Annotated in this window: 115 protein-coding genes, 1 rRNA gene, 2 pseudogenes and 2 riboswitches (1 of these 120 running past the window's edge); of the genes and pseudogenes, 49 read left to right on the top strand and 69 right to left on the bottom strand. The window is 35.8% G+C overall.

The annotated features are described in order from the left end of the window. Positions 1–291: the beginning of an MDR family MFS transporter gene (locus CS937_RS07850; protein ID WP_099157922.1), read on the bottom strand. The gene continues 1,197 nt to the left of window position 1, outside the view; the window shows 291 of its 1,488 coding nt (coding positions 1–291); it begins with the start codon at positions 289–291; its stop codon lies beyond the left edge, outside the window. Between the two features lie 76 nt (positions 292–367). After that, entirely contained in the window at positions 368–817 is a 450-nt protein-coding gene (gene cbpB, locus CS937_RS07845) for a cyclic-di-AMP-binding protein CbpB (RefSeq protein WP_099157921.1), read from the bottom strand. A gap of 208 nt (positions 818–1,025) precedes the next feature. Between cbpB and trhA the strand changes: the two genes are divergently transcribed. After that, positions 1,026–1,661, top strand: a complete 636-nt coding sequence (gene trhA, locus CS937_RS07840) for a PAQR family membrane homeostasis protein TrhA (protein ID WP_099157920.1) — start codon at positions 1,026–1,028, stop codon at positions 1,659–1,661. Positions 1,662–1,715: 54 nt separating this feature from the next. On the opposite strand, the gene fadH is transcribed toward trhA, so the two are convergent. After that, a complete protein-coding gene (gene fadH / locus CS937_RS07835) occupies positions 1,716–2,483 on the bottom strand; it encodes a 2,4-dienoyl-CoA reductase (protein WP_099157919.1) in 768 nt (255 codons plus the stop codon). Positions 2,484–2,675: 192 nt separating this feature from the next. Between fadH and CS937_RS07830 the strand changes: the two genes are divergently transcribed. From CS937_RS07830 to ric, 5 genes are all read left to right on the top strand, one after another. Beyond that, positions 2,676–3,530, top strand: a complete 855-nt coding sequence (locus tag CS937_RS07830) for a metallophosphoesterase (RefSeq protein WP_099157918.1) — start codon at positions 2,676–2,678, stop codon at positions 3,528–3,530. 482 nt (positions 3,531–4,012) lie between these two features. Next, positions 4,013–4,606, top strand: a complete 594-nt coding sequence (locus CS937_RS07820; protein WP_099157916.1) for an SCO family protein — start codon at positions 4,013–4,015, stop codon at positions 4,604–4,606. 95 nt (positions 4,607–4,701) lie between these two features. Further along, positions 4,702–5,181 (top strand): YkyB family protein, encoded by a 480-nt coding sequence (locus CS937_RS07815; RefSeq protein ID WP_099157915.1) that lies wholly within the window; start codon positions 4,702–4,704, stop codon positions 5,179–5,181. 610 nt (positions 5,182–5,791) lie between these two features. Then, a complete protein-coding gene (locus CS937_RS07805) occupies positions 5,792–6,700 on the top strand; it encodes a DMT family transporter (RefSeq protein ID WP_099157913.1) in 909 nt (302 codons plus the stop codon). A 70-nt stretch (positions 6,701–6,770) separates the two neighbouring features. Then, positions 6,771–7,466 (top strand): iron-sulfur cluster repair di-iron protein, encoded by a 696-nt coding sequence (ric, locus tag CS937_RS07800; protein WP_099157912.1) that lies wholly within the window; start codon positions 6,771–6,773, stop codon positions 7,464–7,466. 77 nt (positions 7,467–7,543) lie between these two features. Here ric and CS937_RS07795 read toward each other — a convergent pair whose 3' ends face one another. After that, complete coding sequence (locus CS937_RS07795; protein ID WP_099157911.1) at positions 7,544–7,699, bottom strand: FbpB family small basic protein; 156 nt, start codon at positions 7,697–7,699, stop codon at positions 7,544–7,546. A 128-nt stretch (positions 7,700–7,827) separates the two neighbouring features. Here CS937_RS07795 and CS937_RS07790 point away from each other — a divergent pair, with 128 nt between their 5' ends. Further along, positions 7,828–8,991 (top strand): aminotransferase A, encoded by a 1,164-nt coding sequence (locus tag CS937_RS07790; RefSeq protein ID WP_099157910.1) that lies wholly within the window; start codon positions 7,828–7,830, stop codon positions 8,989–8,991. A 62-nt stretch (positions 8,992–9,053) separates the two neighbouring features. Here the strand turns inward: CS937_RS07790 and CS937_RS07785 are convergent, their stop codons facing one another. After that, entirely contained in the window at positions 9,054–9,221 is a 168-nt protein-coding gene (locus CS937_RS07785) for a Spo0E family sporulation regulatory protein-aspartic acid phosphatase (RefSeq protein WP_099157909.1), read from the bottom strand. A gap of 182 nt (positions 9,222–9,403) precedes the next feature. Between CS937_RS07785 and CS937_RS07780 the strand changes: the two genes are divergently transcribed. The 4 genes from CS937_RS07780 to CS937_RS07765 all read left to right on the top strand — a co-directional run bounded on the left by CS937_RS07780 (position 9,404) and on the right by CS937_RS07765 (position 13,030). After that, complete coding sequence (locus CS937_RS07780) at positions 9,404–9,763, top strand: PilZ domain-containing protein (RefSeq protein WP_099157908.1); 360 nt, start codon at positions 9,404–9,406, stop codon at positions 9,761–9,763. Between the two features lie 84 nt (positions 9,764–9,847). Further along, entirely contained in the window at positions 9,848–10,372 is a 525-nt protein-coding gene (gene lepB, locus CS937_RS07775; RefSeq protein ID WP_099157907.1) for a signal peptidase I, read from the top strand. Positions 10,373–10,681: 309 nt separating this feature from the next. Continuing rightward, positions 10,682–11,842, top strand: coding sequence for a zinc-ribbon domain-containing protein (locus CS937_RS07770; RefSeq protein ID WP_099157906.1), 1,161 nt, complete (start codon positions 10,682–10,684; stop codon positions 11,840–11,842). Positions 11,843–11,881: 39 nt separating this feature from the next. Further along, entirely contained in the window at positions 11,882–13,030 is a 1,149-nt protein-coding gene (locus CS937_RS07765) for a S1C family serine protease (RefSeq protein WP_099157905.1), read from the top strand. Positions 13,031–13,050: 20 nt separating this feature from the next. Here CS937_RS07765 and CS937_RS07760 read toward each other — a convergent pair whose 3' ends face one another. Then, complete coding sequence (locus CS937_RS07760) at positions 13,051–14,733, bottom strand: sensor domain-containing protein (protein WP_099157904.1); 1,683 nt, start codon at positions 14,731–14,733, stop codon at positions 13,051–13,053. Between the two features lie 149 nt (positions 14,734–14,882). On the opposite strand from CS937_RS07760, the gene CS937_RS07755 reads away from it, so the two are divergent. Then, entirely contained in the window at positions 14,883–15,008 is a 126-nt protein-coding gene (locus CS937_RS07755) for a YjcZ family sporulation protein (protein ID WP_099157903.1), read from the top strand. A gap of 43 nt (positions 15,009–15,051) precedes the next feature. Here CS937_RS07755 and CS937_RS07750 read toward each other — a convergent pair whose 3' ends face one another. Continuing rightward, the gene (locus CS937_RS07750) at positions 15,052–16,239 is read right to left on the bottom strand and encodes a CdaR family transcriptional regulator (protein ID WP_099157902.1); all 1,188 of its coding nucleotides are present in this window, start codon (positions 16,237–16,239) and stop codon (positions 15,052–15,054) included. Between the two features lie 181 nt (positions 16,240–16,420). Here CS937_RS07750 and CS937_RS07745 point away from each other — a divergent pair, with 181 nt between their 5' ends. The 3 genes from CS937_RS07745 to CS937_RS07735 all read left to right on the top strand — a co-directional run bounded on the left by CS937_RS07745 (position 16,421) and on the right by CS937_RS07735 (position 20,245). Then, positions 16,421–17,590, top strand: a complete 1,170-nt coding sequence (locus CS937_RS07745) for an NAD(P)/FAD-dependent oxidoreductase (RefSeq protein ID WP_099157901.1) — start codon at positions 16,421–16,423, stop codon at positions 17,588–17,590. A gap of 357 nt (positions 17,591–17,947) precedes the next feature. Beyond that, positions 17,948–18,739: an ornithine cyclodeaminase family protein gene (locus CS937_RS07740; protein ID WP_176555790.1), complete on the top strand. Its 792-nt coding sequence runs from the start codon at positions 17,948–17,950 to the stop codon at positions 18,737–18,739. Between the two features lie 45 nt (positions 18,740–18,784). Then, entirely contained in the window at positions 18,785–20,245 is a 1,461-nt protein-coding gene (locus CS937_RS07735; protein ID WP_425445462.1) for a sodium/proline symporter, read from the top strand. Positions 20,246–20,294: 49 nt separating this feature from the next. Here CS937_RS07735 and CS937_RS07730 read toward each other — a convergent pair whose 3' ends face one another. The 5 genes from CS937_RS07730 to CS937_RS07710 all read right to left on the bottom strand — a co-directional run bounded on the left by CS937_RS07730 (position 20,295) and on the right by CS937_RS07710 (position 26,663). After that, positions 20,295–22,253, bottom strand: a complete 1,959-nt coding sequence (locus CS937_RS07730; RefSeq protein WP_099157898.1) for a sensor domain-containing protein — start codon at positions 22,251–22,253, stop codon at positions 20,295–20,297. Positions 22,254–22,283: 30 nt separating this feature from the next. After that, on the bottom strand, positions 22,284–23,648 hold the full coding sequence (locus tag CS937_RS07725; RefSeq protein ID WP_099157897.1) for a TrkH family potassium uptake protein: 1,365 nt from the start codon (positions 23,646–23,648) through the stop codon (positions 22,284–22,286). A gap of 202 nt (positions 23,649–23,850) precedes the next feature. Beyond that, the gene (locus CS937_RS07720) at positions 23,851–24,261 is read right to left on the bottom strand and encodes a YwpF family protein (RefSeq protein ID WP_099157896.1); all 411 of its coding nucleotides are present in this window, start codon (positions 24,259–24,261) and stop codon (positions 23,851–23,853) included. A gap of 34 nt (positions 24,262–24,295) precedes the next feature. After that, entirely contained in the window at positions 24,296–25,318 is a 1,023-nt protein-coding gene (gene moaA / locus CS937_RS07715; protein WP_099157895.1) for a GTP 3',8-cyclase MoaA, read from the bottom strand. 82 nt (positions 25,319–25,400) lie between these two features. Further along, a complete protein-coding gene (locus CS937_RS07710; protein ID WP_099157894.1) occupies positions 25,401–26,663 on the bottom strand; it encodes a molybdopterin molybdotransferase MoeA in 1,263 nt (420 codons plus the stop codon). A 336-nt stretch (positions 26,664–26,999) separates the two neighbouring features. On the opposite strand from CS937_RS07710, the gene CS937_RS07705 reads away from it, so the two are divergent. The 3 genes from CS937_RS07705 (at position 27,000) to nfsA (ending at position 28,777) form a co-directional block, all read left to right on the top strand. Then, positions 27,000–27,185 carry a hypothetical protein gene (locus CS937_RS07705; protein ID WP_099157893.1) on the top strand — a complete coding sequence of 62 codons (186 nt, stop codon included), beginning with the start codon at positions 27,000–27,002 and terminating at the stop codon, positions 27,183–27,185. 109 nt (positions 27,186–27,294) lie between these two features. Further along, the gene (locus tag CS937_RS07700) at positions 27,295–28,020 is read left to right on the top strand and encodes a hypothetical protein (protein WP_099157892.1); all 726 of its coding nucleotides are present in this window, start codon (positions 27,295–27,297) and stop codon (positions 28,018–28,020) included. 13 nt (positions 28,021–28,033) lie between these two features. Further along, the gene (nfsA, locus tag CS937_RS07695) at positions 28,034–28,777 is read left to right on the top strand and encodes an oxygen-insensitive NADPH nitroreductase (RefSeq protein ID WP_099157891.1); all 744 of its coding nucleotides are present in this window, start codon (positions 28,034–28,036) and stop codon (positions 28,775–28,777) included. A gap of 298 nt (positions 28,778–29,075) precedes the next feature. On the opposite strand, the gene CS937_RS07690 is transcribed toward nfsA, so the two are convergent. Then, positions 29,076–29,525 carry a hypothetical protein gene (locus tag CS937_RS07690; protein ID WP_099157890.1) on the bottom strand — a complete coding sequence of 150 codons (450 nt, stop codon included), beginning with the start codon at positions 29,523–29,525 and terminating at the stop codon, positions 29,076–29,078. Between the two features lie 511 nt (positions 29,526–30,036). On the opposite strand from CS937_RS07690, the gene CS937_RS07685 reads away from it, so the two are divergent. The 8 genes from CS937_RS07685 (at position 30,037) to CS937_RS07650 (ending at position 34,567) form a co-directional block, all read left to right on the top strand. Further along, on the top strand, positions 30,037–30,240 hold the full coding sequence (locus CS937_RS07685) for a DUF1657 domain-containing protein (RefSeq protein WP_099157889.1): 204 nt from the start codon (positions 30,037–30,039) through the stop codon (positions 30,238–30,240). A 60-nt stretch (positions 30,241–30,300) separates the two neighbouring features. Beyond that, on the top strand, positions 30,301–30,774 hold the full coding sequence (locus CS937_RS07680) for a hypothetical protein (protein WP_099157888.1): 474 nt from the start codon (positions 30,301–30,303) through the stop codon (positions 30,772–30,774). A 20-nt stretch (positions 30,775–30,794) separates the two neighbouring features. Further along, positions 30,795–31,274 carry a stage V sporulation protein AC gene (gene spoVAC, locus CS937_RS07675; protein ID WP_099157887.1) on the top strand — a complete coding sequence of 160 codons (480 nt, stop codon included), beginning with the start codon at positions 30,795–30,797 and terminating at the stop codon, positions 31,272–31,274. Next, positions 31,274–32,290, top strand: coding sequence for a stage V sporulation protein AD (gene spoVAD / locus CS937_RS07670; RefSeq protein WP_099157886.1), 1,017 nt, complete (start codon positions 31,274–31,276; stop codon positions 32,288–32,290). The genes spoVAC and spoVAD overlap by 1 nt, the downstream gene beginning before the upstream one ends. After that, a complete protein-coding gene (spoVAE, locus tag CS937_RS07665) occupies positions 32,287–32,637 on the top strand; it encodes a stage V sporulation protein AE (protein ID WP_099157885.1) in 351 nt (116 codons plus the stop codon). The genes spoVAD and spoVAE overlap by 4 nt, the downstream gene beginning before the upstream one ends. 32 nt (positions 32,638–32,669) lie before the next feature. Continuing rightward, complete coding sequence (locus CS937_RS07660; RefSeq protein ID WP_099157884.1) at positions 32,670–32,873, top strand: DUF1657 domain-containing protein; 204 nt, start codon at positions 32,670–32,672, stop codon at positions 32,871–32,873. A 35-nt stretch (positions 32,874–32,908) separates the two neighbouring features. Beyond that, positions 32,909–33,769, top strand: a complete 861-nt coding sequence (locus tag CS937_RS07655; protein ID WP_099158833.1) for a DUF421 domain-containing protein — start codon at positions 32,909–32,911, stop codon at positions 33,767–33,769. A gap of 93 nt (positions 33,770–33,862) precedes the next feature. Beyond that, positions 33,863–34,567 (top strand): thermonuclease family protein, encoded by a 705-nt coding sequence (locus CS937_RS07650; RefSeq protein ID WP_176555789.1) that lies wholly within the window; start codon positions 33,863–33,865, stop codon positions 34,565–34,567. Here the strand turns inward: CS937_RS07650 and CS937_RS07645 are convergent. The 17 genes from CS937_RS07645 to CS937_RS07565 all read right to left on the bottom strand — a co-directional run bounded on the left by CS937_RS07645 (position 34,564) and on the right by CS937_RS07565 (position 51,270). Further along, positions 34,564–34,749 (bottom strand): hypothetical protein, encoded by a 186-nt coding sequence (locus tag CS937_RS07645; protein ID WP_099157882.1) that lies wholly within the window; start codon positions 34,747–34,749, stop codon positions 34,564–34,566. The two genes, CS937_RS07650 and CS937_RS07645, sit on opposite strands and share 4 nt — an antisense overlap. 30 nt (positions 34,750–34,779) lie before the next feature. Then, positions 34,780–35,379: a Ger(x)C family spore germination C-terminal domain-containing protein gene (locus CS937_RS07640; RefSeq protein ID WP_141554340.1), complete on the bottom strand. Its 600-nt coding sequence runs from the start codon at positions 35,377–35,379 to the stop codon at positions 34,780–34,782. 43 nt (positions 35,380–35,422) lie between these two features. Beyond that, complete coding sequence (locus CS937_RS07635) at positions 35,423–36,019, bottom strand: spore germination protein (protein WP_281251897.1); 597 nt, start codon at positions 36,017–36,019, stop codon at positions 35,423–35,425. Positions 36,020–36,527: 508 nt separating this feature from the next. After that, positions 36,528–37,508 carry a zinc-binding dehydrogenase gene (locus tag CS937_RS07625; protein WP_099157878.1) on the bottom strand — a complete coding sequence of 327 codons (981 nt, stop codon included), beginning with the start codon at positions 37,506–37,508 and terminating at the stop codon, positions 36,528–36,530. Positions 37,509–37,515: 7 nt separating this feature from the next. After that, entirely contained in the window at positions 37,516–38,448 is a 933-nt protein-coding gene (locus CS937_RS07620) for an ArsA family ATPase (protein ID WP_099157877.1), read from the bottom strand. A gap of 22 nt (positions 38,449–38,470) precedes the next feature. After that, complete coding sequence (locus tag CS937_RS07615) at positions 38,471–38,728, bottom strand: cory-CC-star protein (RefSeq protein ID WP_099157876.1); 258 nt, start codon at positions 38,726–38,728, stop codon at positions 38,471–38,473. A gap of 82 nt (positions 38,729–38,810) precedes the next feature. Then, complete coding sequence (locus CS937_RS07610; protein ID WP_099157875.1) at positions 38,811–40,544, bottom strand: carbon starvation CstA family protein; 1,734 nt, start codon at positions 40,542–40,544, stop codon at positions 38,811–38,813. Positions 40,545–40,794: 250 nt separating this feature from the next. Beyond that, a complete protein-coding gene (locus tag CS937_RS07605) occupies positions 40,795–41,262 on the bottom strand; it encodes a helical membrane plugin domain-containing protein (RefSeq protein WP_099157874.1) in 468 nt (155 codons plus the stop codon). After that, positions 41,262–44,201 (bottom strand): formate dehydrogenase subunit alpha, encoded by a 2,940-nt coding sequence (gene fdhF, locus CS937_RS07600; RefSeq protein ID WP_099157873.1) that lies wholly within the window; start codon positions 44,199–44,201, stop codon positions 41,262–41,264. The genes CS937_RS07605 and fdhF overlap by 1 nt, the downstream gene beginning before the upstream one ends. Positions 44,202–44,405: 204 nt before the next feature. Next, complete coding sequence (locus tag CS937_RS07595) at positions 44,406–45,824, bottom strand: hypothetical protein (RefSeq protein ID WP_099157872.1); 1,419 nt, start codon at positions 45,822–45,824, stop codon at positions 44,406–44,408. 174 nt (positions 45,825–45,998) lie between these two features. Further along, the gene (locus CS937_RS19430; protein ID WP_176555788.1) at positions 45,999–46,139 is read right to left on the bottom strand and encodes a hypothetical protein; all 141 of its coding nucleotides are present in this window, start codon (positions 46,137–46,139) and stop codon (positions 45,999–46,001) included. Between the two features lie 99 nt (positions 46,140–46,238). After that, positions 46,239–46,814 carry an energy-coupled thiamine transporter ThiT gene (gene thiT / locus CS937_RS07590; protein WP_099157871.1) on the bottom strand — a complete coding sequence of 192 codons (576 nt, stop codon included), beginning with the start codon at positions 46,812–46,814 and terminating at the stop codon, positions 46,239–46,241. 120 nt (positions 46,815–46,934) lie between these two features. Continuing rightward, positions 46,935–47,036, bottom strand: a riboswitch (TPP riboswitch). Between the two features lie 74 nt (positions 47,037–47,110). Further along, positions 47,111–48,895: a M3 family oligoendopeptidase gene (locus CS937_RS07585; RefSeq protein WP_099157870.1), complete on the bottom strand. Its 1,785-nt coding sequence runs from the start codon at positions 48,893–48,895 to the stop codon at positions 47,111–47,113. 249 nt (positions 48,896–49,144) lie between these two features. Further along, positions 49,145–49,978 carry an N-acetylmuramoyl-L-alanine amidase family protein gene (locus CS937_RS19685; RefSeq protein ID WP_245835723.1) on the bottom strand — a complete coding sequence of 278 codons (834 nt, stop codon included), beginning with the start codon at positions 49,976–49,978 and terminating at the stop codon, positions 49,145–49,147. Further along, positions 49,975–50,238: a phage holin gene (locus tag CS937_RS07575; protein WP_099157869.1), complete on the bottom strand. Its 264-nt coding sequence runs from the start codon at positions 50,236–50,238 to the stop codon at positions 49,975–49,977. The genes CS937_RS19685 and CS937_RS07575 overlap by 4 nt, the downstream gene beginning before the upstream one ends. Positions 50,239–50,474: 236 nt before the next feature. After that, positions 50,475–50,801, bottom strand: coding sequence for a hypothetical protein (locus CS937_RS07570; RefSeq protein WP_099157868.1), 327 nt, complete (start codon positions 50,799–50,801; stop codon positions 50,475–50,477). A gap of 1 nt (position 50,802) precedes the next feature. Further along, complete coding sequence (locus CS937_RS07565) at positions 50,803–51,270, bottom strand: DUF6884 domain-containing protein (protein WP_099157867.1); 468 nt, start codon at positions 51,268–51,270, stop codon at positions 50,803–50,805. Positions 51,271–51,478: 208 nt separating this feature from the next. Here CS937_RS07565 and CS937_RS07560 point away from each other — a divergent pair, with 208 nt between their 5' ends. Continuing rightward, on the top strand, positions 51,479–52,015 hold the full coding sequence (locus tag CS937_RS07560; RefSeq protein WP_099157866.1) for a YceI family protein: 537 nt from the start codon (positions 51,479–51,481) through the stop codon (positions 52,013–52,015). 63 nt (positions 52,016–52,078) lie between these two features. On the opposite strand, the gene CS937_RS07555 is transcribed toward CS937_RS07560, so the two are convergent. The 3 genes from CS937_RS07555 to CS937_RS07545 all read right to left on the bottom strand — a co-directional run bounded on the left by CS937_RS07555 (position 52,079) and on the right by CS937_RS07545 (position 56,387). Then, positions 52,079–54,103 carry an iron ABC transporter permease gene (locus tag CS937_RS07555; protein ID WP_099157865.1) on the bottom strand — a complete coding sequence of 675 codons (2,025 nt, stop codon included), beginning with the start codon at positions 54,101–54,103 and terminating at the stop codon, positions 52,079–52,081. A 4-nt stretch (positions 54,104–54,107) separates the two neighbouring features. Beyond that, the gene (locus CS937_RS07550) at positions 54,108–55,106 is read right to left on the bottom strand and encodes an ABC transporter substrate-binding protein (protein WP_099157864.1); all 999 of its coding nucleotides are present in this window, start codon (positions 55,104–55,106) and stop codon (positions 54,108–54,110) included. 156 nt (positions 55,107–55,262) lie between these two features. Then, positions 55,263–56,387, bottom strand: a complete 1,125-nt coding sequence (locus CS937_RS07545; RefSeq protein WP_176555787.1) for a tetratricopeptide repeat protein — start codon at positions 56,385–56,387, stop codon at positions 55,263–55,265. A 397-nt stretch (positions 56,388–56,784) separates the two neighbouring features. On the opposite strand from CS937_RS07545, the gene CS937_RS07540 reads away from it, so the two are divergent. Beyond that, positions 56,785–57,147: a thiol-disulfide oxidoreductase DCC family protein gene (locus tag CS937_RS07540; RefSeq protein WP_099157862.1), complete on the top strand. Its 363-nt coding sequence runs from the start codon at positions 56,785–56,787 to the stop codon at positions 57,145–57,147. An 18-nt stretch (positions 57,148–57,165) separates the two neighbouring features. Here the strand turns inward: CS937_RS07540 and CS937_RS07535 are convergent, their stop codons facing one another. The 3 genes from CS937_RS07535 to CS937_RS07525 all read right to left on the bottom strand — a co-directional run bounded on the left by CS937_RS07535 (position 57,166) and on the right by CS937_RS07525 (position 59,982). Continuing rightward, positions 57,166–58,020 carry a VanW family protein gene (locus CS937_RS07535; protein WP_099157861.1) on the bottom strand — a complete coding sequence of 285 codons (855 nt, stop codon included), beginning with the start codon at positions 58,018–58,020 and terminating at the stop codon, positions 57,166–57,168. 101 nt (positions 58,021–58,121) lie between these two features. Then, the gene (locus tag CS937_RS07530) at positions 58,122–58,373 is read right to left on the bottom strand and encodes a hypothetical protein (RefSeq protein WP_099157860.1); all 252 of its coding nucleotides are present in this window, start codon (positions 58,371–58,373) and stop codon (positions 58,122–58,124) included. A gap of 403 nt (positions 58,374–58,776) precedes the next feature. Further along, complete coding sequence (locus CS937_RS07525) at positions 58,777–59,982, bottom strand: NAD(P)/FAD-dependent oxidoreductase (RefSeq protein WP_099157859.1); 1,206 nt, start codon at positions 59,980–59,982, stop codon at positions 58,777–58,779. Positions 59,983–60,205: 223 nt separating this feature from the next. On the opposite strand from CS937_RS07525, the gene CS937_RS07520 reads away from it, so the two are divergent. Then, entirely contained in the window at positions 60,206–60,859 is a 654-nt protein-coding gene (locus tag CS937_RS07520) for a DNA-3-methyladenine glycosylase family protein (protein WP_099157858.1), read from the top strand. 113 nt (positions 60,860–60,972) lie between these two features. Here CS937_RS07520 and CS937_RS07515 read toward each other — a convergent pair whose 3' ends face one another. Then, a complete protein-coding gene (locus CS937_RS07515) occupies positions 60,973–61,674 on the bottom strand; it encodes an SDR family oxidoreductase (protein ID WP_099157857.1) in 702 nt (233 codons plus the stop codon). A 117-nt stretch (positions 61,675–61,791) separates the two neighbouring features. Here CS937_RS07515 and CS937_RS07510 point away from each other — a divergent pair, with 117 nt between their 5' ends. Beyond that, complete coding sequence (locus tag CS937_RS07510) at positions 61,792–62,511, top strand: hypothetical protein (protein ID WP_099157856.1); 720 nt, start codon at positions 61,792–61,794, stop codon at positions 62,509–62,511. Between the two features lie 46 nt (positions 62,512–62,557). Here the strand turns inward: CS937_RS07510 and CS937_RS07505 are convergent, their stop codons facing one another. Then, positions 62,558–62,929, bottom strand: a complete 372-nt coding sequence (locus tag CS937_RS07505) for a VOC family protein (protein ID WP_099157855.1) — start codon at positions 62,927–62,929, stop codon at positions 62,558–62,560. Positions 62,930–62,957: 28 nt separating this feature from the next. Beyond that, entirely contained in the window at positions 62,958–63,332 is a 375-nt protein-coding gene (locus tag CS937_RS07500) for a MazG nucleotide pyrophosphohydrolase domain-containing protein (protein ID WP_099157854.1), read from the bottom strand. A 127-nt stretch (positions 63,333–63,459) separates the two neighbouring features. Here CS937_RS07500 and CS937_RS07495 point away from each other — a divergent pair, with 127 nt between their 5' ends. Then, positions 63,460–63,885 carry a DUF2663 family protein gene (locus CS937_RS07495; protein WP_099157853.1) on the top strand — a complete coding sequence of 142 codons (426 nt, stop codon included), beginning with the start codon at positions 63,460–63,462 and terminating at the stop codon, positions 63,883–63,885. A 28-nt stretch (positions 63,886–63,913) separates the two neighbouring features. Here the strand turns inward: CS937_RS07495 and CS937_RS07490 are convergent, their stop codons facing one another. From CS937_RS07490 to CS937_RS07480, 3 genes are all read right to left on the bottom strand, one after another. Continuing rightward, positions 63,914–65,317: a vWA domain-containing protein gene (locus tag CS937_RS07490; RefSeq protein ID WP_176555786.1), complete on the bottom strand. Its 1,404-nt coding sequence runs from the start codon at positions 65,315–65,317 to the stop codon at positions 63,914–63,916. A 251-nt stretch (positions 65,318–65,568) separates the two neighbouring features. Continuing rightward, positions 65,569–66,333 (bottom strand): FixH family protein, encoded by a 765-nt coding sequence (locus CS937_RS07485; RefSeq protein WP_099157851.1) that lies wholly within the window; start codon positions 66,331–66,333, stop codon positions 65,569–65,571. 27 nt (positions 66,334–66,360) lie between these two features. Continuing rightward, on the bottom strand, positions 66,361–66,948 hold the full coding sequence (locus CS937_RS07480) for a DeoR family transcriptional regulator (protein WP_099157850.1): 588 nt from the start codon (positions 66,946–66,948) through the stop codon (positions 66,361–66,363). Positions 66,949–67,114: 166 nt separating this feature from the next. Between CS937_RS07480 and CS937_RS19980 the strand changes: the two genes are divergently transcribed. Together CS937_RS19980 and CS937_RS07470 are read left to right on the top strand one after the other, a co-directional pair. Further along, positions 67,115–67,906 (top strand): cytochrome c oxidase assembly protein, encoded by a 792-nt coding sequence (locus CS937_RS19980; protein WP_099157849.1) that lies wholly within the window; start codon positions 67,115–67,117, stop codon positions 67,904–67,906. A 69-nt stretch (positions 67,907–67,975) separates the two neighbouring features. Beyond that, a complete protein-coding gene (locus CS937_RS07470; RefSeq protein WP_099157848.1) occupies positions 67,976–70,186 on the top strand; it encodes a heavy metal translocating P-type ATPase in 2,211 nt (736 codons plus the stop codon). A 49-nt stretch (positions 70,187–70,235) separates the two neighbouring features. Here CS937_RS07470 and CS937_RS07465 read toward each other — a convergent pair whose 3' ends face one another. After that, positions 70,236–72,299 carry a thioredoxin domain-containing protein gene (locus CS937_RS07465; protein WP_099157847.1) on the bottom strand — a complete coding sequence of 688 codons (2,064 nt, stop codon included), beginning with the start codon at positions 72,297–72,299 and terminating at the stop codon, positions 70,236–70,238. 257 nt (positions 72,300–72,556) lie between these two features. Here CS937_RS07465 and sda point away from each other — a divergent pair, with 257 nt between their 5' ends. Beyond that, positions 72,557–72,709, top strand: a complete 153-nt coding sequence (gene sda, locus CS937_RS07460) for a sporulation histidine kinase inhibitor Sda (RefSeq protein WP_099157846.1) — start codon at positions 72,557–72,559, stop codon at positions 72,707–72,709. A 317-nt stretch (positions 72,710–73,026) separates the two neighbouring features. Here sda and CS937_RS07455 read toward each other — a convergent pair whose 3' ends face one another. The 3 genes and pseudogenes from CS937_RS07455 to CS937_RS07445 all read right to left on the bottom strand — a co-directional run. Continuing rightward, a complete protein-coding gene (locus CS937_RS07455) occupies positions 73,027–74,568 on the bottom strand; it encodes a flotillin lipid rafts scaffold protein FloT (protein ID WP_099157845.1) in 1,542 nt (513 codons plus the stop codon). A 63-nt stretch (positions 74,569–74,631) separates the two neighbouring features. Further along, complete coding sequence (locus CS937_RS07450) at positions 74,632–75,174, bottom strand: NfeD family protein (RefSeq protein ID WP_099157844.1); 543 nt, start codon at positions 75,172–75,174, stop codon at positions 74,632–74,634. Between the two features lie 421 nt (positions 75,175–75,595). Then, positions 75,596–76,018 (bottom strand): annotated as a pseudogene (locus tag CS937_RS07445) (SgcJ/EcaC family oxidoreductase); the annotation flags it as partial. 896 nt (positions 76,019–76,914) lie between these two features. Between CS937_RS07445 and uraA the strand changes: the two are divergent. Then, entirely contained in the window at positions 76,915–78,195 is a 1,281-nt protein-coding gene (uraA, locus tag CS937_RS07435; RefSeq protein WP_099157842.1) for a uracil permease, read from the top strand. A gap of 47 nt (positions 78,196–78,242) precedes the next feature. On the opposite strand, the gene CS937_RS07430 is transcribed toward uraA, so the two are convergent. The 3 genes from CS937_RS07430 to CS937_RS07420 form a co-directional block, all read right to left on the bottom strand. Continuing rightward, positions 78,243–80,390 (bottom strand): type IA DNA topoisomerase, encoded by a 2,148-nt coding sequence (locus CS937_RS07430; protein WP_099157841.1) that lies wholly within the window; start codon positions 80,388–80,390, stop codon positions 78,243–78,245. 188 nt (positions 80,391–80,578) lie between these two features. Next, entirely contained in the window at positions 80,579–81,523 is a 945-nt protein-coding gene (locus CS937_RS07425) for an ATP-grasp domain-containing protein (RefSeq protein ID WP_099157840.1), read from the bottom strand. A 16-nt stretch (positions 81,524–81,539) separates the two neighbouring features. Continuing rightward, the gene (locus CS937_RS07420) at positions 81,540–82,592 is read right to left on the bottom strand and encodes an LLM class flavin-dependent oxidoreductase (protein ID WP_099157839.1); all 1,053 of its coding nucleotides are present in this window, start codon (positions 82,590–82,592) and stop codon (positions 81,540–81,542) included. Positions 82,593–82,686: 94 nt separating this feature from the next. Continuing rightward, positions 82,687–82,799, bottom strand: a riboswitch (SAM riboswitch). 183 nt (positions 82,800–82,982) lie between these two features. On the opposite strand from CS937_RS07420, the gene CS937_RS07415 reads away from it, so the two are divergent. The 6 genes and pseudogenes from CS937_RS07415 (at position 82,983) to CS937_RS19960 (ending at position 85,314) form a co-directional block, all read left to right on the top strand. After that, complete coding sequence (locus CS937_RS07415; protein WP_099157838.1) at positions 82,983–83,420, top strand: MarR family winged helix-turn-helix transcriptional regulator; 438 nt, start codon at positions 82,983–82,985, stop codon at positions 83,418–83,420. Then, entirely contained in the window at positions 83,413–84,636 is a 1,224-nt protein-coding gene (locus tag CS937_RS07410; protein WP_099157837.1) for an MFS transporter, read from the top strand. The genes CS937_RS07415 and CS937_RS07410 overlap by 8 nt, the downstream gene beginning before the upstream one ends. A 121-nt stretch (positions 84,637–84,757) precedes the next feature. Beyond that, positions 84,758–84,961: a hypothetical protein gene (locus CS937_RS19975; RefSeq protein ID WP_425445461.1), complete on the top strand. Its 204-nt coding sequence runs from the start codon at positions 84,758–84,760 to the stop codon at positions 84,959–84,961. Further along, positions 84,962–85,066: pseudogene (locus tag CS937_RS19970) on the top strand (transposase); the annotation flags it as partial. Positions 85,067–85,091: 25 nt separating this feature from the next. After that, positions 85,092–85,205, top strand: a complete 114-nt coding sequence (locus tag CS937_RS19965) for a hypothetical protein (protein ID WP_425445460.1) — start codon at positions 85,092–85,094, stop codon at positions 85,203–85,205. 19 nt (positions 85,206–85,224) lie between these two features. After that, positions 85,225–85,314: a hypothetical protein gene (locus CS937_RS19960; RefSeq protein WP_425445459.1), complete on the top strand. Its 90-nt coding sequence runs from the start codon at positions 85,225–85,227 to the stop codon at positions 85,312–85,314. 234 nt (positions 85,315–85,548) lie between these two features. Here the strand turns inward: CS937_RS19960 and CS937_RS07400 are convergent, their stop codons facing one another. The 10 genes from CS937_RS07400 to CS937_RS07355 form a co-directional block, all read right to left on the bottom strand. Then, the gene (locus CS937_RS07400) at positions 85,549–86,619 is read right to left on the bottom strand and encodes a Ger(x)C family spore germination protein (protein ID WP_099157836.1); all 1,071 of its coding nucleotides are present in this window, start codon (positions 86,617–86,619) and stop codon (positions 85,549–85,551) included. Continuing rightward, a complete protein-coding gene (locus CS937_RS07395) occupies positions 86,609–87,694 on the bottom strand; it encodes a GerAB/ArcD/ProY family transporter (protein ID WP_099157835.1) in 1,086 nt (361 codons plus the stop codon). Before CS937_RS07395 ends, CS937_RS07400 begins: the two co-directional genes overlap by 11 nt. Before the next feature lie 17 nt (positions 87,695–87,711). After that, positions 87,712–89,181, bottom strand: a complete 1,470-nt coding sequence (locus CS937_RS07390) for a spore germination protein (protein WP_099157834.1) — start codon at positions 89,179–89,181, stop codon at positions 87,712–87,714. Between the two features lie 331 nt (positions 89,182–89,512). Beyond that, positions 89,513–90,904, bottom strand: a complete 1,392-nt coding sequence (gene dacB / locus CS937_RS07385; protein WP_099157833.1) for a D-alanyl-D-alanine carboxypeptidase/D-alanyl-D-alanine endopeptidase — start codon at positions 90,902–90,904, stop codon at positions 89,513–89,515. A 69-nt stretch (positions 90,905–90,973) separates the two neighbouring features. Next, positions 90,974–92,572: a YndJ family protein gene (locus CS937_RS07380; protein ID WP_099157832.1), complete on the bottom strand. Its 1,599-nt coding sequence runs from the start codon at positions 92,570–92,572 to the stop codon at positions 90,974–90,976. After that, positions 92,569–93,174 carry a DUF4166 domain-containing protein gene (locus CS937_RS07375; RefSeq protein ID WP_245835722.1) on the bottom strand — a complete coding sequence of 202 codons (606 nt, stop codon included), beginning with the start codon at positions 93,172–93,174 and terminating at the stop codon, positions 92,569–92,571. The genes CS937_RS07380 and CS937_RS07375 overlap by 4 nt, the downstream gene beginning before the upstream one ends. Before the next feature lie 10 nt (positions 93,175–93,184). Continuing rightward, positions 93,185–94,087 carry a DoxX-like family protein gene (locus CS937_RS07370; protein ID WP_099157830.1) on the bottom strand — a complete coding sequence of 301 codons (903 nt, stop codon included), beginning with the start codon at positions 94,085–94,087 and terminating at the stop codon, positions 93,185–93,187. 196 nt (positions 94,088–94,283) lie between these two features. After that, a complete protein-coding gene (gene tatA / locus CS937_RS07365; RefSeq protein WP_099157829.1) occupies positions 94,284–94,469 on the bottom strand; it encodes a twin-arginine translocase TatA/TatE family subunit in 186 nt (61 codons plus the stop codon). 49 nt (positions 94,470–94,518) lie between these two features. Continuing rightward, the gene (locus CS937_RS07360; RefSeq protein WP_099157828.1) at positions 94,519–96,234 is read right to left on the bottom strand and encodes a GMC family oxidoreductase; all 1,716 of its coding nucleotides are present in this window, start codon (positions 96,232–96,234) and stop codon (positions 94,519–94,521) included. Between the two features lie 28 nt (positions 96,235–96,262). Beyond that, the gene (locus CS937_RS07355) at positions 96,263–97,012 is read right to left on the bottom strand and encodes a gluconate 2-dehydrogenase subunit 3 family protein (RefSeq protein WP_245835721.1); all 750 of its coding nucleotides are present in this window, start codon (positions 97,010–97,012) and stop codon (positions 96,263–96,265) included. A 378-nt stretch (positions 97,013–97,390) separates the two neighbouring features. Between CS937_RS07355 and CS937_RS07350 the strand changes: the two genes are divergently transcribed. Next, on the top strand, positions 97,391–98,080 hold the full coding sequence (locus tag CS937_RS07350; RefSeq protein WP_099157827.1) for a hypothetical protein: 690 nt from the start codon (positions 97,391–97,393) through the stop codon (positions 98,078–98,080). A gap of 96 nt (positions 98,081–98,176) precedes the next feature. Further along, on the top strand, positions 98,177–98,884 hold the full coding sequence (locus CS937_RS07345) for a DUF421 domain-containing protein (protein ID WP_099157826.1): 708 nt from the start codon (positions 98,177–98,179) through the stop codon (positions 98,882–98,884). A 45-nt stretch (positions 98,885–98,929) separates the two neighbouring features. Here CS937_RS07345 and CS937_RS07340 read toward each other — a convergent pair whose 3' ends face one another. Then, positions 98,930–100,045 carry an IscS subfamily cysteine desulfurase gene (locus tag CS937_RS07340; RefSeq protein WP_099157825.1) on the bottom strand — a complete coding sequence of 372 codons (1,116 nt, stop codon included), beginning with the start codon at positions 100,043–100,045 and terminating at the stop codon, positions 98,930–98,932. A gap of 151 nt (positions 100,046–100,196) precedes the next feature. On the opposite strand from CS937_RS07340, the gene nadB reads away from it, so the two are divergent. Genes nadB through nadA form a run of 3 tightly spaced genes read left to right on the top strand, consistent with a single transcriptional unit; the run spans position 100,197 to position 103,732 of the window. Beyond that, positions 100,197–101,756, top strand: coding sequence for an L-aspartate oxidase (gene nadB / locus CS937_RS07335; protein ID WP_099157824.1), 1,560 nt, complete (start codon positions 100,197–100,199; stop codon positions 101,754–101,756). A gap of 15 nt (positions 101,757–101,771) precedes the next feature. Beyond that, positions 101,772–102,599 (top strand): carboxylating nicotinate-nucleotide diphosphorylase, encoded by an 828-nt coding sequence (gene nadC, locus CS937_RS07330; RefSeq protein ID WP_099157823.1) that lies wholly within the window; start codon positions 101,772–101,774, stop codon positions 102,597–102,599. A gap of 20 nt (positions 102,600–102,619) precedes the next feature. Then, on the top strand, positions 102,620–103,732 hold the full coding sequence (nadA, locus tag CS937_RS07325) for a quinolinate synthase NadA (RefSeq protein WP_099157822.1): 1,113 nt from the start codon (positions 102,620–102,622) through the stop codon (positions 103,730–103,732). A 601-nt stretch (positions 103,733–104,333) separates the two neighbouring features. On the opposite strand, the gene CS937_RS07320 is transcribed toward nadA, so the two are convergent. The 6 genes from CS937_RS07320 to ilvD form a co-directional block, all read right to left on the bottom strand. Beyond that, positions 104,334–105,617 (bottom strand): GntP family permease, encoded by a 1,284-nt coding sequence (locus CS937_RS07320; RefSeq protein ID WP_099157821.1) that lies wholly within the window; start codon positions 105,615–105,617, stop codon positions 104,334–104,336. Positions 105,618–105,669: 52 nt separating this feature from the next. After that, positions 105,670–106,449 (bottom strand): 3-hydroxybutyrate dehydrogenase, encoded by a 780-nt coding sequence (locus CS937_RS07315; RefSeq protein ID WP_099157820.1) that lies wholly within the window; start codon positions 106,447–106,449, stop codon positions 105,670–105,672. 269 nt (positions 106,450–106,718) lie between these two features. Next, a complete protein-coding gene (locus tag CS937_RS07310; RefSeq protein ID WP_099157819.1) occupies positions 106,719–108,086 on the bottom strand; it encodes a sigma-54 interaction domain-containing protein in 1,368 nt (455 codons plus the stop codon). Between the two features lie 89 nt (positions 108,087–108,175). Next, the gene (locus CS937_RS07305; RefSeq protein ID WP_099157818.1) at positions 108,176–109,465 is read right to left on the bottom strand and encodes an MFS transporter; all 1,290 of its coding nucleotides are present in this window, start codon (positions 109,463–109,465) and stop codon (positions 108,176–108,178) included. A gap of 15 nt (positions 109,466–109,480) precedes the next feature. Further along, complete coding sequence (locus CS937_RS07300; RefSeq protein ID WP_176555785.1) at positions 109,481–110,071, bottom strand: TetR/AcrR family transcriptional regulator; 591 nt, start codon at positions 110,069–110,071, stop codon at positions 109,481–109,483. 168 nt (positions 110,072–110,239) lie between these two features. Beyond that, on the bottom strand, positions 110,240–111,949 hold the full coding sequence (ilvD, locus tag CS937_RS07295) for a dihydroxy-acid dehydratase (RefSeq protein ID WP_099157816.1): 1,710 nt from the start codon (positions 111,947–111,949) through the stop codon (positions 110,240–110,242). Between the two features lie 276 nt (positions 111,950–112,225). On the opposite strand from ilvD, the gene CS937_RS07290 reads away from it, so the two are divergent. Then, positions 112,226–113,236: a S8 family peptidase gene (locus CS937_RS07290; RefSeq protein ID WP_099157815.1), complete on the top strand. Its 1,011-nt coding sequence runs from the start codon at positions 112,226–112,228 to the stop codon at positions 113,234–113,236. Here the strand turns inward: CS937_RS07290 and CS937_RS07285 are convergent. Next, a complete protein-coding gene (locus CS937_RS07285; protein ID WP_141554337.1) occupies positions 113,155–113,616 on the bottom strand; it encodes a hypothetical protein in 462 nt (153 codons plus the stop codon). The two genes, CS937_RS07290 and CS937_RS07285, sit on opposite strands and share 82 nt — an antisense overlap. Before the next feature lie 76 nt (positions 113,617–113,692). Next, positions 113,693–113,851, bottom strand: coding sequence for a hypothetical protein (locus CS937_RS19425; RefSeq protein WP_176555784.1), 159 nt, complete (start codon positions 113,849–113,851; stop codon positions 113,693–113,695). A gap of 394 nt (positions 113,852–114,245) precedes the next feature. Between CS937_RS19425 and CS937_RS19890 the strand changes: the two genes are divergently transcribed. Beyond that, entirely contained in the window at positions 114,246–114,317 is a 72-nt protein-coding gene (locus CS937_RS19890) for a hypothetical protein (RefSeq protein WP_342748209.1), read from the top strand. After that, a complete protein-coding gene (locus CS937_RS19955) occupies positions 114,314–114,445 on the top strand; it encodes a transposase (protein WP_425445467.1) in 132 nt (43 codons plus the stop codon). The genes CS937_RS19890 and CS937_RS19955 overlap by 4 nt, the downstream gene beginning before the upstream one ends. 636 nt (positions 114,446–115,081) lie before the next feature. On the opposite strand, the gene rrf is transcribed toward CS937_RS19955, so the two are convergent. Then, positions 115,082–115,197 (bottom strand): 5S ribosomal RNA (gene rrf, locus CS937_RS07275). Between the last annotated feature and the right edge of the window lie 146 nt (positions 115,198–115,343).

The following is a 115,343-nucleotide window of genomic DNA, read 5'->3' as shown; positions in this document are numbered from 1 at the left end:
AAAACCTGAGAGTGTAGATCCTGTTAAGAAAATTAAAATGCCAATAACAAAAATAGGCTTTCTGCCAAAAATATCGGAAAGCTTTCCAAAAATGAGCACTGTCGCAGCATTTGTTAACAAATATGCTGAAAATACCCAGCTATATAAAGAAAATCCTCCAAGATCTGCTACAATACTTGGCATTGAAGTAGCTACAATAGTTGCCTCAATAGCAGCCAAGAACATGCCTAGCATGACTGAAGCTAGAATTAGAGGTCGTTTTAAATCTTTTCTTTTTTCGTTTGTTTCCATCTTTATCCCATCTTTTCCCCCAAAATAAAATACACCCCCGTCATACAAGTATGGCAAGGGTATATTCGGACACTATTTATTTATGATCGTTATTTGTATAATAGTCTCGTTTTATATGTTTCAAAATGGCACGTCTTGTTAATATTCCATCAAAGTATCCCTCTTCATCAGCAACACAAACAAAAGGGTGATCGATTACTGCCTTTAACCCATCCATAAATATATTGTCTCTTAATAAACAAGGGATATCAGTATTCATAACCTCTTGTACCTTCATATCTGCTAATTTTTCAACTTCAAACCGCTCTAGCCCTAAAATTTCATTTAATATTTTCGTTTTACCAATTGTACCAACCAGCTTATAGGATGCATCTAATACTGGGACTGATGAATAACCGGATTTCACTAATACTAATAAAGCATGTTCTAAAGGATTATTTACTTGTACATGTGCTACTTTTTCAGATGATATCATTAAATCTCCAATCACAATATCTGTTAATTGCTTATCTTGTAAAGTACTCATACAGAACGCTCCTTTTCCAATTCAATAAAATATGTGCCTTTAAAAGGAGTATACATTTTAATCCCACATACAAAGTTTACCATACATTAGCTTTTCGAATCTATTTATATACCACTATTTTGTGTATAAAACATGGAAATGCATTTTATAAAATGCATGAATCAATATATACTATTATTAACGTCGAAGATCAGAATGAGGATATTTTATGACTACCCACACCTATACAAAACAAGAGGAAATGGCACACGCTATAACACATGGAATTGGTGCCTTATTAAGTATAGTTGGATTAATAGTATTGATTGACTATGCAAATCTGAATGAGAATCCACAGAAATTTATTTCAGTCAGTATTTTTGGTTTTAGTATGCTAATCATGTATTTATCCTCGACAATTGTCCACAGCTTACCTGAAGGAAGATGGAAGGATATTTTTCAAATTTTTGACCATTCATCTATCTATTTATTCATCGCAGGTACGTACACCCCCATTTTACTTGTACATTTAAGAGGAGAAGCGGGCCTGCTACTATTCGGAGTTGTTTGGGGGATTGCCATAGCAGGAATTATTTTTAAGTTATACTTCGTCAAAAAATTTCTGTTTTTATCAACCGTGTTTTATATTTTAATGGGCTGGCTTATCATGTTCGTTTGGGAGCCTCTAACTGCCATTATGCATGAAAATGGTATTCAATTATTAATGATTGGTGGCTTATGCTACACTTTTGGGGCTGTCTTTTACGTGTGGAGAAGCTTCCCGTATCATCATGCAGTTTGGCATTTATTCGTTATCGCCGGATCTACCTTTCATTTCTTTACTATATTTTATTATGTTCTATAATTAATGAGCGTGTTATTAACCTAGATAACACGCTCTTTTTCGCCACATTTGAATTCAAAAAGGAAACTTATTTAACCATTGTCCCCCGTCCATTGTAACAACTTCACCATTAATATATGAAGCTTTCTCGGATAGTAAGAAATGGGCAAGTTCAGCAATTTCTTCAGGCTTTCCAAGTCGGCGTAATGGTACAGAATTAAGAGTACGTGCAGCCGTTTTCTCGGATTGAAATAGTTTATCTGCTCCCCCAGTACGCTCAATTGGTCCAGGTGCAATAGCATTTACCCGAATCCCATATTTAGTACCCCATTCAACTGCTAATGTACGTGTCATATTTAACACGCCTGCTTTTGCTGCTGAGGAATGAATGACACCAGCACCAGCATTCCAAGCATATGTAGCAACCATATTTAAAATGGATCCTTTTTTTCCATTATCAATCCAGTACCTTCCAACCTCACGACTGCAATAAAAAGTACCGTTTAATACAATATCAATAACTGAGTTCCATCCGTTTACAGAAAGGTCCTCCGCTGCACATATGAAATTTCCAGCAGCATTATTAATTAAATAATCAATTTCACCATACTTATCAACGGTTTTTTCAACCAACCGTTCTACATCTTCAGGCTTTCTAACATCCATTGGAACGATGAAAATGTCACCAGTTGCACCTTCATTTAATTCTTTTTTTGTATGAATTAATTTATCTTCGTGTCTACCCGTAATAACAACATTTGCACCTTCTAGAACAAATTTTTTAGCCATATACTTACCCATACCACTAGAACTACCTGTTACGATAATTGTTTTGTTTTTCATAGGTTCCCCCTGCAAATTTTATAATTTTATCTCATACTATTAATAGTATTGCTAACACTTCAAAAAGTCAAAGAATTGACTGATAATTATGATAAATTATGTAAACTTATAAAATTTACGGTATAAATTAAATCCTATTCCGTGCTATAATTTTATTATCTGATTTTGTCAGCATAGAAAGGTTTGACAAGTATGAATAGACGGTCATTTTTAAAGAAATTATTTGGTAGCACCCTAGCTGTTTTTGGGATAAGCGGGGGTACATATTACTATGCTCGTGACATAGAACCAAATATGCTTCATATAAATAAAGAAACCATTGGATCCACAAAAATTCCGAGTACATTTAACAACTTCAAAATAGTACAATTTTCTGATACACATATCGGATTTCATTATACACTTGAACAATTAAATAATTTGGTTACAAAAATCAACAGCCATAATCCAGATCTAATCGTTTTTACGGGGGATCTTGTTGATGAACCTAACACGTATCATTGGAACAATAATCTGATTAAGACATTACGCCAATTGAAGGCTGAATATGGTAAATATTGGATATATGGTAACCACGATCATGGAGGTTATGGAACAAATATTGTTCGTGACGTCATGAATCAGTCAGAGTTTAAACTCTTAAAAAATAGTAATACCGTAATATCAAAAGAAAATGAACATATCAATCTAGCAGGATTAGACGATGTTATGCTCGGAAATCCAAACCTTGAACGTACATTACAAGGAGTAAATACGAAACTGTTTACAATATTACTTGCTCATGAGCCCGATTTTGCTGATAGAGCTGTTAAGTTCCCTGTTGATGTACAACTGTCAGGTCACAGTCATGGAGGACAAGTCCGCTTTCCTTTCATCGGACATTTATATACACCGGCATATGCAGAGAAATATGTACAAGGAAAACATACATTTAACAATGGTAAATTAACCTTATATGTTAGCAGAGGCATTGGAACAACGCGTCTTCCCTATCGTTTTCTTTGTAAGCCAGAAATCCAAGTATTTACATTAAAAAATCCTAGTTAATTTTTCTGGATATCCAATCATACATGCTCCCTTTTTATTAATTTGCATAGGCTATTGTGTAAGCTTTTTTATGAAAGGGATGATTTAATCTGAACTATCCAGTAATGTATGTCGACGAACGGCAATACAGTGACTCCTCTTTCCCTGCCCAGAATGAACGTGTATTTCCAGTTGTACCTTTCCTAACCGGGCTTGCAGTTGCCCCTTTTTTATATGGAGCTCTATATCCCGGTTACGGTGGTTATTATCCATATCCACCTCGCCCTCCATATTATCCTTATGGGTATGGGTACGGTCAAGGTTATGGGTATAATCCACATTACAATAAAGGATATTATTAATGACAATGGTTTGATCCAAAGATAAATAGGATCAGACCATTTTTTTGATGCAACATACAGATGTAACAGTTTATTCATAGTTTTTAATGGTTAATCGTGCTACACTTGATACGATTTAAGTTCCATGGAGGATGTGTACATATGAAAATAGTTTTTAAATTAGCATTTACACTTATTGTAATTGCATTTGTGTTAAGTGCTTGTGGTGATAAATACGAAGGTGACCTCTCCTATGAAGTTAACGACTTTTCGTATACTAATCAAAATGGGGAATCAGTCAGCAAAAGTGAATTAGATGGAAAATTTTGGATTGCTGATTTCATCTATACAAGTTGTAAAACGGAATGTCCGCCAATGACATACAACATGCAAAAACTTCAGCAACAATTAAAGGAAGCTGATTTAGAAGATGTGCAATTGGTGTCATTCAGTGTTGATCCAGAAACTGATACGCCAGAAGTTTTAAAAGCATATGGTGAGTCTCGTGGAATAAATTTTGCTAATTGGAATTTTTTAACAGGGTATGATATAAAAACGATCAAAGAGTTCTCAATTAAATCGTTTAAAACCCCGCTTGAAAAAACGGATGAAGGAGATTTTATGCATGGTATAAATTTTTTCCTAGTTTCCCCTGAAGGTAATGCAATTGAACAATACAATGGAATGGAACGAGAAAATATGGAAAAAATTGTTGAGGATATTAAGAAATTAAAACAAGATGTAGAAGGAGCTTAACTTTAGATAGCTCCTTTTTCTTTCTCCAATTTCTTCTTGAAAGTAGACAAGCTTTGAGATACTATATAGACAGTTACCAGGAAGGAGGATACAGAATGAGTGAAAATAAAACGATTCCATTAAGTGAACTTGCACAAGCAATCTTCACAATTAATCGCCATGCTAAAACTGCACCAGAGCCGCAACATTTATACTATATAAAAAAAGAAACAATAAAACGACTCCTGCAAGAAAAACGTGCGAAAAAAGTTGGACTCCACTTTTCTAATCACCCGAAATTCAGCAATCAGCATTCCACACTTCTTGTAAAAGTGGACAATTATTATTTTCATATACCTCCTGCTAAAGAAGACTTCAAAAAGCTTGAGCATTTAGGTACACTCGATCAAGACTTTCGAAACCCTCAAACAAAAATGTCTTTATCACAAGCAAAAAAAGTTGTTTATCGATATATCAATTGGAAGCCTAAAAGTCAGCAGAAACCACAGAAAAAAAAATACACCTCTGCCTATTTTACCCCATCGTCTCTCGGAAAAATGGAATGGCCACCCAAAAAATCATATCGAAATTTCTAAAGGTGTTTTCCCGCTTTTATAATGAGAAAAGGCAGCAAAATGATGGAAATAATCGTTATGTCAAACAAGAATGATAGGTGCAGTGCATTGCAACATCAATTGAAATAACAATCTAATATTTTAAGCGTATCGATCAAACTGATCATACGCTTTTGTTTTTTCTATTAAAAATGACACGAAACCATTGAACAAGAAATAAAATAGCACCAAAAGCCGCAAGACCATGTAAGGATACTTTTATTAAGTTCGTAAACGCCTCCCGCTGGTATACACTTATAATCAATATACATATCAATACAAGTAAACTGCTAATGATGTAACTAAGAATTCTCGTAGATTTAACTGTTACAAACCAATGGATGATAGGCTGTAATACTAGATAAAATATCAGTATCCCAATAAAAATGAAGATAAAAAATAATTGCTCAGCATTTAGTCCCAACAAGAAAAGCTGTGATAAATGAATTAGATCGAAACCGGAAAAAAGCATACGAATCAACCACTTTCAGAATTTAATAATTTATTAGTAAGCATTGACTGTTATTTGTTACAATAAACCTATACTTATCTTAAAAACTGAATAGTAATACGTTCTAGGAGGAATGCAATTTTGAATAAAGCCTTTCTCTATATCATTTTAGGGGCTGCATTGTGGGGGACAATTGGCTGGTATGTGAAAAATTTATACACATTTGGTTTTACACCTATGGAGGTTGTGACGTTAAGAGCATGGACTACCGCTATCATTCTATTTTTATATATGCTAGTTCGTTCTCCTAAAAAACTAAAGCTACTGTCCGTCGGTGATATAAAATATTATATAGGAACAGGTATTTTCAGTATTATCTTTTTTAATTACTGCATGTTTACAGCTATTGACTTGTCTACCATACCTGTCGCAACAGCTTTATTATATACAGCACCAGCTTTTGTGACGATACTATCATTCTTTCTATTTAAAGAACCCTTAACAAAAATAAAGTTGATTGCTCTGTTTATTACCCTACTTGGAACCTGTTTTGTTGTAGGATTAATACCTTTAAATTTAGATGTATTACAAATGTCGAGTATCTTATTCGGGATTGGGTCTGGCATTGGATATGCTTTGTATAGTATTTTTAGTAAGCTTGCATTAAAAAAATATTCAAGTTTAAGTATTACAACCTATACGTTCGTTGTAGCAAGTGTCACATTATTGCCATTTTTTCCGTACCAAACGAAATTTCATTTGTTACTAGATCCTACTGTATTGCTATATGCATTTGGCCTTGGATTTCTACCAACGGCATTAGCCTATATCGTATATACATATGGATTGCAGCAAACTGAAGCATCAAAGGCATCTATTTTAACTACCATAGAGCCCGTTGTAGCAACACTTATTGGGATTTTTATATTCCATGAGGCATTTTCCTTTATCCAAATGATAGGAATGGGTTGTATTATAGGAGCTGTTATTCTGATTCAAGCATATTCCATTCAAACAAAAGAAAAACGGGAAAATAAAATTTTTACTTAACTGTGATTTCAATCACTACATCGTTCAGCGTAATCCATTATCATTTAACTAGATTAACGATTAGGAGGTAATGATAATGATATTTACTGCTGAACATACACCCGCTGAGGTTATAAAGGTTTTCCCAAAAGCGAGTGATTTATTTAAGAAACATCGAATTGATTTCTGTTGTGGAGGTGACAAACAACTAAGTGAAACTTTCTCAGAAGGTAAAATAGATGAGACAATTGTATTAACCGAATTAAATACAGCGTACGACAATTGGCAACAGGAAGATCATCATGTAACTAATTGGGATGCTTATAGCCCATCAGAATTAATTGATCATATTATCCACACTCATCATGCTTATCTTAATGAAGAATTACCTGCACTAGGACAATTTGTAACGAAAATATTTCGGGTTCATGGGACAAATCACCCTCATTTAAAAGAATTACACAAATTATATAATGATTTTAAAGTGGAAATGGAAGAACATATGATTAATGAAGAAGGCCAAGTATTTCCATTAATCAAGGAATATGAAAAAAATCCAAATAAAGATCTTCTGCAACATATCCATGTGGCAAATGGTGGCCTTGAAGATGAACATGAAACAGCTGGAAATGTCCTGAAGAGGATGCGTGAGATAACAAATGATTTCGAACCACCATTAGATGCATGCAACTCCTACCGGATTACGTATGCTCGGCTATCTGAAATGGAATCAGATACATTCCAGCACGTACATTTAGAAAATAATGTGTTGTTTAAAAATTTATAGACTGAACAAAGAATCAGGAATGGCAATAAACGCCACTCCTGATTCTTTTTACATAACCTTTAAATCATCCTATGTTATTATATATTTGAATAACGATTTTGTTTTTGAGCAACAAGTTTCGTTTGTTTCTTTTCCAAGCGAGTCTCTATTTGTGTTAATCTTTTCTCATCTTGCATTAATTCTTGTCTATTTTGATTAACAAGTTGTTCAAAACTTTGTGTTTTTGGTCTCATTTGAAACACTCCTTTATAGAGGTAATTAAGTATCCAATACTAGTATACCCTATTTCTTGATTTATAAATCAAAATTATTTGAACATTTTGTGAAGATTTTACAAAGTATTTTTTTGGAGGGTAATATTTTGCAGCAATCAATTAATAAAATGGTACAAAACATTGAAATATCTGGAATCCGGAAATTTTTTAATTTAGTAGCAGATGAAACAAATGTAGTTTCTTTAACGATAGGTCAACCTGATTTTCATACGCCACAGCATATTAAAAACGCAGCATTAAATGCATTGATGCAAAACAAAACAACCTACACACATAATGCCGGTATTATCGATTTACGAAAAGCTATATCGGTCTTTAATGAATCTCATTATTCAATTCGTTATAATCCTGAAAATGAGATAATTGTCACAACAGGAGCTTCACAGGCAATAGACATTTCCTTTCGTACGATATTAAATCCAAATGATGAAGTAATCCTTCCTGGACCAATCTATCCAGGTTATGAACCACTTATAACTATGGCTGGTGCCAAAGCAGTTCATGCTGATACAACTAAAGATAATTTTAAATTAACAAAAGAAAATTTAATACAGCATTTAACAGATAAAACAAAATGTGTTGTTCTCCCCTATCCATCAAACCCAACAGGGGCTTCATTTACAAAGGATGAATTGGTAGAACTTGTATCCGTGTTAAAAAATAGAGATATCTTTATTTTGGCAGATGAAATTTACAGTGAACTGGTTTATGACCATCCACATGTTTCGATTGCAAGTTTTCCGGAAATAAGGGATAAAACAATTGTCATCAATGGATTGTCAAAATCGCATGCAATGACAGGATTTCGTATTGGTTATGTGCTCGCACCTAAATGGCTTACAGCTCACATGTTAAAAGTACATCAATACAATGTATCCTGCGCTTCATCCGTAAGCCAATATGCCGCACTGGAAGCATTAACGAATGGTCAGACAGATTCAGCTGTCATGTGTGAGGAGTACAGGAAACGCCGGGATTACGTTTATGAGAGATTGATAAAAATGGGATTGAATGTAAATAAACCAGAAGGAGCTTTCTACTTTTTTCCTAAATTTCCAATTAAAAATATGACTTCATTTGAGTTAGGAATACAATTGGTTCGTAAAGGAAAAGTTGCATTAGTTCCAGGAGACTCGTTTTCTAAATTAGGTGAAGGCTATATGCGGCTGTCTTATGCGTACGATTTAAATACGCTGAAAAAGGGGTTAGATCATATAGAGGATTTTCTTCAATCCTATAACTTCATGTAACGAAAAATGTGTAGGGATGATGCACCTATTACAGAATTGCACTAGTGTGTATATCCCACCTTTTATTGTTTTTGGGATTGCTTAACATCGTTGTATAAATTTAAAAGTCTATCCAATTCCTGACTGATAGCAATTGATTCTACACTTGTAAAACCTTTATTCAAAGCTATCTCGGTCATTTTATTTCGTAAAAATTCAATTCGGTCTAAAAGCTTATCTGTAGCGCACATTACTATTTTTTTACAACCTCCTTTTCGTACTTGTGTTCGATATAGTTAACTTTAGCATAGTTAAATAAATAATGCCAAGCATTTCGTTCACTTTATTTTACATTATTTATACAGGCAAAAGACTATTATTATGTAACGATAAATGGTATTTTTTATATAGACTCTAACGAAGGAGAAAAGTGATGTATTTTAAACGAAATGAGCCTCTCCGCTATTCTTTTGATGAGCCTATAAATGGGGCTTTAACAAAGCTAAATGAACATGATACAGTTACCATCAGTGTTCTCCTTTTGGATGTAAGTAATCAAGGTGCTAAAATAAAATGCAAAAATAATATTGTATTATCAAAGGAAATGGAAGTTAAATTAGCATTCACATTAAATTCTGTTCCTTTTCATGCTTTAGGTAAGGTTAGCTGGACAAAATCTTATCGTAACCACCTTGAGATTGGCTTACAATTAGACACAAACCAATCCTATCAAAAAAATATGATAGCAACGCTGAAGGAATTAGCAAAAGCGAAACAAATGAATATTGAATAATGTCTAGAGGTATTCGACTATACCATGTCTCCTATACAGGATACTATAGTAAATGAATCGAACTTCAAAGAAAGGATGTCTTCTTTGGTTGAAACTAAAAAGAAAAACGAATGGTTAGAATGGGCAAAAGCTATATTTATTGCAATATTACTTGCTTTTTTCTTAAGAACATTTGTATTTGCAACTTCTATTGTTGAGGGTGACAGCATGTACCCTACACTTGAGGATGGAGAAAGAGTAATTTTCAATAAATTTGTTTATTTAATCGGTGAACCTGATCGTGGAGATATTATCATTATTCAGCGTCCTATTAAAAACTACGTGAAAAGAGTTATAGCATTACCTGGGGAAACTGTTGAAATGAGGAATCATCAATTATATATAAATGGTGAAAAATATACAGAAACATTTATTAGTGATGAGGCAATTAATAATACTGGCAATTTTGGTCCTATTACAGTGAAAAAGGATAAATATTTTGTGATGGGAGATAATCGTGCCATCAGTAGAGATAGCAGGAATGGTCTAGGTTTAATTAATGAAGAAGACATTATTGGCAGATCAGAATTTATTATTTATCCATTTGATGATTGGTCAATGACGAGATAAGTTTAAAAGGCCGGGCTACTATGTCCGGCCTTTTCTCTATTACGTTACTCATTATCAAAAACGCAGTAACCAATAAATAGTACTACGAGTCCTAGACAAATAATCCCAAAAGCAGTTTCCCACATAGTGTGACACCCCCTAAATATGTAGTAGCAAAACAACCCCTAAAGATTGTAATAAATATAGCATTATCTTCAACTATCATACCAATATTCTCGTGCTAAAGAAAGCAAAAATATGTTAAAATCAAGGTATTCGTACCATTAAAAATCTAAAAATTCTTATCCACATTTGAAAGTAGGTTTTAACATGCCTCATTGTCCTTATTGTGGCACAAAAATTAAAGAAGATGAGCTCTATTGTATAAATTGTGGTAATCAGTTGCCAAATGATATTTACGACCGTTTAGAAGTAAAAAAGCCATTCAATAAACTTTGGTATGTTCCTATAATTTTAACGATATTTCTCATATTTTCATCAGGTATTTATTATTTATTTCTACAAAACCAAACAGCTGAAGCAAAAGAACTTTATGAAAAAGGCGAAAAAAGTGCACTTAAAGGCGATTACAAGGAAGCAAAACAATTGTTTCAGGATGCGTTAGATCATAAGGAAAATTTATCTGAAGCTGCCGTTTCCAGTAATTTCATGGAAAGTGTTCTAAAACTTCAATCGAAATTAAAAGATGCTAATGATCAATTAGAAAATCAAGAATTTCAAAAAGCTTTAACACTTATTAATGAGTCTGAAAATCTGCTTAAAAATTTTAACGGAACTGTTGTAACAGAGCTAATTAATACGATTGTTACACAGCGGCAAGCAACTAAAATTGAACAGTTGAAGTATGAGTTGCAAAAAAAACCAAGTATTGATGATCTGAAAATATTGTTGTGGGAAGCAGACGCCATCAAAAATGATGAAGCAAAAGAAATAACAGCTTCTATTCGTAATCAAATAATTGACTACACGTTTTCAAAAGCAAGTGATTTGTTAAACAAAAAACAATTCTCGGACGCAAGTATTTTGGTTGAAGATGGATTAAAATATGCATCTGACTCTGATAAATTACAAAGCTTAAAGACAACAATTGATAAAGAAAAAATCGCTTTCGAAACAGCTCTAGAACAGCGTATTGAACAAGCTATAAATACTGCTGCTGAAGAACAGCAATTAAATGAAAATGATGCAATTGAGCTAGTTTCTGTAAAGGTCGAAAGTGACGAGCAAGGAAATTTAGTCGTTAAGGGACAAGTCAAAAGTGTAGCTACCATTCCCATTAATTCGATACTTATAGAATATTCACTTACAACAAAAGAAGGAAAAGAATTTCTATCAAATGAGGTGTATGTATATCCTGATACGCTGTATCCAGATGAAACGGGAAAATTTGAATTTACACATTTTGATATACATGAAAAAGAGAAAAATGTTGATATAAAGGTAAATAAGATTAAATGGTATACTGAATAAGAGACACTATTTAGCAAGCCAATATTGGGGTGAACTTCCATGAATAAAAGACATTACGGTCCAATCATTGTATCTATCATAATTGTAATCACTGGAGTAACAGGGATATTTCTTATACACCACCAATGGCAATCTGAGGAAACAGCCATAAACAATACGGGTATTAATAAAGTAAAAACAAATGAACAAGTTTTGGATTTAAAAACCATTATTCACAATGCTGAAAAAAACGTCTTGCAAATTGAAGCCCAAGATGAAAAAAGCACCTTAACAGGATCTGGATTTCTCTACAATGATAAGGGCGATATAATTACGAATGCTCATGTTGTTAAGGATGCTGATGCAATTTATGTTCGTACAGCAAATGCTAAAATCTATCCAGCTGCAATTGTTGGTATCGGTGAAGACACTGATATAGCGGTAATTCGAGTCCCCCAACTTGCAGGTCAAACTCCATTTTCACTTGCAACTGGGGATGATAAGACGGAATTAGGTGACGAAGTTATTGCTCTTGGTAGTCCACATGGATTTCAAAACACGGTTACACTGGGTATTATTTCTGGAACAGAACGAAATTTTTCACTGAATAATTTTGTTTATGAAGATATTTATCAAATTTCCGCCCAAATCACCCATGGGAATAGTGGTGGTCCATTAATAAAACGATCAACAGGAGAAGTTATTGGAATAAATTCTGTTGGTACTGAAGATGGAACGATTGGATTCAGCATACCTATAACCACCGTTCATTCACAAATTGAAGAATGGTCTACTTCAGCTAAAACGGATCAGTTAGATTATGCAAGTACATCTGATATTCTCAATAATTTTGATCCTGAGCAATTTAAACAGGATGCACAATATTTAATCGAATACTATTTTGATAGCATTCTAACGCGTGATTATGTCGGTGCGTACACACTACTTGGAAGTAATATGCAGGCAGAAACAACATATCCAGATTTCCGAGAAAAATATGTTCATATTATAAATTTAGTGTATGATGAGTTTTCTAGTAGTATTTCAGAAGATGGCAATACGAAAACATCGGTAAACGTAACTACAGAAACAAAATTACAAAATCAACAAGAAACTACAAAGAAAAAGTATAGCTATACATTCACCATAGGTTATGAAAATGATCAATTAAAAATATTGAATATAGATATCAAAGAAAGCAAAAAGTGAGATCATACACGTGTATGACCTCACTTTATTTCACCATAACAATAAAAAGTATTCTTTCCGTGTCTTTTTGCTTGATACAATGCTTTGTCAGCCTTTTGCATAATTCGATCTATATCATTATCATCATCAGGATATATACTAATCCCTATACTTACTGTGGTATTGAATACTACTGAATCAATTTGTATCGGTTCTTTCATAATTTGAATAATATTACCAGCCATATATTTCACTTGATCTACATTCTTTACATTCTTCATCAACAAAGAAAATTCATCGCCGCCAATTCTTGCTACAAAATCTTCTTTTCGCATGGCCCCTTTTAATCGTTCACCAATCTTAACTAAAAACTTATCCCCTACTTCATGCCCACAAGTATCATTAATTTCTTTAAATCCATCACCGTCAATATAAAAAACTGCCATTCGTTCTGCTTGCTTTTGATCAACTTGCTCCTTCTCGTTAACGATTACATCGATAAATTCGCGTCTGTTAGGAAGTCCTGTGAGATAATCGGTAAAAGCAAATTGCTTTAACTGATTTGAAGCTTCTATCCGTTTGGTAATATCTCTTGATGTTGTTACAATTCGAACTATCGAACTTTCTTCATTTCTAACTGGTTTAATATTTGTTTCTACCCAAAGATCTTCACCAGATTTTTTTCTTAATCGAAAAGATAGTTTTGTCGACTCGTCCATTTCCACAGCTTTATAAAGATCATCCATAAATAACTTTTTATCTTCCAAATGCATATAATCTATAACAACGTTCCCTACTAACTCTTCTGGACTATATTCTAGAATTGTTGTATGTGATGGTGAAGCATATTGAATGATACCATTTTTATCAATAATGCTTACCAAGTCTTGGGTATTTTCAGCAATGAGTCGATATCGATCTTTTGTGAATGTTAATTCTTGTTTTGTTTTAATCTCATCTGTAATATTATCAACTATAGCAGCAAAGGCGACAAACTCCCCTTTTTCATCCGGGATTGGGGTAAAACTAATGGTTGTATATAATGTTTGTTTGTCTTTGGTTAAGAGATCTAATTCAATGCCTAATATTCTTTCTCCTTGCTGTAATAGATTAAAATAAGTTAAAAATTTCTCTCTTATATGTGGCTGAAAATCCTTTAAGTTCATTTTCAGTAAATCGGCTTTTTGGTATCCAAACAACTTTAAAAAAGCTTCATTTATCATGATAAATTTACCGCTAAAATCAATTAGTGCAACACCATTATCAGTGGTATCCATGTATATAGAAAATAAGCGATTTAAATACTTTATATTATCCGACTTCTCCGACAACTGATTCACATTAACTGTCACACCTAAAACATAAGAAATCTTTTGATTATCATTATAAATAGGGATTAACTGTGTACGTGCTTCATAATGCCCGTTTGGTAATATAACATTATCTGTATAGGATACCTTCTGTTGGCTCGTTATTACTTTTAAATAACGTTCTTGAATATATTCGCCATTTCCTGAAAAGTTGCTTTCCAGAATACTTCTACCTATATCTCTTCTTGTAATTCTAGCTAACTCCATTGCAGGTTTATTTACGTATTCATATATAAATCGATAGGTTTGATCCTTTTCAACTCGCATAATAAATATACAGTCCGTTACAATGGAAGCAAATTCTCTAATCCAAGATATTTGCTCCTCCCTCAGCCAACTCTTCTCGTTTAACATACTAAATCCCCTATTCGATGCTATAAGTTTTGCACAGGTTCGTTTGTGTTACTTACAAAATATTTTAATATTTTCTAATGAAAACGTCCATTCCATTTTGTGTGTTTATACATATAGTATAACTGTAAACATTCAGGAGGTGAAATGGTATGCCATACGGTTATGGTGGATACGGTGGTTGTGGATATCAAGGATATGGTTATAACAATAATTTCGCGCTAATAGTGGTGCTTTTCATTCTTCTAATCATTGTAGGGACCGCATTTTATTGCTAATTCACTTTTTGCTTGTGCTAACTCCTTTAGCACAAGCATTTTTTTAAAGCTTACGATAATTTTTTAATACTAAATATAGCAATGTGCAATGTTCAAAACAGCCGGTATCCAGCATTGTAATTGTATTAATTTTTTTTAACCGATAAATCAGTGTATTACGATGAATATATAATTCTTTTGCCGTCTTACTTACATTCATATTGTTATCACAATACATTATAAAATTATACTTTAGCTCATCAAACCCATTATCTTTTATAAGTGGCATTAACCGCTGCAATAATTTTTCTTGCATGTTTGAATCAATTTGAAAGGGAAGCATTTCAAGCAGTATTTTCCAATTATAATAGGTATAAATAGCTGGTCGAATTGCTGCCTTTTGTCCAAAGTTTATTAGAGATTCCGCTTCATGGTAAGATTGATTTAAACGATCAATGGCCGAGTACATATTTCCCGCTGCTATAGTAACCTGATTAATATGATAAACTTCAAGCATTTGCATTAAATTCTTGCTTTTATTCGTAAACTCCTTCATTGTGATAAGATATTCTTCCTCATTTTGCACTGTTTTTAATAATACAATTTTTTCTGTGTTTAAAAATGCACATATATTAGCATGATCATCGCCATACGTTCTTGTTACACAGTCAAGCAACGTTTTCTTATAATTATCGAACGAAAATGCTTGTTGTTTATCCTGAACATTTTGTAATAATGAATCCCCTATATCAATTAATATGCAATATCTATAACAGGAAAAATCGATTTGAAGCATACGACAATATTGCTCAACCCGCTCCCTATTAACCGTTTCGTTTAATAAAATATATTGAACAAATGTTTCTACTGTTTTTACCTCTAAATCTTCTATATGCGTTCTTATTGTTTCATGCCACATCATCTCTACGTATTTTTTAATGAGGTCTGCGTAGGGATCAACTTCTTTCGGATCACCGATAATCCCCAACACCCCTACTGTATTATAATCCAATGTTAATGGTACTGCTATACCAGGCAAAACATTTTCCATTTTGGATATTTTTTCGTCATCATATAAAATAGCTCTATTTGATTTAATCACTTCTATTGAAGGTTTATGTAAACTCCCTATTCGGGAACTGTTTGTATCTCCAATAATATACCCTTTATCATCACTTAAACTTATCGGAAATGGCGAAATTTCTGAAACCGCTTTCACAACTCTTTGTGCAAATTGTACGAAGTTATCCATACTACGCCCCTCCCATCTTTTATATCCATATTTATTTTAACATAATTTAGATAATTTAAATAAGTATAAAATTAACCAATATTTTTGTTTAATTTGCACATAGATTTTTATCTCTCAAATAAGTTATAAATATATATAATCTTAGGAATTGTCTAATTATAACATATCTGAGGTGGTACGGTTGCAAAAAAAAACGGATATTATCATCATTGGCGGCGGTGTTATCGGTTCAAGCGTTGCCTTTAATCTATTGAACGATGGATATAACGGGGAAATTACCGTATTTGAAAAAGATACCATATACGAATTCTCCTCTACCCCAAGAAGTGCTGGTGGAATCAGACAATTATTTACGACTGCAATTAATATTCAAATCAGCCGTTACAGTCTTAAAAAATATAAATCTTTCCCTGAAGACATGGCGATTAATGGAGAGAGAACGGAAATTTATTTTAAACAACGGGGCTATCTGTTTTTGGCAAAGAATGAAACGATGAACCAGCTGAAAAAACAAATGGAATTACAACGGAAATATGGTGTACCTTCTGACTTATTAACGAAACAAGAACTACTCACCGTTATTCCCGAGTTAACGATTAATGATTTGGAAGGTGGACTTTATTGCAAGGAGGATGGGTATTTGGATCCTTATTCCGTCATGCAGGGTTATGCAAAAAAGGCAAAACAACTTGGGGCAACCTATATATATGAGGAAGTGGATACAATATTGCAAGACGACAAACAAGGACTAACCGGTGTTCGCTTGGCAAATGGGGATGTCTATCATGCACCAATCGTCATTAATAGTGCCGGTCCATGGGCTCCAGCATTAAGTGACAAAATCTATCTTCCATTACCCATCGTTCCATTAAAAAGACAAATCATTCAGTTTGATATTGCTGAACCGTTAACAAATGAGTTACCGCTAACTGTTGATCCGACAGGCGTTTACTTTCGTCATGAAGGAAAACAGCTACTTTCTGGTTTTTCTGAAAAGGTAAAACCGGGAATTGATTTTGCCTGGAAACGATCTTTCTTTATGGAACAACTGTGGCCCATATTAGCTCATCGTATCAACAACTTCGAACGAGCTAAGATAAACGGTGGTTGGGCAGGAATGTATAGCTATAATACAAAGGATCAAAATGCAATAATTGGTGAGCATCCTAAACTAAAAGGATACTATATTGCTTGTGGATTTAGCGGACATGGGATGCAACAAGCTCCAGCAGTAGGTAAAGGGTTGTCTGAACTGATTCGAACAGGACGCTATGAAACACTTGACTTATCTCCATTGTGCTTTGAACGTTTTTCGGAAAATCGATTACTTATTGAAGGAGCAATCGTTTAAACGACGAACTATAAAATAAGGCCATTTTCGAATTGTTGCTATTTATAGAAACTGCGACGCAGATTGAAATGACGGTTTGTCTGCCGTTCCGGAAATTCACTACGCTTTCCACGGGCTCGCGATGAGGCTCATCAGCCGCCTCCGTTAAGCGAAGTATATATGGACTGCGGGGGAAAAGAGTGTTATAGAATGCGAATTTTACAGAGCACTTTTTTCGCATTTTATGTCGACTTAGATAAAATTCACCATTTGAAAAAACAACAATCTAGAAACACCTTAAAAAAGAAAGGATGAAGCCAATGTTATTCTTAAGTGAATCTGATATAAAAAAGGCTGTATCAATGAAGGATGTTATCGATGCTATTGATGAAGCTTATCATGTATATGAATCTAACCAATTTCAAATGCCGACTCGCATGCAAGTTTGTCATCTTAAATGATCATGAAAATGGTGAAATGAAATCGTTGCTTGATGGATCCTTTTTAACAGGGTTCAGAACGGGAGCTATTGGTGGTTCAGCTGTACGCCATTTAGCAAAAACTGATGATACTAAACTTGCTATTATTGGAACCGGTGTACAAGGGTTATACCAAGCAATCGCAGCTTGCACAGAGCGCTCGATTACAGATATATACTTATATAATCGCTCGTTTAATAAACTGCCATCATTTATCGAATCACTTAAACCTTGGCTAACAAAAGATATCGATATTCATTCAATGAAATCAGTCGACAAGGCTATCGAACATGCAGATATTATCATAACTTCTACGACTTCCAAAGTACCTGTACTCCCCAACAATCCTAAACTGTTAAAAAATAAATTAATTATCGGTATTGGATCATTTCAACCTACGATGCGGGAATTCCCTAAAATCTTGTATCAATTAACCGATCACCTATTTATTGATACGCATGATGCAATAAAAGAATCAGGCGACATTACCACCCCATTAGAAAATAACTGGATAACAAAAGATTCCATTCAAGCAATGTCTACTTATATAACATCAAATACAAAGCTAACTTTACAACAAGACAAAACCATCATCTTCAAATCTACTGGAATGGCACTGTTTGATGTAGTAGTTTCAAACTTAATCTATCAACGTGCTTTAGAAAAAGGAGTTGGTACTCAGTTGAACTAAATTTCCAGTGTTAGAGAAGCAAAATAATTCTTAATGGAGGGTGTTATGACTATAATCATTGTTGAGTTTATCTTGTATTGTATTGTCATTTTAGGAATTGGGTATAATTTTTGTCGTCGTAGTAAGACGCAATCAGATTTTTTACTAGGAGGGAAAAAACTTCCTGGCTGGGCCCTTGCCTTTTCTGAACGTGCAACAGGAGAATCCGCATGGTTATTATTAGGTTATACAGGGTTCGTGTTTATGACGGGATTATCCGGTGTTTGGGTTGCTGTAGGAATAGCGATTGGTATAATTTTTTCATGGCTATTTTTAGCCAAAAAATTTATGAAAGAAACAGAGAAATATAATGTCCTAACATTGCCTGATTATTTAGCAGTACGATTTGGACAAAAAGCAAAGTTGATACGATGGTTAACAGGTGTACTAATTGCAGGATTCCTAATGTTTTATGTTGGGGCGCAAATGGCAGGTGCAGGAAAGATGCTATTCACAACATTTGGTCTCACTCCAGCTACTGGTGTTATATTAGCTACAATTGTAATTATCGTAATTGCAATCGGTGGTGGATTTATTTCTGTCGTTTGGACTGACATGCTTCAAAGTATCATGATGGTAATAACTTTAGTCGCATTACCAATAGCAGCACTAATTTATATCAACACAAACGATTTATCAATTAGCCAATCACTTGTTGAAGCTGGTAATTCCTACAATACCTGGTTTGGTGGATTAACCGGATTTGCCGTTGGGGTACTGTTCTTTAACAATTTCTCATGGTTTTTTGGATTTTTAGGTGGACAACCACAGCTAAGTGCTCGCTTTATGGCATTAAAGAATGAAAAAGAAGCAAATCAAGGCAGTACTGTTGCAATCATATGGACATTCTTAGCATACGGTGGCGCATTTATGATTGGACTAGCGGCAATTGCCATGTATGACCAAGGTTCATTTAATGATGTTGAGACTATTTTGCCCACTATGATTCTTGATCTCTTCCCTACCTGGTTTGCTGGCATTTTACTTGCAGGAGTACTTGCAGCAATTATAACAACTGCTGATTCCCAATTATTAGTTGTTACCAGTTCTGTCAGTGAAGACATCATTCACAAGGCACTAGGTATTGATTTAACTGAAAAACAATTAATATGGATATCCCGCTTATCCGTTGTTATATTTGGACTAATTGGCATGACAATCGCTCTTGTGTCAGAGTCACTCCTTTATCTTGTTGTCAGCTGGGCTTGGGCAGGTGTTGGATGTACCCTCTCCCCAGCAATATTGATGACATTTTTCTGGAAACGATATTCTAGTGCAGGAGTTATAGCAACGGTTAGCGCAGGAATAATCTCAACAATATTGTGGATCAGCACACCATTAGAAGGCATTATCACATCTAAATTCACAACATTCTTTATCGCATTACTATTTGGTATTGTCTTTAGTCTTGTAATGCCGGACAAAAAAGAACAAGTAAACACCTTTCCAACTGAAGAAGCATTATAAACCTATAAGAAACACCACCTACTTCCTATTTTAGCAGGTGGTGTTTCTATTATACCGGTCTGAGGAATCGTGTTAAATCTTTTGGTGGTAGTGGTTTGCTAAAATAAAACCCTTGCATTTCATCACATTTTTCTTTCTCCAGAAATGTAAGCTGTTCTATGGTTTCTACTCCCTCAGCAATTACTTTCATATTTAAGGAATGTGACATATGAATTATAGATTTAACGATTGCTTGGTTCTGCTTTTGATTGTCATCCATAAACATTTTATCAATTTTAAGTTTTGTTACTGGAAAAATACTTAAATACTTAAACGATGAGTACCCTGTACCAAAATCATCAATCGATACCAATACTCCTAGTTTTCTTAATCGTACCATTGTTTCAAGTATATATTCTTCATTCGACATAGCCATACTTTCGGTTATTTCTAATTCCAATAAAGAAGGATTTAATCCTGTTTTCTTTAAAATTTCTTCTACCTTCTCTACAAGCCCTTTTTGATGAAATTGTTTTGCAGACAAATTTACACTTACAATTACAGGCTGGTATCCTTTATCCTGCCAGGCTTTATTTTGCCGACACGCTTCTCTTAATACCCAATCCCCGATATCAATAATCAAGCCTGTCTTTTCAGCAAGCGGGATAAACTTATCTGGAGGAATATATCCCTTAACAGGATGATTCCATCGCAATAATGCTTCAAGACCTACAATTTTTCCTGATCCAAGATTTTTTTGTGGTTGATAATGAAGCTCGAACTGCCCTTCCTTTAATGCTTTTCGTAACTCTGTTTCCATCGTAAGCATCGATTTAAAATTCTCGGAAATAGAAGACTCGAAAAGCTTATAATTATTCCGGTGTCTTTCTTTTATTACATACATTGCAGAATCAGCGTGTTTGATTAAATCATTTGGAATTCTGCCATTCTCTGGAAAAATACTTATCCCAATACTTACGGATGTAAATATTTCATAGTCATCAATTTTTATCGGTTTTTCGAATTCAGCAATTATACTTTCCGCAAGCTTCACAGCAGCATCTTTATCCTTAGTATGTCGTTGCAAAATTAGAAATTCATCTCCACCCATTCTGGCAATGAATGTATCCGTTTCCAAGAACGCCTTTAAACGATCCCCACAAGCCTTTAATAGTTGGTCTCCAAACGCATATCCTAACGTATCGTTTATTTCTTTAAAGTAATCTAAGTCAATGAAATAAACAGCCAGAAGTTCATCTTGATTCTCAGCTTGTTCTATAGCTTCTTGCAATACTTTATTAAAGAAATTTCTATTAGGAAGATCGGTGAGCTCGTCATAATAAGCCATAAATTCTATTCGCTTTTCATTTTCGATTCGGTCAGAAATATCTTTTACGATGGCAACACGTATTATTTCACCTTGATTGTTATAAGGGTGCCCCAAGATTTCAATATAAAAATGTGTGCCATCTTTTTTTAAACCTGTTAACTCATAAGGTTTTTCAGGATTGTTATGGATTACTTGTTTTAACTTATACATGCTTTTTTCATCGATAAGCTTGGCAATTTGCATATTAATAATCTCTTCCCTGTCATAACCAAACATCTTGGCAAAGGTAGGATCACAATCAATAATCTTTTCATCATTGTACATTAGCATTCCTTCAGCACTTGCGTTTATTAGCTGGTTGATATATTTCTTGACTTCTTCTGTTTTGTCCTGTAAAGAAAGCTGACTCATAATTAAACAATAAACCGATTTACTTATCTTAATCGACTTGACTTCGATTAGTTTACCATCGTCATTTTTCTGTTCCATTAGCAGGTGGGACTCATTTTTTTCTTTTAATAATGCAAAATCTAAATAATCGAGAATAAAAGCCTTATCTTTATCCTCCATGTTTAACAACGTAAAAGCAGCATTATTTCCATTAAGTATTGCACCATTCTCGTGTACTAAAAGAACAGCTTCTTTCAAGTTAGCCAAAACCTGCTGATGGATAGGTATTTCCATTTTATAATTAGACATTGACTTCCTCCCCAAAACCTAAAAGCTCGATTATCCGATGATGATTCTTTCTTTTGGATAATGGTATTTCCCGCTCTTTTTATTATTTTTAAACATAAAGAGAAATGTGATGATCCCTACTCTACCTATGAACATTAATATCATAAGAAGGATTTTACTTAATGTTGTTAATTCACCTGTTATTCCAACTGACAAACCAACTGTTCCGAATGCTGAAGTAACTTCAAATAAAATTTGTGATAGTGAAAATGGTTCCATTATTGAAATAAGAAGAATGGAGAAAAACACAAAGATAAACGCCATTAATGTTACTGTAACAGCTTTCAACAAATCCTCATCATGTACTTCTCTTCTAAACAATCGAATGCTGTTTCCACCTCTGGCATATGTAATAATAAATATAACAACTAGTGCAAATGTTGTAGTACGGATGCCTCCCCCCGCACTACTTGGTGAGGCGCCAATAAACATTAGAAATGACATAAATAGATGATTCTGTTCTGTCAAGAGACTAACGTCCATCGTTGCTAAACCACCACTTCTAGTAGTTACGGATTGAAACAATGAATAGAACAATATCTCATGCCATGACTTATCACTAAAAAAGTTTCCAATATCAAACAAAGCGATAAAAATTGCTCCCACAAAAATCAAAGAGAAAAATGTAAAAGTTGTAACTTTTGTAAATAATGTAAAACGCATATTTTTTCGATTATCAGTCCTTGCAAACATGTATTCCTTTAGTTCCACAAGTACTGGATATCCTATTGCCCCAAAAATAATTAATAACATATTAATAAATTGAACAAAGTAATCGTCTTTAAAGGGTATTAACGATTGACCAGTAATATCAAATCCACCATTCGTTGTGGCACTGATTGTCCCAAAAAAACCGTGTAAATAGGCTTCAGAAGCTGTTGGGAAATATTGCAGAAAATATGTACCTAATACAATAAAGCCGATGAACTCTATTGTAAACAGTACGAACACTATTTGTTTAATTAAACGTACCATACCTTCGAAAGTTGTCTGGTTCTGGTCTGTCATAATCAACCGTCGTTCTTTTAGGCCAATCTTTTTACCAAGCAGTAGCCAAATAAACGTACCAATTGCCATTACGCCTATTGCACCTAATTGAAGGATTAAAGCAAGCAAAATAATGCCTATTGCATTAAAACTATCTACAATACTGATAGTACTTAAACCCGTTACACTCATAGCGCTAACCGCAGTGAATAAAACATCAATAATCGGAATGTTTACTCCATTCCGATGTCCTACTGGTAACGCCAGAATGATAGTCGAGACAATTACTGCAAGAAAATAAAAGACTAATATAAGCTGCACTGGTGACAGTTTATTTAACCAGCGAAACAATGGATGTTGAAAAAACATAATGCTACTCCTTACTATCTCAATTATTATTTCGGTTGTTATGATTAAAATGTTAACCTCATTATAGCAGGCAAAATAAAGAAATGCTTGGATTTTCGAGATTTTTATATTTTCACGATAATTTCATATAACTATTCAAAATTATTGGGTCTAATCTCGTATAAAATAAAAAAGGTTAGTAATGTTGACTACTAACCTTTTCTTATATTTCCTCTTTAAATTTTTTTATTAATGATTCTCCTTGATATCCCTCTTCAACTAACTTTTGAAGTGTTTCTTTGATAATCCCTTTTTGCCGATCAATTATTGTCCCCATAAATAAAACATTCATATGAGGGCCTATTTCGTTAACGGTGATAATTTGAGTGATAAATGTTGCCGGTGTATTACTTTCTTTCGTTATTTTGACCTGAATCATTACTTCATCTTTTCTCTCTTTTAGATCTTTAAAAAATGAAATCAAAGAATGATTTACATAAGCTTCAATAACCCAACGGTTCTGATCATCTTCTCTGTTGATAATTAGTCCATCTAATAACGGAATCTCGTGGTGTATGATATCTTCATCATTACTCTCAAGAATATCTAACGCCTTTAATTTAAACGTCTTCATCCACTCACCCCTCCGAGTTTATAATTGAATTTTGTTAACCACCAATATATGACATTTCAATTTTTTTCCTATTCTTACTTTTTCGTTCTGTTCGCTCGTCCGAATAACGATCCTTTCTACCATGCCATAATGATGCTAGGTTTTCTGTTAATTGCTCCTCTGTTAGACCTTCACGTAATTTTTCCCGTACATCGTATCCACTAGATGCAAATAAACATGTATATAATTTACCATCTGCTGATAGCCTGATCCTTGTACAAGTGCCGCAAAATGAATCGGTTACGGAAGAAATAACACCTATTTCACCTTCACCATCCTTGTAACGATATCTTGTGGCAACTTCACCATAATAATTCTCGTCAACAGGTTCAATTGGCATTTCTTCATTAATCATATCTATAATATGTTTCTTGGAAATAACATTTTTCATGTCCCAGCCATTATGATTTCCAACATCCATAAATTCAATATAACGTAAAATGATGTCTTTACCTTTAAAATACCTAGCCATTGGTAAAACTTGATTATCATTCATTCCTTTTTTTACAACCATGTTTATTTTCACTTTTAATCCGGCATTTTGTGCTGCTTCAATTCCTTTTAATACTGGAAGTACAACGACTCCTTTACCATTAATTTTCGTAAACACCTCATCTTCAATTGCATCTAAACTAATATTAACACGTTTCAGCCCAGCTGCTTTTAATTTAGCAGCCTTTCTTGGTAAAAATATTCCATTTGTTGTAAGTGCTATATCATTTATACCAGGAATTTGATTCAGTTCTGCAATGAGTTGATCGAGATTTTTACGTAATAATGGCTCACCACCAGTAATTCGAATTTTTTCGACCCCTAATTCAGCAAAACTATTGGCTAATCGGATAATTTCTTCAAAGCTTAATAGTTCACTTTCAGGAAGAAAAGCATAATCATCTCCAAAAATTTCTTTTGGCATACAATATGTGCACCTGAAATTGCATTTGTCGATAACAGAAATGCGCAAGTCCTTTAGTGTTCTACCAAAATGATCTGTAATAGGTGCTGCATTTTCCTGCATTAAATTCACTCCTAGTTAAGTATTAATCCGAAAAATGGTAACGCGTCTTTCAGAGAAATCGTGCAAACAAGCTAGTCTCTCATCAAAATTCCTGTTGGCCTTCATGCTCGTTAAGTAACAATACTTCAACATCTGCTCCAGATTTATATCCTCTCGTCCCTCCTGGCAAAACCATTAAACCATTGGTATGTGCCAATGAAGTAACAACATTTGATTTATCCATGCCTGCTAAACGAACACATACTTTTCCTCTTTCAAATTCAAGATAACTTCTAACAAATCTAGTAAATGGGTTTGGTTTTGGAAATTCTTCTAATAATGTTGCATCAATACATTTTAAAAACGGCTTCTCACTATACAACAATCGATGGATGATTGGACGAACAAACAATTCAAATCCAACGTAACATGCTGAAGGATTACCTGATAAACCAAATAAAAGCTGCTCTCCCCGTACGGCAACAGTTGTTACACTACCAGGGCGCATCGCCACTTTGTTAAAAAGTACATCAGCACCTAATTTTTCGTAGATAGCTGGCATTAAGTCAAAATCACCGACAGAAACGCCACCAGTTGTAATCAATATATCTACCTCATGAAGAGCTTTTTCAATCGTATCGTAACTTGAATCAAATTCGTCTGCCAACTTACCAAAATAAATTACTTTTCCACCAGCTCGTTTAATTTGCGAAGTAATCATATATGCATTAGAATTACGGATTTTTCCCGGTTGAAGTTCCTCATGAACATCTAACAGCTCCGTCCCGGTTGCTATAACACCGACAACAGGCTTTTTTGCAACAGGTACTTCACTATATCCAAAGGTCGCTAGTAAAGCTTTTACACCTGGGTTTATATATGTGCCCGCTTCAATAAGCGTTTCATCCAATGCTACTTCCGAACCTTTATCAATGATATTCTGTCCTTTTTTCATTGTTCGTTTTATTGTCATGTAATTCTTATTATCTCGTTCATATGTCTGACAAATCTCAAACATGGCAACACAATCAGCACCTTCAGGTATTTGCGCTCCTGTCATAATTCTTGTAGCTTGACCTTTTTGCAACTTTTTTGTCGGGACAAAACCTGCGCCTGTATGCTCAATTACTTCAAATTCAACAGGGTTATGAAGTGATGCCTGTTCAGTATCAACCGAGCGCAAAGCAAATCCATCGTATGGTGATTTATTAAATGGGGGAATTGGATGTTTTGCAATAATTGGCTCAGCTATTCGCCTACTATCACATTCGTTTATTGGCACATTCTCCACGCTTCCTAGCTTACTATAATTCATTACTTTTGATACCGCTTCATGAATGGGAATTGGCTTTCGCATCTCAACCATCCAAAACCACCCTTCCTTACAAGACTTTTATAATTAGTTTAACAAAGTAAACACGTAATTGATAATTATTCCTACTACCTCATTATAACTGCTTTTTCACATTTAGATATGATAAATGTCACACCTAAGGACCTCAATAGGTTTGGTGAAATTTATACGTGGGTATGTATCTACAAACATAAAAATGAGCTGTAGCGTTTACAAATGCCTGCGAAAGAGACATTAAATAAAAGCATAGAAAAAAGTCTGATTCAAGTAATATCGATGTAGTCATTTTATAAGTATTGTAAATTTGGAAACGCTAAAACTTAATTACAATTTAGGAGCGATTTGAATATGACGCTGTTTTATCTAGCTATAATCGTTATCGTAGTTATTGGTGTTTTCATAGCAGTTAAAAAGAAAGGTAAAAATCCAAACTTGGATGCTTCCCTGTCAACTAAAGAAAAAGAAGAATTAAATGAAGACTATTTATCACACGCGAGTAGTGATGATGAACATGAAGATCCTAAAAATATCTAATACGGAATTAAAGCATCGCTTTTAGGCGGTGTTTTTTTCTTCTGCATTAAAATTATTGTATAATTAAATATATTTGATAACTAATACTTTTACACGGGGAGCGTTCATTATGTTTAAACGGTTGACTTTATTATTTTTTATTTGTATATTACTCACTGCTTGCTCAAAGGATGAACCAGTCATTGTGAAAAAAGATGCTAAAGCGGCAGACCCAAATGAGGAACCTGAATTAGTTGAACAAAAAAGCAACGAAGAAACTGATGAATTTATAGAGTTCGCGCTTCCGGATGAAAAAATAATGATTAATCTGGAAATGGTCCCGATATTAAACGAGTATTTATATGCAACGAAAGATAGGAAAAAAGCAATTGAAAAAATGAAAATGCTTAGAATTGATGCAATTGAAAGAGACATTTATTTACTTGAGTTTTCTTGTAAGAATGGATTATGTTCCTATTTACTGCTTGATCAAAGTAAAGAGAACCAAGCTTTTCTTGTAGCAGATTTGGCTAAGTCAATCCAAACAAAGCTCTCCCCAGACCACTCAAAAATCTTGTTACAATTTAATAGGGAAACGGCATTGCCAATACCATTATCGAATTTAGTTGTAATTGACCTAAAAAATTGGGAGTTAGTATCGCTTACAAATGATACGAATGAAGCAAAACTATTGCATTATAGCTGGCCAATTGTTACAGCTGAATGGCTTGATAATCAAACAATAACCGCAATGATTCCCACTGTATCGGATCCGACAAATGATCTTTTATTACAATGGCAAGAAGCTGGAAGTAAAACGACTAGTATTCAATTTAGTATCCAATTAAATGAATAAAGGAGTAATTATCATGAATAACACAATTGAAACCATCCTCAATCATCGTTCAATTCGAAAATTTAAGAATGAGGCATTAACACCGGAACAAATAGAAATAATTGTTAGTGCTGCACAACATGCATCAACTTCAAGTTATGTTATGGCATACACAATCATCGGTATTACGGACGAAGTGATCAAAGAGAAATTAACATCTATTTCAGGACATGAACACGTAAGAAATAGTGGTCATTTGTTTGTATTCTGTGCCGATTTAAACCGTATCTATCAATTAGCTTCAGAGGAAGAACAAGAAAAAATGAAAGAAAGTATAGAAAGTACCGAACAATTCTTGGTCACGACCATAGACACTGCACTTGCCGCTCAAAATGCAGTAATTGCTGCTGAATCGATAGGTCTTGGCATTTGTTATATTGGTGGTATACGTAATAATGTCAAGAGCGTTAACGATTTACTCGAACTCCCTGATTATGTGATTCCCCTATTCGGTTTAGCTGTAGGATATCCTGATCATCGACCAGAACATAAACCACGATTACCTTTTGATGAAATTTATCATGAGAATAAATATGATATGAAAAAGCAAGCAAGCTTAATACAACAATTCGACCGGGAGCTTGAAAAATATTACTTAAGCCGGGGACAAAATACACGAAAAGACACATGGTCTGATCAAATGATACGAAAATACACTACCCCAATTCGAATGGATGTAACTAAATTCATTCAAGACAAAAAATTAAATAAGCGATAAAAGCACCCCTTAAGATTCCATTCAGTAATGTGTAGCATGGGCAGATAAAATGTTTAGGTATCCATAGCAGACAAGTTAGCATTCTAGACGAAAAGACAGCACTTTCCTTTGAGAGTGCTGTTTTTTATTCAAGGCTGTTATCTAGAAGATTGTTGTTTTTTAACATTAATCTTATGTCATAGTTGATATAAGATGCGACTAACTAAAAATTATGTCCAGTGCCCTTTCTACCACTGCGAAAATCACGTTGCTGTATGTCGCAGTTTCTTTAATAGCAACAAATTATGCGAAAAGAGCTTTATTCAAAAATAAGGTTTTCTACATGATCAATTACCATTTCTTCACCATCAACACTGAATCGTGCTTTGCAATATAATTTATATGTCCCTTTATCCGGAGAATTAATTACTATCGAACCATGGGGATGATAACTATTGCCTTTTTCCAATTTTTTCACTACTGGACTGCCAGTAAAATCATGATTTTTATTTTTTAAAGAAACAGATACTAAAGGTGTATAATGTGTAATTTCAATTGATTCATCCCCAACATATTGGATAGATCGATATACACGAATACCATTTTCTATTCTCTCTACTCTAATATGTAAGATAAAATCATCTACTTGTTTTGATCCAGTCTTATTCGCTGCCAATGTCGCATTTTCTACCTGGAACCCCCAGTAAAAGATACCACTTAGGCAAACACTAAAAATAAGGATAGCTGGAACTAACTTTATTTTTTTCATATGTAATTGCCTCCCCAAAATCCCCTTACTATATAAGACGAAACAAATCAGTCAAATGTTTCATTTTTTCAAATGTAAATCTTATTTTTTGGTTGACATAAAATGTGATGTGATTTTGTGCTTGGTCAACGTTCGGAGAAATTTACTTCGCTTTCCGTGGGTTCGCGATGAGCCTCTCGGAAAAAGACCATTTTCTGCGAGAACAGCACGTGTCCGAATCCCCCTAGAGTGGTTTTCTTAACAGGACTGAGGCAGTCCCCTAAGGTGCGCATCCACCCGTAGCGATCCCGGACCGAGGTCGAGAAATGGACGTAATTATATAAAGTATTCCATTGTTATGTCGCACTTTCTGTAAATAACAACAAACTGCGTGGAGCCTGTAAAAAACGGTCATAGGACTTTCTTATTATATACAATATTAACATATATAGGAAAAAAACAAAGGGTATATTAATGCGCAGAAAATACAATTATAACTAATGAAAGATAGGTTAAAAAAGGAGGAAAAATCATGACAGTGGCCTCACAGGTTAAACAAACTATTGCGGGCTTAAAAAGCGCTCAAGCAAGCTTCGAACAATTTGCCCTTCAAACACAAAATAAACAAGCAAAACAACTATACCAAGATGCCGCAACGCAAACACAAGCTATATTACAAAATGTAGAACCGAGAGTTACACAAATAGAACAAGAAGAACCACAATACAAACAATAAAGGGTTTTGCGAGGTTGCATGAGACAACAACCTCGCTCCTACATATCCATACAGAAATAGGTGATCAACATTTACGTTAAACGACTTATTATATATTTTGGACTAATGCTTTTTTTATTTAGTTGTAGTCCAGAAAGTGAATCTAACGGAGCCAAAAATGACGGTCAAGACGTTGAATACACCAAAATTGCCAATAATAAATTTGTCGACCAACAAAAGGCAAATAAGGCAAAAAAAATTCTTAGTAAACATGATGAAATCACGTCTATAAATGCAGTCAATTCGGATAAAAATTTAGTTGTAGCTATTGAAGTTCATCATAATAAACGATTTCAACTAACGGATATACGTAAAAGATATGCGAAAGAACTAAAGAAAAAGTTCCCAAACATAAAAACAGAACTTTCAACTGACAAAAAAATTATACTTGAACTTGAGTCTCTTGAAAAAGAAATTAAAGAAAAGGATATTTCAAACAAACAGATAAAAAAGAAATTGAAACACATTATTAATTTAATGAAGGAACAAACATAACGAAAAGAGTGGATTTGAAAATGGCAGATAAGAAAAAGAAGAATTTACCACCATCATCTCAAGAGTATCAAGCTTTCCAGCAACAAAGAGAAGTCAAACGGCCATTACTTAAAAATTGTATAAAAGCATTTCTTGTAGGTGGATTTATCTGTTTTATCGGCCAACTTATATCAACAGCTTACATTTATTTTTTTGATTTCACGGAACAAACTGCTGGAAATCCTACTACAGCTACACTTATTTTTATTACAATGCTTTTAACTGGATTTGGAATTTATGATCGAATTGGACAATTTGCTGGCGCTGGTTCCGCAGTACCAGTTACAGGATTTGGTAATGCTGTAATCTCCGCTGCGATAGAACATCGAACAGAAGGATTTGTCCTTGGCGTTGGAGGAAACATTTTCAAATTAGCTGGATCTGTAATCGTATTTGGCGTCTTTTCTGCATTTATCGTTGCCTTAATAAAAACCATTTTAATTCAATGGGGTGGATTGTAATGCTAACTGGACATCGAACCTGGATTTTTGAAAACAAACCAACTATCCTATCAACCGGTACAGTAGGTGGACCATTTGAGGCGAATGGGAATATTCCTAATGACTTTGATCTGCTTCATGATGATATTTGGTTACAACAAGCATCATTTGAAAAAGCACAACAAACAATGATGGAGGAAGCCTGCCAGTTCGCTGTTAAAAATAGTCCAATTGAAAAAGAGCAGGTTCAATTTTTTATTGGCGGTGATTTAATTAACCAAATTACCCCGACAAGCTTTACTGCCAAAACAATGGGGCTTCCCTACTTTGGACTTTTTAGCGCATGTGCAACATCGATGGAAAGTTTAGCATTGTCAGCATTTCTCATTAATGGCGAAGGTGCTAATTATATACTAAGTGGAAGTGCCAGCCATAATGCTGCAGTCGAAAAACAATTTCGTTACCCTACAGAATATGGTGGTCAAAAGCCTCCAACAGCTCAATGGACTGTAACTGGTGCTGGTGTAGCTTTAGTTGGAAAAGAAGGAAATGGTCCCAAAATAACATCAGCAACAATTGGCAAAGTTGTAGATATGGGGATGACAGACCCATTTAATATGGGCGGGGCAATGGCTCCAGCTGCTGCTGATACAATTGCGACCCACTTAAAAGAAAGAGACATTGATCCTTCTTATTATGATCTAATTATTACAGGTGATCTTGGACATATTGGAAGAGAAGTTTCATTAGACCTAATGAATAAAGAGGGTTTACAGATTTCTGAACAAATGTACGTAGACTGCGGACTTACAATTTATCGCGAAGGACAGCCTGTTCTTGCTGGTGCAAGTGGTTCAGCGTGCTCAGCCGTTGTCACCTATGGCCATTTTTTAAATTTAATGAAGCAAGGTGAAATTCACCGTATTCTTGTAGTAGCAACAGGTGCACTACATTCAACTTTAAGTGTTCAGCAAAAGGACCCCATACCATGTATTGCACATGCAGTTTCAATTGAATCAGGAAGTGATCTATTATGATATTTTTTTGGGCATTTGTTGTCGGGGGAATTATTTGTGTTATTGGGCAAATCATGTTTGATGTATTCAAACTGACTCCAGGTCATACGTTAAGTATCCTAGTTGTGGTTGGTGCTATATTGGACGGATTTGGGTTATATGAACCACTAATTGATTTTGCTGGTGCTGGTGCTACTGTACCAATAACCAGTTTTGGAAACTCCCTAGTTCATGGAGCAATGGCTGAAGCTGAAAAACATGGCCTTGTTGGTGTTATTACAGGAATGTTTGAGGTCACTAGCTCAGGTATTTCTGCAGCAATCATTTTCGGCATGATTGGTGCCCTTATTTTTAAACCAAAAGGATAGATAACCACTCCCATTGAAAGGAAGTGCTTGTAATGACCGTTGGATCGCAAGTAAAAAGTTGTTATTCTTCATTAAAAAGCGCTGATGCACAGTTAGGCATTTTAGCAAATAAAGCACAGGATCAGGAAACAAGACAAACGTATCAAGATGTACAGAATATCATTTCCGAAATAAAAGAAGATTTACAAAAGGAAGTAATTCGTATTGGACAGGAAGAACCACAGTATAAAAATTGAAATAGTTTCAGTATGTGAAAGGATTTGTGAATGTTATGCCAGAATGGATTAATATATTATTACGATCAACAGGCTCTCTAGTTATCCTATTTTTGTTTACAAAATGGCTAGGGAAAAAACAATTATCAGAAATGAATGTATTTGAATATATAACTGGAATTGTAATTGGTAGTATAGTCGCTTTTATTGCCGCTGATTTGGATGGAAATGTATTCCATGGTCTTTTAGCATTGTCTGTTTGGTTTATCATTCCTTTTGCTGCTGAATTTCTTTCTCAAAAGAGTAAAACCTTTAGAAATATTATCGAAGGAAAAGGGACTGTGTTTATTCAAGATGGAAAAATTATGGAAGATAATTTAAAAAAGGAACGGTACACAACAGATGATTTGCTCGAAAAATTACGTGATAAAAATATCTTTCGAGTAGCAGATGTTGAATTCGCCGTACTTGAATCATCTGGAGCTTTAAGTGTACTCCCTAAAAAAGAGAACCAACCATTAACAGCGAAAATAATTGGCATGACAGTTGCTCCAGAAAAAGAATCGCAAACTGTTATTATGGACGGAAAGGTTTTGATGGAGCCCTTGGCAAACTTATCCCTGAACACGAACTGGCTGGAAACAGAGCTAGACAAAATGAACATAAGTATCGAAAATGTCTTCCTTGGACAAGCTGACAGTGATGGTCAATTAACAGTCGACTTATACGATGATAAAATTTCGGTACCGGGTCCATCAGAAAAGCCACTCCTCTTCGCTACTTTGAAAAAATGCCAAGCTGATTTGGAATTGTTTGCATTAGCTACCGAGAACCAACAGGCAAAGCAAGTGTATCAAACCAATAGTAATAAACTTCAGCATGCGATTGATCTTATAGCTCCCTATTTAAAATCATAAAAATTAGCCCTTTTAGTTTAAATTGAAACTAAAGGGGCTAATTTTTGTTCTATAATGATATAATTGATTTTAACTGCAAAGGGGATGACTAGCATGTCTAAAAAGTTTATTTCAACAGTCAGTCTATTACTATTTATACTTTTATCTGCTTGCACAGACAACGCTGCTACTACCAAAGCAACTTTTGTACGTGCGGTCGATGGAGATACACTTATTGTAAACATTAATGGTGAAGAACAATACATACGGTTATTATTAGTCGATACTCCTGAAACAAAGCACCCTGATAAAGAAGTTCAAAAATACGGTCCTGAAGCAAGCGACTTTATGAAACAAACATTTTCAGCATCTGATTCGATAAAAATTGAATATGGAACGGAAAAACGAGACAAATACAACCGTTTACTTGCTTATGTCTATACAGAAGATAATAAAATGATAAACAAATTGCTATTGGAAAATGGATTAGCACGTGTTGCTTACGTGTACCCACCTAACGATAAATATGTTGATGAATTCCATGATATTGAACAGCAAGCAAAAGAGCAACATATCGGAATATGGAGCATCAACGGTTATGTTACAGAAAAAGGGTTTAATATGAGTGCTGTTAATTCCACAAAAACTGAAAAAGTTACGATAGACTTTCCTTTCGAACCAAATGGTAAGGATCGTGATTGCAGTGACTTTTCCTCACAGGATGAAGCCCAAGCTTTTTTTGAAGCTGCTGGAGGACCTGAAAAAGATCCCCATAGACTTGACGGTGAAGGTGACAATTTTGTCTGTGAAGGAATCTAAATTTGATCCGTTAATTGATTAGTTAAATCAATTATTTCATTAAAAACCGCCTCTCTAGTTTTTTTAGATAAATCTTGATTTTGAAATAGGGAGATCAGATCACGGATTTCCCTAATCAACATTTCATCAGATTCTTCTGGAAAATCATCTTTGTTCGGAAAATGAATTAAATTATTACACATCTGACAACCTCCAAGTTGAGAAAAATACTCCTAACCATGGGAGAACAGAAGAATTATACCAATTGCTTCAAGTTGTTTGTTTAGTTCTTCAATTTTCTTTGTGTCTACGTTCAAATTAGGGCACGTAATTTCACTAATATCAGCTTCCACTTGAATAGCAACCGACATTTCTACATTTTGATCAATACTATGTGGTAGCATTTTTGAATTCGTATCTTTTATATTCACGCCCACTGTTCCTTGGTCTTTTCCATTACAATCCAAAACAACAACCTCATTCTTAAGCTCTCCCTGGATGGCTAACAATCCAAGAGTTTCCTCTTCATCTAAAAAACCTTTTAAATTCCCATCCTTAAAGGAGGCCGTTCCCTGAAAGCTAAGAACGGTTGGAATTTGATTTTCTACCTTTTTTCCTATATTGCTCGACGTTCCCTCGTTTGTATCACTACCGTCTTGTTTTTGGACCTCCTGTTTAGTCTCCTTTTTCTCCCCTTCAGCTTGAACCCCCATTTTCTTTGCTGGTAGCACAACACCAGTATAAGGATCCATCGTATCACTTGAAAATGTTCTCATAAATTGACTGATATCTTTCACCATGTTCGTAGCAGAAAATTGGTCTTTTCTTATCATGTCTTGGATCGCTGACCGTATAGCTGTTGAAATCAATGAGCTATCATAGTAATTCCTCGCTTGAGTGTAGAAACTCAACAAATAATGCTGGGACGGTTAAAACGAAAGGAGTTCCGTCAATTAAAACAGCAACTTTTCCATCTAACAGTCCGCCACAAACACGGTCAGGACGTTCTGTACTAAACATAGTTGGGAAAGGTGATTTCGGAGAATCTTTTATCATCGATTCAATATATGGACTATCTAAAATACCATCAATGTCAATGCGAGATAATCGCTGTTGAACTTCACGAACTATATCTTCATCTGCAATTCGCTTAAGATAAACTATATTAATTTGCGTATTGGTTTGTCGCCCTAATACCATTTTCTCCACTTTTAAGGAAGGCAATTGTAATTTCCGACGGATTAACAACAAATTTAATTGAATGTCTTCAACAAACCCTTCTTTCGGTCCCCTTATCGAACGTTCTACAGCTAGTTCTGAAATATCCCTTCCTACCGACTTAGCCGAATGAAACTGAAAAGCATGGTCCATATCATCGATCAGAAGTATACTATTACCTGCCAGAATTTGTTTAATAACGATGTTCATATTTCTCAATTCATTTATATTTGAACAAGGCTTGTGTGGTTCAATAGAAGATTCGAAGGGAATTCAATCCGAATCTATCTCAATGTTTATCCGTAAACGAATTTCTATAAATAATGGGACTAGATTCTTATTAGATTAGATGCTTAATAAGAATTATTTTAGTCCAAAAGTTGAAACAGTTCTTAGAGAATAGAAAAGAGAACAAATTAGTTGAAAAAACACAAGAAGAATTTAAAGGTGAACCATTTGGCTGGTCATTATTCCGGAATTTGAGGCATTTGATTGGATGGTAACGTATCTAGATATGAAGGTTACTATTTCTATTAAAGTTATATTTACCGAGTTTACAGACAAGGTGAATTACCTAACCAAAGAGAATATGAGGGATTTGTTTAAATATAATTGTATGGATTCTTTTATCACAGTTATTTTGTTCTATTCAGTCGGGTTTTCATTCACGTTATGGAAGGAAGAAATAACTAGGGGCCCAAGTTGGCAAAAAGAAAATCAGTACAAAAATAGAGGCTCTCAATCATGAGAGCCTCATAATCTATTACCTAATTCTAATGGCCACTTTTCCAAATTGTTTCCCTTGTTCTAGATGATCCATCGCAGCTTTAGTCTGATCTAACGTAAACGTACTATCCACAACTGGATGAATGCTGTGCCTTTCAATAAAACTCAGCATTTCGCGAAGTTCTTCCCTTGACCCCATTGTGGTACCAACTAATTGATATTGTCCATAGAAGAATTCACGCAAGTTGAGATCAACAGTATCCTCTGTAGATGATCCAAACGTTACCATTCTGCCGCCTTTCTTTAAAACGCTTAGAGACCTATTAAATGTCGCACGACCGACACTTTCAATAACAAGATCAACAGTTTCATTTTTTAATTCTTCTGTCCAATCACTATTTGTATCAAGTGCGATATCTGCACCTAATTGTAGTGCTTGATTCCTTTTCTCCTGGCTTCTGGAGGTAACAATCACTCTAGCATCAGCATGTTTAGCAAATAAAATCAAATAAGTAGCAACACCGCTACCTGCACCAGGGATAAAAATCGTCTCCCCTTTCCGCAATTCGCCTTTTGTAAACATTGCACGATAGCCTGTTAATGCCGATAAAGCAAGAACTCCTGCTTCTTCCCAACTCAAATATACTGGCTTTTTCTCTACTTGCTCGGCGGAGAGTACAATTTTTTCGGCGAATGTTCCGTTATCTGGCATACCTAAAATATCGAATTCTTGTGGTGGAGCTACATTGTTTTCAAACCAGCGAAGACCAGGATTAATAACCACTTCATCACCGACACAAATTTGTTCAACCCCAGCCCCAACGCTTTCAATTATACCTGCACCGTCTGATCCAATAACAAGTGCAGACGCATCATTCCCCCTACGATTCGGGATAAATAGGTCACGATGATTAAGACCGGCAGTCTGTATGGCCACAACTACCTCACCATCCCCTGCCTTTGGATCGTCGATCGTCGTCATTTTTAAGTTTCCATGATCATGAACAAAAGCTTTCATACATGTGTCATCCTTCCTGAAAATAGATACTAAACTCTTCTAATTCCTGCTTACACGTAACATCATTTGCAAACAACGGAACGTAAATCAACTGCTGTCTTGTAAATGTTTTTTCTATCAAGTTGATGTATTGCTTCTCATGCTCTCTTCGTTTTATGATAAAATCACCTTCAGCATCGTCTGGCAATACTTTATTTACAATTAATGATTTCACATGCAAGTGATATTTATCAAGTAATTGAATCGCCTTATTTGTTTCTGAAATGGGAAGTCGTTCTGGGTTTAATACAAATACAAAGCTTGTCTTACTTGGATCTAATAAAATTTCCCTAGCTTTTGCAAACCGTTCCTGTCGTTCTTTTAAAACATCATAGATTGGATCCTCAATCGGCTCTCCATCATTTAAAAGCTGTGTATAATTTTCATTCGTTTTCTTACGCTTTTCCAATAATCCTTCAATCCAAACGCCCATTAATTCTGGCAATGATAACAACCGGATTGTATGACCCGTAGGAGCTGTATCAAAAATGATCGTATCAAAGTTTGACAGTTCTTCTAAAATAATCGAAATAAGTTTATCAAATAACGCCGCTTCATCAGCACCAGGTGACATTTTTGCTGTATCCAATTGCCGATGAACCTCACTGATCATGCCTGAATGTACAACACCTTTTATATTTTCCTTAATTCCTTTTATGTAGTTAGCTGTTTCAATTTCAGGATCTATCTCTAATGCTGAAAGGTTTCTTGATAAGTGAGTTATTTTCCCGCCAATTTTTTGATTAAAAATATCACCCAAATTGTGAGCTGGGTCTGTTGAGACAAGTAAAGTATTATGACCCATAAGTGCCGCTTCCCAAGCAATAGCTGCAGAAGTCGTTGATTTTCCCACTCCACCTTTTCCACCGACAAAAACTATTTTGTTTGTAAGCTCCCGCATCATTATTCCCCTTTTCACGAAATTAGCAGCATCTAATTCCTGCCATTGGTGATTTGTCCATACCCATGCGTAAGTGCCAGTCATGAAACTTTTCGATCATGTAAGGATACAACTCTAATGTATAATAATAAACAGGGTTAGGAATGCCAATCATTTCTGAGTAGAGTAACAATAAAAATAAATCGTCTTCATCCCTTAATTCTCGCGCAATTTCTTGACGATGTGGCATGTTTAATACTTCTTCGTAAAATTGTACAAATGTTTTCAATTTGTCTAGCATCAAATTACACCCCGCTTTATCAGAAATTATGTAGGAAAAGGGATCACTGTGAAATGATCCCTTTTCCATGTAAAAAACGTATTTATTTTACATCGATATTTTTATCCATCTTACTTGTCAATGCAGTGAAGGCAGTTAGAATTATCCAAATTGCAAAAACAAAGATAATCGCACCGAATACGAAAAGAAGTGTATTTGAATTTGACCCGAACCATGACCATTCAAATAGCACCTGCTGGAACATGGCATATAACGTCATAAACATTAAAAAAATCATTGGAATCAATACAACTGCATAATTCCTGCCTAGTCGTTTTAGCCAAATTGCAATCAAGAGTAAACTGATTCCTGCTAACAGTTGATTTGCTGTACCGAACAATGGCCATAGCAGATAACCACCTGATCCAAAACCTTTTGGTCCTTGTGGCAATAGCACTAGAGCTGCACTCGATACCACCGCAACTGTTGTAGCAACATGTGTTTTTGACAATACAGGCATTTTATACTCAACGCCTAGTTCAGCAATAATGTAGCGCATAAGTCGAACCGATGTATCCAATGTAGTTGCTGCAAAACTTACGATAATAACTGATACAATTGTAGCGGCAACATCAGGTGGAATCATTAAGCCCGTTGCTAGTTTACTCGCACCTTCCACAAATACATTCAATCCAGCACCACCAGCTGCAGCAAAACTACTGTAGGTTGCCAAAAATTCATCAGCACTTCCAAAAAACGTAACAGCTGCAATGATCGCTATTAATGCTAAAGCACCTTCACCAACTGCACCTAAATATCCAACAAAACGTGCATCCGTTTCTTTATTTAATTGTTTTGAGGATGTCCCTGATGATACAAGTCCGTGAAAGCCTGAGATTGCACCACAAGCAATCGTAATAAACAATAGCGGGAACCAAGATATATCTGAATCGACGTTAGTTACAGGAGCCGTTACTTCAGGATTTAAGAATAGTAATCCTAAATAAAGTATGCCCAGGCCAACAATAAGTTGATGCGAATTAATGAAATCCCGCGGCTGCAATAGCTTCCAAACTGGTAATGTAGAAGCGATATACACATATACCATTAAAATGATGATCCAAATGAAAAATGCCGTCGAAACTGCACCTAGACCGAATAATCCTGCACCATTTTCTCCACCCATGTACTGAACTAAATCAATTTGTAAGAAGTCCACTTTACTTGCTACAACCGCTGTTACGTACATAATAGCTAATGCAATTAATGATGGTACAAGCATTTTCTGCTTTCGCTTGTATACAGCTAAACCAATCCATATTGCCAAAGGGATTTGAATAAATACCGGTACAACACTAGCTGGGAACGAAATAAATAGATTTGCAATCACCCAAGCAAACACAGCATTTACCATTAAAACTAATATAAGAATAATGAATAAAAACAAAATCTTAGCACGTTGCCCGATTAACTTATTGGCAAGTGTTCCGATTGATTGTCCCTTGTTTCGTACTGACAGGACTAACGTACCAAAGTCATGAACACCCGCAGCAAAGACTGTTCCAAGAATCACCCATATAAAGGCAGGTAACCACCCCCAATAAACAGCTATCGCCGGTCCTACAATTGGTGCTGCACCTGCAACAGATGTAAAATGGTGCCCCCATAATACAAACCGATTCGTTGGAACAAAATCGACGCCGTCCTTGTAACGGTGTGCAGGCGTCACATAGTTAGGATCTAGTCGAAATATTTTTTCTGCAACAAATTTTGAATAATAACGGTAACCCAACGTAAAAACTAGCATTCCGATTATTGCAAGTAATATACCACTCATCACTCTACCTCCCCTAAATTTAGTTAAGGACTTACCCTATTAAAGGCTATGTGATGTAGTTTAGATTTAGTACAACTTATTTTGCTGCCTGAAGTGCTTGGGATATGGTTGATATATCTGCATAAGCGTGAATATTGTGGTATATCGGTCAATGAATGTGTAAAGCGGAGGATATAGTTATCTACTACCTTTGGTTTGAACAAACAAACCAAAAAAGGAGCTACACCCCAGTGCAGCTCTATCCAATCTATTAATCTCTTCCCATCCCACGCAAAAATTTGAGCAGCATGGTTATGCTTCGATTAATCTCCGGATCTTTTAATGATTTAATGAGATTCATATAAGAAGTTTTACTAGAACTATCAGCTTGCCTCGCTTCTTCCATACCCCGGTTTAATTTTTCAGTAAAATAATGAAGTTCATTCATTTCCAACTCGCCTAGATACAAAAATAATTTACTTAAATTCTCAAGGGTTGCAGAATATTGCGGTTTATTCAATTCCTGCATGATATTTTCCAGCGCATCTTCTTTGTGCTTTACGAATGCATTCATCATATCTAACGTACCATTTCTATTGACCGTTGCGAGTAGATCAATCCCTTTAAGAATGGCATCTTTATTTTCACTTAATGCTTCTGAAACTTCTCTAAGATTTCGTTCGTAAACAACCTCTTTCGGTAATTCCTTCCGTTTAATATTTGTAATTGGGTTAGCCATTACGATTTCACCTTTCTTCCTAGAAAAGTATAGTCATCTCGATCCCACTTCCGTTCTACATTTACACCAATTTGGGCCTGTGGATTTCCACGCCGATGGTTGTTAGTCGGCAGTGGACTTTTCCCCTTTTTCTTCAAAACTTCCATTTTAACAGCAATTTCTTTATATGCAGGCGTATTACTATCTTTATCGACACGATTGTCAGTCAAATAGTTTACGGCAGATTTACCATTATCATTAAGTGGCAAATACAATTCTTTACCACGTACACGATTCGTAATGTGAACAACCCCTTTTGCATGACCAGCATCTGAAGTCAATCGGACCTCTGCACCTTCCTGGATTCCTCGTTCTTTTGCTAGTTCCGGTGAAACTTCAATAAAAGCATTTGGTGTCTTCCTTGAGATACCAGCAGATTTGTATGTCATGTTCCCTTCATGAAAATGTTCTAGTAGCCTACCATTATTTACATGTAAATCATATTCTTCGCTCGTATCATATGGCAATTCAAAATCTAATGGATAAAGTTTGGCCTTGTTGTCGTCGAAAGGAAAACCATCGACGTATAACAATGGTGTATCTGTTCCATCAGCTGCTACAGGCCATTGCAAACTATTATAATTCATTAATAGATCATAGTTCACTCCAGCAAATAATGGTGCTAGACTAGCTGATTCCTCCATGATTTCGGAAGGATGTTGATAATTCCAGTCATACCCCATTTTGTTCGCAATTTCCATAATGATTTTCCAATCTGCCTTTGACTCTCCAACTGGATCCAGTGATTGATACAATCGCTGGATACGCCGTTCCGTATTCGTAAATGTCCCTTCTTTTTCCAAACTTGGAACAGCAGGTAAAATAACATCTGCATATTCTGCTGTTTTTGTTAAAAATAAATCCTGCACAACGAAAAAATCGAGTTTCCGAAACGCAGCAGTTACGTAATTAATATTGGAATCTACTACACCCGTATCTTCCCCCAGAACATACAATGAACGCAATTCACCATCATGAATTGCATGCATCATCTCATGGTTATCCTTTCCTGGCTCAGTAGGCAAGTCTGTATTCCACGCCTTCTCGTAGCGTTTCTGTGCTTCCTTATTAGAAACCTTTTCATATCCCGGGAAAAAGTTTGGCATACTCCCAAAATCACTGCAGCCTTGAACATTGTTATGGCCGCGCAATGGATATGCTCCTGTACCATTTCGCATGTAATTACCGGTTATAAGTAATAAATTTGAGATTGCTGTACTTGTGTCACTGCCTAATTGATGTTGCGTCACTCCCATTGCCCAACAGATTGCTAATTTGTCGACAGCAACTATCTCTTTAGCAATTTCTTTTAACGTTTCTTGTGGTATTCCTGTTACTTTTTCTGCATAATTCATTGTAAATTTAACCAAGCTTGCTTTATATGCATCATAATCGTTTACCCATTTATCAATAAATGCACGGTTTTCCCAACCTTGATCGATAATGTATCTAGAAATTGCCGAGAGCCAGACTAGATCCGTACCACTTTTCGGTTGTAAGAATCGATCTGCTCGCTTCGCCATTTCGTGTTTTCGTAAATCAAATACAAATAGCTTTTGACCAAACAATTTTTGTGACCGTTTAATTCGGGAAGCTAAAACTGGGTGTGATTCTGCTGTATTGGATCCAATCGTGATTACCATTTCCGCTTCACCAATGTCATCAATCGATCCTGAATCTCCTCCATGACCAACCGTACGGAACAGTCCTTTTGTTGCAGGGGCCTGACAATACCGTGAACAGTTATCAATATTGTTCGTGCCAATAACTTGCCGAGCAAGCTTTTGCATTAAATATGATTCTTCATTTGTTGCTTTTGACGAGGAAATAAAACCAAGAGCATTAGGACCATGCTCTTCTTTTATGTCATTAAAACGTTTCGCAACATAGGTTAGTGCTTCGTCCCACTCTACTTCTGCAAAATGATCACCTTTACGTATTAATGGTTTCGTTATGCGGTCTTCAGAGTTCACATAATCCCAACCGAATTTCCCCTTAATACAAGAAGAAATTCCATTTGCAGGCGAATCTTTCTGTGGTTCAACCTTTAAAATTTTGCGATCTTTAGTCCAAACGTCAAACGTACAACCAACACCACAGTACGTACATACCGTTTTCGTCTTATTAATTCTTTCCTCACGCATGGCTGCTTCTGTATCAGAGACAGCAAATAATGGACCATATCCTGGCTCAGCTTTTTTCGTTAAATCAATCATTGAACGTAATAACCCAGGCTTATGGTCAGTCATAAATCCAGCCTCACCTATCATAGAGGTCTCCATAATCGCATTACACGGGCAAACGGTAGCGCACTGACCACAGCTTACACAGGAAGATTGGTCAATTGGTACATCGTTATCCCAAACGACACGAGGCTGCTCCCGTTCCCAGTCAATCAACAGTGTTTCATTAACCTGAACATCCTGACATACTTCTACACATCGTCCACAGAGAATGCACTGATCTGGATCATAGCGGTAAAATGAGCCTGAATTATCTACTTCATACGGTTTAGGTTTGAATGGTTTTGACTGGTGCTCTAAACCAAATTCTGCTACAGTATTATGTATTTCACATGCTCCATTGTTATAGTCACAAACCGTACAATATAATTCATGTTTTTCTAAAATAGTACCAAGTGCTTCTTTTTGAGCAACATGGGTCGTCTCCATTTGCGTGTTAACTTCCATACTCTTATTGATTGTTGTACCACAGGCACGAACGATTTCGCCATTTACCTCAACCATACACGTATCACATGTCTGTACCGGTCCTAATGACTCGTTATAGCAAATTTGTGGTACAAACTCTTCTGTTGTATTAATTAAATCAAGCAAATTTTGTCCCGGTTCAGCTAAGAATTCTTCTCCATTAATTGTTACTATGATATGTTCTTGCACGTTCTTCTCCTCCCTGGTTAGAATTCAATTTAACAAAAGCACTTTCAAGGATGTATTAATAACCATTTCCCGAGCTACTACCACATAAAACCATGTATATTCACTACCTCCCATAAATATTTATATTTGTTCAAAGCAAAAAAAACATTCTCATGTTATGTTGAGAATGTCTTTTCTACACTTTCAGCAGGAATGCAATTTTGATTAAAAGATTAATATAGCCAGCACCGTTGATGTGATCAGACCAACAATTACTGGAATAAAGTTTTTACGGACCAAGTCCATGACAGATACCCCACAAAATCCAGCAATTGCAATTAAAGACGACCATGCAACAATGGTACCTCCACCAGTCCAGATCGCTCCCATTTGACCTATTGCTGCTAAGGTCCCCGAATCTACCCCAGCATTATCTAACGATGCTGCAAGCGCACCTGTAAGAGGTAGACCTGAAAAACCGGAGCCATCCAAACCAGTAATAATCCCAATGATCAGCACACTAAATGCTGCTAATAAGGCACTTTGTGGTAAAAACTCCTGCGTTGATTGAACAAGATCAAACAGTAATGCCGGTGGATCCTCGACACCTAAAATACTACCAGCAAAATCACCACTTCCCAGGAAGAAGAATCCCGCAATTGGAATTACCGGCCCCATCGCTTTAAATGCAAAAACGAATCCATCTGTAATGTGATTACTAATATAATCTAATGCATGATGTTTTCCAAAGGCTACGGTTGATAAAAGTAATAAGATTACAGCAACGCCACCAACAAATGCTGCACCATCGCCGCCCTCAAATCCACTCATCCTGCCCGATATTAATTTTGTATACATCATATAAACGACAACAGCTACTAGTGCTAGTGGTACCAGTATAGCAAAAAGTTTACTCCATCTTTTTAAATGAGTAGCATGTGGCTTGTTAGTAGATAGGGTTTCTGTCTGCAAAGCTTGTAAGTCTTTTTCAATTAAAGGACTATCTTTTGGACGTATTGTTTTACGATACAACAAATACGCAATAGCAATCGCAATACTACCAGCAATCAGTGATAATACTAACGCTTGATCGGCTACTATCCCAATATCAATACCAGCAGATTTTGCCGATAAGCTAGGTGCAACCTGCACAATATAGTCAGATGACAATGCCATACCTTGCCCAGCAAGTGCAATTGCAACCGCTGCCGTCATTGCAGGTAATCCAGCTCGAACCGCTGCAGGTACAAGTAATGCACAAATCAACGGTACTGCCGGTGTCGGCCAGAAAAATAATGAAATCACATACGTTATACCGATTAAAACAAAAAATGAAACATGGCCATTGACCATCATTTTCTGGATTGGCTGAATCATCCTTCGATCTGCTCCCAGGTCTCTTAAAGAATGGAGCAAAGCCATCATGAAGGTAATAATTAGGAAAATACTAAAAAGCTCTTTTGCGGCAACTAGGTTTGCGTTAAAAATTGCAGTAAATCCTTCGATGATGCTTCCGTTATACACCCAGGCAATAACAAACGTACCTAGTAAAGTAGGAAGCACAACACCTTTTCTGAAAATCATTGTTAAAATGATAATTAATGTAAATAACCCATATAACCAATGCGATATCGTAAGCTCCACTTTAACCTTCCTTTCTTTCCTACGTGTGCTATAGCCTATGCACATTGGTTAAAGTGGGTGAGAAAAAACAGGTATTTTTTACTATGTCCTAGGTATCTGAGAGATATTTTCACTCACGTGGCGATGTTTTTGCTCTCACGAAGCTTGTTGATCCATAAAAAAACAGACAAACACTCAATCATGTTTATCCGTTTCCTTTTTTTCCGCACATTCATTACAATGCAGCAGCCCTTCAGCCTGAACACCGTCAAAAAATCCATCTTCACAATACACATTTTTACCACATGACTGGCAATCTCCTATCAATTCACGCATGCAATTCACCTCTATAATTAGTATACAAAAACGAACAGAAAAAGGTAACTCCCCATCAATGAGAAAGTTACCTCTGAAATGTGAGCGGCACATTAAATGTCATGCTGCACTTAATAATGTTCTAGGTTGTTTATTGAACAAAAAACTTACAACTAAAGTACAAATAATAAATGATGGTACCATATATGAACAATTATATACTAATGAATATAACCAAACAGGTTGACCTTCAGGCGCGAACTCGGCAAAGAAAACTATACCGGCTGCAAAATGTGCGATAAATCGAAACGCTGAACCGATAAAAACTCCTAACATAATGTACAGAAAACTTGTTTTTGTTTTTCCATCTTTGATTGCCCGTTGGACTGGTTTTGCAAATATTCCAGCTAAACCTAATACTGTAAAAGCAAAACCGTATTCAATTACACCTTGCCAAAAATAGTAAATACTTGCTGGACCGATTGCTACCTGCAATACGCCCCATAATAACCCAGACAACAATCCACCCTTTAATCCCCAGCGAAACGCCACAATAAATATCGGAATCATCGCCAAAGAAACTGATCCGCCCTGTGCCCATATTTTAAACGATAAAAATGGAATAATATCTAATAGATAGGCTAATGCCGCAAAAATTGCAACCTCAATTAAAAACAATGTACGTTTTGAACGCATTTCTCTAACCTCCCCTAATAGCAGACTTGCAATCTACTACGCGAATAATTTGAACACAAAAAAAGCAATGTCAAAGGGGAAGCTTCCTGATGGGGAATCCGCTCACATTGCTTTTTATTCCATCAAAAAAGCCACCATCCCTACGCTAGTATTAACTAACAGGTTCAAAGGGTAAGAACAAAATTGTTCACTCTCAGCCAAATGGCTCCCCCTGTAGACTTTTATTTCTATGCTTTTTTCATTAACTGTATTATAACCTATCTACCATTCATTGACAACGCCTGAAATAAAGCCGGTTAGAGCGATAAAAACTCCTCAACATCATTTACACACAGTTGAATTGCATTTTCCCAAAAATCGGCTTTTGTTAGATCAACACCTAAATGTTTTTCAGCCAAATCTTCAACTGTCATGCGTCCAGTATCACGTAACAATGAAATATAATCTTCCTCGAAACTTCCACCCTTCTCAAGTGCATGTGCATAAATACCAAGACTAAATAAATAACCAAACGTGTAGGGAAAATTGTAGAAAGGAACACCGGTAATATGGAAATGAAGCTTCGATGCCCAGAAGTTTGGATCATAGTCATCAATTGCATCACAAAAAGCTTCTTTCTGCGCATCAACCATTAATTCATTCAATCTATCTACTGAAACCTGCCCTTGTTTACGCTCTTCATAAAACCGCAGTTCGAAAAGAAACCTCGCGTGAATGTTCATAAAAAATGCAACACTGCGCTGAATCTTATCTTCTAATACATTTTGTTTTTCTTCTTTCGTTTGCGCATTTTTAACCGTTGCATCAGCTATAATCATTTCCGCAAATGTTGATGCGGTTTCCGCTACGTTCATTGCATAGCCCTGATTCAACCCGTTTACATCGTTCATGACATGCTGATGATAAGCATGACCTAACTCATGGGCTAATGTGGCAATATTAGATGATGTTCCAGAATAAGTCATAAAAATCCGGGTTTGTTCACTATCCGGAAAACTTGTACAAAATCCGCCTGGTCTTTTTCCTGCCCTGTCTTCTGCCTCAATCCAGCGCTTATCAAACGCCATTTGGGCAAAGTCGGCCATTTTCGGACTAAACTTACGGAAATTGTCCACGATAAAATCAGCACCTTCTGTATAGCTGGATGTCTTCACAGACTGTGTCAAAGGTGCTCCAATATCATACATGCTCAGTTTTTCCTGTCCTAGTAATTCCGCTTTCTTATTTAGGAATGAAACAAAGGGTTGTTTATTTGAAGAAATAGCATTCCACATCGCATCCAATGTTTCTTTTTTCATACGATTTATTGCTAGCGGCTCATTTAAAACATGATCCCAGTTACGGTGTTTGTATTTTTGCAATCGGAATCCAGCCAAATGATTAAGTGTTTGGCCAAACATATTCGCATTTTGCGACCACGCTTTTCCTATTTGTTCAAAAACATGTTTACGAACCGAACGATCTGGATTGCTTAATTTGTTTGAGGCTTGACCCACTGAGTATGATTTAACATCTCCGTCTTCTTCAATTTCTACACTCATATTTCCTACAATCGTATCATACATTTGACTCCATGCATGATACCCATCAATAGCAAGATCATTGATTAATACTTCCTGTTCAGCTGATAATAGTTCCTTCGCCTTCTCTCTATTTTCATTTAGAACATAGGAAACATCTTGCAAATTTGGCCTTTTAAGTTGCTCTTCCCATGTTCGATCATCAATCGATATTAATTTTTGTTCCAAATTTGTTTTTACTGCGTCCATTTCAGCTTTTAATTCACTACGTTTTCCTACTAACAGACTCGCTTTTTCATCCTTCACATTTTGTGCATTTAGGCAACTGACAAACGCTGATACCTCACGCAATTTTTTCATTGTTCCCTCAAGTTGCTCCACAATATTTTCTAGTTTACTAGCATCTACTGCTCCATTTGTTGGTGTAAAGTTATCCACGCTTTCAGAAAGAATTTTCACCTCTTGTTTGACTGTTTCCATGTATGTATGAAAAGCTTCTGAATCACTACCTCCTGGGAAGATGACATCTATATCCCATGTTGGTTCGTACGTTTTTAACATCAAATCTCTCCCTTTAAAGATTTCCTGCTTATTCTATTATACCGATAAGTGTGAATATTTTCATTATAATTTATTAAAAAATATTTCCATTTTGTCAGTAAATGGCTTGAATCCATTGTTTTACGGATAAACCTGCATATCAACACAGGATTATTAATCAAAATTTTTTAAGCTAAGCTTGGCTTATGGTGTATACTCGCCATGGCAAAAAATCCCGCTTACCATATTTGGTAAGCGGGATTTTTTGATCTAACTAATTGTCGCACCTGTTTTAGGATGTCCATATAGTTGAACCTTACCAAAATCACGCGTTTGGATAATATAAACATATGTTTGAGGGCTCCCTAAGATTTCATATGTGAGACCATTAAATTTTGCTGGATTTAGAAATCCTTTTTCATTTCCAACTACAGGCGCAACATTAAGTGGATATACACGCCATGATGTGGCACTCTCTGGTAAATGCAATTTTTTAGTTTTTGAAATGTGTGGAATAACCGTATCCAGAACATCCTCACGACCGGAATGATTATACACATAGCCAATAAAATCACAAAATGCTTTTACAACAGCTTCAGCGTACTTTTTCCAACTTTCATTTAGTTGTCTTTCATCATCTTGCCGTGAATCCGCAAATCCATATTCAATGATATTTGTTGTAACACTACCAGTTTCCCGATTCATAAAATAGTAATCCTGCTTAACGTCATCTGGTAATACTTTCGTAAAAATCCGTCGTATGTTTTGACCTGCCAGTTCCAGTTCCGATGCAATTTCTTCAGCCATATCTTTGCCGCCATAAATCGAATGAATGACCTCTGCACCATCGCCTCCACCAGAATTAATATGGTTGGAATGACAATATCTTGCCCCGCTATTCCGAACTATTCTTGTTCTGTCATCGGTCGTAAGCGTTTTATCCGTATTCCTTGTCATAACCACTGGTACACCCAATTGCTTATATCGTTCATATTGATAGAGTGAGATTTTTAGATTCATATCTTTCTCGATCCAGTGACGATTTGAACCACCTCCCGGGTCCCTTCCACCATGCCCAGGATCAATAATTAATATTGGCTTCACTTAGATTTTCCTCCCTTAACTTTTGTAAGACCATTTTTCTGCAATAACTCTCGCTGCTTCTCCCCTGTTTTTGTCACATAATTATTTTTAAACCATGCGACAACAGCAGAGATGATTGTAAATAGTGAAGCCACAAACTGCTCAATTAATTCGCTATCAATCGGTAATGGCGATTTTCCATAAATTACTAGCATTTGGTTAACTAATGCTAAGAGAAGTGCAGCTGTCCGAACAATTGTACCTTTGTCCAATTCCTCCACCTCCTAAAACCTCGTATACCATATTATTTTCAGTTCTTGGCACTTTCGGAACGGCTTTATGACTTGATTGGAAACCTAAATTTCATTTGGAGGTCTGTTCTACATATACAATCGAAAAGTTAGATATAGAAAGTGGCATTAATAAAATAGCTCAAGGCTAGAAAATAAACAGCGGCTACCTAGCTTATTCCATAAAAAAACAACCCTGCCATGCATATGCTGACAGGGTTGTAGGATTAACGGCGTGGAGTCCGTTTGATGGGGAGGATTCCGTTAGTAATATTGGAAACAATATTATTGAAGATGACTACACCAAAAATGACAACAATAATTGCGGTGAAGAATTGAATGACAATACTTACAACCTCATTTGAAGTAAAGCCAATTAAAAAACGAACTCCATAATACAGAATTGTTCCCCCAATTCCCGTAACGAGTATAAATGTTAGTAGAACACCAAGTGTTTGCATAATCGTTAGTTTCTTCCAAACTTCTTTGTGTTTAAATGCTACATAAATAAGATAAGCAACTAAGATAATTCCTATTAATATTGCACGATTCATATTATAGATTCTCCTTAGGTAAAGGTTTTCTTTCTTCAACTGCTTTTTTCAGTAATTGCTGCATGTATCCAATTCCCTTACATTGTAAAAGCGGGAACGACCTTGGCATGGAACTATCAAAACTTTCATTAATAACTTTTTTATACTTTTTGCCAGTTAAAACGATCAATTCATCAAATTGGTCCAGTCCTTTTTCCCTTACTTGTTGACGTAATCGCTCATACGAGATAATTTCATCACTTTTTTGATTAAATGTGACATCATAATTACTGTCTACTATATCCTCGCTGAATAAAAAACCATGTTTGGCTGATAAGACAACCCACTGATCTGTAAAGGTTTCCGCATAATTTTGACATAGTTTATGAAACGTTCCTATGTATGCTTCGCCTGCTGGAACTGGTCCCAATTCAGGCTGTTTGTCCCATATTTTTTTAATACCACACGGAATAACACTTAGTTGTTTCACCTACAAAACCTCAACTTCCTATTTTCCTTCTATCATTATAGCATTTTCGTAATTCAGTTTGTAGCACAGTAGTTTAAGCGAACATTATCAAGGGAATGTGAGTACTAATAACAACGCATCAAAAATTACTTGACAATATAAATTTATTATTTTACACTTAGTTACATAAAGTAAGTTATAAACTATTATTTTGTGGAGGGATTTACGAATGGAAAAAACAAAATGGACTGTTGATGCAGCACATAGCTCGTTAGAATTTGTAGTAAAACATATGATGATGTCTAAGGCTAAAGGAGTATTTAACGATTTTGATGCAACAATTGAAGCTGATCCAGAAAACCTAGAAGGAGCAGAAGTAGAATTTACTATTAATGTAAACAGTATTGATACCCGTAACGAAGCGCGTGATAATCATTTACAATCTGCTGACTTTTTTGATGTAGAAAATCATCCTACTATAACATTCAAGGCAACAAATATCACAAAAAAGTCTGAAGGAAATTATGACGTGACTGGTGACTTTACCATTCGTGGTACAACAAAACCTGTTACATTTGATGTAACGTTAGAAGGGTTACACAAAGATCCGATGAGTGGTAATCAAGTTGCAGGTTTTAGCGGTAGCGGAAAAATCAGTCGTAAAGAATTTGGCCTAACCTGGAACGCTGCACTTGAAACTGGCGGCGTACTCGTTGGTGACGAAGTTAAAATCAACATTGAAATCGAAGCTCATAAACAAGCATAAATCTACTATATAACGAGCAGCACTTCTCACTTCTAGACAATGAGGAGTACTGCTCGTTTATTATCATGCTCTTTTTTTCATCAACCATAAAAAGTATGGAGCACCTATAATTGCTACTAATATCCCTGATGGAATTTCGTTTGGCGCAAGTAAGGTCCGGCTAAATAAATCAGCCACCACTAAAAGTGATCCACCGATTAAAATCGTAACAGGCAGTAATCGTTGGTTAGTTGATCCAACTAAGAGCCTTGCTAAATGCGGTGCTATTAATCCGACAAATCCGATTGCTCCTACTGCCGCTACACTAAATGCTGCAAGTAACGTTGCCAAAAATGCCAATTGAAATCTACTTGACATTACTTTTAGTCCCAGTCCTTTAGCCGTATCATCACCTAATGACAACGTATCCAGTACACGCACCCGTAAAAGCAAAAGCGGAAACAGAATCACAACTGGCCAAATTAAATAGTTTAGTAATTCAGACCAGCCTTTTGCATACGTAGTTCCGGATAACCAGGTCAACGCTGATGCTACGTTAAGATCTGCACGAACAACTAGTATCTGAATAATCGCTGATCCAAACGCTGATACACCAATACCTAACAATGCTAGAATAGTAGGCTGGAACTCTGCTCGGATCGCTAATACCATTACAAAAATAAAGAAAACCATTGAGCCAACCATCGCTCCAATAGGAACCCATAACGCTGATACCCCAAAAACAAACATCGTTAAAAGAGCGCCAACACCTGCACCAGAGGTTATACCAATTACCGAAGGATCTGCTAATGGATTCCTTAAAACCCCTTGAAAAATTAACCCACTAACTGCTAAAACCATCCCACTTAACAGTGCTACAAGTGCACGAGGTAACCGTAAATCGATAATCAAATTTTTCATAAATTCGTTTGAATCACTAAACAGCGCCTGGAGCATTACCATTGGTTCAAACCCATAATTTCCGGTAGCCAGACTTACAAACATTGTTATTAAAATCAATGCTATCAGAGCAGGGATGATTATCTTTAAGGAAATACCTATCGTTGTTTTTCCTGCCATAACAGACGTGTTTTCTTCCCCATACTTTGCTTTCTTCATTCGTAAAACTAACCAAATTAACCATGGTGCACCGATTAGAGCTGTGATTGCGCCTACGGGTAACTCAGAAAAAGATGGATCGATTATACGAGCCAATATATCTGCGAATAATAACACATTAGCTCCCCAAATAAACGAAGCAATAATGAGCGGTAAATGCTTCCGATAGCCTATCAACTTAATAATATGTGGTGCTACAAGGCCGACGAAACCGATTGGTCCTACAACACTTACAGTAACAGACGTTAGCATAACCGCTGCAATTATGGAGAGGAATTTTATCACATTTACATTTTGACCTAAGGCAATTGCTACATCATCACCCAATGTCAAGGTATCGAGTTTAAAGGACATCATCAACAGTATAACCAGACCAGCAACAATAAACGGCCAGGAAAAATGCACACCACTCCAATCATTTTGTACGAGTGTTCCCGCTCCCCATAAAAACAATCCAGCTGTTTCATTTTCATAAAAGATTTGCAAAACACTTGTTAATGATGAAAACAAAAAGGTAACGATCATACCTGCTAACACCATGCGAACCGGTGTAGCATTATTGCCACCAGATAATACAAAAACAATTAAAAATGTAAAAATACCACCAAGAAATGCAACCATAATACCGTTACCAAAAAGCGCAACTGGAAAGAAAACAGTACTGAATACAACAGCAAAATATGTACCTGAATGTATACCTAGTGTACTCGCGGAGGATAAAGGGTTCTTTGTAACAGTTTGCAGAACAACTCCAGCAACAGCTAATGCACCCCCGGCAAGAATCCCCATAACTGCCCTTGGCAACCGCAATACCCGTACAGTATGATGTGCTAACGTATCCTGTGGGGTAAAGATTGCTTCAATAGTAGTGGAGGTTGGAATCGAGACATTTCCTTGATTTATATGTATAAAAGTTAATATGCACAAAAGCGCGGCTCCACCACCAAAGGTCAGAACCGCAACTATTGATTTTTGTAAATTCCTACTCATACGATCACTCTTTTACCATAGCATCTGCAAATTGTTTTGCTAGTACTTTCGCTGATAACACGCCTCCAAATGTCCATGTATCCCCAGGAAGCTGATGCGTATTTCCAGCCTTTACAAAGCTTAAATTCTCCCAAACAGGGTTTCCTTTAAGTTCATTTGCAAATATATTATTATCCTTTTGAACAATATATAAAAACTGTAAATTCTCTTTTTGGAAGTTTTGCAACGCTTCTACCGTTACTTCGCTAAAACCATACTTGTCAAATTTATCAGGTTGATAAGCATTCTCAAATCCTAAGTTATTCATTACTTTTGAAACAATTGAATTATCGGTAAACAACCGTAAAATTGGCGTATTTTGTGCAGTATATGCTTGCGTTACGATGTATTTAGAACCTTCGAGTCCAGCATCAGCAACACGTTGTTTTTGTTTATTCATGTACTGTTCCAAGTCTGCCAATTCCTTTTCTGCTTCTGCTTCTTTATCAACTATTTTAGCTAGCTTTTTGAAATCAGTCACCATATTTTGGTAATGATCCTTTGAAGACGCTTCACTATATGGATCAAACATTACAGTTGGTGCAATATCTTTCAAGCTATCTAAAATTTGTTCATGGCTGTTTTTAAATGCAATAATTAAATCAGGATTAAGTCTTGAAATTGCTTCTAAGTTCGGCTCTTGACGAGTCCCAACATCTTTAACGCTTTCAGCAAATTTTTTATCAACATTAACCCATTTATTATAGCCATCTATATCTGCCACACCAGCTGGCTGAATTCCCAAAGCTAGTAAGTCCTCTGCATATGCCCATTCTAATACAACAATTTTTTTCGGTGTCCCTTTAATCGTTTGTTCGCCTATCGCATCCTCAATTGTAATCTCTCGTTTTTTATCTGATGCGTTTGAATCATTCTTACTACCTTTAGATTCGTCATCACTACTACCACAAGCAGCTAATAATGATAAACAAAATATAAGTACTAACATACCTACCTTTTTCATATGTACCTCTCCTCCGTTAGCTTTATTTAACCCATTCAATCTAATCATGTAATGGTGTTACGTTGAAAAACTCTAATTGAAAAGGATTCTCATTATCATTTAGAATTCTAACGGAATGCGGTTATCCTGTCAACAAATTTTTAAAATATTAGTGAATTAATTTGCAGTAGTCATTTTTACAAATTTATTTTCATAATGACGCTTCTTCTTGGCATTATTTGTTGCATCAAAAAAGGAAATAACATCTGCCAACGCATTCTCTAACAGTTCACGATCATTTGTTTTTTCAAGCAGTACGATAGCATTCTCGTAGTTTTTACTAGCACGTTGTTTGTCAGACTTCTCCTTGTGTTCTAGGCTATAAGCATATTGCATATAAATCATTCCAAGTTTACGGGCTGAAGTCTCTTTTAGTTGGTTATAAATGGTTATCGCTTTCGTATAATATGGGATGGCTTCATCTAATTTGGATTGGTCAAAATAGTAAAAAGCCATTTCCGTTAAGGTTTCAGCATGGATCAACGTCTTTGTTAACGTGGAAACTTCTAGCATGGCGAGTGCCTCTTTTAAATAAGGAAATGCTGTCTCATTGTCATCTTTGCTTCCGTAGATTTTTGCAAGACTAACGTAGCTGTTTATTTTCATTTCCGGATTTTCATCAGCAAGTTCAATTGTTTTTTCCAAATAATCAATTGCTTGCGTCTGATCATTTTTGGTTGAATATAACATACCAATTTTAAAATGCAGATAGAGAATCATATATTTATCCCGCTGATCATCTTCCTGAAAATACGTTAATCCCACTTTGTAATACTTGATGGCACGTACAAATTTTTCTAGTTTTTCTTCAATTTCACCTAAAACAAGATATCCACGAGCAAGCCTGATCCGATCAGACTCCTGTTCTTCTTCCATTTGTTTAACTGCATTTGACATGATTCTCCTAGCCAGCTTGTAGTCGCTCATAAATGCCAGCTCTCCAAGCATTACCAATTTACTACTTTCCTCCGTATTGGTTTCCGAATATAGTTTTTGAATAATTTCTGCTGCCGCTCTATATTCCCCAATTTCCGCATGACTGATCGCTTCAATAAGCAGTAATACTTGTATAAAATCTTTGCTATCATTATATTTCTCCCTAAACAAAGCTGATTTGGAAAGAACATTTGGATAATGGCCTCGCTTAAATTCTTCTAACAGCAATGTTACATCTTCTTTATTTGTATCATTTGAAACTTTTTCTAATTGCTCATTTAAGTTGAAAATATCCATGTTTGACATTACAACATCCCCTAATGTTTTTTTAGTGTAACAATAAATAAAAAAATGGCTCTTTTCGTACAGCCTGTCGTTATTTTCAGAAATTATGACGTAACACAAAATCATGTTTGATATGCTGCGACCGCTACTGGAAAATACTACGCTTTCCACTGGCGGCGGGGCAGAAAGAAACACAATACTTAATTCGCATTTTATATCAACTATTAGATAAGATTCAGCATATGAAAACCTTTTCGAATGCAGTCAAAAAAAATAAATCCTATCTATCCTCTATTTTAACTTAAATAGTAATAGATAAACTGCAACTTTCGCTAATGTTCATGAAATAATCATAATATCTTACTCCATTAGAAAAACCTCCTTATCCATGATACAATAAAGATAGTTGGAGGTGGTCATGTTGATCATTTATTACGATGGTTTTTGTAAAATGTGTTCAAGTACATCCGTTATTTGGAAAAAAATTGATTGGAGCAACCAATTAGCTTTTGAATCATTTCGTACCCTCAATGATTATCCAAAAGCAATGGAGGAAAGCCTTCATGTTAATAAAAATGGACATTGGTACACTGGGTACAATGCCATCATTCAAATTTCAAAGAAACTTCCATTAATGTGGGTTCTGCTCCCTTTCTTGTATCTGTTTAAATTGATTGGATTAGGTGACTTTGTTTACAATAAAGTCGCTAAAAACCGTAAGCTCGTACCAGTTAATCAGTGTGGGGAAGATGGTTGCATGTTGCCACCAAGTCAGGACTAATCATTGTTCCAAAATTTTCTAACCACCGCTTATATCCTCCGAAGAATAAATTTTAACATGCATTTTTCCATTGCTTGACTGCGCACGTATTAATACTGGTTGATTGTATTTATTTTTAAATGAAAAGTCTGGACCGTACCAACTTACCGTAGCATCACGACCCGGCGGAACATACGGCACACTACGACTGTGGGAATAACGCTCTACAACTTCCAAACCTGCTAAATCTACTGCATTATACAACGTAGAAGAAACCTGACATATTCCACCACCAATATCTTCTGCTAATTCACCTTTAACAATAACCGGTGCACGTTTGTAACCTTTTTCTTTTGTACGTTTTCCAACAATTTTGTTGAACGAAAATATTTCTCCTGGAAAAACAACATAATTATTAATGGCTTCAGCAGCTAAGTCAATATTATGTGAACGCTCCTTATTGCTTTGTTTAAAATACGTAACATAATTCCCGATTTCATTAACATGGATACTAGCCAAAAGCTCACTATCAACTCGAGGATAAATTGTTCTCGTTGGTACTTTTACCTTTTGGGGTTGTCCATAATAAAAATAATTGCGAAATTGTAAGTTTAATTTATCCCGATCAAGTGTCATTCCAGGTTTTTCAGAGACTATCTCACCCATATCATCTAATTTAGCATCGATAGGCTTTCGATAAATTTTTTGTTCTAATTTATCGAGTAAAAATTCAACCTTATCTTCATCGATAAAAGGATCGTTTAATAATAGCAGTGTATAGTATTCGCGATTAACAGTTATCATTGGTTTATCTTCGTTCATAACAGTAAAATCACTTGGAACCGTGTTCGGTGGTAGTATAGTAAACAATAATGTAAAAATAAGTGATGTCATAGCGTAACCTCCTGTTTATAGTATGAAACAAAGAGGTAAAATCATGTGCTTTACAAACGTAAAATGACAAAATTAAAACTGGGTTTCCCCAGTTTCAGGTATTATAGTATATAAACTGTGAATACGATAAGTGATACAATAATCGTTACAGCATAAATAATTAGTAATGATGGAACATTTGATTTTAATGAACTTGTTTCATATTCATGAGATCGTCGTAATTGTTCCTCTATACTGTCTCCCTCTTCTTCATATTGCTTTATTTTTCTTTCTTCTTGCTTGAATGCAACTATTGTCCCTACTAGAGCAACGATAAATATAATAACTAATAAACTAAGCAAACCAGGACTCATGATCACCCCTCCGTTTTATCAAACCCAAACTACCACTATTATCATACGAAGTGATTGAAAATGCCACCTGAGAAAACATCTATTTTCAACAATTTTGTGAAAAAAATAAAATAAACCACCTTTCGCAACTAATTGCAAAAAGTGGTTTATATATTTTATATATTTATCGGAAATCTCTTGTATTTTCCATGCTACGAGTTGCTACCGCATATCCTACAAGGGATGCCAACAAAGCCATGAAAAAATATAATGTACCTTTCATTCAATATCCCTCCTCTGTTCACCTTACTTCGGTCTATTTTAAAAAGATAAGAAGTCTATAAATGTAAGCTTTATGTTTTAATCAGATAAGCGCGAAAGATTGACTTCCTTCGCATAAAGAAAAGTCAACATCGGTAAGCTTTTAAAATGGAAGCTTTCCTTTTTTCAAGATCAATTTCGGTCCACCAAGCAAGAATAAATAGCGGTTATCAATGACATTTTTCATTGCAGAAGCTGGTGTTCCATAAAGTTTTTTATCCGAAAATACAGTACCCATTGCATCCTTTTTACCTAATGAAGCTACTGTACCTTTGTTATCAAATACAAAGTTTTGCATTGGTTCATTGTATAGAAGAGCTTTAATGTTCGCAGCACATATATCCGCTTCTTGAATTGCTAATTGTGCTGTTGGTGGATATGGACGACCTGCTTCTTCATCCATTACCCATGAGCAATCCCCAAGAACGAAAATATTTTCTTCATCAGGTGCTCGTAAATCTGCATTAACAGAAACTTTACCTTTTGTTAATTCGAAGCCTGATTTTCCAAGTATTGAATTACCAGTGACACCACCAGTCCAAACAATTGTTCCAGCTTTAATTTCTTCGCCTTCTCCAATTACAAAGCTATCTTCTTTACATTCAGAGATTTTCGCATTTTCTCTGAATTCAACACCACGGTCTTCAAGTGATTTTTTCGCATAAGCAACAAGTTCATCATTGAATCCAGGCATAATTCTTGGTGCTGCCTCTACATCAATTATACGCGCTTTGCTACGGTCTATATCATATTCTTTACATAATTTTGGAACCTGTTCCGCAAGTTCTCCTACAAACTCAATGCCAGTGAATCCGCCACCTCCAACTAGTATTGTAAGGCTTTCATCACTTGTATTTTCTTGATTGTATTTAGCAAATTGGTATTCAATATGATCATGAATAAGACGACATGAATCAATATCTTGGATTGAAAAAGCATTCTCTTCCATACCCTTGATTCCAAACGTATTTGATTCGAAACCAAGTGAAATAACAAGATAGTCGTATGTAACTTCACCATTTTCTAACACAACAAGATTTTCATCCTTCTTAATCTCAACAACAGAATCATAAATTAAACGAACCCGTCGTGGATTAATGACATCGCTAATCATCATTCTAGCTTCATTTGGTTTTTTAGAGCCCGCAGCTACTTCATGAAGCCATGTTGTTTGATAATGGTAATTGTGTTTGTTGATGAGAACAAGTTCCGCTTCGTCAACACCTAGCTTTTGGGTTAATCTTTTTGTCGTCATCATTCCTGCATAACCTGCACCAAGAATGACAATTCTGGGTTTGTTCGTATTCACGTTACATCCACCTTCCTCTTTTTCAAATTTCTAAAAGCGTTTTCAAATCGTCTAATAAAATTACTAACGCTTTTACAATTGCTTTGGTAAACTTATATTAATGTCATATACAATAATATCAAAGTTTCTATTAATAGGCTAACATTCAGGAGTTTGACACATAATCACATTGTATTTTATCCAATATTCACTGTTAAATACTTGTCATGAAAAGAGGTATCCTATGGAAAAACTGATCATAAAGAAAAATGACAACACAGTAAAAGAATTATGTAAATCAGATCCCGCTATGAAAAAATTAATTTCCATTGTAGGTGATATGGAGGTTATATTAAGACCAAACTATTTTGTCTCATTAGTAAGATCTATAATAGGTCAACTCATTTCTGTTCAGGCAGCAGATGCTATTTATAGTCGGCTAGAGACACTTCTACATCATGATGTTTCACCCAAATCAATTGAAATAGTTACCGATGATCAGTTACGCTCAATCGGTTTGTCACGAAGAAAAGTTTCTTATTTACGTGATTTTAGCCAAAAAATTTTACGTTCAGAAATTAATTTACAAAACCTTAATGAATTAGACAACAAACAAATTATAAAACAGTTAACAAGCATTAAAGGAATTGGGAAATGGACGGTAGAAATGTTTTTAATTTTTTCATTAGGTAGGCTGAATGTTTTAGCATTGGACGATATAGGAATTCAACGTGGCGCAAAATGGCTCTATCAAGTAGATAAAACAGATCGCCGTAAAGTGTTAGAAGAAAAAGCAAAATTATGGGATCCACATTTTACTATCGCATCGTTTTATTTATGGGAAGCAGTCCACCTCAATTTTGTTTCATTGTATGAATCAATTGAGGAGATAAAGTAAAGCTCATTCAGTGGGGGTTTTACTGGCCGTTAATGTTAGGTAATAATAGACCCGAAAACTGGGTACTAGCAGCATTCGGGTCTATTATATAGGGGCTATAGCCTACGTTTTTCTTATACTGGTCGTACCGTCACTTCATTAACGTTAACATATTCTGGTTGTGTTAATGTGTAGACAACTGCACGCGCTATATCATCTGGTTCGAGCGGTTTTCGATCACCAGCCCTGTTTGAAAAGATTTCGGTATTCACTTGTCCAGGCGAAATATTTGTCACGCGCACTCCAGTACGTGCGAGCTCTTTCTCTAATCCCATCGACAATGCACGTACCGCAAATTTCGTCGCACTGTAAACTCCGCTAGTTTTTGAAACTTCATGACCCGATACGGAGGCGATATTGACGATATGCCCTGTTGAACGTTCTACCATGCTTGATAAAACGGAATTAATTCCGTAAAGTACACCTTTTATGTTAACATCTATCATTCGTTCCCATTCATCAACCTTACCGTCTTGCAGTTTGCCGGATAAAACTGCACCTGCATTATTTATATAGATATCAACGTCACCAAAAGCCTGAACTGCCTTTTCAGCAAGTACATCAACAGCAGAACGGTCTGACATATTTGTCTCAACAGCGATTGCCTTCCCCTGTCCCTTTTTATTAATTGAATGCACAATTTCATCAAGCTTACCTTTTCTGCGTGCTGCTAATACAACATTAGCACCTTCAGTCGCAAGGTGTTTTGCAATAGCTGCACCTATGCCGCTACTCGCACCTGTTATAATTGCATGTTTTCCTGTTAATTTTTCCATGGCTATTTCCTCCTTACTAGATTAAGTGTAACATTTATAAAAAAAGAAAAACTGATGTTGAAACTTTTCAACGACATTTTCGTAAAAATAAATAGACTAGATAGAAAGGAAGATTTTTTGGGTAGACTTTTAACATTATTTATAGCAGGAAGTATTGGTCTAGGACTCCGTTTTTGGTTTAAGGGAGAATTTGATCTAGATCAACTTTTACTTCTTTTATTTTTCCCAGCCGCATCTGTTGTTGTATTTTTTATTATGAAAAAGAAAATTAAAAATGATACTACATATAAACCAAGTACGAATGAAAAATATATGACTACACATATGGGTGACAGGGTTTCAAGTGGAGTTAAACAACTATATGATGGGAGAACATCAATTGGTACTTATCATCGCTTTTACAATAAACTATGGCATAGAATTTTAGCTGACATTATGGAGCATCCCGGGATATGGTATCTTAATCTATCATTCAACTTATCCAATAGTGACAGTGTTTTGTTCCTATTAAAAAATGAAAATAAAATGACAGGAAATAAAGAATGGGAAATTATTTGGAATCAAGTGCCAATAGGTAAAGTACATACAGACCTGTCTTTCAAAAATGCAACTAAGCTAAAGGAAAGTATTTTTCTTGAGTTTAACGATCAATCCTATCATTATAAGTCATTTGGGATCGGTTCTAAAACGGAAGTAACCAATAATAACTTAACAATTGCTACTGGCAATCGCGTAAAAGGGTCAGTCTATGATTTTCAGGTGAATGATTCACACAAAGAAGAAAAAGAGATTCTTTTTATGGTATTTATATTATTTAATTTTTATCATGAACAGTAAAAGAAAGCTTGTAAGCACCTGACTTACAAGCTTTTTGAGTTCATATTTACCCCGTACAAATCATAATGATGTTTTCATCCGGATCTTTAATGGTAAAAAATGAAAAGTCATCAAAATCCACAATTTCTGAATCTATCGTACAATCTAATTCTTTAACATACTGATAGGATTTATGAATATCATCCGTATGAAAATTAAACAAAGGATAGGCGGAAGGGTTTCTCCTCTTCATTATTTCTCGTACACCATCCAACGTTAATCCTGTGTGATGATTGATATGAATATTATATACAGGATCGTGTACCATATCTAAATTATATTCAACCCCTAGTAAGTTGGAATACCATTTTACTGCTTGTTTAAGATCACTTACATGAACAAAAATAGTATTAATTTGATTTTTAATCGGACTTATCATATCTTCTTCACTCCTCTACATGGAATATTCAACCAGCGTCCTTATTTCGACGCATTTTTACTTCATACATTTTGTTATAAAAGCTTTCATCAAGATCAATTTCCAAATAATTCGCGAATTTTATTATGTAAGCAATACAATCCGATAATTCTTTACCGATTTTTTCTTTGTTGATGTTCTTGGCAAGTTTAAATGCTTCTTCCTCGCTTATGTTATTGTCTTCTGCCAGTTTAGTTGTGTTATTGAAAATAGATCTAAATTCTTCTGCTACCTCCCCTACTTCAGTTGTTAAAAGCATATAGTTATTCAACATGGAGCTTCTTGATTCTTGATAATTGTTTCCCTTAATATCCCAATTCATTTCTTTTTGAAAGTTTTTTAGAAAGTCTTGTACGTCCTTCATATTGCACCTCTTTGGTATACATTTTTATTAGAAATATAAATTATTAACTAAATTTTTGCAACCTTTTTTAAACAAGCTAGTTTATTTTTTATCGTCACTGCATAAATATTGTTATGAGGTGATTGAAATGCCGTGGAGAGATATTGTTACCGATGATACAGGGACCATGCTAAAATCATTGATCGAAAAAAAAGAGAAAAAGGAAAAAATGAAGTGGAGGCATACTCTTTCTGTAATTCTCACCCTTATTTTATTAGGTTCTTTAATTGCTCGTATATTCATATACCAGCAGGAAATTTTGAAAGAAAATCCATTCGACATTCTATCAAAGAACTATTTATTATTAATGGCTGCAATCATTGCTTTTCTATTTCAGAATTATTACTATACAAAAAAGAAAAAAGCAAAAGATAAATTTGATCGTTTGCGAGATGAAGTTATTGATCATTTAAACTATACGTGGTACATAAACATGCAACCAAAAATAAAGGAACAAATTTCCTCTTATATGCAAGAGAATCACGATATTAATGTTGTTTATAAAAGTAAATAAGCTAGGGTACTAACCCTAGCTTTAAACGTTAAAACATATCTCCGCGTTCTTCTTTCCGCTGTCGCATTCTCTCTGTCCATTTTTCAACTCGCTTATGAATCTCTTCGGAACGTTTGTCGATTTCATCTATTTTGAAAGAACGAAATCTTCCCATCTCATCAATCATCTTACTGTACCGTTCTGATACTAATTCACGGAGTTCGTCATTTGCAGCTGATTCTATCATCTCTTCATCTCTTATAATGTTAACAGCTTGATCAAATCGTTCTTTTTCCTTTTTTATTATATCCTTGATTGCTTCAAGCTCTACATCAAATCTATCGTACTCGTCAAGTCGTTCCCACGCATCTGGTGCCTTTGTAAATGCCCAAGCCAAATCTATATACGACGGCAACCATTCTTTTTCAATTGTAGTCTTTAAATCATCTGCACTATTTGCAGCGAAATAGTCACCATTGCCCGCTTCTGACACTTTTTTCAATTGATTTTCAGCATCCTGATCTACATGAAATCCAATAATATTTACCGATCTTTCTTCGTTATCTTTAACAAAGCTTTTAGCCTCTTTTACCGGATCGCCATCACACGTTTCTACACCATCACTAACAATATATACGGTTATATTTTCATCATAATTTTTGCTCATTTCAGAAGCCTTCTTAATTGCACCAGCTAGAGGTGTCCAACCCTTACTTTTAAATGTTGTTAACGATTTCTCAAATGCCTCTTTCTTATACGATCCCATTGGATAAACTTCTTCGATTCCTGTACAGGATAACGCTTTATCAGCATCGGACTCAGACCCTTTGTGGCCATATACAACTAAAGAAACATCATTCTCTTGCCCAATTGCCTCACCAAAGCGTTTAACGGCTTTCTTAGCAATGTCCATTTTTAATTGATTATCTACTTTTAACAGCATACTCGAGCTTGCATCAAGTAGAATAATAGCTTTCCCCTTTTTCGGTTCGTTTTCTACTTCTTCTTTTGACTTTTCTGGATCAGGTAAAAATGGCTCCTCAAAATCAGGCTCAAAGTTTTCTGCTTTTTCAATGATTTCCTTATAATGATTACTTCCCAACAATTGTACCAACACTTTCTGAAGATCTTTCGGATTTTGTGTTTCCTCCGTAATCTTTTTCAACTCGGTTATCAATTTATCTTTCGTTGCTGGGTCTATTTCTGTTTCTTCGTCTGCCAAATCTTCTTCTAATGAAGTACCTGTAACTAAAGTACCACCTTGTTGTCCTTTAAGATCTCCTCTGGTTAAAGCTAGTGAAATACTAGTCAATTCTTCTGTAATCGTTTGTTCCTTTTTTACCGGTTGTTTCACATCTTTTTCATTTTTCGCTTCTGTCGTTTCATCATCACTACACGCAGTAATGAAAAGTAACAATACCATAAAGACACTAACAAACACCCTTCTAAACACTCATCTCATTCCCATCCATTTTTTGTATATATTTAGATTGAACATATTTACCCTATGAGTCAATGATTCAAAATAACTAAAGATTTTGTTTTTATAGGTACTTAATACTATTTTTATATCAAAAAAATCCGATCAACTGTTGAACGGATTTTATAATTTATACTTTTTTCGTGTAGATTGTTGCTATCATTAAACCAGATTCAGCGTTTGAAAAAGAAACAATCTTTTGGAAACAGCCTTAACCTATTAAATTAATTGACTTCCAACTGATGTTCTTCATGCTCATGCAAACCTTCCTCATTTTCAACATGAATGACTATCATGTATGAACCGGCTTCCTCAAACGTATGGGCAGCATTGTATTCACCAGGATTTGATTCTTTTGTTTCAATCCATTTGTGGTTATCTGGACTTTCCACATTCCAGACTTCATAACGTACATTTACTTTTTCAAGTGGAGTATCATCGATTTGTAAATGAACGGTCAAATCTGTTTCTTGATTAGCCTTTACATTTTCTGGCTTCATGAAATGCATTCCAAACCCTTCTGCATGGTGACCATGTTCATGACTGGTTGCTTCATCTTGCTGCTCTTCTCCACTCTTAACAGTAGTTCCATTACCAACAGTAATAGACTTTTTCGGCATAGTGTGTAGACCTTCTGCTGTCACATGTGCATACATTTCATATACCCCATCATGGTCAAATGCAACTTCCGCTGTATACGTTCCATCTTTATTATTTTTTGATTCAATTATCGTACTATCATCCTCATTACCTTTTTCCCAGAATTCAAATTCGACCTTTTCCGCATTTTTTACTTTTTCATCACCGTATGTAACAATTGCATTTAGCACCACAGTCTCGTCGACATCTGCTGTCTCAGGAACTTTAAATTCCACATTAAGTGTCTTTAATTCTTCATCAGTACTCTCTTCAGTATCCTTATTCGTTTCACCACATGCAGTCAGCAAAACTAAGGTCGTTATTAATAGTAATAAGACTATTTTTCTCATTTTCATTACCTCCATCTGTTGCAACTATTAATGATGTTTACTGCATCCATGATCATGACCATTCATCTTTTGAAAAATCTTTTCGATTGCTTCACTAAAGCTATATACGTTTCCATTAAAACCTTTCACGAAGTTGTCGGCATGCTCTTTCCACTCAAATGTTAATACTTGTGGATGACAACAACCTATATGTAAAGAAGTATCCATCACGTACCAAGCAAGTTTAGCACTTATCGTTGTCTGCTTAAAAAAGTCAGGGCATATTGCCTGAATCACATCATCACCTAGTTGACGATGTCGAAGAAGCCCACAGTGTGCACAGCACGCCATTTCAATTTTATTATTTTGTAATATCAAACGATAAGCCATTCTTTCATTTATCTTACGGCTGCAAAAAACACATTCCTCGGAATTAGAAACTTTGTTTGAACGTTCTTGAACAAGGGAAATACCGCCAAATGTCTTAACAATAATCCCATCATCAATTAACGGTTTTAAATCCCGGTGTACCGTCATTTCCGAAACATCAAGTTCCTTGCTTAGTTCAGCTATTTTCATATTTTCTTTTTCTTGGATCATTTCTTTAATTCGGTTTTGCCGTTCACGTGGTAGCATATATGTTTTACCCTCCTCATCTAATCCATCAATATTATTAACAAATTCAAACAAACTATAACACTAATGTACCAATTGATTATTACTTTATCAATGAACGTTGTGTGAAAGATCTGTGAATGTTTTAAGAAAATATAACATATGTTGATTTTAAAGGGGGAATTGTATGTCATATGAATTGTTATTAGCTGGACAATTGGAGTGGAAAATCCCATTCTTGACACTCCTGTTAATAATTGCTCTTTTGTATTTATACCTTATAAAACGTTTCACAAAAATAACCTTCAACCATAAACAAGTTCTATTCTTTTTATCTGGCCTAAGCCTACTATCCTTGACAATCGGAAGTCCAATTTCAGCAATCAGTCATCTCACCTCCAGTTTCCACATGATTCAAATGAGCATTCATTATTTTATCGTTCCACCACTATTATTGTTTGGACTTCCCGTACAGTTATATCAACAAATTTGGAAGGTTCCCTTGATAAAAAAACTTAACAAAACCCTTTTGCCACCAAAGCTTGCTCTAGTTATCTTCTCCCTATTGTTCTTCCTTTACCATCTACCGTTAGCTACAAACTTCTTATCTACAAGTTCTTTTTACCATAACAGTTATCTATTTTTGTTATTCATAATCTCGTTTTGGATGTGGTGGCCGTTTGTAAATCCTAAATTGTGTAAAGCACACAAAAAACAGTATGCCTATCTAAGTGGACTACTAATTATGCCTGCTTGTCTGCTATTTATATTCAGTGCTCTGATGAACGGAATGGACAATCCATTTCTTACTCAACTGACCTCCCATCTTTGCACACCCTCTCCATCTAGTCCCTCAAGTTTGTTACCCTTCCCCTTCAATACCAGACTTGATCAAGTAATAGCAGGGAGTCTAATGATGGGAATACATAAATTAAGTATTATGTCTGCATTACAGTTCAGGCCAAACCTGAAAGACTAAGCGTATCGTTCTAAACATGCTTGATTTCTAATAAAATATAGTATAAATATTGAAAGTGGTGAGGAAATTATGCAAGAAACCAGCTACTTAAATGTAAAAGGAATGTATTGCGCTGCATGTGCTTCCAGAATTGAAAAGGTAGTTTCCAGAATAGATGGTGTACATGAAATAAATGTAAATTTAACTACTGAAAAAGGCCGTGTATCATTTAATAAAAATCGGACAAGCATTTCTGACATCATCAACAAAATTAATAAAATTGGATATGAGGCAAAAATAATCATCCAAGATAACACACAATCGGAGCTTGATAAACATAAAGCAATTCGAATTCTCCATTGGAAATTCATTCTTTCTGCACTGTTTACCTTCCCCTTAGCATGGGCGATGTTTGCTCATTTTAAGTGGGCATCATTTATAAAGGTTCCTGAATTATTTACTCACCCTTTGTTTCAGCTCGCACTGACAATTCCTATTCAGTTCATAATTGGATTCCAATTTTACGAGAGGGCTTGGAAAGCATTAAAAAGCGGAAGTGCTAATATGGACGTTCTAGTGGTACTAAGTACATCGGCCGCTTTTTTCTACAGTCATTATCTGACGTTCACTTCGATGCAAACAATAAATCATCCACAATCAATCGTATTGTACTATGAAACTAGCGCGTTTATTATTACATTCATTTTGCTAGGAAAACTACTAGAAGCAAAAACGAAAATGAGAACAACAGAAGCCATCAAAAAACTTTATCAATTACAAACCAAAACAGCGACATTATTTGCGGAAGGAAAAGAAATAAAAGCATCAGTTGATCGACTTTTACCTGGGGATACCATTATTCTTAAACCCGGTGAAAAAATACCAATTGATGGGCAAGTTATCCAAGGAAATTCAATGATTGATGAGTCTTTGTTAACTGGAGAAAGTACACCAGTTGAAAAATTCCCTGGAAAAAACGTATATGCAGGGACCTTTAATCAGAATGGATTATTAAAAATTAATGTAACCAAAAGAGATTCTGAAACGACATTGTCACAAATTATACGTATTGTTGAAGAAGCCCAAAGCTCTAAGGCACCAATTCAACATATAGCCGATAAAATTACTAGTGTATTCGTCCCTATTGTTATCGTAATCGCACTAATAACATTTATGGCATGGTATACCATCTTTCTTCCAGGTAATTTTAATGAAGCATTGGAAAAAGTTATTGCTGTCTTAATTATTGCATGCCCCTGCGCCCTCGGCCTTGCAACACCAACCTCTGTCATGGTTGGAAGTGGCCGAGCTGCACAACTTGGAATTCTTTTTAAGGAAGGGAAATTCCTTGAATTATTAGGAAGATGCGATACGGTAATCCTCGACAAAACAGGGACACTTACAAGAGGGATGCCCCAAGTAACTGACATCTATGTTGACCATCTTAGTGAAAATGCATTTTTGGAAATTATCGGTGCGGTTGAAACTGGTTCGGAACATCCTATTGCTAGAGCGATTGTAGATAAGACGAAGACGAAAGTCCGTTTACTTCCAGAGGCAATGCACGTTTCCGCATTACCTGGATATGGTGTCAAGGGAAATGTGAATGGAATGAATGTTGTTCTTGCTAATCAAAAATACTTTAAAAAAGAAAATGTTCCACTCCCCCTTAGAGTAGAAAATATAATAATGGAGCTTGAAAACAATGGAAAAACAGTAATGATTGCCTTTTTAGATTCACGTTTTGCCGGAATAGTAGCAGTAGCTGACGACGTAAAACCTTCCTCATCCATTGCAGTCTCTCGATTAAAACAAATAGGATTACATATCGTCATGCTAACCGGTGATAATAGAAATTCAGGAAAGACTGTTGCCAGAAAAGTCGGCATAGCTGAATTTCAAGCAGAGGTCACTCCACAGGATAAAGCTGCAATCATAACTAACTATCAGCAAAACGGTAATAGAGTTGTGATGGTAGGTGATGGGATTAATGATGCACCTGCATTAGCTATTTCCGATATCGGTGTTGCAATGGGAACTGGATCCGAAATTGCTATTGAATCAGGTGATGTAACGATTATCAAAGGTAATTTGAATCGCCTCGTTGATGCCATTACAATCAGTAAAAAAACAATGACGAATATTAAACAAAATTTTCTTTGGGCATTTTTATACAATTTCGTAATGATTCCATTTGCAATGCTCGGTTTTTTGGCGCCATGGTTAGCAGGTGCAGCGATGGCTTTTAGTTCTGTATCGGTAGTGTTGAATTCGCTTAGGTTGAAGCGAGCTAGAATCTAATATCCAAAAATAGAGCAGACCCTTCTCCTAGATACGTCTTTTCCCGTAATTAGTGTAAAATTGATTGAAATGCCTTCTCGATATCCGTTGTCGGCTGTTTACAAGTAAAATTTTCACAAACATAAACGGTTGTTTTATTCTCTAATTTTCGATATTCGCTTGTAAATGGGGCAACTTTCGCTAATGTTCCAGTGGATTCCCCTACTAACAAGGTCACATTTGGCAAAAAATACTTGTTAAATTCTGCTAGCAATTTTTGCGTTGGGTCATCGTTCCTATCACCAATTACAACTACTTCCTTAGTAGGGTTTCCAGTTAAAATTAAACTTTGCATGAAAAAAGTACTTGCGTTGGCATATGAATCTAAGTCATCTTTAAAAATTTGATACATTTCATCTACCTTATCGAGATACCTTGTATTCCCGACTAAATGTGCCAGACGAACGAGCATTACCGCTGCGACACTATTACCAGATGGAATGGCACCATCATAAACTACCTTTTCACGTGTAATTAATTCTTCACTATCACTTCCATAAAAGAAGAAACCACCATGATTATCGTCCCAAAACAATTCCACCATATCATTTGTTATCGCGTTCCCTTTTTCTAAGAAAGATAGGGATTGAGTTGAATCATACATTTCAATATATGCCCAGAGCAGAAAAGCGTAATCATCCATATATCCTTTATGCTTTACTTCTCCATCTCGATACCTGACCATTAAACGGTTATTAATAGTTAACGTTTCTTCGATAAATGATAGCGCATTTCTAGCTACATCCGTGTATTGCTTAACTCCAAATACTTTCCCTGCCTTGGCAAGTGCAGCAACCATCAATGCGTTCTGCGATGTTAGTATTTTGTCATCAACGTGTGGATATACTCTTTTTGACCTTACCTCTAATAGTTTTTCCCGTGCAATATCAAGTTTTGTTTTTAATGTCTCAACAGAAAGATTATGTTGTGAAGCAATCCATTCAATATCTGTGTGGATAATATTCGGAATGTTCGTCCCTTCAAAATTCCCAGTTGATGTAATGTCATATACTTCACAAAAAATCTTACCTAGATCATCACCAAGTATGGTTATAACTTCATTCTTGTCCCAAACATAATATTTCCCCTCTACACCCTCTGAATCCGCATCGATTGCCGAATAAAATGCTCCTTCTTTGCTCGTCATTTCCCGCATTACAAATGTTATGATCTGCTCTGCAATTTGTTTGAAGTATGGATTATTGGTAACTTGATAACACTCCGTATAAGTCATTACTAACAGTGCGTTATCATAAAGCATTTTCTCAAAATGTGGAACTAGCCACTCTTCATCGGTGGAATAACGAGCAAATCCAAATCCAATATGATCATATATCCCGCCTGAAGCCATCGACTTTAATGTTTTCTCTACCATATCTAAGGCAGTTTGCTTTCCAGTCGATTTATAGTACCGCAACAAAAACATTAGATTATGTGGCGCTGGAAACTTTGGCGCCCCACCAAAACCACCATATTTCATATCAAACAGTTGACCAAGCTGTTCAAACGCATTATCCGCTACGTCTACTGTCAACTTATTCTTACCTTTTTGCTGAGCCGTTTTTTGAAGTGCATTTGTAACACTATCCGTCACTTTCTTAATATGTTCTGGAGCTTCTTTAAACTTTTTATAAAGTTGTGTAATAACCTCGACAAATCCAGGCATTCCATATTTACTTTCTTTCGGAAAATATGTACCTGCATAAAACGGAATTTTATCAGGAGTTAAAAAAATACTTAACGGCCAGCCTCCTTGTCCGTTCATCATCTGACAGACTTTCATGTACACCGAGTCAATATCGGGACGCTCCTCCCGATCAACTTTTATTGAAACGAAACGATCATTGAGCAGTTTTGCAACCTCTTCGTCCTCAAAGGATTCATGAGCGAATACATGACACCAATGGCAGCTACTATAGCCGATTGAAAGAAAAATTGGTTTGTTTTCTCCCCTCGCCTTTTCAAACGCTTCCTCACCCCAAGGATACCAGTCTACTGGGTTGTAAGCATGTTGTAGCAAGTATGGGGACTTTTCTTCAATTAATCTGTTAGGTTCTTTATTATTTGGTTTCATCGAGTTCACCTTTCATGTTAATAGAAATTACCTTTACTATTATGTTATCCATTCTATAAATAAAAAGACAATCAAACGATTTATTTATTGGTCCCTAACCAATTAGATATAATTGTGCGTAAAATAGGAGTGTATTAGTATTAATTTGTGTCCATCTCCTAATTTTCTTTTTTTGGTTCTTTTATAGAGATGACTTACATTTATTTTCAGCAAACTTGCTCATCTATATTCTTGAAAGTTAGGAAGTGGAGATCAACTTGGAAAAATTATCTAACAAATTACTGATTGAGTCTTATATCAAGGCAAAAGAATTAAATTTAGATCAGGAATTTCGAGAAATAATTGAACAGGAAATCAATCGCCGCGGGTTATTGATTAAACAATCAACTAAACGAGAGAGTCATAAATAGTTTAGAAAAAGAGAGATTAGAAACGATTGGGGAAAACGCGGGAAAGAGAATATAAATTACTAATGTGAGTAATAATGCCGAAATCGATTAGGTTATTTTTTCTAAAAGTTTCCAAAGAAAGGAGATATGGAGTGGGCATGCAACAATTTCATAGCTGATAGATTTGTATTCTATAACACTAATAGAGCTATTTATGTTTAACTCTAAATATAAAAAAAGACTATCAATTCTGATGTGCACCCCCAAAAGTTAGACCAAAACTAACTTTTGGGGTTCAGCACATTCATTGTAATTTGATAGTCTTTTTAGTGATAATTTTACTCTTTTGTATCACTAGAAGTAGTTTCTAGTTGTCTTTCAGTTGACTGGTTTTGTGATGATTTTTCCAAGCTATCCTTTATATTTTCTTTACCAGAAAAGTTCTCAATTAACTCTTTAACGTCAATTCCTGATGATGCCTTCAACGATTCTTGAAGTGTGGACATCAAGTTGGTCGCATAACTTGTAACTTTATTTGCACCGCTATTTTCACCATTACCCCCAGTATCAACAACTGTGATTTTATCAATATTAGCCATCGGACTTGCAACTTGCTTCGCATAATCTGGAAGCATTTTAAGTATCATATCTAAAATAGCAGCATGACCATATTGTTCAAATGCCTCTGCAACTTTTTGCTTCGCTTCTGCTTCGGCAAGACCTTTTAGACGAATTACCTCAGCCTCTGATTCACCTTGAGCTTTTTCTGCTTCAGCTTTAGCAAGACCATCAATTCGTACTTTTTCTGCTTCTGCTTTTGCCATTGCTTCAACATGATATTTATGGGCATCTGCCTCAGCAAGCTGTTTTCTTTTTTCCGCTTCTGCCGCTTGTTCAACCGAGTAACGATCTGCGTCTGCTTTCTTCTTAACTTCAGAATCATATTGTTTTTCACGACGCGCAATTTCTTTTTCTTCAAGCTCAATTTGCTTCTGGCGCTCAATGATTTTGACCTGCATTTGTTGTTCCGTAACTTCCTGCTTCGAATGTGCCTCTTCAAGATGATAGGCTTGGTCCGCACGTGCCTTTGCCTTATCCTGTTCTCTGCGATATTCTGCAATTTTTAACTGGTTAGATTTTTCTGCTTCGGCAATTTCAGTTTCCCGCTCCAGTTCGGATTTTTTTGCATCTTTATTTGCTTCTGCACGTTTAATGCGTGTTTCTTTTTCTGCATCTGCTGTCGCAATGTCAGCATCACGCTTCACTTGCGCAATACGTGGCTTACCAAGTGATTCTAAGTATCCATTTTTGTCACGAACATCCTTAATCGTAAATGAAACGATGATAAGTCCCATTTTCGCTAAGTCTTGTGAAGCAACACGTTGTACTTCCTGTGAGAATTTCTCCCGATTTTTATAAATCTCCTCGACAGTCATCGATCCTAAAATCGATCGTAAATGACCCTCTAAAACTTCTCTTGCTTCATTTTCCCGATCTTCTTTGGATTTGCCTAAAAATTGTTCCGCAGCAGTTGCAATCTCATTAATAGAACCACCAATTTTAATAATTGCTGTTCCATCAGCCATTACCGGAACGCCCTGTTCGGTATACACTTCAGGTGTTTGTACATCAAGCTTACTTGAAAGTAAACTCAGTGGTTCCGCTTGTTGAAATATTGGAAGAATAAATGTACCGCCACCACGGACAATTTTTATTTTATTTCCAGATTCATCCACATTGACATTTTTTGATCCTAAATAACTCCCAGTTACAATCAATGCTTCGTCAGGACCCGCTGTTCGGTATTTCGAAACAAATACACCTATTAATACCAATAACAAAACAACTACAATACCAATAACAATAAATATCGGTGTCATCTTACATCCCCCTATTCTATTTTTTGTATAAAAACCTGCATTTGCAGCGTTTTTAACCGTAATCTATGCTTGAAAATTTATTTGATCATGAACAGATACGTACACCACACTATTCTTAATATCAATAACTAAAACCTCTGTTCCTTCAGGTATTGACTGACCGTCAAAGCTTTTAGCTGACTTTGCTATTGTGCCGCCTTTACCAGAAATAACCACCTCTCCATACCCATCATCTGGAATAGAAATAATTACTTTTCCAACTCTCCCCTTCAAATCATCTTCTGTATAAACAAGCGAAGACTCAGCTGAAGACAATGGAATAAGAATAAACAAATTTAACAACGTAACTAAAATTGCAGACAGAATTAGTGAAATGATAAAAATTAATAAGCTGTGAATAGATGTAGCAATTTCCAATATGTAACCAGCCGCACTTAAAATGGTAATAAATGATAATACAAGAGTTGGATTAAATATCCCTCCAGATAGAAATTCAAACATTCCCTCCAAAATATCCGACAATAAGATATAAATGAGTACTAAACTACCACCGACTATAAGACCAACTAGATAAATGGTTTCCAGTGGATATCCGAGAAATTCCATATAGACACCCCCTTTTACTTCGATATGTAGTACCTTTACACTAGTAATACGGAAATAACAACTAAAAGGTTTCAATTTTTAAAAAATTATTTCTAAATGGAGCACCACTAATTAGATATACGTCATTATCATGAAAACAGAACTTTTTTTACATGGTAAAAAGGATTATTGATTTCTCTACAGAATTATTATATAAATTCAGTTGATATAAAAAGCGACGTAACTATAAATTATGTTTGGTGCCCTGCTATCGCTACGGAAAAACACTACGCGCAGCGGAAATCACGTTGCCGTTATGCCGCAGTTTCTGTGAATAAAAACAAACTGCGGAAAGATTCAATTTTGAAACAACAATCTTTTATAAAACAGCCAAATTAAAAAAGGCGTTATCTTATTCATGGAAAGAAATAACGCCTTTTTATTACATTTGCTCTCTCAATTCTTCTGTCATTTCCTTGACTAATTCGGGTCTCCCATGAAATTGAGCAGGAGTATTTTGAAATAGCTCAGTCTGCCATTCATTTCCTCTTTTAACTGCTATAAGCGTTTGATGAGCGTTTAATTCAGGGTTTATCTCTGATTTCCCGATCGGTACCATGCCTACAATCGCACGTAAGATAGCAATATCAGTACTAAGAATTCGTATATCTTTGACTTTACTTACGAAAGGAGCTGTTGGATGTGATCTAAAAATCGGATTTAAATGTGCATAGATATCCACTTTCCCAGCGACCTGACTTCCATCAAAACCAATTAGCTCACCATTCTCGGTAAACTGATTACTCATATCACTAGCACTGCGATTGTTCCAAGCATCTATTATTTTTCGATAAAGTGCAAGTACTTAACTAGATTCATGTTCCATGTTTGTTCCCTCCCAACATTTTACTCTCCTGTTTTATTAATATGGCCCTTTTCATAAAGTTTATTGCTTTTAACCTCGTAGTTTCAGTAGAATACGACGTAAAAATAATAGGGAAATTAAGTCCCATCTCGATTGCCGTCCGGGATCGCTGCGGGCGGATGCTTTCCGCGGGCACGGCCTCAGCCTCCTCGAGAAACCCACTCTGCGGGGTCTTCGGACTCGTGCTGTTCTGAGCAGGAGTCACCACCCTCCGCTCACCCGGACTGGTGAAGTAGATAAATAGGGTTTTATATCGGTTCCTTCTCCAAATAATAATTATTGATCAACAAAACAATATAGGAAAAAGAAGGGCTTGTAAATAAGCATAAATTCACTTACTAGCGGCCCGTATACACGGAGACTCATGGGGGAGAAGAGGCATCGTTGAGACCCCGGAGTGCGTCAGCACGAGGAGGCTCATCAGCCGCCCCCGGAAAGCATAGTGTATACGGGCTGCGGGGCAAAGGAGCGTCATAAAATACGAAATTTACATTGCACTTACGTCGCATTTTATGTATTTTGTGTAAAAACAACTATCTTTTAGAAAACAACCTTAATAAGAACATTATCAAAATCAGGACTTAATTACAAAAAATCATTGACACATCTAGTATAAATTGTAATAATAACTAAGATAAGTTTATACGGTTACCTTTAATTCAGTCCTGTGAGGCTGGCAAGGTGGAACAGATGAGTTCTGTTTATAATAGCAAATCGCCTGGAATCTTCCATTATTGATTTTGTTTGTTCGCATACACCTTGCCATGATTAGGCAAGGTGTTTTTTTATATTTTACGGTAACCGGTAAACCCAAATTCCAAAAGGGAGAGAAAAAGATGGCACAAAGAGAAATTCAAGTTGATGAACGCTTACCTTTTTTACAAAGTTTACCACTAAGCATACAACACTTATTCGCAATGTTTGGTTCAACCGTGTTAGTACCTGTCTTGTTTCAGATAAACCCTGCAACAATACTATTAATGAATGGTATCGGAACACTACTATATATATTTATTACCAAAGGAAAAATCCCTGCTTACCTTGGTTCCAGCTTTGCCTTTATCTCACCGGTTTTTGTAGTATTGGGGCAATATTCTGGTGGAGCTGGTTATAGTTATGCACTTGGTGGATTCCTTGTAGTTGGGATTGTCTTACTTCTTGTTGGGTTACTCGTCAAAATAGCGGGAACTAGGTGGATTGATGTGATCTTTCCACCGGCAGCGATGGGCGCAATCGTGGCAGTAATTGGACTTGAACTTGTACCAACTGCTGCAGAAATGGCTGGATGGATTGCCCCAGCAGATGCTGACCCTACATGGGCTGTTGACCCCCAAGTTGCATTAGTATCCTTTTTAACACTTACAATTACAATTATTTGCTGGGTGACATTACGAGGTTTTTTAAAAATTATTCCTATACTGATCGGGATTGTTGCTGGATATTTTATCGCTTTTGCATTTGGTTTAGTCGATTTAACAAAGGTTCAGGAAGCAGCATGGATTTCTATGCCAGAGTTCTATCAAATGAAGATTGATTGGTCCGCAATCATCGTAATTCTTCCTGCTGCGCTTGTTATTATACCTGAACATATCGGACACTTATTTGTAACAGGTAATATCGTAAAAAAAGATTTGATTAAAGAACCTGGGCTAGATCGCTCACTGATGGGAAATGGGATATCAACGATTCTTTCCAGTTTTTTTGGGGCAACACCAAACACCACGTATGGTGAGAATATTGGTGTACTCGCCATTACAAGAGTATACTCCACATGGATTATTGGTATGGCAGCAGTAGTAGCTATTATTCTATCATTCTGTGGTAAGCTCGCAGCACTGATATCTTCCATACCAACAGCAGTGATGGGCGGAATTTCCATACTATTATTCGGTATTATCGCAGTAAGTGGGATTCGGATGTTAGTTGAATCTAAAATAGACTACAATCGCTCACAAAATTTAATTTTAACTTGTGTTGTTCTAGTTATCGGAATCAGCGGTGCATCCGTTCAATTAGGTGATGTTGAATTAAAAGGAATGGGATTAGCTACAATTGTTGCTATCATCCTTAGCATACTTCTGAAATTACTTGATAAGTTAAAACTATCAAACGAGTAATGAAAAACAAGTCGTATCACCAGGTTATGTGATACGGCTTGTCTATTCTATTTTTTAAAATCCATTTTCCAACTAAAATAATCATTATCAGGATTTTTCTCATATCGTAAATAGGCTCCAAACTTACTGCCTTTTTTACTTGTCAGCCCTTTAACATAGGCAACTTTATTTTTCAGAAGTTCCTTAACCATTGTCTTCGTAGCTCTTTTCTTCATGGAAGCTAAATACTTATCATTTTTCCAAATAACAAACTTGCAGCCACTTTTCCAATTGCTGCAGCCGAATCCTTTTGTTCCCTCCATTACTTTACTTCCACATTGCGGACATGCCCCAAGTATTTCTTTCGTTCTTTGCGTTGAAGTAATTTCATTGATGATGACATCTTGTCCATACTTAATAGTTGCAACTGAATCGTTTGTAAAGGAAAATACTAAGCTCAAAAACTCTCTTTTACTAACATTTCCTTTCTGAATATCTGACAAAGTCTTTTCGAGCCTTCCTGTAAACTCTAGATCAAACAAGTCTTTAACTGGGAATGTTTCCACAAGTCTTCTGCCTAAATCCGTACACAATAAGTTTTTACCTTGACCGCTTACGTATCCCACGTCTTTTAATTTTTTTATTGTTTCTGCTCGTGTTGCTGCCGTGCCAATGCTAAACCCAGTAAGAATACTTCCCATGACTTCATCACTATCATCTTCTTTATAGCTCTTCCCACATGTCTCCATTACACGCAATAACGTTTTCTCTGTATGATGTTTCGGTGGTTTTGTCACATGGGATGAAACCTCCGAATCTAGCAAACTTACACTATCGTTCACTTGTACGACAGGCAATATATTGTCCTTGGATTGGATGTTTTCTACTTTCTTCCACCCTTCAACAAGCTGAACCTTCCCTTTTGAACTGAAATAACCTTGTACATCATCAACTTTTGTTGTAAGTTTAGTTTCCTCGTATTCAGCTACAGGCATGAACTGCATAATAAAACGATTTTTAATTGCAGTATATACAATTTGTTCATCACTTGTTAGGCGCTTTGGTTTTACATACGTCGGAGCAATTGCACTATGGCTTTCCACCTTGGCATTGTTAAACACTCGTTTTGTTTTCATAAACTTAATCTCATCTTTGTATGGTAAGTCTTCCGCCAACGTTTTTAATACCTTGGCAGTTTTGCCAGCCAGACTTTCCTCCAATGCAATACTAGAGGTCCGAGGATATGTGATGAACTTTTTTTCATAAAGTGATTGTGCTACTTTTAAAACTTTGTCCGATGTCCAACCCTTGTATTTGTTCGTTATATACCCCTGCAGATTGGAAAGATTAAATAAAAATGGAGCGAATTCTTTCTTCTTCTCTACTTGTTTATCCGTAATAATAGCCGTTTTATTCTGGATTGCTACTAGAATATCCTCGAGAATATCCTTTTTCTTAAATTTCTCTTGATTCTTCTCTATATATGTACCTTGATATTCCTTTAGATCTTTTGTTTGAAACGTTGCTGTTAATTTAAAATAATCCTCTGGCACAAAATTTTCAATTTCTTTATCACGATCGTAAATTATTTTCAATGTTGGCAGTAACACCCTGCCAATATTTAGTGCTTTACCTTTTCCCTTCTGATATTTTAAAGTAGCAACGGATGTTAGATTAATGCCAATAACCCAATCCGCCCATTGTCTACTAACACCAGCATCCTGCAATGGTCTCAACGTTTCATTTGGTTTCATCTGTTCAATTCCATGTAGCACTTCATCTGGTGTCCATTCATTTAAAAGTAATCGATAAATCTGCTTCTTTGGCTTCGCGCGATAGATAATGCTATCACCAATAACCTGACCTTCCCGATCATAATCACAAGCAGAAATGATCATATCAACATCGTTTCGCTTCATTAAATAATGAATTATCTTCAACTGTTTCTCTGCACCACGATCAGAACGCTGTCTGTTCCGGGGATCGCTTTTTACTTTATATTTAAAATTGGTAGGAATAAATGGAAAATTGTCCATCTTCCAGCGTGCCATCTTACTGTCATAATCTTTTGCATCATACAACTGAACCAGATGGCCAAAAGCCCAGGTTATAATGTAGTTATTTCCTTCAAAATAACCATCTTTCTTATCTTTGATCTTCAACGCATCTGCGATATTTTTCGCTACAGATGGTTTTTCTGCAAGGATTAATCGCATTAGTTATCACCCGCTTTTAGTGTGTTATTTGTTATTAGAAGGTTTATAGGAGCAACTTATGTAGAAAGATCGTAGGTGAATCTAGTATACCTTAATTCTACCAAATAGTTTACGAAAAGTTATATTGTTTACGAAAAAAGAAAAACCACTTTCTAATTAACTTAGAAAATGGTTTTTCTATTCGACAATTAAACAAGAACTGATTTTTCAAGTTCATTACCTAAAAACTTAGCAACTTCCAGCATTCCAAACTTTCCACTCTTCTCTTCTGCATCACTATTATAATTGGTATTCGTGTTAATATCATACGTGAAGATTTCGCCATTTTTATCCTGAATAAACTCAATTCCAGCGATTTGAATATTGTTTGCTGCAAGAACCCGTTCATACTTTTTAAGAATTGGATGGTCAAATCCCTCTCTAATTTGGAATTTAGGCGAAGACGATGGTTCTTCACCAACAGGACAAAACAAATCATCAATTGTACAAGCATCTGCTGGACATAATTCAAATCCTTCCGACGTATCCACGCGAACAGCATAGACAAATTTTCCACTGACAAATTCACAACGTGTAATGAATGATTCAGGAGACTCAATATACTCTTGGATTAACGTGATACCATCAACTGGTTCTTCAAATGTTTCCCCTTCTACATAATTCTGTAATGCTTCAATTGATTGGAAAAGTTGAACGCCTAGTCCTTTACCTGCACGATTGTGCTTCGTGATAAATTTCTTTCCTTGAAATGTTTTTGCTGCCTCTACTAATTCCTCTTTTCCAACAGTAGCAATTGTTTTTGGAGTTTTAATACCAAACTTCTCAAGTTCTAAATACTGCAACACTTTGCTAACTTCTAACTGTAGTGCACGACTTCCATTGATTACTGTTCTACCATGGTGTTCCAACCATGAAAGTACCGCGCTTGTTAATTCTGGTGAGAAACGATGCCCACGTGTATGTGATGAAGCACTCATTCTGTTATAAAAAATGCCTTCTGGTGGTAAAGAAGTCAGATCAACCTTACCATTTTCCAATAGCCAATCCTCATATGGCAGTTCCAATTCCTTTAATCTATTAAATAAATGCTCCGTCCACTGATTATTTTCATGTATCACATATATTTTACTCAAAACTACCATCCCTTTCCTAGATGTTTGTTAATTCAGCCCGCAGTTCTTCAACCTTTGGCATAACTTGCTTTGAAAAACGTTCCAATTCCTCTAATTGTGGTGAACTCTGCAACAATAATAAATCAACACCTGCCATTTCATATTTTACAATCCTTTTTGCAATTTGTTCTGGTGTACCAACAAGATTAGGACGTAAACCCCGATTAGAAACCGAATAATCCTGTAATTGTACCTGTTGTTCAAGCTGGGACTTTGATGTAAAGTCCTTAAATCCAGCATACCCACTCGTATCCTTCACATCTGTAATTCGTTCTAATTCCTGAAGTGCTTCTTTCTCTGTGTCGCGACAAATTACATAAGCCGCCATTCCAAACGATTGTAATTCTTCTCCACCAGCCGCTTTTCGGCGCTTTTTCATATCAATAACCTTAGCTTCAATCTCTTCAACTGTCCCACCATGCATAACATATGCATCACAAAGCGATGTAATCACTTGTTTTCCTTTAGCGCTTTCTCCACCTGCATAAAGAATCGGATTTGGTCGTTGAACCGGTTTAGGGGAGAGTTTCGTGTTTTCAATTTGATAAAACTTACCATCATATGAAAATGTATCTTCTGTCCATAAGCCTTTTAGAATCTCCAAAAATTCAATTGTTCTATCATAACGTTCATCATGTTCTGTAAAATCCCCGCCGTATTGCTTGGCTTCACCAGCCCACCAGCCGGAAACGACATTTAATGTAAAACGTCCATTACTGATCCGGTCAATATTTGCGGCCATTTTTGCTGTTACTGCAGGATTATGAAACACAGGACGTACAGCTGTCATGATTTCAATTTTTTCTGTTACTGCAGCTAATGCGGCTGCAGTCGACCAGGCTTCTAGTGAATCGTGATCTGTTCCTTTTATATCGTTTAAATATAATTCCGCAATTAGCGTTGTATCATAACCCCACTTTTCTGCAGATTGTATTACTTGCTTAGCATAATCAAATGTCGGTGGCATCTGTTCATCTCCTACATTCCGTAGCCATCCACCAAAAATCGGTAACCAAAAACCATACTTCATCATCGCCACTCCTGTTCCAATCCTAATTGTTGTTATTCGAAAAAAACTCTTTTCTGGATAGAAAAGAGTTTGAGATCAAAAATGATTTCTTCTCTTCCTATCTTTCAAGCGACTCACGCTTGCTGGAATTGGCACAGTATTCCATATATACAGAACCTGTTGCCGAGGTTTCAATGGGCCGTATCCCTCCACCTCTCTAGATAAGAATTAAAATAGACTATTCTTAGTTGTTTAATATGATATTAAGTTAAAAAATTAGAACTGTCAATAAATTAATTCTTAGTGTTTATTTAGGATTACTTTTTTACAAAGAGGTTTACAATCCCAACAAAAATATGTATTATAGGTTAAGTGATTTTATTTACCTAGGTAAATAATGGAGGTGAAAGAATGGACAATATCAACAATCGGGACTTATTTCACTTACTTAATCAGCGGGTTCGGTATTTGAGCAAAGAAATAAACAATCGGCTTAATGACCATGGGTTGTATGCTTCTCAATGGTCTATTATTTTTTGTTTGGAACGGTTTGGACCAATGACACAGACTGCCATTTGGAAATATTTGAACGTGGAAGCCCCAACGATGACCCGAACACTTTCCCGTATGGAAAAAAATGGATGGATTGTACGAATGCAAGGGGATGACAAACGAGAAAGATTCATTGAATTGACGGAAGAAGCTAAACAAAAATTTACACAGGTTCAGCAATCAACAGATAAAATTGAACAAGAAATGGTAGCAAATCTCAGCCTTGAAGAAAAAAAGCAATTATATAAGCTACTTACTAAATTAGGAACAACAGGAGAGGAATCACATAATGAGTAATGCGAAACAACAACCTATTTGGACCAAAAGCTTTATAGGAATTTCCATGACACAGTTCATGGTTTTTATGATTTTTTATACATTATTAACCACACTCCCAATTTATGTGATTAACAGTTTGGGAAAATCTGAAGCGGATGGTGGATTAATTGTCACAGTTATGTTAGTCGCAGCCATCATTGTACGCCCATTTTCCGCCAATCTGTTAGATAAAACTGGAAAAAAACGGGGGCTTATTTTAAGTGTCGCAACATTCACAGTGACAACTTTTTTCTATATTTGGATTGATGAATTTATTCCTTTATTAATATTACGGTTCATTCATGGATTATCGTTTGGTGTGATTACTACAGCTACTGGTGCTATTGCAGCAGATGTCATCCCACATGATCGGCGCGGTGCAGGACTAGGATATTTTGCAATGGCAATGAATTTGGCTGTTGTAGTTGGACCTTTTATAGGTTTATCATTATTACAATTTGTATCGTTTAAAATGCTATTTGTTATCTTAAGTATATTAATGATTGCTGGGTTAATTTTTTCCATTATTGTACATGTGCCGCAGGAAAACGAGATCACTATAAAAGCAGGTAACCATAAATTTTCACCCAACGACTTAATTGAGCTTAAAGCAATACCCATCGCATTAATTAGCAGTTTCGTTTCGCTGGCATATGCCAGTATTTTATCATTTATCTCCGTTTACTCCGATTCACTTGGTCTGTCAGCGGCTGCAAGTTATTTCTTTTTAGTCTTTGCAATCGTTATGCTTATATCAAGACCTTACTTCGGAAGAACGTTCGATATTAAGGGACCAAATTATGTCATTTTACCATGTCTATTTATATTCGCTATCGGTCTTCTTACATTAAGTTTTACAGGATCTGCATGGATGCTACTGCTCTCGGCTGGTCTAATTGGATTAGGTTATGGTACATTATTACCGAGCTTCCAAACGATGGCCATTCAAACGGCAGATCATGCTAGAAGTGGTCATGCGACAGCAACATTTTTCATGTTATATGATACCGGAATCGCAGTAGGATCATTTGTATGGGGGCTAGTTGTCGCAGGGGTTGGTTTTCAAAAGTTATATATGATTAATGTAATTTTAGTTGTCGTTGTCATAGGACTGTTTTTGCTGTATCAATCAAGACAACAGAGACGAACACAAGCAGAAAATAAAGTTTATAATGAGGAACAACGTGTAAAATAAAAAAAAGATTTCTGGTGGGAGTGTAAACTAAACTGTGTAAGTGAGAGAGCGTACGGCTCTTACTTCGCAGTTCAGTTTTTTATTTAATAAAATCATATTATACGAATGGGAGGTTATTCTATTGGCTAAATCAAAGCGTGATACAAAGTCAGCTGAGTTAGCGAAACAAATACTAGAAAACTACCAACCAGAATCTGTAGAAAATATGCAGAATGCACTTAAAGACATATTTGGTCCTATGTTCGAAACAATGTTAAAAGGTGAAATGAATAACCATTTAGGTTATGAATCAAATGATAAAGATGAAAAAGAAACAGAAAACTGACGAAATGGTTATGGAAATAAAACCATAGAAACCAGTACGGGTAAAGTCGACATTAAAGTGCCACGTGATCGTGATGGTTCCTTCGATCCTCAACTCGTGCCGAAATGAAACGGAAAGTAAGCATAAATGGATGCAAATCTTTGATGGAATCAAAGCTAGAGGTGTAGAAGATATATTTTTTATTTCCATGGATGGTGTTAGTGGTTTAGAGGAAGGGGCACACGCTATCGGCTATCTTCCCTGATGTAATCGTACAACGGTGTATGGTATACTTAATTCGCAATTCTATCAAATATATACCAAGCAATGATTATAAGTCTTTTACTAAAGCAGTAAATGCTTTAGAAAAGTAACCAAAAAAAGAGCATTCCCCAACGTGAACGCTCTATTAAAAGTATTATTTTTACGTATAAAAGAGCGAAACAAAATGGGAAGGTGGCCATTTCCAAAACTGGGCGATGGTTATGAACCCAGCTTTTTGTTCATGATCACCTTAAAGATAGGGTTTTAAATTATCTTGAGTAATATTATTTACACACTTTATTTGACAAACCCTCTTGTGTAATTTGGCACCAGAAAATCTTTTTTTATCTTCTTGTACCTGATTCCATATTTGTATATGTTATATCGGTACTTATAGATATCGATGGGTATGTATCGTTTATTTGCTTAACGCTTAAATCCCTGACCTTACTTCTTATTATTTCTTTAATCCCTAGAGGATCTATGTTTTTTTCTTGAAAGTTTTTAATCATCTCTTTTGCTTTCTTATTAAGTTCTCTCTCCAAGTCCTTTTCGATTTTCTCCTTGTCATGCAGTACTCTTTTACCAGTATATTCCCTGATAACCCCTTTAACATCAATATTAACCTGCAAACTCATATTCTCATTATGCTGATTAACGATAATTTTTCGTTCCGAGTCTATATTCTGAATAGCAGCTTTATATCCTTTTTTTTCAAGGATAAAATCACCGTTATCCATATCCCCAAGCAATATGTTGAATACAAAGGCTTCGTCTATAGGTATTTTATCGAGGTATTTATCTTTTTTAAACAAAGCAATAGCATCTATTTTTGGTTTGCCATCCACGATTTTAAAATATGGTAAAAACGGATCACACGTTTCGCATTCTATGCTGTATGAGAATGTTTTTAAATTTGTTTCCGGGTGCTTCTGTCTTTGTATATTGTGTTCTATTAAGTCCGATAAGTATACCCCTGCACCCTTATGACTTTTGACAGAATTCAACAGTTCATTTGTAGAGCCTTCAGAAACAGCTAAGTAAAGACCTGATCCAATGCTCGGTTCTCTTAACAAAAAATCAATATAATTCTTTATCCCATGTTCCGCTAATTCTTTATTAAATACAACTACCTCTAATTTACCATTCTCTAGATTTTCAGACGCTACAGTATTTAATTTAGTTCCCAAGTCATAAACCATAGAAGCGTTTCCTGTATATACCAAATCCATAATCTGACCTTTTTGGAGAAAAGTCGGAGTAATAACAGTGCCATTTATTGTATTGTCATCTACATAATCATACCCAACTACGGTGACCATCTGAATTTTATCAATAACACGTTTGGGCATAGTAAAATTTACAGTAACACTTACAAAAATTAATATGAAAAAAATAATATACCTACGAGGCATTTCGTTTCACCTTTCTACTAATGAAATGCATGACAAACAAAACTGGAATATAAAATAATAATCCAAACCCTATTTTTGTAGAAAAATCACTGACTTGTAAAATTTTTTCTCTTCCCTCAACAAATATACAAATAAAATAAACAGCTGTTAATATAAAAATAGAAATCCATTTTTGCGGGATATGTAAAGCCCTGTTTAGAGTTCTACTGCTCCCCCAGATGTATAAAGCTAAATTGGGTAATATGACAAAAAATAAAGTTGATATCCCGATGTATTCAAAACGATCCAAAAAAGGTAACTCGACAATCTTCCATAGACCAAGTGTTGGCCAAATAACATCTTTTATTTCATGTTGGCTATAGTAAATGTACGAAACAAAACAGATAACAACATATAATATGGTTGTATATAAATTCCCATAATGAGCGTACTTTTGCGAATTTCTTGAATCCTTGATAAAAGGATAATAAATCATTAAAGCGCCAATCCCTAAAAAACTAAACATAGCTAGCACGGAAGATTGTACTATTTCCAGCAATGAATGATCAAAAATAGGCATTATATTGGTGATATTTGAAAATTTCAGAGGAAAGATTAAAGCAAATATTAAAACAAACGGGTATACAATACCAAGAAAACATACACCGACAACAATTCTGAATTTCCCTGAAATAATATAATAAATAAGTGGCATGATTAACAGTAAAAGTGCCCATATTTTCACTTCCGGAAACATCCACACTTGAATAATCTCCAAATAAGAACGTAACACCACAGCTGCCAACAATAATAAATAAACGGATAAAACAATTGATATAAACGCTCCGATCCATTTACCGTATATACTGCGATGTATAGAAGCAAAATCTTCCCCTTTGTAATCATTAAGTACTTTATACATAATCCAAATCAAAAGATGAATAAACATTCCTGCTGCAATAATAGACATCCATGCATCATGACCTGCATATTTATTTATGACACTTGTAAAACTAAGAACTCCTACTCCAATTTGAGCAGCAGAAATCAGAAAAAAAGCCATAAGAGGTGGTACTTGGTCTTTATCCTTAATCATTGCTACACCCCACTACTTTAAGATGAATCATGTTTATTTTTACTTGTTTCTCGTAATACTTTTTCAGATCTTACCATAAATGGGCGCTTATTTTGCATATCAAATGGTAGCCTGATAAAAGCATCTTTTAAATCCTTTAGCCTTAATGGAAACACTGGTTCAAAGAATGGCCGTCCTAACGATGTTAGCTTTAACAGGTGAACCATGATATATGCGATACAAATGCTTACCCCCAAAAGCCCATATACATGGGCGAATATCAGCAATGGAAAGCGAATCAGTCGGATTGTATTACCCATTTGGTAAACAGGTGTCGTAAAGGATCCAAGAGCACCTAATGCCACAAGAATTAACAGTACATTACTAGTCAGACCCGCTTCCACAGAAGCAGTTCCAATTACGATACCGCCAACGATACCGATTGTTTGACCAACCTTTGTCGGCAGTCTTGCTCCAGCTTCTCGCAATAACTCAATGGTTAATTCCAAAATAATTGCTTCTAATATTGGCGGAAAGGGAACCTGTGACCGTGAACTTACTAACGTACCAAGCAGTTCTTTCGGAATTAATTCAAAATGATGTGTGAGTACAGCAACATACAAAGGTGTAACTAAAATGGAAAAAAATACAGCAAATAAACGAATTAGACGAAATGCTGATGCAATCGTCCAATTAAGAAAATAATCCTCAAATGCAGAAAAAAACTCAACTAATGTAGTAGGACCAATTAATACATGAGGCGAGTTATCAACAAAAATAGCAACTTTACCCTCAGCCAATATAGCAGCAATTCGATCAGGCCGTTCCGTATCAAGTAATTGCGGAAATGGTGAATTGGTATTATCTGCAATCTTTTGCTGAATGAAAGAGCTATCAATGACTTGATCCATTTCCATATCTTGTATTCGCTGGATAACTGTCTCAACGTTATTGGTATCTGCAATTCCTTTTATTGAAACAACAGCTACTTTAGTCTTCGTGATAGTTCCAACTTTTAGTTTTTTTATCGTTAGTTCAGGAATATTTAATCTTTTTCGAACTAAATTCAAGTTCGTATCAATACTCTCAACAAACGCTTCTTTTGGTCCAACAACACTAAATTCTACCTCTGGACTGGTTATTTGCCGGGTTTTAAATAATGGTACCGGTATAAGTAAGTACTGCTGGTCAGACTCTCCCATATGAATAAAGAGAAAACCATCCAATAGTTTTCTTCTAATTTCATTTGAATCATTTGTCAAGTATGTATTGGTAATAGGAATGACGTTTTCAATTTCCTTCAAATCTGAATAATCAGATTGCTGTACATAAGGTAAAACGAATTTTTCTATTTTTTTATTATCAATAGCCGAATTAAAATAACCAATGCATAATGGTATAGAATCATGCTCAAGCTGATAATCAATAAAATCATCACTATTTTTAAGATCATTAAAAAGCTCTTCAAACTCTCTTTGTCTTTTCTTCTGTGTTAGTTTCTTTTTCATTGGCACATCCTTTAGTTAAATCAGGTCATATGTTTAGTATGAAAAGAAAATGTATATATTATTCATTACCGACAATGATGTGAATTTTGATGTGTTGGGTAATTTGGGGTAGTCTTCTTTTTAATAGGCTATTTTTATTTTTGGCTTTTAATGGGAGAAAAGCGGGCAGAATACACTTGGAACGTAAACTCTTGCGGTAACAGAGACGGGGTTAAGAACCAACCGAATTAGTATAGATTCTAACCGCTAACTAAAAAACACCTATCTATACTTACAGAAGACCATAATAAAAAAGCCCTATCACTATTAGTGACAAAGCTTTCATTAGTGATTAAACAGCAATTAAATTCACAATCTTATCTATAATCTCCGCTCCTACTTCTTCATCTAATAAATTATTAAGCATAATAGAGAAGATAAGATTTTCTCCTTGGCTGGTTTCAACATATCCAGATAATGTACTAACACCATAAATAGTTCCAGTTTTTGCTTTTACCTTCCCAGGAAGCTCTCTCATTCGCTCTCTTAGTGTACCGCCAATCATTCGATCATTATGTCCCGCTATAGGTAATGAATGTAGAAAAGCAGGAAACCATTCCTCCTCCTGTACGGTATAAAGTAGGTTTGAAACCTCATTGGCCGGAATTAAATTGATATGGGAAATTCCCGAACCATCTCTAAGCAATAGTGTTTCTGTATTCATTCCAAATTTAGCTAGTTCCATTTTAACAACTTCTAGTCCCTTTTCCCAGCTACCTTCCCCATGTACAATTTTCCCCATTTCCTTTACTAATGTTTCAGCATGTCCATTGTTACTCAATTTCATAAAAGGTACTAGCAATTCGGATAATGGCATTGATTGATGTGATACTAGAAGATCAGCTTTATTCGGGACCACTCCCTGTTTGACATTACCACTCCAGGATATTCCATTTTTCTTTAAGGATTGCTGAAACAAATCCAATGCATAACCAGTCGGTTCCCATACAGAAATCCATTCCTTGACGGCTGAAGATTGGGCGGGAATAGTTCCTTCAATTGTAATATGATTTGTTCCATGTATTCGGGTAATCGTTATATCTTCTTCTACATTGTTTGAAACAGTTTTAGCCTTATTCGAAATGTTTACGTATTTGGTATCAGGCGATAGCTTTATGATTGGCTCTTCTCCATTTGTATTTCCAGGGGTTACCTCTACAATTACAGAACCAGCATCGTAATCTGTGTTTGGTGAAGCCGTTAACGCTGAAACTTGCGCTCCATAATAAAAGTGCTCATCGCTCCAGTTTAAATCTGCTGACAGACGAACATTATCATACCAGGTATCATCTCCGATTATGTTACCTTCAATCATTGTCACTCCATTTTTCTGTACTTCTTCTGCAAGCGTATCAAAACCTGTTGGTAACAGGGTTGGGTCGCCTCTCCCCCGTAAATAAAGATTACCACGAAGCTTGTTTTCTTTTATAGCTCCGTCTGTTAGCAATTCTGTCCCAAACGTATAATCTTCTCCTAATATAGAAAGTGATGCTGCTGCCGTTAGTAGTTTCATATTGGAAGCTGGATGAAGTCGGATATTCCCAATATGATCATACAATTTTTCCCCAGTAGATGCAGAACGAATACTTATTCCAATTAACGCATCATCTAACAAAGATTCATTTTTTATGAAATCATCTAGTTGTTGAGTTAATGTATTTGCCACTTCACTTTGCTGATTCAACTGATCTCCTCCTCGGAATTAGCTTTTACAAGAAATTGTGTTCCGCCAAGCACTAATAAATCATCTCCCCTATTTATCCCTCTTACAAATTTGGTAATCAATCGTCAAAAATGGCACTGAAAAAATCCACATCTTATGTTTCGCTTTCAAAATACCTACTTCCACTTCTTCTACATCAAATTGTTCCTCAATCGGTAATTTTAATAAGTATTTTTTAAAGGCCAAATATATTCCTGAATCGGATTCGCGGGAACGTTTTTTACTAGTTAATTGTAATGTTCTACCATCTTGATTCAGCTCTAATATCCCTATCATGGAAGACCACGGTAAAGGTAACGCAATGTTCATATATGTTCGACCTTGATTATGGTGTGAAGAATAAAGAGCTACAAAAACAGTTTCCTCATTTACTTTTCGTACCCATGCACGTACATTACTCCTACCATCATTTTCATCTTTTATCGAATAAATATCACCAGTCATTTCTACCCTCTTACTGGAAAATGGTAAATTTATCTGTTTTACTATTTGACTAGTCAAACGGTAAATTCCCGCAAATGGCTTAAACCAAGGGCGCCATCTTACTGTAGCAAAAAGTCGATAATTATTGGTATTTTCATAGAAATCCTTTACAGTTAGGGACAAAGTTTTCTTAATATCCGCTTCATATATTGCCATATTATCTACTAACCCATTGAAATGTTGGTTATCTGTCTTTCCGATTAGGAACTTTTCACCAATCACTCCTTTCCCCCTAATCTGACTAATTGGAAATCGTAATTTGTGGTAATTCGTACTGGGAACTCGAATCGACCAGCCCATCACCCCCAATATTGCAAATAAAATAGAATTTGTAATCCCGTGGAAATGCAGCATAAAATCAATACTAATGTGAAATCGTCCTGTTAAATTCCCCAAAGCATATAATAATGAAAAAAGAATTGATACACCTAAAGCAGAGTATGATAACCGAATGAAGCCTTTTTGGAAATGCTGATCGAATGGTGTTTTAAATGATAGAAATATAAGACCATAGATACCAATAATATATATAATCACAGATAACAATTCCACTATCGTTGAAAAGGTGATTCCAATTGCTACAATAATTGGTGATAGTAACACAATAATACTTATCCACTTATAAAATACAGGTTTATACAATCTCCCTAGAAACCCAGCAAATATAGGTAACAAAAACGCCGAGTAATGAAAATGAATACCAGTAAGCCATGTCAAAATTGGTGAAAAGCCTGTATCAATATTCGCTTCATACGCTAGAAACCATGCACCACCTATTGCCAAATAGATCATACCCATATCAATCATGAACTCTTCTAAATGGATAAAACCTCTGTTTAAAAAATCGGTGAATCCAGACCATGCAACCATTAATGTAAATACAAAATAAATCAATGCGAAAAATAGATCCCATGGTGTTTCATTCGTCATTTGCAACATTAAAACTGCTAGGGATGCCAAACAAGACAAATAGGGTAAATGCCCGTACAACTTTTCACTATTATCTTTAAAGGTCAGCTGCAACATCAATGGTACAAAAATAATCTGTGCTGCAGTTAACATTAAAAAATACCAAGGATAAGAACCAAAAATAGCTATCATAATCAATATAAAGATGTTGGACAAACCTATTTTACGAAACGTCATTTTGAATCAAACTCTCCTTCATATGAAAAAACAGTTCCAATTAACGGATTCCTAACTACAACACGAATCACGTAAACTTCCCTCTCATCTGAATATTTTTCAGTTACCGTAGCCAAACCTTGAAAAACCTTTGGTAATGGTATTTCTAACCGGCCAATAACCAGTCGCTGCCGCTTCGATTCAATTTTTAAATCTCCATTTCGTGTGGCTGAAAGTTTTAAATCTGAATAAAATAAGGGTGGCTCTCCTAGATAATCTTTAATTATATTTCGTTTCGAATCCAAACTCATAAGAGCATTAAAGTATCTTTTGTTATGTTCAAAGTAAAATACCCTTTCCCAATGAATTTGTTCCTCCCCATTTATTCCAGTTCGGGGACTATTAACAATTTTAAAGCGAACATCCTTACCGTGTTCAGGAAAAAGCAGTTTCCATCTTACACCTAATCGAAAAAAAGGATATAACCACTTTGGTCCCCCATTAATACTTTTCATCTTTCCAGTTCCTATAAAGGTAAATTTATCCAAAAACTCATATCGTTTTTGCAGCATCGGATGAAGCTGTCGGAATTCTTCCCCCATTACACGTTTGAAAATTGACATCTGAATCTCCCTATCTTTTTCTCTTACAACTTTTCGCAGTTGGAATATCTTTGCTAATCATAAATCCCGCTATAGATAGAACAAATAATGCTAGATTGAAAGTTAAAGGATTAAACGGGCGAATTAAATAGCTCGGTTGAGCAATAATTGCTCCGAGCATTAATATTGGAAAAAGAACAATCTGTATTCCGTAGAGTCGTCGTTTGTTTGAATATAGTAACCAAACCAATCCAAAAAGCCCTTCAACTATTCCCATTATCATTACCAACCAATATGCTTGGATGGAGGTAATTGAAAAGACATCTAGCATTGCAATCTCTTCTGGATGCATGTTTATTATTTTAGGTACAAGGCCATGATACGTCCAAATGAAAAAGAAAAAGAACGTAATTAGCCAATTGCTAAAGAACCGTATGTATTGGGATGATGGTGTTTCTCCTTTTTCTAACCACCTTTTCAAAACATCAAAACTAAGTGCCGTTCCCCAGCCAATGAGTGGACGAAATAGAATTTGATCAAACCACTTCCCTACTCGACCGAAACTTGTTTTATAGTCATATTGAGTCAAAAATTTTATAGAAGAATCGCCATTTGAAATATACTTCCAATAACCCCTGCCCTCACGGATGATCGAAATAGCTTGGTCGGTCCCAAAATGTAAGGAAGATGTTTTAGAACCATCTTCTGCATGATGACTGCCGACACTTCTTCCCCAACCTTCAATTGCAATTCCGAATCCAACTTTCGTTTTATATGTAAATTCTTGAGGTTTGTTTTCCTCTTTGGGTAAATACGTAATGGATGAAAAACGAAGATCCCACTGCTCATGTTGGTCAGGTTGTTGGGTAGCGTTCCACAACTTTTCCATCTCAGCATTTATTGGTATTTCTACGTAAATTGGTTTGCTTTTCATTGTGCTCACCTCTTTTAGGGTGCAAATAATTTGTTGGTTCCAGTTTAACATACTCCATCTGAAACTCGGACAATAATTAAACAATATCTTCTCGTCGCTCAAAGTGAAACTTCATTCAGTGGGGGTTTTGCTTCCCGTTAATGCGAGATAAATAATTAAGGCTATCTCTTGAACGAGATAGCCACTTACACTTTAGTTATTGCGTTTTCTTAGGATCAGTCGATTCATCCTCATCACTCATAATATCATTCGTTGTCCGTTTGAATTCAGATAATGTTTTACCAAATGCTGATCCAATTTCAGGTAGTTTTTTTGGGCCGAAAATAATTAATGTGATCACTAAAATAATAATCAACCCTGGTATACCAATGTTTGAAAGCATTTTCTAACACCTTCTTTCCATATCCAACCTATAACAGGATGTTGTTCATTTACGCAAGCATGCCACCGTTTTTAGAATATTTAACAATCCCTTCGGCTGCCCGATATGCTAATGCACCCACCGTGTCAGTTGGATTATATCCACCATTATGAGGAAAAGCAGAGGCACCGACAACAAATAAGTTTTCCATATCCCACATTTGCAAATAATTGTTAACTGCAGATGTATCAGGATCTGCTCCCATAATTACTCCACCTGTATTATGAGTGGATTGATACGTTGTGATATTATAAGGTCCTAGTTCCTCCATGGAATCAATTTTGTCAGCCCCCATTTCCTGCAGAATTTCTTTTGATTTTTTAGCTGTAAACTTTGCAAGTTCACGGTCCTGATCTCTAAAATCGTATGTCATCCGAATTAACGGATCACCAAAGGTATCCTTATAAACAGGATCCAAATCCAAATAATGTTGTTTATATGGCATACTAGCTCCCATTGCCCCTATTGATAATGTCTGGTTTATATATTTAAGAGAGTTTTGCTTAAATTCTTTTCCCCACGTAGGAGAATCTGACGGAATTGGGTTGTTCGCTATTGGTCTTGCTCCCGTTTGGGTAAGAGCAAGATACCCACCATGGATGAAGTTTAAATTAGTATGGTCAAAATTATCACCATTAAAATCATCTATAACCATACCAAGTGCACCTGCCCCTGCAAAAGTATTAAACTTTTTATCATCGAAATAACCAGTTGCAGCACCTTTTACAACTTGATAAGCATAATTTTTCCCAATAACACCTGTTCCAGTGGATGAATCATAAGGGCGTCCAACTTTAGAGTTCAACAAAAGCTTTACATTATTAAAAACATAGCTTGTTAGAACTACCATATCTGCGGGCTGCTCAATTTCCTCTCCAGTTGTTACATCAGTATAAAGCACACCCGTTGCCCTTCCTCCCTTATGTAATACTCGCCTAACCCAGGAATGTGTTCTTAAATCAAATTTTCCAGTCTTTTTTGCAACTGGAATTACGGTAACAACAGGGTCTGCCTTTGCACCATACTCACAGCCAAAACGCTCACAAAACGCACAATACTGACAAGCCGCTCTAGCTATTCCATCGGGGTTAGTATAAGGCTCCGATAGATTTGCGGAAGGTATTGTATAAGGGTGGTACTTCAAGTTTTCAGTCGCCTTTTTAAACATTTTCATGGAAGGTGTGTGCTTCATTGGACCAGTTGGATACTTATCAGATCGTTTTCCACCAAGTGGATTTTCTTCACCAGAAATACCAGCCATTTTTTCAAATTTATCATAATAGGGCTCAATTTCGTCATACGTAATACCCCAATCCTGTATCGTCATATCAGTTGGTATTTTTCCTTTTCCATAGCGTTCAATCGTTTGGCTGCGAATATTAAAATCATATGGAAGAAAGCGAAATGTTTGTCCATTCCAGTGGACCCCAGCACCACCGAGACCATCCCCGAAAAGGAATGATCCATATTGCCTCATTGGAAGAGCACGCATTTTTTCATTGCCACGGAAGGTAATTGTATCTTTTGATAAATCCTGCATTAACTCATAACGAAGAGCATACCGTAACTCATCGTGCACCATGTAATAATCTTCCGTTTGCCGTTCCTGTCCTTTTTCTAGGCCAACAACATTCAGTCCTTGTTTTGTAAGCTCGGAAGCTATAATACCGCCGCCCCAACCTACACCGACTATGACTACATCAGTTTTTGGTAATTTTTTAACCATTCTGTTCCCTCACCTCGTTTATTATCATTTACATATGGTCACGAAGACTTCGTGGTTCAATCTCATGGAATTTGTCATCCTCAATAATATCCGTATAATTCATTTGATCACCAGGATAATTCCTCATCTTCCAACCTTCCATATCAATGTTTCCACCATATAGCGGATCACTGTAGACACCTTCTAAAGTAGTACTCCGAAGTAAATCAAAAAAACCGCTAGCCGAAATGGTTGTTACATTAACCTTATCTTCGGCAAAGTCACTTAGTACGTTATCCTGCTGCTCTTCTGATAACTCGGTGAAACCCTTTTTAAATTTTTGGTGACTATAATTTTGCATCTCCCGCAATCCAATTTTGAAAATTTCACGGCGCTTCAGCCTCCCTTGGTATCCCTGTTCCTTCTCACCATGGAAGAATGGTGGAACCATATAGTCTCGCGCATTAAATCCATAAGATCCTGCCATTTGATGATCAATATAAAACCCAACACCCAATTCTTTTGCACCAGGTCCATTCTCATCCTCTGGGAAGATTCGTTCTGCTGCAGCTTGAACTGTTTGAAATTCTGCCTGGCTAAAGAACATTAATGCATGATTATAATTTTTTATTTGTTTGCCAGCTTGTTGTTTTTGGTCATCATTTTCAGTTCCCCAAGGAATGACACTGCCAAGCACTCCACCTACCGCTAACCCTCCTACCGCATAACTAGAATTTCGTATAAATTTCCGTCTGGATAAATTTTCTGCTCCAGACTTCTCATTTTTATCTTCTGTCAAAAGATAACCTCCTTCACACAATAGATTTAACGTCATTTTATCCCGCTTTATCACGTAGTAAGACCCTTAACGAAAAGGTTTCAATGAGCTCATGAAAGATACATGAAGGATCAACTGCCCATGAAGGTCCAATTCGTGAAATACAGTAACCACTTACCGATGCAACAGTAGAGGTTAGTTGAAACCAACAGGGTTCATACTGTCGGTTTATCTAGGCAAAAGCAAAGATTTACCGAGTAGAACGGGCTTACATATTAGTTGAGAAGGAAAGCTCCCCCACTAAATGAAGTTCATTTTATTATGTCACCAAAATTAACCACTCATGCATGAAAAATTATTGGGCATGATATTCTTAAATCTACATTTGGAGGGTGGCTTATGAACAAGTTATGGAAAAGAACAATAATAATCTTTTTACTTGGGATTGCAACGACACTTTCAGCATGTGCTGAACAAGATGAAAGTGCTGTCGATGCAGATGAATCAAATGGTACAAATACGACAAATATATCCAATCATGCCAATGGAAACCATAAGGATTTAGATAATCCTGATATCATACCAAGTGAAACTAGTGAAAAAACGAGGACAACCAATGAAAATGGAACTACATATAGTGGAATGGGGCAAAATATTTACAGCTCAATTGGTAGTTCTGGTATACATGAAGGTGGAATTTCCTCTTATTTTGAATCAATCTTAGAAGGTGAAGGTATTACTGGTGTTAAAGTGTTTGTAGTTGATGATTCTGTTGTATTAGCGAGAAATCAGAAACAAACAACTAGCCATGAATACGAAGATATGCAGCGAAATCTTCTGAGCGGTACAGAAGGAATGTCTGGTAAAGGAGAACCACAAGGAGTAGATGACTCTAAAGGTGAGAGTCATGACAATTTAGACCAGGCAAAAGCAAAAATTAATGAGATGTTTAACGGAAATGTGAAAATTTTAACCGTTACTGATCCAAAAGCAGTAGAACTGATTGAAGGTATTAAGGAAAATATCATGGATTCCTCGTATGAAGAAGCATCAGAGGAATTGTTAATGCTCTTAAGATTGGCAAAATAATGATTGAGACTAAATTCCCCCTCCATACTAGGCGGGGGAATATTGTTGAGTTGAAATAACGAAGGCTAAAAGCATTTTAACAAAGGAAGTGAACTAATGGATTTTTTTAGCAGTCAGGAATCGCTCAACGCTTTACAGTGGGTTCTGAGAGCAATTGTAGGTTTTATTTTTTTAGCAATATTAGCCAAAGTAATGGGCCAGCGATCCATATCACAATTAAGATTTTTAGATTTTGTCATAGCACTATTAATTGGAAATATTATTGCCCATCCATTGTCAGATGAAGGATTAGGATTAAAAGGTTCAATGATAACAATGGGTGTATTAGTAACACTATATCTTACAGGGGTATTCCTAAGCTTAAAGTGGATAACTATTAGAAAAATCTTTAATCCTCCCCCAATACCCCTTGTAGAAAACGGTAAAATCATTTATAAAAATTTAGCTAAAGCAAGAATATCCGTAGATGAACTATTATCCGAGCTACGGAAGGAAAAAACGGAAGATATTCAAAAAGTCGCATGTGCATTATGGGAACCAGGTGGAACAATATCAACCTTTCTATATCCGGCACATCAGCCAATTACCAAGTCCAGTCAATTATCACCCATACAAACTTTTCAGATGCCTAAAACAATAATTAGAGAACGAAGGATAGATTACAAGGAATTGCAACGTATTGGTAAAGATGAACAATGGTTGTTAGATAAATTATCAACAGTACATAACAACGTTAAATTGAACGAAATATTACTTGCAACAATTGATGATAGCGAAAACCTTAAACTTTTTTTGTATACTTAGAAGATTACTATGAATGTTTTCATCTATTCCTATTATCTTTGTTCATCATAATTGTCTAAGAACTTCAACTACTTTATCTACATGTATTTCTTCTGTTTGGTTGCCGAAAGAAATTCTTATCAGTTGTTTAGCTTCATCAAAAGATTTTCCAATCGCTAACATGGTCTTGGACGGTTTTTCCTTCCCAACCTGGCAAGCACTACCAGTTGAGATTGCGATTCCATATCGATTACATTCTAACATGACATAATGGCCCTGTGTTCCAATAATAGACAAGCCAATAATATTTGATAGTTGATCTACTGGGTGACCTTCGATTATAATTTTGTGTTCCATACCAAGTAAACCTGACAACAATTTATTCCTTAAGGCGTCATATTTTTTTGTTTTTTCCTCTAATTGATTACAAATAGTTTGTGCAGCATTTGTAAAAGCTGCTATACCAGGAACATTTACAGTTCCAGGACGAAAGCCTTTTTCATGACTGGTTTCAGGTAGCTGCATTTTCCAAACGATTGCTGGATTTATGTAGCAAGCTCCAACACCTTTTGGTCCATAGATTTTATGACTAGAGACGGATACACTATCAATACTTGCTTTTTTAACATCGATTGGTATTTTTCCAAAGGCTTGGACGCAATCACTATGGAAAATCACATCATTTTCTCGGAGAATTTCCCCAATCTTCTCTATCGGTTGAATCGTACCAATTTCAGAATTCACATATTGAATAGAGGCGAATATTGTATTTTTTGTGATGGCATTTATTAATTCCTCAAGTCTAATCTGTCCATACTTATCAACCGAAAGATAGGTTACTGAAAATCCCTCTGTTTCTAATTGTTTAAACAAGTGATCAACAGATGAATGTTCGGTAACAGTTGTAATTAGATGTGTTCCCTTTTCTTTATTTGCTTCTATAATCGAGCGAATAGCTAAAATAGTTGACTCAGTACCTCCACTTGTAAAGTAAATTCCCTCTTTCTCACCATTGATCGTTACTGCTAATTCCTTACGACACATTTCCAGTAAATGTTTTGCTTCTGAACCACTATCGTGTAAACTATTTGGATTCCCGTAAAATTTTAATGAAACCTCACTAAATATGTTTAAAGCCTCTTCGCTTATTGGCGTTGTTGCGGCATAGTCTAAGTAAATCATACTTTTTAACTTCCCATCATCTTTTTACTTTATATAAAACTAGTTAACTTTTTAATTAATGACTTGTCAACAGTCTATATTTATGTAAATATATATGTCAAGACAGTATCAATAAAAATAATTTATTATGATACATTGGGAGGCTTTCATAATGCCTAAATATGATGTGGTCATTGTTGGGAGTGGCATTGCCGCTTTGACTGCAGCTTATAAACTAAGCTCGAAAAATAATGTGATTATATTCACAAAATCTATGCATACATCTAGTAATTCATTCTTAGCACAAGGTGGTATTGCTGCTTGTATAGGCCATCAAGATACCTGGCTGTCACATTTTACTGACACTATCACAGCTGGTTGCAATCATAATCATGAAGAAGCTGTAGAACAAATGGTCAAAAGTGGTCCTATCTATCTATCCAATTTAATTAAAGATGGCATGCAGTTTGATGTAGATAAGTCTAACAACCTTCTTTTAGGTAAAGAAGGTGCACATTCAACAAGAAGGATTTTGCATGCTGGGGGCGATTCAACTGGAAGAAAGCTTGTATTACATCTGCTTGATAAGGTAAAGCGTAATGTACAAATTATTGAAAATGAAATGGCGATTGACTTACTCATGTACAACAAACGCTGTATTGGTGTTGAGACAAAGAACAAGAACGGTACTGTTAAGCAATATCTAGGATCAGATATTATTCTTGCTACAGGTGGATGTGGCGGCCTATACTCCTTTACTTCTAATGATGACTCAATAACTGGTGACGGACTTGCAATGGCTTTCCGCGCTGGTGCTGAATTAACAGACTTAGAGTTTATTCAATTCCATCCAACTCTTTTAAACTGTAATGGAAAAGGATCTGGTCTCATCTCAGAAGCTGTACGGGGGGAAGGAGCAATTCTTGTTAATGAAAGTGGAAAACGAATTATGAAAAACGTTCATCCATTGGAAGATCTTGCACCAAGGGATGTTGTTGCAAGAGCACTATTTCATGAGATAGAAAATGGTAGGAATGTTTTCCTTGATATTTCAATGATAAAAAATTTCAAATCCCATTTCCCCACAATTACAGCAATTTGCCAGATAAACGGAATTGATATCGAAAAGGGTTTAATCCCTGTCATTCCCGGAGCTCATTTCCTGATGGGTGGAGTAAAAACAGATGGTAGAGGGCGTACTTCCCTTAACGGACTTTATGCTGTAGGCGAGGTTGCATGTACAGGTGTTCATGGAGCAAATCGATTAGCAAGTAATTCACTATTAGAAGGAATCGTTTATGGAAATTTGGTCGCTGATGATATTTTATCCAATAATTCTCCAAATGATTATATGAATGAGATTTCCTTTAAAACAAATAACCAAAAGAGCCAATTAATTGATCTACCAACAAAAAGGCAAATTCAGCAATTAATGATGGATCATGTCGGAATTGTACGCGATAAGAAAAGCCTTCGGTATGCGGTTGATTGGTTGGAAAGCTATAAGAAGAAATACGATGGATTTTCACTAACAACAACATTAACGATAGAACAGTTAATTATGGTGAATATGATTACGGTTGGATGGTTAATTACTACGTCAGCATTAATGAGAACAGAGAGCCGTGGAGGCCATTTTCGGGCGGATTTCCCCAATGATGATAATCTAAATTGGTATAAACGAGAAATAGTACGAACAAACCAAACGAATGATGTTTTAACTGGAATCTAATAAGGAGTGCATTATATGAATAACATTAAATTAACTCAACTTATCAAGCAGTTTTATATAGAGGACATTGGAGAGAGAGATGTAACGAGTGAAGCTATTTTCCCAGAAGACAAACATGGTAAAGCGCACTTCTATGTAAAGGAAGATGGGATTTTAGCGGGTATTGATATCATTCAGACAGCTTATTCTCTCCTTGATTCATCGATTGGAGTAACCCCCTTAAAAAAGGATGGAGAATTGATCAAAAAAGGAGACGTAATCGCAACAGTCGAAGGTCCAATGGCAAAGCTTTTAACAGGAGAAAGGTTAATTCTGAATTTGTTACAACGGATGAGCGGGATAGCCACGATTACAAGCAAGTCTGTATCAGCTCTTAATAGTGATCATACTCGGATCTGCGATACAAGGAAAACAACTCCAGGACTAAGAATGCTTGAGAAATATGCGGTAACATGCGGCGGTGGTTATAATCATCGGTTTGGGCTGTATGATGGGGTAATGATTAAGGATAATCATATTTCATTTTGTGGGTCTATTACAAAAGCAGTTACTACCGTTCGCGGACAATTAGGTCATATGGTCAAAATTGAAGTCGAAACAGAAACAAAGGAACAAGTAATTGAAGCTGTAAACGCAAACGTCGATATCATTATGTTTGATAACAGATCACCAATGGAGATTAAAGAATTTATTGAACTAGTTCCAAAACATATAGTTACAGAAGCATCAGGTGGAATTACGTTAGATGGATTACACCAATATGGAGATACAGGTGTTGATTATATTTCGTTAGGATTTTTAACACATTCAATTAAAGCATTAGATATTAGCTTAACCATTTAGTAATCGGGGGGATATTGACAGTGAATATTTTAGAGGAAATGAAGCAGCGAACAGATGTAGTTTCCATTCCAGAACATTATAAGCAGATGACGATGGAAGAAATGAAAAAGCGTGTCATAGAGATCAAAGCCAAACTTGGAAAACAGTTGTATTTGCCATGCCATCATTATCAAAAAGATGAGGTCGTACAATTCGCCGATGATATAGGTGATTCGTTAAAACTAGCACAATTATCAGCACAAAATAAAGAAGCAAAATTTATCGTATTTTGCGGAGTTCATTTTATGGCGGAGACGGCTGATATGTTAACAGAGGATAGGCAAGTTGTCCTTTTACCCGATATGCGAGCAGGCTGTTCAATGGCTGATATGGCTGATATGCATCAAACGGATAGATGTTGGTCAGTTCTCCAAAACACGTTCGGTGATACCATTCTGCCGTTGACGTATGTAAACTCAACTGCAGCAATAAAAGCATTTGTTGGTAGAAATGGTGGTGCAACAGTAACATCTTCCAATGCAAAACGGATGTTGGAATGGGCTTTTACTCAAAAAGAACGAGTCCTCTTTTTACCTGACCAACATTTAGGAAGGAATACTGCCTATAATCTTGATATTCCACTTGATAAAATGGCTGTTTGGGATCCTATTAATCATTGTTTTGAGTACGATGGTAATTTGGAAGAAGCAAAAATTATTTTATGGAAAGGTCATTGTTCCGTACACCAAAACTTTACCGCAGAAAACGTTGAAGAAATCCGTAAGACAAAACCAGACATGAATATTATCGTTCATCCAGAGTGTCCTTTTGAAACCGTTGAACTATCCGATTATGCGGGGGCAACGAGCTTTATTATAAATACAATCGAGAATGCTCCATCCGGAAGTAAATGGGCTATTGGAACGGAAATGAACTTAGTACAACGAATTATTGATCAGCACCCAGATAAAGAGATCTGTTCCCTTAATCCACATATGTGCCCATGCATGACCATGAACAGAATCGATCTACCACACTTACTTTGGTCATTAGAATCGATTGAAAGAGGTGAAACGGTTAATCAAGTAACCGTATCGAATGCTATTACAACAGATGCCGTTCTTGCACTAAATAGGATGCTAGAACGAGCATAAAATAAAAAAGATACCCCTTTCTCACAAAATAATTTTAAAAATTTATCTAATAAAGTATTGCCATTTTTAATTAAAGAAGATAAACTAAAAAACGTTGAAATTTTAACTATAAAAATTAATCAAGGGGGTATTTACAATGAAAGGAAAAGGTAGCGAAGTAAAAAGGAGTTTCACAGACTATTTGTGGTTTATACCCCTAATCGCCTTCATATGGGCTAGCATAGCTATGAACTTATAAAACTTTTCTTTTAACCTATTCTAATATAACGAATAAAACAAAAAGGATCAGCATCCACTAAGATGTTGACCCTTTTTGTTTAAGCGAAATCTATCACTCTAACAGGCTCTTTTTATAAACTTTGTAGCTTTTACTCTATAGTTTCAGTAAAATACAAAGTAAGTGCCGTGCTGATTTCACATTTTTTATAGCTTTCTACCCCGCAGCCCGTATACACTGCGCTTTCCGGGGGAGGCTGAAGCGTTGCCCGCGGAAAGCGCAGTGTATTTCCGGAACGGTAGCCCAAGGTAATAAATTTACATCGTATTTTATGTCTTTTGTATGAAAACAACAATTAGTTAGAAATAGCCTTTTAAAAACATATTAATAAATACCGATTGAAGCAAGTAGTATCCCGACAGCAACTGAAATGACCGGGATTACTACAGCAACAACAAATATATCTTTATAACTGTCCTTATGCGTCATACCCGTAATTGCAAATAGCGTCAATACTGCACCGTTATGTGGTAATGCATCTAGTCCTCCTGAGGAAAGGGAAGCAACTCGGTGGAATTGTTCTGGATCAATTCCGCTGTTTTGAGCAATTTCATAGTATTTTGAGCCGAGTGCTTCTAAGGCAATTCCCATTCCCCCGGAAGCAGAACCTGTTGCACCTGCTAATACGTTTACTGCGATTGCTTCGGAAATTAACGGGTTCCCCTTTACTCCCATTAACATTTCTGTCAATTTTTCAAATCCAGGAACAGCCTTTACAACTGTACCAAAGCCCACAGCTGCACTTGTGTTTATAATAGCTGTAACAGAACCTGCTGCGCCACTGTTGATCGCCTTGACAAACCCTTTAAATTTGTGCAGGCTTAGTAGCATGATTAAAGCAATTCCCGTAATTAGCGCTAACACAACATCCCATCCAAAAACATTCAACGTAACAAGTACGGCCAATAAAGGTAGTAAAGAAAATAAGAATGGAGGTGTATCTCCAGCTACATTTATTATTTTGTTGTCCTTAGGTTCTGTGAATATTTCTCCCTTTGCGGTCAACTTTTTCTCACGCCAGCGAAGATACAAATATCCTCCGACAGCCATAATTATTCCAGCAATGATCCCCATAACCGGTGCCGCCATAGGATCTGTGTGAAAATACTCCATTGGTATCAGATTTTGAATTTGCGGCGTCCCAGGTATTGCTGTCATGGTAAACGTGAAGGCACCTAGTGCAACTGTCGCCGGTATTAGTTTTCTACTGATATTTGCTTCACGAAACAATGTTAACGCAAGTGGATATACAGCAAATACAACAACGAATAAACTAACTCCACCATATGTTAATACCGCCGCAGAAACTAGTACTCCTAAAATTGCACGCTTGGTTCCTATAATTTTCGTGAGTGCTACAGCAACTGATTTAGCCATCCCCGTATCTTCCATTAGTTTTCCGAATACTGCCCCAAGCATAAAGACAGGAAACCAATCTTTTGCAAATGCTACGAATCCACCCATATATGTATCTTTGTAGGCGTCTAATATATCCAATCCCCCTGTAAGTGCAACTACTCCAGCCGCAATAGGTGCCACCCAAATAATGGACCAACCTAGATAAGCAAGGACCATTAGAACGATAAGACCAAATAATATACCTAACATGAAAACCCCTCCCTAAATTTAAAAATAATCTAGTACAAATTGACAAACTTTTCTATTGCGCAGTATAGCCCCCATCCAAAACAACTGCCTGCCCTGTAACACCTTTCGCTTTATCACTTGCTAAAAACATCGTGTAATCGGCAATTTCTTGAACGGATAACAGACGTTTTTGCGGAACTAGTGGATAAATAACATCCTCTACTACTTTTTCTAGTGAAACATTTCGGTTTTTAGCCAAATCCTCCATTTGGTTTCGTACAAGTGGTGTATCCACATAACCTGGACAAACCGCATTAACCGTAATTCCATGTTCAGCTCCTTCAAGTGCTGCGACTTTCGTTAATCCAATTACCCCATGTTTTGAGCTATTATAGGCCGCTTTTCCAGCAAACCCAATTAATCCATTTATCGATGCCATGTTAATAATACGACCATATCCTTGCTTTTTCATGACAGGAAAAACATGTTTCGTTGCCATAAATGGAGCGACAAGCATAACCTTTGTAATGAACTCAAACTTTTCAGTCGGAAAGTCTTCAATAGAAGCAACATGCTGTAATCCCGCATTGTTTATTAAAACATCAAGCCTTCCATACCGTTCAATTGTGTTGTCAATCGCCGTTTGAATTTCTTTCTCCTCTGTTACATCACACTTAATACCAATACATTCATGCCCTTCTTGCGATAATTTTTCAGTAACCTCCTTTACCTTTGCTTCATTAATGTCTGAAAAGGCTACTTTCGCCCCATTTCTAACAAATTCTTCTCCAATTTGATAGCCAATACCACTTGCTGCTCCAGTAATAAAAATGACTTTGTTGTCTACTAACATTTGAAATCCTCCTATTTTTAGTTCTTAAAATTGCTCACCATGATTGGTTTGAATTTATTTACAATTATACATACAAATCTTGTGCCAACTTTAGAGACCATATGCAATGCAATAACGGTAAGTATGGAGCAACAAACAAAAAACTCTACTTTTCCGATTTTACGGAAAGTAGAGTTGCACACTTATTTATTCACAATGTAAACCCTTACATCGTGAATACAAAAATAAAGTTTTCCATTTTTACGGAATGTGATTCCAAAATTTCAGAATCACAATAATCCATATTTCTTTATTTTTTCGTATAAGTTGGATTTACCTATTCCTAATAATCTTGTTGCCTTTAACTTGTCACCCTCCACCTTCCTTAAAACACTCTCGATTGTCTGTTTTTCAGTCTTTTTCAATATTTCTTTTAACGTTGCTTCTTGTTTTAGTGCGTAATTATTGGGTTGTATATGATCTGGTAAATCCTCTATCTTAATCATTTCTGTGCTTGTTAAGTGAACTGACGATTCAATAACATTTTCTAATTCTCTTATATTTCCTGGCCATTGATATTCTATGAAACGATCTATCACAGTCGCATCAAAATCTATAACTCTTTTACCTGTCCGTTTGGTCACTTTATCAAGGAGGTATTTAGATAAAACTCGTAAATCTTCTGCCCTTTCTCTTAGTGGAGGAATTTGTACTTGAACTACGTTTATTCGATAAAATAAATCTTTCCGAAATCGTTGTTCTTCAATAAGTTTTTCTAATGGCTGATTTGTCGCGGCTATAATCCTTACATCCACTTTTTCAGATTTAACCGCACCTACTGCTTCTACTTCCCCTTCCTGCAACACCCTAAGAATCTTTACTTGTGCACTTAATGGCATATCACCAATTTCATCCAAGAAAATCGTTCCACCATTGGCAAGTTGAAATTTACCTAATTTGCCACCCTTTTTTGCACCAGTAAAAGCACCCTCTTTATATCCGAATAGTTCTGACTCAAGTAAATATTCAGGAATTGCTGCACAATTAACTTTAACAAAAGGATTCATATTTCGTTCACTTAATTGATGAATGCTATGGGCAAACAACTCTTTTCCTGTTCCACTTTCGCCTCTCAATAAAATAGAAACGTCACCTGGAGAAACTTTTTTTATTTTATTTTTAATATCATTTAATTGTGGGGAACTTCCTACTATATCATGAAGCGAATATGTTGCTCCCTGCTTGTTTTTGATTTGGTTGCGATAATGTTCAAGCTCCAGTAATAAATCCTTAATATGACTATTCATTTTCTTCCACTCTTTTGTGTCCCGATAAAGTACTGTCCCAACCGCACCCACTACTTTTTCACCAGAACGAACGGGTATCCTATTGGCTACCATATGATTACCACGAATATATTGCAGATCAGCAATTTCTTCTACTCCAGTTTTAGCGACGATATGCATTCTAGTGTTTTCGATAACGTCAGTGACATGCATACCTAATACAACTGATTGCTCTACTTCAAGGAAATCACAATATGTATTATTCATATAAGTTATCGACCCTTTATCATCGACCACAACAAAGCAATGAAAGGCATTTTCAACCAGCGTTTCAAATATTTCATCTTTATAGATATTTTTTAAAGGTTCCACATAGTAACCTCCAATTTTTAAAAGATTTGACTTTATTATAACAAAAAGTATAGTACTACATGATTTTCCGAAATAATTGGCTTAAACTGCTAATCTATCGTTTGTGTATGTGATGTTCTGCTTTCTCCTGACAATTCATGCCTTTTGATCATTTTATCGAAACAAATCGCACCGGCAATCCCCATTAGTAAGATAACAAAAGCCATGAATAATGGTGTAAAGAGACTACCAATAATGATAAAGAATCCGGCAATAATCTCGGCAGAATAAACAGAAATTTGATTAACAGCCATATATGCACTGCGTGATTCATGAGGAGCTATATTCCCTAACACGGTTTGTTTTACTGGAGCATAAATCAACTCTCCAGTTGTAGCGAACACCATGGCGATTACTAGAACCAATGGATTTTCATGGAATGTTAAAACAAAAAAACCAAATGTAAAAATTAATACACCTGAAATCAATTTAATTCTTTCGCTTAACTGCTTTATCAACCTTGCTATAAAAAAAGTTCCTACAACAACAAATAGTGTATTTTCACTTTTCAATATACCAAGTAATTCTGCACCATCAATAGTAAAATCAAAATTACCTATGGATAATAATGAAACATTCGATATATCCTGCGCTAACCGGAGCCCAATATAATTCGTTAACTGCGTTTCAATGCCCAATACTAACAGAGTACCCACAATAAAATAAACAAATGTTTTGTCTTTGAATATAAAACTGTAACTTTGAACTCCCCGTATAACATTTTGAATAGGCTTATTTTTTTGCGATATCGTCTGATTGATTTGTTTAGGCTTATACTCATCTGTTAAAAGGAACGTCGATACAACAACTGAAAAAAACGAAACGAAAGTAACAATTAAAAATAATATAAAATGGTAATTAACAAATAAAAACCCGCCAATTAAGCTTCCAAGTGCTATTGCGAGGTTATTTATCCAATAGCTGAAGCGAAAAATTGTCTCCCGTGTTTCCGAAGTACTGCAATCCACGATTAAAGCCATTACAACAGGATGAAAACTACCACTTGCAAACATATTTATCACGAATAGGACGGCCGTGATATAGGGCAAATCAAGCCACGGGGAATTTAAAAAGGCAATGATTAGAAATGTAAAAGCTACCAAAATTTCTGATCCGATCATTACCTTTCTTCTGCCAATTTTATCGGAAAAAGATCCTCCTGCAAAACTCCCAATCACCGCCGATACTATAATAGCAATGTACAATATGCCAGTAATAGACGCTCCAATTTTACTTGAAAAATAAATAATCAGGTAAGGTGTTATCATCATATTTGCCATTGTGGTTATAAACCCCACAAATAGTCTCCATTTGATATTCGGATGAAAATGTACAGCCACTATCCACACATCCTTTTACAATCCAAGAATTTTTAATGCTATAGGTTTTAATTCCATCCAGATAGAGGATTCTTCAGAGTCCGTCATAAACATCCGCATTCCAATTAAAAAACTTATATATCCTGTTGCCACGGCTTCAGAACTTTCTAGGTCTAAAAGATTTTGTTTCTGACCAAGTTTAACTAATTCCCGAATTTCCTTTCGCATATACACAGCAATTTCGTTCAGCTTTTCTGACAAATCTGAGAATCGTTCAGGATTTCCAAGCACTTGCTGAATAAGCTGTAAATATAATCTGTTCTTTACAAAAAATATAATGTGCCTTTCAACAATACTCTCTATGTATTCCGCAGTGATAACGTTCCCCTTCGTTAAGCCTGAAAATTGTTCCTTTACATCAGGAAATGGTTGTGTTATCACTTTTTCAAACAACTCCTCTTTTGTTTCAAAATAAGTAAATACACTTCCAAAACTGATACTCGCAGCTTTAGCAATTTGTGAAATGGTTGTATCGTCATATCCCTTAAAGGAAAAAAGTTCAGTTGACTCTTGCAAGATTCTGTCCTTCTTCGCTTTTTGCTTTTCATTTAATTCTTTTTCAATCACGCAATTCACCTCCATATAATGATTGATTAATCAATCATTATTGTAATCGAAATTAAATTATTGTGCAACTACTCGAATAATTCAATCTAAAAAAACTTCTGACGTATCATCAGAAGTTTTTTTAGAATCCTATTTTACAAACAATAAATTTAACATGGACTATTTTTTCTAGTAAACAACTGTGTCTGTTTTACGTTTAATTTCAAAATTATCCGTGACTGCTCCTTTTGATGAACAGGAAACTAAGTGTGCATACTTTCCTAAAACACCTCTTGCTTCCATCGCTGGTGCCTCCCAATTATTAAGTCGTTGTTCAAGCTCTTCTTCTGAAACATCCATGAAAATTTCACGTTCATTGGAATCTATCGTAACCATGTCACCTTCTGCTAAAAGGGCAATTGGCCCACCTACTTGTGCTTCAGGTGCGATGTGACCGACTACCAAGCCATGTGTACCGCCTGAAAATCTACCATCTGTTAATAAGGCTACTTTTTCACCTAACCCTTTACCAACTAAAATTGCTGAAATTGACAGCATCTCAGGCATTCCTGGTCCGCCCTTTGGCCCTTCATATCGAATAACCAGTACGTCGCCTTCATTTATTTGGTTATTCATGACAGCTTTTGTAGCTTCTTCTTCCGTATTGAATACACGGGCAGGACCAGTATGCCTGGTTACTTTTAATCCAGATACCTTGGCAACAGCTCCATTTGGTGCAAGGTTCCCTTTCAAAATAACTAATGGTCCATCTTTACGGTACGGCTTATCAAACGGCAGTATAATTTTTTGATTCTCGGTTAACGATGGTGCTTCTTGAACATTTTCTGCAACGGTTTTTCCGGTTACCGTTAAACAGTCACCATGTAAATAACCTGCTTCATAAAGAAGTTTCATTACGGCTGGAATTCCACCAATTTTATGTAAATCTTCCATAACATATTTACCGCTTGGTTTTAAATCAGCTATATGTGGAACTTTTTTCTGAATCTTATTAAAATCATCAATCGATAAATCTACTCCAACAGAATGAGCAATTGCCAATAAGTGTAAAACCGCATTTGTCGAACCACCCAGGGCCATTACAACTGTTATGGCATTTTCAAAAGCTTTCTTTGTCATAATGTCTTTTGGATAGATATCCTTTTCTAAAAGGTTGAGAATTGCTTCACCTGCTGCAAAGCAGTCGTGTGATTTTGCGTCAGATTGTGCCGGATTGGATGAACTTCCTGGTAAACTCATACCCATTGCTTCAACGGCAGAGGCCATTGTATTTGCAGTATACATCCCTCCACATGATCCAGCTCCGGGACATGCAGCACACTCAATTTTGTTTAATTTATCATCATCGATATCACCATTACTATGTTTACCTACCCCTTCAAATACCGAGACAATATCTAATTTCTCCCCACCTAAATTTCCTGGAGCTATTGTTCCACCATATACAAAAATAGCAGGTACCTCAGACCTAGCAATAGCAATCATACAGCCAGGGATGTTTTTATCGCAACCACCAATTGCAACATACCCATCCAAATTCTCAGCACCGACTACCGTTTCAATAGAGTCTGCTATTACATCACGGCTGGGCAACGAGTACCGCATCCCTTGAGTTCCCATAGAAATTCCGTCAGAAACCGTAATAGCGTTAAAAATCATCGGGACTCCGCCTGCTTCTCGTGCACCTGATTTTGTATTTTCGGCTAAATCATGAAGATGAATATTACACGGCGTTACTTCACTCCATGTACTAGCAACACCTATCATCGGCTTTTTAAAATCCTCGTCCGTTATTCCGACTGCACGTAACATCGCTCGATTGGGTGCTCGCTTCGGATCTTCACTAAATACTTTGCTCTTAATTCGCAAATCTTTCATCCTATCATCCCCTCATATAAATTAATATATAATTATAATTGTTTAGTTTATATTTTTCAATCTATTTAATTAATTTTGTAATTTTAGTTTTTTGAAGGTAGAAGGATAATGAAAAAGAATTCTTATAGTACATGTGTATTATTTTTAATAAATAGGTCTATGTAATCGTTTATAGTAAACAGTTACGGGAATAGTCTATAAAATTCCAATAAAACATATTATCTACTATATGGCACACATACTATGGAATTTTTAAAATTTAAAGGAGGCTTAGGCATGAGTAAAATTCATTTAATACCTTATGAGGTCGAGGAAATTTACGAAGCATCTTCTGAAATTCCAGAAGGTGTGACAATGATCCAAGCACCAGAAGTTTGGGAAGAGGCAGAGAAAGGTAGTGGAAATGTCGTTGCAATTATCGATACAGGATGCCAAATCGATCATCCTGATTTAAAGCAGCGAATTATCGATGGTAAAAACTTCTCTTCAGATTATAATGGAGACCAAGACAACTATGAGGATAATAATGGACACGGCACTCACGTAGCAGGAACGATAGCGGCTTCATCTAAACAGGAAAATGGAATTTCTGGTGTAGCTCCGAATGCAAATCTACTAATTGTAAAGGTACTCAATGGCCAAGGAAGCGGTGACTATCAATGGATTATTGATGGAATAAATTATGCTATCGATTGGGAAGGACCAAACGGGGAAAAAGTAAGGACAATTTCCATGTCACTTGGCGGTCCAAACGATGTACCAGAGCTTTATAAAGCAGTTAAACGGGCTCTGGATGCTGGAATACCTGTCGTATGTGCTGCTGGAAATGAGGGCGATGCCCGATCAGATACAAATGAATTTGCATATCCCGGTGCCTATAATGAAGTAATTCAAGTAGGAGCGATTAATTTCGATAAAAATATTGCACCCTTTAGCAATACTAATGATGAAATTGATCTAGTTGCACCAGGAGTAGAAATATTATCAACTTACACTGGAAGCAAATATGCCAAATTATCCGGAACATCCATGGCCACACCTCATGTATCCGGTGCTCTTGCCTTAGTTATTAACATTGCAGAAAAGCAGTTTAATCGTCGTTTAACCGAAGCAGAACTCTACGCTCAACTAATAAGACGAACGGTACCTTTAGGCTATGCAAAATCAGCCGAAGGAAATGGACTTGTTGCACTCGATGTCCTTAGTCAGTTCGAAAAACTCTTCAAAACGTTCCATACACCTTTTAAGTCACGTTCGGTATATACATCATTCGTAACAGAAAAATAGTAAAGTATACTGAAGAGCTGGCGGATTTGTATATTAAATACGCCAGCTCTATTGAAAGAGCTTACTAATTTATAGTGGCTTAAGTAATTTCTTGATTGAATTCCACCTCTCAAACTGGCATTTTCTCCATCAAAGTATTTTTTCAACTGCTCATACTTCGTATAATCCATAATATCTAATTCCTTCTTTACAGCCAGTAAAATTTGCTCTCTGCATCGTTCCAGTCTATTTAACATAGGTATAATTTTTAGACTACTAAAATTGACATATTCTTCTAAATCATCTTGTGGAACTAGTAGCTTGTAACCTTTTTCACTACTAGCAATTAGTAAACCCTTATCTCTTAAAGGTGCAACAATATTGGATCTAAGATAATACATGTTTATCTTTTCCTTTTTAAATACTTGAAAGTTTTTTATAATTTCATTACTTGATACCCAGGTTAGCTTGTTTAAGTTAAAATTTAACAGAATTGACCTGATCTTTAACACTCGGTTCATCACTAGATTCATAGCTTGAAATGAATTGTGATGCAAGTTTTACTGACTGGTAAACCTCTTCACCTAAATCCCAGATTTTGATGGAGCATTTCTTATCTTGAATACACCTCAACATCTTGCAGTGTAACTCTCTGCAGGATTACTGTGCTAAACGAAGGGTAATTCACGAAGACAAGGTCTGATGTGTTCGTTTTGACAATTCAGGAACTTTTGTCTGAAGAGCCAACCACTTCTTTTCAGTAGTGGATTTTTGGAGTCTCCGAATAAAATAACGAGCCCAGATGTTATAGGAAGCTGACAAATCTGCATGGTAGACTATACCCGTCGAAAATGTGGCAAGTTCTCTTTTACCGGTGCGTTCTACTTTTCCAGAACCATCGAAAGCAAGATACTCGTTATCTATTACTTCCTGAATATAGAAAGAATCAGGTACCAGTGTATCAACAGAAATATCATGAATAGATTAAAAGAAGGATTTGTTTCATAAATGGAATTGCGATATTATCGAGATGAACTGTGAAGAAGATCATATTCATATCTTATTTGATACTTCTCCTGTTCACTTCCAGGTACATTCATAAAGCATTTCCAAGTCATTTACAACACTATTATTGGAAACCTTTTTTGGATCAGAAGCTATATGGTGCTAACAACAGGCGGGGCGACAATAGATATGATAAAAAGATATATTGAAGAACAAAGACAATGAAGAGACCTTAGCGACTGACCCCCACTAAATCAAATTTTGAAGGGGAATGCCGCTAATTTTTTTGTTCAAAATCAAAATCGTAATTTCCAGATTTAGCTATTAAAGTGTAATGTGCCTTCAATTTATACACCCCACTGTTTATAAGGTACATACTGCGGTTATTACTCTATTGGTCAATATACGACAACATAGGGACTATTCCCTTGTTTTACTAAGTTTTATAAGTTTTACTAGTAACAATCAAAATAGAACCTCTGAGAAGGGTCTATTTATCAAATATTCATTGTATACACTAGTCTTCCTTAAAGTTAATTCCCTTCTTTTAATTTTAAAATAAACAGAAAGTCATTGTTTAATCTAGTTCTACTGCTTTTTTATATGTTTCAATTAACATATATTCATTTAACAGCTCCATGGATTTTATCCTCTTATTACTATTTTTATAAGTATTTTCAAAACGAAACACAGAAAAACACCAATCCTTTTTATGGTTCAATGTACTTGTTTTTTAATTTCTCATCATTAACAAAATGTAAATCTGTCTCAATAATTTCACCCACTAGTAGTAAAGAAAAAAATATGTTTGGTCCAAAACAAAGACCAGGATATGAGATTTCCATATCCTGGTCTTATCTTGCCTGGCGGCGTCCTACTCTTGCAGGGGCAATGCCCCAACTACCATCGGCGCTGGAGAGCTTAACTGCTGTGTTCGGCATGGGAACAGGTGTGTCCTCTCCGCTATTGCTACCAGACATATTTAATTGTGAGTAAATTTATACCCTAAAAACTAAATAAGAGTTTAACCATCAACGAATCAAAAATATATAGTTAAGTCCTCGATCTATTAGTATCCGTCAGCTCCACGTGTCACCACGCTTCCACCTCGGACCTATCAACC

The sequence above is a fragment of the Virgibacillus ndiopensis genome, from assembly GCF_900187325.1.
GTDB lineage: Bacteria > Bacillota > Bacilli > Bacillales > Amphibacillaceae > Virgibacillus_E > Virgibacillus_E ndiopensis.
This window is presented reverse-complemented; position numbering and strand designations above follow the sequence as displayed.

Coding starts and splice junctions, on each gene's coding strand:
- cbpB (WP_099157921.1), bottom strand. CDS start 817: ATGAGTACTTTACAAGATAAGCAATTAACAGATATTGTGATTGGAGAT.
- trhA (WP_099157920.1), top strand. CDS start 1,026: ATGACTACCCACACCTATACAAAACAAGAGGAAATGGCACACGCTATA.
- fadH (WP_099157919.1), bottom strand. CDS start 2,483: ATGAAAAACAAAACAATTATCGTAACAGGTAGTTCTAGTGGTATGGGT.
- CS937_RS07830 (WP_099157918.1), top strand. CDS start 2,676: ATGAATAGACGGTCATTTTTAAAGAAATTATTTGGTAGCACCCTAGCT.
- CS937_RS07820 (WP_099157916.1), top strand. CDS start 4,013: ATGAAAATAGTTTTTAAATTAGCATTTACACTTATTGTAATTGCATTT.
- CS937_RS07815 (WP_099157915.1), top strand. CDS start 4,702: ATGAGTGAAAATAAAACGATTCCATTAAGTGAACTTGCACAAGCAATC.
- ric (WP_099157912.1), top strand. CDS start 6,771: ATGATAATGATATTTACTGCTGAACATACACCCGCTGAGGTTATAAAG.
- CS937_RS07795 (WP_099157911.1), bottom strand. CDS start 7,699: ATGAGACCAAAAACACAAAGTTTTGAACAACTTGTTAATCAAAATAGA.
- CS937_RS07785 (WP_099157909.1), bottom strand. CDS start 9,221: ATGTGCGCTACAGATAAGCTTTTAGACCGAATTGAATTTTTACGAAAT.
- CS937_RS07780 (WP_099157908.1), top strand. CDS start 9,404: ATGTATTTTAAACGAAATGAGCCTCTCCGCTATTCTTTTGATGAGCCT.
- CS937_RS07770 (WP_099157906.1), top strand. CDS start 10,682: ATGCCTCATTGTCCTTATTGTGGCACAAAAATTAAAGAAGATGAGCTC.
- CS937_RS07765 (WP_099157905.1), top strand. CDS start 11,882: ATGAATAAAAGACATTACGGTCCAATCATTGTATCTATCATAATTGTA.
- CS937_RS07760 (WP_099157904.1), bottom strand. CDS start 14,733: ATGTTAAACGAGAAGAGTTGGCTGAGGGAGGAGCAAATATCTTGGATT.
- CS937_RS07755 (WP_099157903.1), top strand. CDS start 14,883: ATGCCATACGGTTATGGTGGATACGGTGGTTGTGGATATCAAGGATAT.
- CS937_RS07750 (WP_099157902.1), bottom strand. CDS start 16,239: ATGGATAACTTCGTACAATTTGCACAAAGAGTTGTGAAAGCGGTTTCA.
- CS937_RS07740 (WP_176555790.1), top strand. CDS start 17,948: ATGCTATTGATGAAGCTTATCATGTATATGAATCTAACCAATTTCAAA.
- CS937_RS07735 (WP_425445462.1), top strand. CDS start 18,785: ATGACTATAATCATTGTTGAGTTTATCTTGTATTGTATTGTCATTTTA.
- CS937_RS07730 (WP_099157898.1), bottom strand. CDS start 22,253: ATGTCTAATTATAAAATGGAAATACCTATCCATCAGCAGGTTTTGGCT.
- CS937_RS07725 (WP_099157897.1), bottom strand. CDS start 23,648: ATGTTTTTTCAACATCCATTGTTTCGCTGGTTAAATAAACTGTCACCA.
- CS937_RS07720 (WP_099157896.1), bottom strand. CDS start 24,261: ATGAAGACGTTTAAATTAAAGGCGTTAGATATTCTTGAGAGTAATGAT.
- moaA (WP_099157895.1), bottom strand. CDS start 25,318: ATGCAGGAAAATGCAGCACCTATTACAGATCATTTTGGTAGAACACTA.
- CS937_RS07710 (WP_099157894.1), bottom strand. CDS start 26,663: ATGGTTGAGATGCGAAAGCCAATTCCCATTCATGAAGCGGTATCAAAA.
- CS937_RS07705 (WP_099157893.1), top strand. CDS start 27,000: ATGACGCTGTTTTATCTAGCTATAATCGTTATCGTAGTTATTGGTGTT.
- CS937_RS07700 (WP_099157892.1), top strand. CDS start 27,295: ATGTTTAAACGGTTGACTTTATTATTTTTTATTTGTATATTACTCACT.
- nfsA (WP_099157891.1), top strand. CDS start 28,034: ATGAATAACACAATTGAAACCATCCTCAATCATCGTTCAATTCGAAAA.
- CS937_RS07690 (WP_099157890.1), bottom strand. CDS start 29,525: ATGAAAAAAATAAAGTTAGTTCCAGCTATCCTTATTTTTAGTGTTTGC.
- CS937_RS07685 (WP_099157889.1), top strand. CDS start 30,037: ATGACAGTGGCCTCACAGGTTAAACAAACTATTGCGGGCTTAAAAAGC.
- spoVAC (WP_099157887.1), top strand. CDS start 30,795: ATGGCAGATAAGAAAAAGAAGAATTTACCACCATCATCTCAAGAGTAT.
- spoVAD (WP_099157886.1), top strand. CDS start 31,274: ATGCTAACTGGACATCGAACCTGGATTTTTGAAAACAAACCAACTATC.
- spoVAE (WP_099157885.1), top strand. CDS start 32,287: ATGATATTTTTTTGGGCATTTGTTGTCGGGGGAATTATTTGTGTTATT.
- CS937_RS07660 (WP_099157884.1), top strand. CDS start 32,670: ATGACCGTTGGATCGCAAGTAAAAAGTTGTTATTCTTCATTAAAAAGC.
- CS937_RS07655 (WP_099158833.1), top strand. CDS start 32,909: ATGCCAGAATGGATTAATATATTATTACGATCAACAGGCTCTCTAGTT.
- CS937_RS07650 (WP_176555789.1), top strand. CDS start 33,863: ATGTCTAAAAAGTTTATTTCAACAGTCAGTCTATTACTATTTATACTT.
- CS937_RS07645 (WP_099157882.1), bottom strand. CDS start 34,749: ATGTGTAATAATTTAATTCATTTTCCGAACAAAGATGATTTTCCAGAA.
- CS937_RS07640 (WP_141554340.1), bottom strand. CDS start 35,379: ATGATAAGAAAAGACCAATTTTCTGCTACGAACATGGTGAAAGATATC.
- CS937_RS07625 (WP_099157878.1), bottom strand. CDS start 37,508: ATGAAAGCTTTTGTTCATGATCATGGAAACTTAAAAATGACGACGATC.
- CS937_RS07620 (WP_099157877.1), bottom strand. CDS start 38,448: ATGCGGGAGCTTACAAACAAAATAGTTTTTGTCGGTGGAAAAGGTGGA.
- CS937_RS07615 (WP_099157876.1), bottom strand. CDS start 38,728: ATGCTAGACAAATTGAAAACATTTGTACAATTTTACGAAGAAGTATTA.
- CS937_RS07610 (WP_099157875.1), bottom strand. CDS start 40,544: ATGAGTGGTATATTACTTGCAATAATCGGAATGCTAGTTTTTACGTTG.
- CS937_RS07605 (WP_099157874.1), bottom strand. CDS start 41,262: ATGGCTAACCCAATTACAAATATTAAACGGAAGGAATTACCGAAAGAG.
- CS937_RS19430 (WP_176555788.1), bottom strand. CDS start 46,139: ATGCGTGAATTGATAGGAGATTGCCAGTCATGTGGTAAAAATGTGTAT.
- thiT (WP_099157871.1), bottom strand. CDS start 46,814: ATGCGTTCAAAACGTACATTGTTTTTAATTGAGGTTGCAATTTTTGCG.
- CS937_RS07585 (WP_099157870.1), bottom strand. CDS start 48,895: ATGTTAAAAACGTACGAACCAACATGGGATATAGATGTCATCTTCCCA.
- CS937_RS07570 (WP_099157868.1), bottom strand. CDS start 50,801: ATGAATCGTGCAATATTAATAGGAATTATCTTAGTTGCTTATCTTATT.
- CS937_RS07560 (WP_099157866.1), top strand. CDS start 51,479: ATGGAAAAAACAAAATGGACTGTTGATGCAGCACATAGCTCGTTAGAA.
- CS937_RS07555 (WP_099157865.1), bottom strand. CDS start 54,103: ATGAGTAGGAATTTACAAAAATCAATAGTTGCGGTTCTGACCTTTGGT.
- CS937_RS07550 (WP_099157864.1), bottom strand. CDS start 55,106: ATGAAAAAGGTAGGTATGTTAGTACTTATATTTTGTTTATCATTATTA.
- CS937_RS07545 (WP_176555787.1), bottom strand. CDS start 56,387: ATGTCAAACATGGATATTTTCAACTTAAATGAGCAATTAGAAAAAGTT.
- CS937_RS07540 (WP_099157862.1), top strand. CDS start 56,785: ATGTTGATCATTTATTACGATGGTTTTTGTAAAATGTGTTCAAGTACA.
- CS937_RS07535 (WP_099157861.1), bottom strand. CDS start 58,020: ATGACATCACTTATTTTTACATTATTGTTTACTATACTACCACCGAAC.
- CS937_RS07530 (WP_099157860.1), bottom strand. CDS start 58,373: ATGAGTCCTGGTTTGCTTAGTTTATTAGTTATTATATTTATCGTTGCT.
- CS937_RS07520 (WP_099157858.1), top strand. CDS start 60,206: ATGGAAAAACTGATCATAAAGAAAAATGACAACACAGTAAAAGAATTA.
- CS937_RS07515 (WP_099157857.1), bottom strand. CDS start 61,674: ATGGAAAAATTAACAGGAAAACATGCAATTATAACAGGTGCGAGTAGC.
- CS937_RS07505 (WP_099157855.1), bottom strand. CDS start 62,929: ATGATAAGTCCGATTAAAAATCAAATTAATACTATTTTTGTTCATGTA.
- CS937_RS07500 (WP_099157854.1), bottom strand. CDS start 63,332: ATGAAGGACGTACAAGACTTTCTAAAAAACTTTCAAAAAGAAATGAAT.
- CS937_RS07495 (WP_099157853.1), top strand. CDS start 63,460: ATGCCGTGGAGAGATATTGTTACCGATGATACAGGGACCATGCTAAAA.
- CS937_RS07485 (WP_099157851.1), bottom strand. CDS start 66,333: ATGAGAAAAATAGTCTTATTACTATTAATAACGACCTTAGTTTTGCTG.
- CS937_RS07480 (WP_099157850.1), bottom strand. CDS start 66,948: ATGCTACCACGTGAACGGCAAAACCGAATTAAAGAAATGATCCAAGAA.
- CS937_RS19980 (WP_099157849.1), top strand. CDS start 67,115: ATGTCATATGAATTGTTATTAGCTGGACAATTGGAGTGGAAAATCCCA.
- CS937_RS07470 (WP_099157848.1), top strand. CDS start 67,976: ATGCAAGAAACCAGCTACTTAAATGTAAAAGGAATGTATTGCGCTGCA.
- CS937_RS07465 (WP_099157847.1), bottom strand. CDS start 72,299: ATGAAACCAAATAATAAAGAACCTAACAGATTAATTGAAGAAAAGTCC.
- CS937_RS07455 (WP_099157845.1), bottom strand. CDS start 74,568: ATGACACCGATATTTATTGTTATTGGTATTGTAGTTGTTTTGTTATTG.
- CS937_RS07450 (WP_099157844.1), bottom strand. CDS start 75,174: ATGGAATTTCTCGGATATCCACTGGAAACCATTTATCTAGTTGGTCTT.
- uraA (WP_099157842.1), top strand. CDS start 76,915: ATGGCACAAAGAGAAATTCAAGTTGATGAACGCTTACCTTTTTTACAA.
- CS937_RS07430 (WP_099157841.1), bottom strand. CDS start 80,390: ATGCGATTAATCCTTGCAGAAAAACCATCTGTAGCGAAAAATATCGCA.
- CS937_RS07420 (WP_099157839.1), bottom strand. CDS start 82,592: ATGAAGTATGGTTTTTGGTTACCGATTTTTGGTGGATGGCTACGGAAT.
- CS937_RS07415 (WP_099157838.1), top strand. CDS start 82,983: ATGGACAATATCAACAATCGGGACTTATTTCACTTACTTAATCAGCGG.
- CS937_RS07410 (WP_099157837.1), top strand. CDS start 83,413: ATGAGTAATGCGAAACAACAACCTATTTGGACCAAAAGCTTTATAGGA.
- CS937_RS19965 (WP_425445460.1), top strand. CDS start 85,092: ATGCAAATCTTTGATGGAATCAAAGCTAGAGGTGTAGAAGATATATTT.
- CS937_RS19960 (WP_425445459.1), top strand. CDS start 85,225: ATGGTATACTTAATTCGCAATTCTATCAAATATATACCAAGCAATGAT.
- CS937_RS07400 (WP_099157836.1), bottom strand. CDS start 86,619: ATGCCTCGTAGGTATATTATTTTTTTCATATTAATTTTTGTAAGTGTT.
- CS937_RS07395 (WP_099157835.1), bottom strand. CDS start 87,694: ATGATTAAGGATAAAGACCAAGTACCACCTCTTATGGCTTTTTTTCTG.
- CS937_RS07390 (WP_099157834.1), bottom strand. CDS start 89,181: ATGAAAAAGAAACTAACACAGAAGAAAAGACAAAGAGAGTTTGAAGAG.
- CS937_RS07380 (WP_099157832.1), bottom strand. CDS start 92,572: ATGACGTTTCGTAAAATAGGTTTGTCCAACATCTTTATATTGATTATG.
- CS937_RS07375 (WP_245835722.1), bottom strand. CDS start 93,174: ATGTCAATTTTCAAACGTGTAATGGGGGAAGAATTCCGACAGCTTCAT.
- CS937_RS07370 (WP_099157830.1), bottom strand. CDS start 94,087: ATGAAAAGCAAACCAATTTACGTAGAAATACCAATAAATGCTGAGATG.
- tatA (WP_099157829.1), bottom strand. CDS start 94,469: ATGCTTTCAAACATTGGTATACCAGGGTTGATTATTATTTTAGTGATC.
- CS937_RS07360 (WP_099157828.1), bottom strand. CDS start 96,234: ATGGTTAAAAAATTACCAAAAACTGATGTAGTCATAGTCGGTGTAGGT.
- CS937_RS07350 (WP_099157827.1), top strand. CDS start 97,391: ATGAACAAGTTATGGAAAAGAACAATAATAATCTTTTTACTTGGGATT.
- CS937_RS07345 (WP_099157826.1), top strand. CDS start 98,177: ATGGATTTTTTTAGCAGTCAGGAATCGCTCAACGCTTTACAGTGGGTT.
- CS937_RS07340 (WP_099157825.1), bottom strand. CDS start 100,045: ATGATTTACTTAGACTATGCCGCAACAACGCCAATAAGCGAAGAGGCT.
- nadB (WP_099157824.1), top strand. CDS start 100,197: ATGCCTAAATATGATGTGGTCATTGTTGGGAGTGGCATTGCCGCTTTG.
- nadC (WP_099157823.1), top strand. CDS start 101,772: ATGAATAACATTAAATTAACTCAACTTATCAAGCAGTTTTATATAGAG.
- CS937_RS07320 (WP_099157821.1), bottom strand. CDS start 105,617: ATGTTAGGTATATTATTTGGTCTTATCGTTCTAATGGTCCTTGCTTAT.
- CS937_RS07315 (WP_099157820.1), bottom strand. CDS start 106,449: ATGTTAGTAGACAACAAAGTCATTTTTATTACTGGAGCAGCAAGTGGT.
- ilvD (WP_099157816.1), bottom strand. CDS start 111,949: ATGAAAGATTTGCGAATTAAGAGCAAAGTATTTAGTGAAGATCCGAAG.
- CS937_RS07290 (WP_099157815.1), top strand. CDS start 112,226: ATGAGTAAAATTCATTTAATACCTTATGAGGTCGAGGAAATTTACGAA.
- CS937_RS07285 (WP_141554337.1), bottom strand. CDS start 113,616: ATGTATTATCTTAGATCCAATATTGTTGCACCTTTAAGAGATAAGGGT.
- CS937_RS19425 (WP_176555784.1), bottom strand. CDS start 113,851: ATGTTGAGGTGTATTCAAGATAAGAAATGCTCCATCAAAATCTGGGAT.